Annotated in this window: 99 protein-coding genes, 1 tRNA gene and 2 pseudogenes; 48 read left to right on the forward strand and 54 right to left on the reverse strand. The window is 40.2% G+C overall.

What is annotated here, in order from left to right; translation table 11 throughout:
• Positions 1 to 157: 157 nt before the first annotated feature.
• Together KME09_07270 and KME09_07275 are read right to left on the reverse strand one after the other, a co-directional pair.
• Positions 158 to 643 carry a hypothetical protein gene (locus KME09_07270; protein ID MBW4533724.1) on the reverse strand — a complete coding sequence of 162 codons (486 nt, stop codon included), beginning with the start codon at positions 641 to 643 and terminating at the stop codon, positions 158 to 160.
• A gap of 434 nt (positions 644 to 1,077) precedes the next feature.
• Positions 1,078 to 2,442, reverse strand: a complete 1,365-nt coding sequence (locus KME09_07275) for a hypothetical protein (GenBank protein ID MBW4533725.1) — start codon at positions 2,440 to 2,442, stop codon at positions 1,078 to 1,080.
• A gap of 506 nt (positions 2,443 to 2,948) precedes the next feature.
• Between KME09_07275 and glyS the strand changes: the two genes are divergently transcribed.
• Positions 2,949 to 5,084 carry a glycine--tRNA ligase subunit beta gene (gene glyS / locus KME09_07280; GenBank protein ID MBW4533726.1) on the forward strand — a complete coding sequence of 712 codons (2,136 nt, stop codon included), beginning with the start codon at positions 2,949 to 2,951 and terminating at the stop codon, positions 5,082 to 5,084.
• 21 nt (positions 5,085 to 5,105) lie between these two features.
• Here the strand turns inward: glyS and KME09_07285 are convergent, their stop codons facing one another.
• Positions 5,106 to 5,990: a glucosamine-6-phosphate deaminase gene (locus KME09_07285; GenBank protein MBW4533727.1), complete on the reverse strand. Its 885-nt coding sequence runs from the start codon at positions 5,988 to 5,990 to the stop codon at positions 5,106 to 5,108.
• 30 nt (positions 5,991 to 6,020) lie between these two features.
• On the opposite strand from KME09_07285, the gene KME09_07290 reads away from it, so the two are divergent.
• Complete coding sequence (locus KME09_07290; GenBank protein MBW4533728.1) at positions 6,021 to 6,503, forward strand: glutathione peroxidase; 483 nt, start codon at positions 6,021 to 6,023, stop codon at positions 6,501 to 6,503.
• Positions 6,504 to 6,566: 63 nt separating this feature from the next.
• Here KME09_07290 and KME09_07295 read toward each other — a convergent pair whose 3' ends face one another.
• The 6 genes from KME09_07295 to KME09_07320 form a co-directional block, all read right to left on the reverse strand.
• Entirely contained in the window at positions 6,567 to 6,776 is a 210-nt protein-coding gene (locus tag KME09_07295) for a hypothetical protein (GenBank protein MBW4533729.1), read from the reverse strand.
• Between the two features lie 40 nt (positions 6,777 to 6,816).
• Complete coding sequence (gene proC / locus KME09_07300; GenBank protein MBW4533730.1) at positions 6,817 to 7,626, reverse strand: pyrroline-5-carboxylate reductase; 810 nt, start codon at positions 7,624 to 7,626, stop codon at positions 6,817 to 6,819.
• A 27-nt stretch (positions 7,627 to 7,653) separates the two neighbouring features.
• Entirely contained in the window at positions 7,654 to 8,223 is a 570-nt protein-coding gene (locus KME09_07305) for a cell division protein SepF (protein MBW4533731.1), read from the reverse strand.
• Positions 8,224 to 8,593: 370 nt separating this feature from the next.
• Positions 8,594 to 8,752: a hypothetical protein gene (locus tag KME09_07310; protein ID MBW4533732.1), complete on the reverse strand. Its 159-nt coding sequence runs from the start codon at positions 8,750 to 8,752 to the stop codon at positions 8,594 to 8,596.
• Between the two features lie 856 nt (positions 8,753 to 9,608).
• Entirely contained in the window at positions 9,609 to 10,277 is a 669-nt protein-coding gene (locus KME09_07315; protein MBW4533733.1) for a YggS family pyridoxal phosphate-dependent enzyme, read from the reverse strand.
• Between the two features lie 30 nt (positions 10,278 to 10,307).
• The gene (locus tag KME09_07320; protein ID MBW4533734.1) at positions 10,308 to 10,598 is read right to left on the reverse strand and encodes a PipX family protein; all 291 of its coding nucleotides are present in this window, start codon (positions 10,596 to 10,598) and stop codon (positions 10,308 to 10,310) included.
• 342 nt (positions 10,599 to 10,940) lie between these two features.
• On the opposite strand from KME09_07320, the gene KME09_07325 reads away from it, so the two are divergent.
• The 6 genes from KME09_07325 to KME09_07350 all read left to right on the forward strand — a co-directional run bounded on the left by KME09_07325 (position 10,941) and on the right by KME09_07350 (position 15,167).
• Positions 10,941 to 13,346, forward strand: a complete 2,406-nt coding sequence (locus KME09_07325; GenBank protein MBW4533735.1) for a ribonucleoside-diphosphate reductase subunit alpha — start codon at positions 10,941 to 10,943, stop codon at positions 13,344 to 13,346.
• A gap of 313 nt (positions 13,347 to 13,659) precedes the next feature.
• A complete protein-coding gene (locus tag KME09_07330) occupies positions 13,660 to 13,860 on the forward strand; it encodes a hypothetical protein (protein MBW4533736.1) in 201 nt (66 codons plus the stop codon).
• A complete protein-coding gene (locus KME09_07335; GenBank protein ID MBW4533737.1) occupies positions 13,857 to 14,117 on the forward strand; it encodes a hypothetical protein in 261 nt (86 codons plus the stop codon). Before KME09_07330 ends, KME09_07335 begins: the two co-directional genes overlap by 4 nt.
• Before the next feature lie 140 nt (positions 14,118 to 14,257).
• The gene (locus tag KME09_07340) at positions 14,258 to 14,497 is read left to right on the forward strand and encodes a hypothetical protein (GenBank protein MBW4533738.1); all 240 of its coding nucleotides are present in this window, start codon (positions 14,258 to 14,260) and stop codon (positions 14,495 to 14,497) included.
• On the forward strand, positions 14,494 to 14,652 hold the full coding sequence (locus KME09_07345; GenBank protein MBW4533739.1) for a type II toxin-antitoxin system PemK/MazF family toxin: 159 nt from the start codon (positions 14,494 to 14,496) through the stop codon (positions 14,650 to 14,652). Before KME09_07340 ends, KME09_07345 begins: the two co-directional genes overlap by 4 nt.
• Positions 14,649 to 15,167 carry a hypothetical protein gene (locus tag KME09_07350; protein ID MBW4533740.1) on the forward strand — a complete coding sequence of 173 codons (519 nt, stop codon included), beginning with the start codon at positions 14,649 to 14,651 and terminating at the stop codon, positions 15,165 to 15,167. Before KME09_07345 ends, KME09_07350 begins: the two co-directional genes overlap by 4 nt.
• Positions 15,168 to 15,272: 105 nt before the next feature.
• Here the strand turns inward: KME09_07350 and dnaE (KME09_07355) are convergent, their stop codons facing one another.
• Positions 15,273 to 17,189, reverse strand: coding sequence for a DNA polymerase III subunit alpha (gene dnaE, locus KME09_07355; GenBank protein MBW4533741.1), 1,917 nt, complete (start codon positions 17,187 to 17,189; stop codon positions 15,273 to 15,275).
• Positions 17,190 to 18,155: 966 nt separating this feature from the next.
• Positions 18,156 to 19,277, reverse strand: a pseudogene (dnaE, locus tag KME09_07360) (DNA polymerase III subunit alpha).
• Positions 19,278 to 19,428: 151 nt separating this feature from the next.
• Here dnaE (KME09_07360) and KME09_07365 point away from each other — a divergent pair.
• Both KME09_07365 and KME09_07370 read left to right on the forward strand, forming a co-directional pair.
• A complete protein-coding gene (locus KME09_07365) occupies positions 19,429 to 19,773 on the forward strand; it encodes a hypothetical protein (GenBank protein ID MBW4533742.1) in 345 nt (114 codons plus the stop codon).
• Between the two features lie 3 nt (positions 19,774 to 19,776).
• Positions 19,777 to 20,133: a hypothetical protein gene (locus tag KME09_07370; protein ID MBW4533743.1), complete on the forward strand. Its 357-nt coding sequence runs from the start codon at positions 19,777 to 19,779 to the stop codon at positions 20,131 to 20,133.
• 29 nt (positions 20,134 to 20,162) lie between these two features.
• On the opposite strand, the pseudogene KME09_07375 reads toward KME09_07370, so the two are convergent.
• The 5 genes and pseudogenes from KME09_07375 to KME09_07395 form a co-directional block, all read right to left on the reverse strand.
• A pseudogene (locus tag KME09_07375) lies at positions 20,163 to 20,381 on the reverse strand (type II toxin-antitoxin system HicB family antitoxin).
• Positions 20,382 to 20,387: 6 nt separating this feature from the next.
• On the reverse strand, positions 20,388 to 20,651 hold the full coding sequence (locus KME09_07380; protein MBW4533744.1) for a type II toxin-antitoxin system HicA family toxin: 264 nt from the start codon (positions 20,649 to 20,651) through the stop codon (positions 20,388 to 20,390).
• A 167-nt stretch (positions 20,652 to 20,818) separates the two neighbouring features.
• Positions 20,819 to 21,409 carry a rhomboid family intramembrane serine protease gene (locus KME09_07385; GenBank protein ID MBW4533745.1) on the reverse strand — a complete coding sequence of 197 codons (591 nt, stop codon included), beginning with the start codon at positions 21,407 to 21,409 and terminating at the stop codon, positions 20,819 to 20,821.
• A 387-nt stretch (positions 21,410 to 21,796) separates the two neighbouring features.
• A tRNA-Arg gene (locus KME09_07390) sits at positions 21,797 to 21,870 on the reverse strand.
• Positions 21,871 to 22,190: 320 nt separating this feature from the next.
• Positions 22,191 to 22,673: a TM2 domain-containing protein gene (locus tag KME09_07395; protein ID MBW4533746.1), complete on the reverse strand. Its 483-nt coding sequence runs from the start codon at positions 22,671 to 22,673 to the stop codon at positions 22,191 to 22,193.
• Between the two features lie 371 nt (positions 22,674 to 23,044).
• Here KME09_07395 and KME09_07400 point away from each other — a divergent pair, with 371 nt between their 5' ends.
• Complete coding sequence (locus tag KME09_07400) at positions 23,045 to 31,333, forward strand: alpha/beta fold hydrolase (GenBank protein MBW4533747.1); 8,289 nt, start codon at positions 23,045 to 23,047, stop codon at positions 31,331 to 31,333.
• Positions 31,334 to 31,506: 173 nt separating this feature from the next.
• On the opposite strand, the gene KME09_07405 is transcribed toward KME09_07400, so the two are convergent.
• From KME09_07405 to KME09_07415, 3 genes are read right to left on the reverse strand one after another with little or no spacing between them, the layout of a single operon-like run.
• The gene (locus KME09_07405; protein ID MBW4533748.1) at positions 31,507 to 32,403 is read right to left on the reverse strand and encodes a DMT family transporter; all 897 of its coding nucleotides are present in this window, start codon (positions 32,401 to 32,403) and stop codon (positions 31,507 to 31,509) included.
• A 33-nt stretch (positions 32,404 to 32,436) separates the two neighbouring features.
• On the reverse strand, positions 32,437 to 32,823 hold the full coding sequence (locus KME09_07410) for a type II toxin-antitoxin system VapC family toxin (GenBank protein MBW4533749.1): 387 nt from the start codon (positions 32,821 to 32,823) through the stop codon (positions 32,437 to 32,439).
• 6 nt (positions 32,824 to 32,829) lie between these two features.
• Complete coding sequence (locus tag KME09_07415; GenBank protein ID MBW4533750.1) at positions 32,830 to 33,069, reverse strand: type II toxin-antitoxin system prevent-host-death family antitoxin; 240 nt, start codon at positions 33,067 to 33,069, stop codon at positions 32,830 to 32,832.
• Between the two features lie 123 nt (positions 33,070 to 33,192).
• Between KME09_07415 and KME09_07420 the strand changes: the two genes are divergently transcribed.
• Together KME09_07420 and KME09_07425 are read left to right on the forward strand one after the other, a co-directional pair.
• Positions 33,193 to 33,606: a hemolytic enterotoxin gene (locus KME09_07420; GenBank protein MBW4533751.1), complete on the forward strand. Its 414-nt coding sequence runs from the start codon at positions 33,193 to 33,195 to the stop codon at positions 33,604 to 33,606.
• A gap of 96 nt (positions 33,607 to 33,702) precedes the next feature.
• The gene (locus tag KME09_07425) at positions 33,703 to 36,288 is read left to right on the forward strand and encodes a TIGR03960 family B12-binding radical SAM protein (protein ID MBW4533752.1); all 2,586 of its coding nucleotides are present in this window, start codon (positions 33,703 to 33,705) and stop codon (positions 36,286 to 36,288) included.
• Between the two features lie 148 nt (positions 36,289 to 36,436).
• Here the strand turns inward: KME09_07425 and KME09_07430 are convergent, their stop codons facing one another.
• Positions 36,437 to 36,577, reverse strand: a complete 141-nt coding sequence (locus tag KME09_07430; protein MBW4533753.1) for a hypothetical protein — start codon at positions 36,575 to 36,577, stop codon at positions 36,437 to 36,439.
• 1,324 nt (positions 36,578 to 37,901) lie between these two features.
• Between KME09_07430 and KME09_07435 the strand changes: the two genes are divergently transcribed.
• The 4 genes from KME09_07435 to KME09_07450 all read left to right on the forward strand — a co-directional run bounded on the left by KME09_07435 (position 37,902) and on the right by KME09_07450 (position 43,274).
• Complete coding sequence (locus KME09_07435; protein MBW4533754.1) at positions 37,902 to 39,230, forward strand: ABC transporter substrate-binding protein; 1,329 nt, start codon at positions 37,902 to 37,904, stop codon at positions 39,228 to 39,230.
• Between the two features lie 163 nt (positions 39,231 to 39,393).
• Positions 39,394 to 40,227 (forward strand): nitrate ABC transporter permease, encoded by an 834-nt coding sequence (gene ntrB, locus KME09_07440; protein MBW4533755.1) that lies wholly within the window; start codon positions 39,394 to 39,396, stop codon positions 40,225 to 40,227.
• A gap of 131 nt (positions 40,228 to 40,358) precedes the next feature.
• The gene (locus KME09_07445; GenBank protein MBW4533756.1) at positions 40,359 to 42,359 is read left to right on the forward strand and encodes a nitrate ABC transporter ATP-binding protein; all 2,001 of its coding nucleotides are present in this window, start codon (positions 40,359 to 40,361) and stop codon (positions 42,357 to 42,359) included.
• 66 nt (positions 42,360 to 42,425) lie between these two features.
• Positions 42,426 to 43,274, forward strand: coding sequence for a nitrate ABC transporter ATP-binding protein (locus KME09_07450; GenBank protein ID MBW4533757.1), 849 nt, complete (start codon positions 42,426 to 42,428; stop codon positions 43,272 to 43,274).
• Positions 43,275 to 43,327: 53 nt separating this feature from the next.
• Here KME09_07450 and KME09_07455 read toward each other — a convergent pair whose 3' ends face one another.
• Positions 43,328 to 43,702 carry a hypothetical protein gene (locus tag KME09_07455; GenBank protein ID MBW4533758.1) on the reverse strand — a complete coding sequence of 125 codons (375 nt, stop codon included), beginning with the start codon at positions 43,700 to 43,702 and terminating at the stop codon, positions 43,328 to 43,330.
• 218 nt (positions 43,703 to 43,920) lie between these two features.
• Here KME09_07455 and KME09_07460 point away from each other — a divergent pair, with 218 nt between their 5' ends.
• The 11 genes from KME09_07460 (at position 43,921) to KME09_07510 (ending at position 55,914) form a co-directional block, all read left to right on the forward strand.
• Entirely contained in the window at positions 43,921 to 46,098 is a 2,178-nt protein-coding gene (locus KME09_07460; protein ID MBW4533759.1) for an RNA-binding transcriptional accessory protein, read from the forward strand.
• 231 nt (positions 46,099 to 46,329) lie between these two features.
• Positions 46,330 to 47,148, forward strand: coding sequence for a transglutaminase-like domain-containing protein (locus tag KME09_07465; GenBank protein ID MBW4533760.1), 819 nt, complete (start codon positions 46,330 to 46,332; stop codon positions 47,146 to 47,148).
• Positions 47,149 to 47,222: 74 nt separating this feature from the next.
• Complete coding sequence (locus KME09_07470; GenBank protein MBW4533761.1) at positions 47,223 to 48,152, forward strand: glycosyltransferase; 930 nt, start codon at positions 47,223 to 47,225, stop codon at positions 48,150 to 48,152.
• A gap of 101 nt (positions 48,153 to 48,253) precedes the next feature.
• Entirely contained in the window at positions 48,254 to 48,544 is a 291-nt protein-coding gene (locus KME09_07475) for a HigA family addiction module antidote protein (GenBank protein MBW4533762.1), read from the forward strand.
• Between the two features lie 172 nt (positions 48,545 to 48,716).
• A complete protein-coding gene (gene map / locus KME09_07480) occupies positions 48,717 to 49,574 on the forward strand; it encodes a type I methionyl aminopeptidase (GenBank protein MBW4533763.1) in 858 nt (285 codons plus the stop codon).
• 31 nt (positions 49,575 to 49,605) lie between these two features.
• Positions 49,606 to 49,992, forward strand: coding sequence for a DUF1622 domain-containing protein (locus tag KME09_07485; protein ID MBW4533764.1), 387 nt, complete (start codon positions 49,606 to 49,608; stop codon positions 49,990 to 49,992).
• A 270-nt stretch (positions 49,993 to 50,262) separates the two neighbouring features.
• A complete protein-coding gene (locus tag KME09_07490) occupies positions 50,263 to 50,442 on the forward strand; it encodes a hypothetical protein (GenBank protein ID MBW4533765.1) in 180 nt (59 codons plus the stop codon).
• A gap of 56 nt (positions 50,443 to 50,498) precedes the next feature.
• Positions 50,499 to 52,007, forward strand: coding sequence for a UbiD family decarboxylase (locus KME09_07495; GenBank protein MBW4533766.1), 1,509 nt, complete (start codon positions 50,499 to 50,501; stop codon positions 52,005 to 52,007).
• A 205-nt stretch (positions 52,008 to 52,212) separates the two neighbouring features.
• Positions 52,213 to 52,728, forward strand: a complete 516-nt coding sequence (locus KME09_07500) for a COP23 domain-containing protein (GenBank protein ID MBW4533767.1) — start codon at positions 52,213 to 52,215, stop codon at positions 52,726 to 52,728.
• Between the two features lie 345 nt (positions 52,729 to 53,073).
• On the forward strand, positions 53,074 to 54,063 hold the full coding sequence (locus tag KME09_07505; GenBank protein MBW4533768.1) for a hypothetical protein: 990 nt from the start codon (positions 53,074 to 53,076) through the stop codon (positions 54,061 to 54,063).
• Between the two features lie 33 nt (positions 54,064 to 54,096).
• Complete coding sequence (locus KME09_07510; GenBank protein ID MBW4533769.1) at positions 54,097 to 55,914, forward strand: CHAT domain-containing protein; 1,818 nt, start codon at positions 54,097 to 54,099, stop codon at positions 55,912 to 55,914.
• A 53-nt stretch (positions 55,915 to 55,967) separates the two neighbouring features.
• Here KME09_07510 and KME09_07515 read toward each other — a convergent pair whose 3' ends face one another.
• A complete protein-coding gene (locus tag KME09_07515) occupies positions 55,968 to 56,225 on the reverse strand; it encodes a chlororespiratory reduction protein 7 (protein MBW4533770.1) in 258 nt (85 codons plus the stop codon).
• 92 nt (positions 56,226 to 56,317) lie between these two features.
• On the opposite strand from KME09_07515, the gene KME09_07520 reads away from it, so the two are divergent.
• Positions 56,318 to 57,730: a YdiU family protein gene (locus KME09_07520; protein MBW4533771.1), complete on the forward strand. Its 1,413-nt coding sequence runs from the start codon at positions 56,318 to 56,320 to the stop codon at positions 57,728 to 57,730.
• Between the two features lie 46 nt (positions 57,731 to 57,776).
• On the opposite strand, the gene KME09_07525 is transcribed toward KME09_07520, so the two are convergent.
• From KME09_07525 to KME09_07535, 3 genes are all read right to left on the reverse strand, one after another.
• Positions 57,777 to 58,652, reverse strand: a complete 876-nt coding sequence (locus tag KME09_07525) for a hypothetical protein (GenBank protein MBW4533772.1) — start codon at positions 58,650 to 58,652, stop codon at positions 57,777 to 57,779.
• Positions 58,653 to 59,211: 559 nt separating this feature from the next.
• Entirely contained in the window at positions 59,212 to 59,922 is a 711-nt protein-coding gene (locus tag KME09_07530) for a glycoside hydrolase family protein (GenBank protein MBW4533773.1), read from the reverse strand.
• A 74-nt stretch (positions 59,923 to 59,996) separates the two neighbouring features.
• Positions 59,997 to 61,592 carry a dynamin family protein gene (locus KME09_07535; protein MBW4533774.1) on the reverse strand — a complete coding sequence of 532 codons (1,596 nt, stop codon included), beginning with the start codon at positions 61,590 to 61,592 and terminating at the stop codon, positions 59,997 to 59,999.
• Positions 61,593 to 61,825: 233 nt separating this feature from the next.
• Between KME09_07535 and KME09_07540 the strand changes: the two genes are divergently transcribed.
• Positions 61,826 to 62,695, forward strand: coding sequence for an ABC transporter permease (locus KME09_07540; GenBank protein MBW4533775.1), 870 nt, complete (start codon positions 61,826 to 61,828; stop codon positions 62,693 to 62,695).
• 286 nt (positions 62,696 to 62,981) lie between these two features.
• Complete coding sequence (locus KME09_07545) at positions 62,982 to 64,175, forward strand: transposase (GenBank protein ID MBW4533776.1); 1,194 nt, start codon at positions 62,982 to 62,984, stop codon at positions 64,173 to 64,175.
• A 12-nt stretch (positions 64,176 to 64,187) separates the two neighbouring features.
• Here the strand turns inward: KME09_07545 and mrdA are convergent, their stop codons facing one another.
• The 10 genes from mrdA to KME09_07595 form a co-directional block, all read right to left on the reverse strand.
• Positions 64,188 to 65,981: a penicillin-binding protein 2 gene (gene mrdA, locus KME09_07550; GenBank protein ID MBW4533777.1), complete on the reverse strand. Its 1,794-nt coding sequence runs from the start codon at positions 65,979 to 65,981 to the stop codon at positions 64,188 to 64,190.
• 82 nt (positions 65,982 to 66,063) lie between these two features.
• Positions 66,064 to 67,221 carry a magnesium/cobalt transporter CorA gene (gene corA, locus KME09_07555; protein ID MBW4533778.1) on the reverse strand — a complete coding sequence of 386 codons (1,158 nt, stop codon included), beginning with the start codon at positions 67,219 to 67,221 and terminating at the stop codon, positions 66,064 to 66,066.
• A gap of 286 nt (positions 67,222 to 67,507) precedes the next feature.
• Positions 67,508 to 69,487 (reverse strand): glycine oxidase ThiO, encoded by a 1,980-nt coding sequence (thiO, locus tag KME09_07560; protein ID MBW4533779.1) that lies wholly within the window; start codon positions 69,485 to 69,487, stop codon positions 67,508 to 67,510.
• A gap of 602 nt (positions 69,488 to 70,089) precedes the next feature.
• Positions 70,090 to 71,514, reverse strand: a complete 1,425-nt coding sequence (locus tag KME09_07565; protein ID MBW4533780.1) for a carotenoid oxygenase family protein — start codon at positions 71,512 to 71,514, stop codon at positions 70,090 to 70,092.
• A 378-nt stretch (positions 71,515 to 71,892) separates the two neighbouring features.
• A complete protein-coding gene (locus KME09_07570; protein ID MBW4533781.1) occupies positions 71,893 to 72,381 on the reverse strand; it encodes an alpha/beta hydrolase in 489 nt (162 codons plus the stop codon).
• Positions 72,329 to 72,475, reverse strand: coding sequence for a hypothetical protein (locus KME09_07575; GenBank protein MBW4533782.1), 147 nt, complete (start codon positions 72,473 to 72,475; stop codon positions 72,329 to 72,331). Before KME09_07575 ends, KME09_07570 begins: the two co-directional genes overlap by 53 nt.
• A gap of 151 nt (positions 72,476 to 72,626) precedes the next feature.
• Positions 72,627 to 73,253 carry an MOSC domain-containing protein gene (locus tag KME09_07580; GenBank protein MBW4533783.1) on the reverse strand — a complete coding sequence of 209 codons (627 nt, stop codon included), beginning with the start codon at positions 73,251 to 73,253 and terminating at the stop codon, positions 72,627 to 72,629.
• Positions 73,254 to 73,659: 406 nt separating this feature from the next.
• On the reverse strand, positions 73,660 to 74,676 hold the full coding sequence (locus KME09_07585) for a catalase family protein (protein ID MBW4533784.1): 1,017 nt from the start codon (positions 74,674 to 74,676) through the stop codon (positions 73,660 to 73,662).
• Between the two features lie 388 nt (positions 74,677 to 75,064).
• Complete coding sequence (locus KME09_07590) at positions 75,065 to 75,220, reverse strand: hypothetical protein (protein ID MBW4533785.1); 156 nt, start codon at positions 75,218 to 75,220, stop codon at positions 75,065 to 75,067.
• Positions 75,221 to 75,261: 41 nt separating this feature from the next.
• Positions 75,262 to 75,720 (reverse strand): transposase, encoded by a 459-nt coding sequence (locus tag KME09_07595; protein MBW4533786.1) that lies wholly within the window; start codon positions 75,718 to 75,720, stop codon positions 75,262 to 75,264.
• A 798-nt stretch (positions 75,721 to 76,518) separates the two neighbouring features.
• On the opposite strand from KME09_07595, the gene nuoH reads away from it, so the two are divergent.
• From nuoH to KME09_07625, 6 genes are all read left to right on the forward strand, one after another.
• Positions 76,519 to 77,637 carry an NADH-quinone oxidoreductase subunit NuoH gene (nuoH, locus tag KME09_07600; GenBank protein ID MBW4533787.1) on the forward strand — a complete coding sequence of 373 codons (1,119 nt, stop codon included), beginning with the start codon at positions 76,519 to 76,521 and terminating at the stop codon, positions 77,635 to 77,637.
• 45 nt (positions 77,638 to 77,682) lie between these two features.
• On the forward strand, positions 77,683 to 78,300 hold the full coding sequence (ndhI, locus tag KME09_07605) for an NAD(P)H-quinone oxidoreductase subunit I (protein ID MBW4533788.1): 618 nt from the start codon (positions 77,683 to 77,685) through the stop codon (positions 78,298 to 78,300).
• Between the two features lie 110 nt (positions 78,301 to 78,410).
• Entirely contained in the window at positions 78,411 to 79,025 is a 615-nt protein-coding gene (locus tag KME09_07610; protein ID MBW4533789.1) for an NADH-quinone oxidoreductase subunit J, read from the forward strand.
• 45 nt (positions 79,026 to 79,070) lie between these two features.
• Positions 79,071 to 79,376 (forward strand): NADH-quinone oxidoreductase subunit NuoK, encoded by a 306-nt coding sequence (gene nuoK, locus KME09_07615; protein MBW4533790.1) that lies wholly within the window; start codon positions 79,071 to 79,073, stop codon positions 79,374 to 79,376.
• Positions 79,377 to 79,972: 596 nt separating this feature from the next.
• Positions 79,973 to 80,833 carry a cyanophycinase gene (locus KME09_07620; GenBank protein ID MBW4533791.1) on the forward strand — a complete coding sequence of 287 codons (861 nt, stop codon included), beginning with the start codon at positions 79,973 to 79,975 and terminating at the stop codon, positions 80,831 to 80,833.
• A 100-nt stretch (positions 80,834 to 80,933) separates the two neighbouring features.
• Positions 80,934 to 83,525: a M1 family metallopeptidase gene (locus KME09_07625; protein MBW4533792.1), complete on the forward strand. Its 2,592-nt coding sequence runs from the start codon at positions 80,934 to 80,936 to the stop codon at positions 83,523 to 83,525.
• Positions 83,526 to 83,576: 51 nt separating this feature from the next.
• Here KME09_07625 and KME09_07630 read toward each other — a convergent pair whose 3' ends face one another.
• The 4 genes from KME09_07630 to KME09_07645 all read right to left on the reverse strand — a co-directional run bounded on the left by KME09_07630 (position 83,577) and on the right by KME09_07645 (position 88,751).
• A complete protein-coding gene (locus KME09_07630) occupies positions 83,577 to 84,680 on the reverse strand; it encodes a PIN/TRAM domain-containing protein (GenBank protein ID MBW4533793.1) in 1,104 nt (367 codons plus the stop codon).
• A 423-nt stretch (positions 84,681 to 85,103) separates the two neighbouring features.
• Positions 85,104 to 85,520 carry a DUF2809 domain-containing protein gene (locus KME09_07635; protein ID MBW4533794.1) on the reverse strand — a complete coding sequence of 139 codons (417 nt, stop codon included), beginning with the start codon at positions 85,518 to 85,520 and terminating at the stop codon, positions 85,104 to 85,106.
• 123 nt (positions 85,521 to 85,643) lie between these two features.
• Positions 85,644 to 86,132: a single-stranded DNA-binding protein gene (locus KME09_07640; GenBank protein ID MBW4533795.1), complete on the reverse strand. Its 489-nt coding sequence runs from the start codon at positions 86,130 to 86,132 to the stop codon at positions 85,644 to 85,646.
• 102 nt (positions 86,133 to 86,234) lie between these two features.
• The gene (locus KME09_07645; protein ID MBW4533796.1) at positions 86,235 to 88,751 is read right to left on the reverse strand and encodes a mannose-1-phosphate guanyltransferase; all 2,517 of its coding nucleotides are present in this window, start codon (positions 88,749 to 88,751) and stop codon (positions 86,235 to 86,237) included.
• A gap of 403 nt (positions 88,752 to 89,154) precedes the next feature.
• Between KME09_07645 and KME09_07650 the strand changes: the two genes are divergently transcribed.
• On the forward strand, positions 89,155 to 89,346 hold the full coding sequence (locus KME09_07650) for a hypothetical protein (GenBank protein MBW4533797.1): 192 nt from the start codon (positions 89,155 to 89,157) through the stop codon (positions 89,344 to 89,346).
• Positions 89,347 to 89,375: 29 nt separating this feature from the next.
• Positions 89,376 to 90,143 carry a cobalt-precorrin-6A reductase gene (locus KME09_07655; GenBank protein ID MBW4533798.1) on the forward strand — a complete coding sequence of 256 codons (768 nt, stop codon included), beginning with the start codon at positions 89,376 to 89,378 and terminating at the stop codon, positions 90,141 to 90,143.
• 69 nt (positions 90,144 to 90,212) lie between these two features.
• On the opposite strand, the gene KME09_07660 is transcribed toward KME09_07655, so the two are convergent.
• The 5 genes from KME09_07660 to KME09_07680 all read right to left on the reverse strand — a co-directional run bounded on the left by KME09_07660 (position 90,213) and on the right by KME09_07680 (position 93,783).
• Positions 90,213 to 91,523: an AAA family ATPase gene (locus tag KME09_07660; protein MBW4533799.1), complete on the reverse strand. Its 1,311-nt coding sequence runs from the start codon at positions 91,521 to 91,523 to the stop codon at positions 90,213 to 90,215.
• 49 nt (positions 91,524 to 91,572) lie between these two features.
• Positions 91,573 to 92,175: a GNAT family N-acetyltransferase gene (locus KME09_07665; protein MBW4533800.1), complete on the reverse strand. Its 603-nt coding sequence runs from the start codon at positions 92,173 to 92,175 to the stop codon at positions 91,573 to 91,575.
• A gap of 118 nt (positions 92,176 to 92,293) precedes the next feature.
• Positions 92,294 to 92,746 carry a cupin domain-containing protein gene (locus KME09_07670; protein MBW4533801.1) on the reverse strand — a complete coding sequence of 151 codons (453 nt, stop codon included), beginning with the start codon at positions 92,744 to 92,746 and terminating at the stop codon, positions 92,294 to 92,296.
• 9 nt (positions 92,747 to 92,755) lie between these two features.
• Positions 92,756 to 93,175, reverse strand: a complete 420-nt coding sequence (locus tag KME09_07675; GenBank protein ID MBW4533802.1) for a RidA family protein — start codon at positions 93,173 to 93,175, stop codon at positions 92,756 to 92,758.
• Between the two features lie 137 nt (positions 93,176 to 93,312).
• Positions 93,313 to 93,783: a hypothetical protein gene (locus tag KME09_07680; GenBank protein ID MBW4533803.1), complete on the reverse strand. Its 471-nt coding sequence runs from the start codon at positions 93,781 to 93,783 to the stop codon at positions 93,313 to 93,315.
• Between the two features lie 379 nt (positions 93,784 to 94,162).
• Here KME09_07680 and KME09_07685 point away from each other — a divergent pair, with 379 nt between their 5' ends.
• The 7 genes from KME09_07685 (at position 94,163) to KME09_07715 (ending at position 102,072) form a co-directional block, all read left to right on the forward strand.
• On the forward strand, positions 94,163 to 94,810 hold the full coding sequence (locus KME09_07685) for a tetratricopeptide repeat protein (GenBank protein MBW4533804.1): 648 nt from the start codon (positions 94,163 to 94,165) through the stop codon (positions 94,808 to 94,810).
• Between the two features lie 180 nt (positions 94,811 to 94,990).
• Entirely contained in the window at positions 94,991 to 95,188 is a 198-nt protein-coding gene (locus KME09_07690) for an NblA/ycf18 family protein (protein ID MBW4533805.1), read from the forward strand.
• 100 nt (positions 95,189 to 95,288) lie between these two features.
• Positions 95,289 to 96,476 (forward strand): histidinol-phosphate transaminase, encoded by a 1,188-nt coding sequence (locus KME09_07695; GenBank protein ID MBW4533806.1) that lies wholly within the window; start codon positions 95,289 to 95,291, stop codon positions 96,474 to 96,476.
• A 122-nt stretch (positions 96,477 to 96,598) separates the two neighbouring features.
• On the forward strand, positions 96,599 to 97,783 hold the full coding sequence (locus tag KME09_07700) for an aspartate aminotransferase (GenBank protein ID MBW4533807.1): 1,185 nt from the start codon (positions 96,599 to 96,601) through the stop codon (positions 97,781 to 97,783).
• Between the two features lie 27 nt (positions 97,784 to 97,810).
• Complete coding sequence (gene trpC / locus KME09_07705) at positions 97,811 to 98,695, forward strand: indole-3-glycerol phosphate synthase TrpC (protein ID MBW4533808.1); 885 nt, start codon at positions 97,811 to 97,813, stop codon at positions 98,693 to 98,695.
• Positions 98,696 to 98,862: 167 nt separating this feature from the next.
• On the forward strand, positions 98,863 to 101,232 hold the full coding sequence (locus tag KME09_07710) for an ATP-binding protein (protein ID MBW4533809.1): 2,370 nt from the start codon (positions 98,863 to 98,865) through the stop codon (positions 101,230 to 101,232).
• 66 nt (positions 101,233 to 101,298) lie between these two features.
• Entirely contained in the window at positions 101,299 to 102,072 is a 774-nt protein-coding gene (locus KME09_07715) for a proteasome-type protease (GenBank protein ID MBW4533810.1), read from the forward strand.
• Positions 102,073 to 102,180: 108 nt separating this feature from the next.
• Here the strand turns inward: KME09_07715 and KME09_07720 are convergent, their stop codons facing one another.
• Positions 102,181 to 103,800, reverse strand: coding sequence for a hypothetical protein (locus tag KME09_07720; protein ID MBW4533811.1), 1,620 nt, complete (start codon positions 103,798 to 103,800; stop codon positions 102,181 to 102,183).
• A gap of 231 nt (positions 103,801 to 104,031) precedes the next feature.
• On the opposite strand from KME09_07720, the gene KME09_07725 reads away from it, so the two are divergent.
• Positions 104,032 to 105,303, forward strand: coding sequence for a glycosyltransferase (locus KME09_07725; GenBank protein ID MBW4533812.1), 1,272 nt, complete (start codon positions 104,032 to 104,034; stop codon positions 105,301 to 105,303).
• A 72-nt stretch (positions 105,304 to 105,375) separates the two neighbouring features.
• Here the strand turns inward: KME09_07725 and KME09_07730 are convergent, their stop codons facing one another.
• From KME09_07730 to KME09_07770, 9 genes are all read right to left on the reverse strand, one after another.
• A complete protein-coding gene (locus tag KME09_07730; protein MBW4533813.1) occupies positions 105,376 to 105,585 on the reverse strand; it encodes a hypothetical protein in 210 nt (69 codons plus the stop codon).
• A 103-nt stretch (positions 105,586 to 105,688) separates the two neighbouring features.
• Entirely contained in the window at positions 105,689 to 106,909 is a 1,221-nt protein-coding gene (locus tag KME09_07735; GenBank protein ID MBW4533814.1) for a glycosyltransferase, read from the reverse strand.
• 38 nt (positions 106,910 to 106,947) lie between these two features.
• On the reverse strand, positions 106,948 to 108,258 hold the full coding sequence (locus KME09_07740) for a hypothetical protein (GenBank protein MBW4533815.1): 1,311 nt from the start codon (positions 108,256 to 108,258) through the stop codon (positions 106,948 to 106,950).
• Between the two features lie 180 nt (positions 108,259 to 108,438).
• Positions 108,439 to 109,467 (reverse strand): oxygen-dependent coproporphyrinogen oxidase, encoded by a 1,029-nt coding sequence (hemF, locus tag KME09_07745; protein ID MBW4533816.1) that lies wholly within the window; start codon positions 109,465 to 109,467, stop codon positions 108,439 to 108,441.
• A 417-nt stretch (positions 109,468 to 109,884) separates the two neighbouring features.
• A complete protein-coding gene (locus tag KME09_07750; protein MBW4533817.1) occupies positions 109,885 to 110,103 on the reverse strand; it encodes a hypothetical protein in 219 nt (72 codons plus the stop codon).
• 240 nt (positions 110,104 to 110,343) lie between these two features.
• Positions 110,344 to 110,586: an AbrB/MazE/SpoVT family DNA-binding domain-containing protein gene (locus tag KME09_07755; GenBank protein ID MBW4533818.1), complete on the reverse strand. Its 243-nt coding sequence runs from the start codon at positions 110,584 to 110,586 to the stop codon at positions 110,344 to 110,346.
• Between the two features lie 72 nt (positions 110,587 to 110,658).
• Positions 110,659 to 112,338: an iron uptake porin gene (locus KME09_07760; GenBank protein MBW4533819.1), complete on the reverse strand. Its 1,680-nt coding sequence runs from the start codon at positions 112,336 to 112,338 to the stop codon at positions 110,659 to 110,661.
• An 84-nt stretch (positions 112,339 to 112,422) separates the two neighbouring features.
• Positions 112,423 to 113,163: a histidine phosphatase family protein gene (locus KME09_07765; protein ID MBW4533820.1), complete on the reverse strand. Its 741-nt coding sequence runs from the start codon at positions 113,161 to 113,163 to the stop codon at positions 112,423 to 112,425.
• Between the two features lie 73 nt (positions 113,164 to 113,236).
• Positions 113,237 to 114,568: a recombinase family protein gene (locus KME09_07770; protein ID MBW4533821.1), complete on the reverse strand. Its 1,332-nt coding sequence runs from the start codon at positions 114,566 to 114,568 to the stop codon at positions 113,237 to 113,239.
• Between the two features lie 363 nt (positions 114,569 to 114,931).
• Here KME09_07770 and KME09_07775 point away from each other — a divergent pair, with 363 nt between their 5' ends.
• Entirely contained in the window at positions 114,932 to 115,126 is a 195-nt protein-coding gene (locus KME09_07775; GenBank protein ID MBW4533822.1) for a hypothetical protein, read from the forward strand.
• The last annotated feature ends 217 nt before the right edge of the window (positions 115,127 to 115,343 follow it).

Below are 115,343 nucleotides of genomic sequence, written 5' to 3' on the forward strand. Positions count from 1 at the left end.
CAACAGAGGTTCAAAGATTTCCCATTCTTGGTCGCTAAGACTGCTGGAATATGCCATGATGATTCGATTGAACTGTCTTTCTTACTTTAATCCATCTTGATAAAAGATCTCAAATGGGTTCTATAGAAACAACAGGAGAATTAAATTACTAGTTGAATTAGAACTGAGATTTACCATCTTCAACGCCTTTCTTGACAGTTTCAACCCTATTGTCAAGAGTTTCTTCTGTGCTGCTAGATTCTTCTACCGATTCAGACTCCTCTACTGCTTCCAATTCAGGAGTTTCAATTTCCGCAGTTTCAGCATCTTGAATTTCTTTGGCAGCTTCTAATTCAGCATCTCCAGCATTGTTATTATCCTCAGAAACTTCAACTTCAGCACCTTGAACTTCTTCGACAGCTTCTAATTGAGTAGTATCTTCGGTGTTTTGATGATCCTCAGAGACTTCTGCTTCAGCATCTTGAACTTCTTGAGTTTCTTGAGGATCTCCTAATTTTATTTCCTGGGGAACTACTTCAGCTGAGTTTTCTACATTACTATCTGCACTATTAATGTCAGGAGTTCCGCTTTGAGCAGAAGCACAAGTGCCTAAAAACGCCGCTAAACCCAAAATAATTGATAAAGCTTTAAATTGAAGTTTCATACTAGTTCTCGGTAAAATTTACTTTACTTGTCTAAGTTGGTCTACACAAGATAAAAATAAAAAGTAAAAAAAAAGATAGATTTAAGAATTCACTCTTGAATCTATCTTTTCAAAAATTATATTTATTTAAAATTTTAAGAGATGTCGGAAACTTTAATATAGATTAAATCGTCATAAAGGTTGCATATAAATATAAGAAGCAACATAAAAGACTAAACAGCATATTTCTAATTGTTTATCTAAGTCTAATCAAAACTTTTAAAAACTCTGCTTAGTCTTTTATGGAAAAAACTAGGATTTATATTCAATTTAAAAATCAAATATTCCTATTTAGTTGGTTTTATGTGAGTGTAAATGAAGCTACTAATAGTAAACTTTTAAAGCCTTATAATTAAATAACTTCGACTATTGGGTACTGAAGACTAAATAATAGCCTAGCTATTATATTCTGCGGCAAACAACTCAAAACCAGCCTGTGATGGATCTTCAGTTGTGGCCACCAGTATTTCGGCTTGCTCATTGGCATAATAGTCTGTAGAACCAAACTCTTGACTTGAAAATTCGTTGGTGCCAAGACTTTGTGTTTCAGTAGTAAATTGTGTTGAATTATAAGCTGTAAATCCATCAATAGCAGTAATATTGTTGTTATTAACAATAGAGTCTTCACTTTTTTCGTTATAAAGACCGTATATAGGTAATCCTTGACTCGAATTTGAGCCGTGACCAATATAGTCACTGCCAACACCTTGGGCAGTATTATTTTCAATCGTAGTCCCATGGGTGGTATCGTTCCACATGAAATGGGCATTAATATTAGAGAAACTGCTATCTCTAAGAGCAACGTCAGTAGTATTAAAAAATTTAACTCCACCAGCATCATGGTTTTGGGGATGTTGGGCAGCTAAATTGACACCTTGTACTGTAACACCACTAACTGTACCTCCTCTGGTATCGCCAACGCCAAGACCTTTTCTGCCCACATCACTGATGTTGCAATTGAGAACCTGAAATCCATCGGCACTGTCGAGGTTAATTCCAGTGTTGTTTTGACCGTCAGTGTTTGGTTGGCTCAGACCAATGTTATTGACATCTAAATTTTGTAGAATTAGATCCGTTGCACCATAGCTGTTAATACCAATATTGGCATTAGTTAATTCTAGGTTTTGGATAGTTGCACCATCAGCATCTTGAGTTATGTTTAAAATAGGATCCCATGAGCCACCACCATCAATTACCGTACCCTCTTGACCAGTAAGTGTGATGTCCTTGTCGATAGTAACTCCAGAAGTAGTATAGGTGTTGTTGCCCAACTCAACTGTGTCGCCATCTTGGGCAGCGACGATCGCCGCTTTTAAATCACCCCCAAAATCAGCATCTACATTAATAACGTTTCCACCACTTTCTACTGGAACATTGCTATCTTGACTAATCGTCTCGGGAAAGACAGAATCACTAACCTCACTTTCTGGAGTAGTGTTTGTGTCTCCTGTATATAGACTATCGGTACCTTCAGTACCTGTTTCAGTGCCTGTTTCAGTGCCTGTTTCTGTGACTGCTTCAGTGCCTGTTTCTGTGACTGCTTCAGTACCTGTTTCTGTGACTGCTTCAGTACCTGTTTCAGTGCCTGTTTCAGTGCCTGTTTCAGTGCCTGTTTCTGTGACTGCTTCAGTACCTGTTTCTGTGACTGCTTCAGTACCTGTTTCAGTGCCTGTTTCAGTACCTGTTAGATTTTCGGTGCTGCCAAAATTATCTGTAGAAGTTGAATCAACATTATTTTCAACAGTTAGGGAATCTTCCATGTTTTTTGCTCTAAATTTCAAGATTTACGTTTTACACTACCAGCAAATGCGAAATTAAGACTACTCTTGATAGTGACAATTTGCCTATAAATCCAGGTAAGGATGCTGTTGTATGCCGAGTTGACGATGTGTATATGAAAAAACGTAACAGGCAAAAGATAAAAATTCGGATAACGTTCAGCAAAATAATCCGCTAAAAACGCTAACAAACATTAAAATTTTATTAAAATATCGAATATTTTTGAGATTTTTGCCTAACGCAAATCGCCTGATTTAAGAGCTTTTAGCCTGAATCATTCAGCTCGCTGTCTGATACCACTAATAGCAGTGATATAAATCTTTGATGATAACTTTAAAAAATATAAATTATTCTTATAAATAAAGAGTTGATTCACATCGCACAGATGTAATAATCAATATCTAGTGTTCAGCAGAAATAACAAAGAATGGACTACGGATAACTGCTATCCTGTTTAAACGGTAGGGCAGTAAGTAAATCTCTATTTATGGCTAATTTTTTGTTAGAAGTCGGTACAGAAGAATTACCCGCAGATTTTGTTAGCAGTGCGATCGCACAGTGGCAGAATAAAATCCCAGCTAGCTTGTCGGAACAGTTTGTCAACGCTAGAACCGTTGAGTATTATGGAACTCCTCGCCGTTTAGCCATATTGCTCAAAGATATCCCCGATCGCCAAGCAGATCGAGAAGAAGAAATTAAAGGCCCTCCTGTAACAGCAGCATTTAAAGATGGACAGCCTACAAAAGCAGCAGAAGGTTTTGCGCGTAAGCAGGGTGTGAGCCTGGAAAATTTAGAAATTCGAGATACTAGCAAAGGTGAATTTGTCTTTATTCAAAAGCAAATTAAAGGTCGTCAGACTAGAGAGATTTTGCCAGAGCTTTGCCTACATTGGATTACAAGTTTAGAAGGTAAGCGCTTTATGCGTTGGGGAGATGGGGAGTTGCGTTTTCCTCGTCCGATTAGGTGGCTGGTGGCGTTGTGGAATAGTGAGGTTTTGCCCTTAGAATTGGTTAATGGTTCAGAAAGTATTCAAAGCGATCGCTTTTCTCGGGGACATAGAGTATTACATCCTGAGACCATAACAATTGCTCAAGCCACAGATTACGTTGAGACAATGCGCTCCGCTGCTGTAGAAGTAGATTGTCTTGCCAGAAAAGAGAAGATTGAGTCAGATATCTTGGCGCAGGCTCAGGAAATTGGTGGGAAAGCAGAAATATACCCAGATTTGCTGGCTGAAGTCATTAATTTGGTTGAATACCCTAGTGCAGTTACAGGTAAATTTGAGGCAGAATTTCTGACGCTACCAACGGAAGTAATCACAACGGTAATGGTTAACCATCAACGTTATTTTCCCGTTCATCAAGAGGGAAGTGGAGCGTTGCTGCCTAACTTTATTACTATTTCTAATGGCGATCCACAAAAGAAAGATGTTATTGCCGAAGGAAACGGTAGAGTTATTCGCGCTAGGCTGGCGGACGCACAATTTTTCTATCAAGCAGATTGCGATGAGCATCTAGATACCTATTTGCCTCAGCTAGAAAACGTCACCTTTCAAGAAGATTTAGGTTCGATGCGGGACAAGGTCGATCGCATAATTGATACGGCGAAAATTATTGCCGAACAGTTGAGCGTTGATGAGTCACAGCAAAATGAGATTGAAAGTACTGCTCTTCTGTGCAAAGCAGACTTGGTAACGCAGATGGTATATGAATTTCCTGAACTACAGGGAATTATGGGGGAAAAATATGCAGTAGTTAGTGGTGAATCAGCAACTGTAGCCAAGGGCATTTTTGAACATTATTTGCCTAGAGGTGCGGATGACATCATGCCTAGTACTCTAAATGGTCAGGTAGTTGGTTTGGCAGATCGCCTAGACACTTTAGTCGGCATTTTTGGTTTAGGAATGATTCCTACTGGCTCATCAGATCCTTTTGCCCTCCGTCGAGCAGCTAACGGCATAGTGAACATTATTTGGTCAGCAGACTTACCCCTTAATCTCAATCAATTACTAGAACAGGGAGCAGCCGATTTTGTTTCTGCCCATAGCGATCGCAGTTCACCTTTAATAGCTTTACAAGAGTTCTTTCTGCAACGAATACGAACACTACTACAAGAAGAAAAGGTTGATTATGATCTGATCAATGCAGTGGTAGGAGACAACGATCCTGAATATAGCCAAAGAGCTTTAGAGGATTTATTAGATATTCGCGATCGCGCTCTATTTTTACAATCAACCCGCGACAATGGCAAACTAAATGAGATCTATGAAACGATTAATCGTTCGGCACGTCTAGCAAGTCAAGGCGATTTGGATACACAGACTTTAAATCCTCAAGGTTTAGTTAATCCTGAACTGTTTGAGGAATCGTCTGAACCAGAATTTTATCAGGCATTAGTAGATTTATTACCCCAGACACAAGCAGCGCAACAAGAGCGCAATTATCAATTATTAATTGATGGCTTAACCAGAATTGTTCCTGTGGTAAGTAACTTTTTTGATGGCGACAATAGCGTCTTAGTCATGTCAGAAAATCCTGACGTTAAACGCAATCGCTTAAATCTTTTAGGACTGTTGCGGAATCACGCTAGGATTTTAGCTGATTTTGGAGCGATCGTTAAATGATTACTAATTACTGATTACTGATTACTGATTACTGATTTTACTATCTTGTCTTATGAAAGAATTGCGATCGCAAAATAAAGTCGCGTGAGGTAAAGTGCGTAAAATAGTTGCGGGAAAATTAGGCGCGATCGCATTTTCTAAAGTCTGCCTAACAACTCCTACCTTATGACTTCCTCCTGCTAGGCAAAAGATTTGCTTCGCAGCACAAATTGCGGGAATAGTTAGAGTATAGGCATAGCTGGGTACGGCTGCTAAATCAGCGAAGTAGCCTCCATTTACCTGTTGTTGGCGCGTCTTAGTTTCTGGCTTGACCAACTTTACTACTTGAGGATCTTGAAAATCGGCAACAGTAGGTTCATTAAAAGCCAGATGTCCATTGTCACCAATTCCTAACATACACAGCTCGATAGTCTGCTGCTGTAATAAATTACTATAGCGATCGCATTCCGCCAAGGGTTGTTGGGCATCTCCTTCGATGTAATGGAATTGACGGGGTTGTACTTGTTTTTCTACTTTATGGCGTAAATAATCACGAAAACTACCAGGATGATCGGCAGCTATACCTAAATACTCATCGAGATGGAAGAAGATAATTCGCGACCAATCTAATTGATTTTCTTGAGCGATCGCTTCTTGATTGGGTCCTAAAGGATACCGCTCCGCATATCGTTTATGGGGATAAACCCCAAGACCACGCCCAATCGCCAGCAAAAAGTCTAGCTGTGAATTGCCTGTCGCTAAAATAATCCTGACAGTTGCTTGCTGCTGTAATAATGATTGCAAATACTCTTGTGCCAGCATCACTATGTCTTGAGTCAACTCAGCAGCAGAAGCGGAGATTCTCACGGATAGATCATCAATTTTGATTACCTGAGTATTAAGGGATGGTAAAGTACGATCTGGCATCTATAAATTAATCGAATTTTTTAGTAGAACATGAGCAATATATCTGACATAGCCGTCAAAAACATCGCAGGCAAATCTGAAACATTTGCTGACTATCAGGGTAAGGTATTGCTGATTGTTAATGTGGCTTCCTACTGTGGCTATACTCCTCAATATAAAGGATTGGAACAGCTAAACCAAGATTACCGCGAACAGGGCTTACGAGTGTTGGGCTTTCCCTGTAATGATTTTGGTGCGCAAGAGCCAGGAACTAATGAAGAAATTGCTAAGTTTTGTGAAACTAGCTATGGCGTTAGCTTTGACATGATGGACAAGGTTCACGCTAAGGGTTCTGAACAACATCCTTTATATCAAACCTTAACTAAAGCTGTTGAGCCAAAGGGTGATGTCGCCTGGAACTTTGAGAAGTTTTTGATCGGCAAACAAGGGGAAGTTGTGGCGCGCTTTGGTAGTGGTGTCGCTCCTACTTCTCCTGAATTAATTCAGGCAATTGAAGCTGAACTTGCTAAGTAAATTGCTAAGTAAATTGGTAAGGGCGAACTACTTTTCGCCCTTGTAATACAATTCCCACTCCAGCTACTTTTTATAAGCTTTAGCGGAAGCGGAAGTCCAAATATAGGCTGCTATGCCAAACGGTAACAAAATAAAGATTGCGCCAGAGGTTATGGGATGCAATCTAACAATACTAATAGAACTCATGGCTGCTATACCTAAACCACAGTAAGCTAAACCGACTAAAGGGATACCCAAAACAAGGAAAGCAAACTTTTTATCATCAGGATTCATATCGCTATTATTAAGTTCAATTATTTTTACCCGTCACTAACTATTGTTGTCCTAATTCTTGAGATCTAGCAGTGGCGGTTTTCACCGCTTCAATTAATGCCGAGCGAAATCCCTCACTTTCTAATTTAGCAACTCCAGCGATCGTTGTTCCTCCAGGACTTGTTACACGATCTTTTAATACTGCTGGATGTATTCCTGTCTCTTTAACCAGAGTAGCTGTACCCAATACTGTCTGAGTCGCCAACTGTAAAGCGATCGCTCTGGGTAATCCTGAAGCTACACCACCATCTGCTAAGGCTTCAATTACTAGCGCCACAAAAGCTGGGCCCGATCCCGATAATCCTGTTACCGCATCCATTGAGGATTCACTTACTTCTACTACTTCACCAACGGCAGAAAAGATTGATTTAGCTTGCTGAATATGTTCTGCTTTGGCATATGTCCCTGGAGCGATCGCCGTCATTCCTACACCTACTGTAGCGGGGGTATTAGGCATGACACGAATTACAGGCTGTTGCGAGAAGGCTTGCTCTAATTTATTGATAGTTACTCCCGCCAGAATGGAAATCACCGTGCTGTTAGGATTGGGTGTAATATTGGCAACTACCAAATCGAATACTTGAGGTTTAATTGCCAGTAATAAAATTTGAGCGTCCGATATCGCAACTTGATTATCAGCCGTTACCCGAACTTGATATTTCTGAGCCAAAAAATCTCTTCTTTCTGTGCTGGGTTCACTGACTAATACGGTGTTAGCCACAAAAACCTGTGTCACTAAAAGGCGGGATAATATAGCTTCTGCCATTATCCCGCCACCAATTATACTGAGGCAAATACTATTAGATTCCATGATCTAATAATACTATCTCAATTGAACTTACTGAGCTGCAACATGGGATTGTTGTCCCCAAGCATCAGGTGCAGGAGTTGTGCGACGTACATGAGCTTCCGGAGTGTGTACGTCTTTAAGAATTCCGTTCAGGCTACTAACTTTAACTGAACTAGGAGTAAACAAGAAGATGCTTTCTCCAACTCGTTCTTGGTGTCCATCCATGGCATAAGTACCGCCAGCAATGAAATCCACGGCTCGTTGTGCTTCTTCAGGATTCATAATGTTGAGGTTTAACACCACTGACTTGCGATCGCGCAATGCCAAAATCACTTGAGGCATTTCTTCAAAAGAATGGGGTTCGATCACGACTACTTCTGAATTACCATTGGTTAATCCTGGCATACCGATTACATTATTAATTTTCATTTCTTGTTTGCGGTTGTTTTTATGGTTGCTGGGAGGTACTTTAGTTAGTTCTGGCTGGTTACCATTGGTGGTAGTTGAAAAATTTTGAGCGTCTATCTCCTCTTGAGCTGGATCGTACTCGGTGTAATCTTCTTCGTCACCTTCGTACTCATTTTCAATGCCAAAAAATTCTTTTAAGGTGTTCAACATATTGCTTATTCTTTCCATTAATTTACGACTTTAATTGGTTGCTCTAATATTTCTTTAAAATTGCTGCTTAGTTACTTAGTTACAAATTAGATTTTTAAATTGAAGTTTTGACTGTACAACTCATATTAGTAGGTTATACTTTGCTAACTTCAGTTTCTATTTAATTTAGTAAACTATCAGCTTCATTCTCAAAAGCTAATGAGAAAGTGGCTGTATTCAAAGAAATATTTTATTTGGCGCCTCAATTCTACTCCACCTAATTATAAATGGCAGCCTTAAGGCAATCTATTTTTGATTTAATTCTATTTGCCTTAAGTTTTTGTTACATTTATTGATATTTAAAGGGAATTTGTAGTTAGTCGCGATTAAATTATTTAGCTTGGGGAATAGGTTGTGGTTGTGGTTCTGGATTTGGTACTGGCTGAGGTTCGGGAGTCGGTAATGGTTGCGGGATAGGTGTCGGTACAGGTTGAGGTTCGGGTACTGGTTGGGGAGTAGGGTTGGGACGAGTTGGAGGTGTTTCAATCATGGTAGATATTCTTTAGATATGGTTTTTGTGGTGTTTAATAATAGAGGATTAAAGGGAATACTTTTATCAATGAGCAGTGAACATTGAACAATTGATTAATTAGGCTTAAGACCTCTTTTTAGTGAACAGTGAACATTGCTCACTGTTGAAAAGCGCACCAGATTTGCTCACTAAGTTTTTTGCTAATTTTTGATCAATGATCTAAATTGACATTCGTTATAGGTTTTATTTTTTCTCATTAATAATTGTTGATAATTTTTTCTAAATAACAAACATTTGATAATTTGTGTTTGCTATTTAATATTAGAGAGTATAGACTTCTTTTGGAATTTTACATCTAACCGTTTAAGATGATAATCAAGCATTGACGCATCTATACTTGGCATTTCTTGATAGCAAGTAGGGCAAAACCAATAGACTCGATGGTGATTTATATGTCTCAGTAAATGATCATGGCAGCAAATACAATTGTTCATTTTATGACTCCTTATTTTTCTTAATAAATCTCTCACACCAATCAAATGTTTCCACTACAAGAAACTTGCGATTTTCAAAAGAGTTTATTTAAACAAGAAAAAAAGAAATTGTGTCAATATTTGAGATTTTTTTGTGGTTATAAATTAATTGTATAAATCATTGCGTTTATTCTGTCTCTGACCATCGATAGAGTTCTTATTTTATTTAACAAAACTTTATTTATCACTGTTTTTTAAAATACTTTTTAATCTTTAAAATATCAAATTTAAGTTTTATAAATGTATTTTATTTGAAACCGCACAATGTTTCTGCCAAAATGAGTAAACCGTTGCCAAGTACTCAAACTATTAATTTAATTTGGGTGCAAAAAATTGGTTAACTATGTCCGTTCTCCAAAAATCGTTCTACCTAAACGAATTTTGCTGGCTCCTGCTTGGATAGCCAGTTGATAATCTCCAGACATTCCCATCGATAGTTCTGTCATGGTCAGATTTGCGTAGTTCTTTTGTTTTATGGTCGTTGATAATTCTGCCACCTTTTCAAATGCTTTAAGAATCTCCACCGAAGATAAACCCCAAGGTAAGATTGTCATCAATCCCTGAATATTGAGTCGCTCAAATTGATTAAGTAGTTCTAGATCTTGTAATAAATTGTCAATTTCCCAACCATATTTATTCGGATCTGACAAAACTTTTACCTGGAGAAAAACTTTAGGCATCAAATTGAGTTCGGCTGCCAAGCTATTCATTCTCTGTGCCAAAGATAAACTATCTACTGAATGAATCCAGGCAAAATTTTGCAAAACTTTTTTGGCTTTATTTTTTTGAATATGTCCAATAAAATGCCAATCAACATCAGTTAAATCCTTTAGCTGTTCTTGTTTTAATAACGCTTCTTGAAGTCGGTTTTCGCCAAAATTTCTGATGCCTGCTCTATAAGCCTCCCGCATCGCTTCAACGCTAACTTGCTTGGTAATTGCAATCAGCTCGACATTTGGAGGGATTTCCTGTCTAATTAAGGCGATTTTCTGCGAAATATAGCCTGTCATACGGTTAATCTTTAAATTTGAATCACAAAACTACAGAAAAGTACGTTGATAAATAGCCTGTAGCTGCTGATGCTTTTCTGTTTCTCGATCTAACAACAATCTGCGCAACAAACTTTCAATCAACAGGCGAGCCTCTGTTCGGCTAATGGGTTCAAAAGAAAAAGCGTCGTTACTAACACTTACAGTAAAAAACAAGCGTTGAGCGTATAGGGTAGTAAATAATTCTTGATTATCTTTCAACAGACATATTCTGTAGAGGAGTCCAAAAGTAGGGTGATTTAGATAAACTTCATTGGGTTGATTATTCACTCTGTAATTCAATTAATTTTTTACTATAGACTCAAGAATATTCTAAAAATTATACTATCCGCCCTTCACTCCAGGAAATACAAAAAATACTTAAACTGTAGCTCTTGATTATAATCAATAATTATTTTGTTACTTGATAAATTTTTAAAACTATATATAGGGTAATATGAGCTAAAAGTTTTAAAAGAAACGCTATATATAGCAAAACTTAAGCTATAGTATACTGAGCAAACTCTAATCTAGTTGTTTCATCAGCCTCCTTTACCTGGAAAATTTCGCGTAAAGATATGAAATCTAATCAAAATACTGTTTGCCCAATAGTTGAAAATTTAGCCTTTTTTAGCCTCAGACTATATGCAGCCAACCTCGCCGTTAACCAGCAACTCAATGTCAACCGCTAATTCAGTAGCAGATGCGAGCAAGCCTTTTGTACCTTCTAGTCAAGTTGCCACAGAAATAAGATCTCAACAACCAAATACAGATTCTAGCAGTTCTGGGGTATTACCTTCGATACCAGAAACGACATCAGACAATACTGCTACGCCTATTTTAGTCATGAGACGAGATGGCTCACCGACTAACTTAGATATAACCAAAATTCGGGCTGTAGTCGAATGGGCTTGTACGGGGCAAAACGTTAACTCCATCACTTTAGAGGCTGGCTTAACTACTAGATTACGCAATGGTGTTACCACTAGAGATATTCAGGATAATCTAATTGACTGTGCTTTAGGCATGTGCAGCCCTGATGAACCAGCCTGGCGTTATGTGGCAGGTAGACTGCATATCTGGAGTCTCTGGAAAGATACTCAAGTCAGCCGAGGATTTGGCTACGGTGATTATTCGGCGGCAGTAGAATTTCAGGTAGCTGCCAAACGTTACGATCGCCAAATTTTGCAATATTCCACCCAAGAGTTAGTTGAGGCGGGAACTTGGATTAACCCCGATTGGGATCGAGATTATGATTACGCTGGGGCGGTATTGTTAACCAAACGGTATTTGTTAACTAATGAACTACCTCAAGAAGCTTATCTTACCTGTGCTTTGCTGTTGGCTTCCAAGGAACAGCCAGAAGTTAGATTGACTGTCGCTAGAGCATTTTATGAAGCGATCGCCCAACGTAAAATTTCCTTAGCCACGCCGATTTTAGCTAATTTGAGAATTCCTCAAGGTTCTTTGAGTAGCTGCTTTATTATTGGCATGGACGATAATTTAGAGAGCATTTTTGCCGAGATTACCAATGCAGCCAGAATTTCCAAAAATGGTGGTGGTGTGGGGGTAAACGTGAGCCGTATCCGCGCTACTGGTAGCTGGGTAATGGGCAAAGAGAATGCTTCTGGGGGGGTAATTCCCTGGATTAAGTTACTTAATGATACAGCGATCGCGGTTAATCAGGGTGGGCGTAGAGCTGGGGCGGTTACTATTGGTTTAGATATTTGGCATTTAGATGTGCCTGAGTTTTTAGAGATGCAGGCGGAAAATGGCGATCGCCGTCGGAAAGCTTACGATGTCTTTCCCCAATTGGTAATTGTCGATGAGTTTATGCGTCGAGTGGAAGCCAAGGAACAATGGACATTGGTAGATCCTTACGAAGTTAAAGAACAGCTGGGGATTGAGCTAGCTCAAGAGTGGGGCGATGGTTTTGAGGCTGCCTATCAGACTATTGAAGCGGAATTAGGCAAGAAAATTAAGCTTTACAAGCAGGTTGATGCTCGTGAGTTGTTTAAACACATCATGCGGAGCCAGGTTGAGACAGGAATGCCCTACCTCGCCTTTAAAGACACCATCAATCGGGCTAACCCAAATAAGCATGAAGGATATATTCCTGGAGTAAATCTTTGTTGCGAAAGCTTTAGTAATGTTAAGCCAGGATTAGAGGCGCACTGCTGTAATTTGGTATCTCTTAACCTAGCCAATTTGGAGCAAGCAGAAATAGCCGACGCTGCTAAGTTAGCCGTGCGCATTTTGGATAATACAATCGAGATTACTCAGCCTCCCTTTAAAGACAGCAAAACCCATAACGATAAGTACCGCACCATTGGAGTAGGCTGCATGGGATTAGCCGACTGGTTAGCAAAACGCCATTTGAGCTATCAAAGCCTAGCAGAAATTAGTCATCTGTTTGAAGAGGTGGCATATTGGTGTACCTCCGCCTCCATGGAACTAGCAAAAGAGCGTGGCGCTTATACTGCTTTTCCTGGTAGTGAATGGAGTAAAGGTAAATTACTCGGTTCTAAGTCTTTATCAGAGATCTTACCCCTAACGAACGATCGAGAACGTTGGCAACAGCTATCTCAGGATGTTCAAACCTATGGTATTCGTAATTCCCATATTACAGCGATCGCACCAAATACTTCTTCGTCTTTAGTACAGGGATGTACCGCGAGTATTCTCCCTACCTACAGTAAGTTTTTCTATGACAAGTGGGCAAAAGGTACTGTACCCATCGCTCCACCCTTTATTGAAGACTGTTTTTGGTTCTATCGGGAAAATAAAAGTCTTGACCAGAAAATTGTAGTTAAAGCCGTGGCGGTAATGCAGCAGTGGATTGATACAGGTATCTCCATGGAATTACTGTTCAATCTTAATCAAGGAATATATTTCTCTGACGAACCTCAAAGAGCAGTCAAAGCCAAGGATATCTTTGAAACTCTAGTTCTGGCATGGAAAGAAGGTTGTAAAGCAGTTTATTACGTTCGTACTGTCCAGAAGGACGACTTCAAGGAATCCAGCGAAGGTTGTGTAGCCTGTGCAAATTAGTGGTGCGTAGCGTTAATTAATGCCTCTCATCCTGTTGATTAACTAGGACAATGTGCTTACTCCCGTAACAGTTTGCCCAAATTGATCGATAGCGCGATCGCTACTAAACATGAAGCATATAATGTGCGAATTTTTGGCAGTGTTGCTAATAGAAAAAGTCCTTATAAATAAATAGCTAGCTGGCTACGTGTGTAGCCTTTTACATTTGCCAGTCAAAGCAAAATTTTGTTAAGTTAAAAAGTCTCAGATGAAAAATGTAGCAAGGTAGTGGTAAAACTGAATTTTATTTTATCCACATTGTTTTTGTAAACTTATGAGTAACTTACAAGAGATTGAAGCTGCTATTAGTAAGCTATCCGCAGATGAACTAGCAGCTTTCCGAGCCTGGTTTGCAGAATTCGATGCTGAAATATGGGATCGGAAATTTGAGGAAGATGTTGCAGCAGGTCGGCTTGATGGGTTAGCAAATCGGGCATTACAACATTTACAAGAAGGACGTTGTAACGACCTGTGAGACATCGTGCAACTCCTGACTTCTGGTATCACTATCGACAATTACCAAGTGAAATTCAAAACCTAGCGGATCGATGCTACAACCTACTCAAACAAGATTCTCGGTATCCATCATTACATTTCAAAAAGGTAGGTCAGTTTTGGTCAGTGCGAATTGGCATTCACTACCGTGCTTTGGCTGTAGGGGAAAATGATGAAATTGCGTGGTTTTGGATTGGAACACATGCAGAATATGACCAATTGTTAAGAGGTGGATAACGCCAGCTAACAACGGTGTTGCAGCCGACTGTTTAGAGAGATTGGTGGTTAAGAAGATCGCTCAATGACGCGAGCGCTTGCCAATACAGCAATAGACTACTAGTTACAATGATATTTATATTTTGTCTTAACTATCTGCCATGCCAATTAGTAGTGAAGTACTCAAACAAGACTTAGATCGACTAACTAATGAACAGCTTCAGCAAGTAGCCGATTTTATTGATTTTCTAAAATTTCGCGATCAACGTCGTCACAAAATTGTTATCGATCCTAGTCAACTTGAATCTCTCGCCACGGAATTTGGTGAAGAAGATCTTGCTTTGGCTGAAGCTGGCATGAGTGATTATACAGCAATGCTTGAACGCGAAGATAAGTTATGAATCTTAAACGAGGTGATGTTTGGTTAGCAGATCTCAACCCAACACAAGGTTATGAACAAGCGGGTACTCGTCCTATCATCATCTTTCAGAACGATCTTGTTTCTCGGTTTTCAACCACAATTCTTACTATTCCTCTGACTACCAATCAGCAATGATGCGAGATGAACTCATCCAAAAGATCAAACAAGCCTTTGCGGATGTAACGTATCCGGGCGACAATGATCTTACAGCAAGCAGCTACGGCGATGAACCAGCGGCACTAATCGAGGAGTTCTCTGGAAAAAAGGATTGGCAACAACTTGATTCCCAGTTTTTGGATCAAGCCCCTGACGGCTGGGGATCTGCTTTGTCATTTTTCTCCAATAACGCGCTTCAATTCTATCTTCCTGCCTACCTAATTGCTGATATTCGTGGCGAACTAAGGCGTGTTGACCCAGCATATCGTTTGTGTTCGTACTTAGCCTTCCCAGGAGAGACAAAAATTGCGAAGATCTGGGGTGGCGGAACTATGGAAGAGCTTGCCCGTGAAGAATTTAATCGTTACGATGTGGCAAAGGTATCCGCCATCGTTGCTTACCTTCAGTGGAAGCTGGAATCTGTTGAGGAGGATATTTTAATCGAGGAGGCTCTTGTAAATTATTGGTTAGACCGTAATGTTGGTAATGACTGAAGTCGTAAGTCATGTAGACAGATAACAAGCGCATGCACTCGGAACGGATTTATACGCCATTGCTTACTATATATACATTATTGCCGTCTGGTGATGTGTATGATGTTAAATCATAGTATTTATCTGCTTCAAATCTAACCCTTGCTCAAAAATTTTATTGATCGCCAGCATCTCACCATCACTAGTCATAAACTTATGGTCTTTCGTTGCCCGAATCTTTGCACCATTATCTAAAGTATATTCAAAGATTTCTTGTGTACCGCGATCGTGCCATTGGGCGATCGCCTGTGTATAAACAAAACCATTCTCATCTACACTATAAACACTACAGTCAATCTTTTCCGTGACTATTTTACCAATCGGCAATGCGCCATATTCTACAGTTAAAACTTCAGTATCGTAACTTAAACAGTATTCCGCAAAATTAATCATCGTCTGGAATAAATCTTCAGCAACTGCCTGGGGAACGCCATTTTTAGCCGAACCATCGATAAACTTTTCGCTATGCTTTTTCATTTCATCGACTTTCTTTTTACCCATTGCCCGTCTGAGTAAATCTGCTTCCCCCAAAGAATAGCCTGCTAACTCTTGAGCAATTTTCATAATTTGCTCTTGATAGACCATTACGCCATAGGTTTCTTTGAGAATTGATTCTAGTAAGGGGTGTTGGTAACTAACTTTTTCTTTGCCATTTTTGCGATCGATAAAAATGTCAATCAAACCCGCATCTAGGGGCCCAGGGCGATAGAGGGCGGAGATAGAAGAAATATCCTCAATGCCAGAGGGTTTTAAGTTTCTGGTAATTTGCTTCATGCCGTCGGATTCTAGTTGAAAAATTCCTTCTAGATTCCCTGCGCGAAATAGTTTATGAGTTTCTTGAATATCTGCGGGTAATTTCTTTTGCTTACCTTTAGCGATGATCTCTAAGGCTTTCCTTTCATCCAAAGGTATTTGATCTAAATCTAGAGTAATTCCTCTGGTTTTCTGTACTAAACCTGCTGCACGCTGAATGGTGGTCAAGTTTTTTAAACCGAGAAAGTCCATCTTTAACAGACCCATCGCCTCAACATCTTCCATATAGTATTGAGTAATGACCGATCCGTCATTGTTTTTCTGTAGCGGGACAATTTCATCTAGAGGTTGCGAAGAAATGACCACTCCCGCAGCATGAACCCCAAAGGTTTTATTCGTGCCTTCAATCCGAATTGCCATATCAACCCAGTTGCGAATTGCCACCGAACCCACTTCTTCTTTATCGTCGTTATAAATGGGGATAGTTTCGTGTTCGTAAGCCTGTTTAAAGGCAGGTTCAGGCGTTTTATCAGAGATCATGACGTTGAGCTTAGTCGGTTTGCCCCGCACCACAGGAATCATCTTAGCAAGGCGATTTTGGTCGCCAAAGTCTACCCCCAACACCCGCCCCACATCTTTGAGTACTGCCTTAGAAGTCATGCGGTTAAAGGTGATAATTTGGGCTACGTTTGCCTCACCATACTTTTCCGTAACATATTTGATCATATCGGCACGGTGATCGGGACAGAAATCTGTATCCACGTCAGGCATAGACTTCCGCTCAGGATTCAGGAAGCGCTCAAACAGTAACCCATGATGTATGGGGTCAATATTGGTAATTTTGAGGCAATATGCCACTAAAGAACCCGCTGCGGAATTATGGATTGCGATCGCATTTCCCACATAGGATGTATCTTCAGGAACAGTAATGTCATAGACTTTTCCTGTATGTTGGAATTTAGTTACAGATCTAACTTTTAGATAAATATAGTGATCGTCTACAAAAAAGCGATGAGACCCCGCGTTATGCGAAGCGGTATCCTTTAGGACGCCGACAGGCGCAAGGGAACGCTCATCAAGACAGTGATCATTTCTAAAAAACTTTTGTGCTTTAATACCGATCGGGAAATCAAGAAAGTCGGCGTTCCAATCTAATAACTGTCTTCCTGATAGCTTAACGGAATATTCTGGATGCCAACTACTATTTTGCTGGTGTTTTCTAACAATAATTGATGCCCAATAACCGAAACGAGCTAATAATAATCTTAATTGAGAAGCTAGTGTTTTAGATGTAGTTGAATATTTAATACTAGTAGTTTTTTCTTGATTACCTGCATGACCATCGCCGCGGAATAAATAGGCAATTAAAATCTTGACATATTCAGATTTGCCATGAGTAATAATCTTGCTGTAAATCTTTTTATTATTCGCTCCTTTAGCAGCTAGAGCAGTTAAAAATTCTCCGACAATTCTGGAGTAACAATAGACCTGTAAAGAATGACGAGTTTTGTGAGGAATAATTGTAGACTCTAAACCAAAAATGCGAGTCAGCAAAGAGGCGATTTCCTCAGCATAGCTAGTTTCATCTTTAGATAGTCCAAAACCAACACCGCATTCTCTTTCTCCCAGTCTCGACCATCCTTCAGCGATATAATACCCTAGTAAGCGAGCAAAATCCTCATCAAATTGAATATAGCGAGGAATCTTTTTGGTTGCTAAATGATTCGTGCCAATTTCATACCAGATAAACTCATGGTCAAAATATAAATGCTCTTTTTGTTCGACAAAATCTAAGAGGTCAAAAGTAATTTCTGATTCAACAGAAGGAACTCTAGGAAAAACCACAAAATCATTCTCTTTTAGTTGACCAGCTTCAATCCATTGTAAAGAATAATTTTCAAAAGGTTTTGGTTGGCAGTATCTATTACAAGTAGGTTTGCAAACAGTTGCTTTTTTAGCACCATTAACTACACAATCTTCTGTCTTCACTGCCCAAATTTTATGATCTTGAGTTAAAGATAATTCTAGATTACTAACTTTAAACTTGATAATTTCTTCATCGCAATCATATTCATGTTTGTGAGTAATTGTTTGTAGATTTCCTTGATGGGTAATTACTTCCTGTCCGACTTGAATATCTTTAATTGCTATTTGTTGACCACTAGATAACATCACCTGGGTATCACCCAAAACGCATCCCCGACCAGGCCCTACAGGAATATTATTATCCCTAGCGTATTTGATGTAGTCCCAAACGACTAAAAAGTAAGTGGAAAAACCTTTCTCCTGCATGACTTTAAGTTCAACTTCGAGCCGCTGCATATAATCAGCAGGAACTTCATTGTGATTACGACACTTGAGTCTTTCCAATAAACCCAGGCGAGTAACTTCTTCTAAATAACTATCGGCGGTATGTCCCGCAGGCACTGGATAATCGGGGATACGAGGCTCACCCAAAATATTATAAGGCTCAATTTTATCAGCTACCTCTAAAGTAGTAGCGATCGCCTCTTCAATTATCTCATCTTCTAAATGGTCGCGGAATAATAACCTCATTTCAGCCGCCGACTTGAGATACTCTGTCCCGCTATAGCGCAGCCGTTTTTCATCGGTAATCCGCTTTTGGGTCAGAATACACAACAGGGCATCATGAGCTTCTACGTCATAACAAGAAATAAAGTGAGAATCATTGGTGGCAACGATTTTAATCCCCAACTTACGGGCAATCTTGACAATTGCCACATTCACCATCCGATCCTCTGGTGAACCATGATCCTGGATTTCTAGATAATAATCCTCACCAAATAAATCTTGATACCATTTAGCCACCTCTTCGGCATGAGCTAGATTTCCTTGTAAAATTGCCTGGGGTACTTCTCCCCCCAAGCAGGCGCTAGTAATAATTAATCCTTCATGATATTGCTTGAGTAATTCTTTATTAATACAGGGACGGGCAAAGATTCCGCTACCCTGATAGCCTTTAAGATGGGAAATCGTCGTTAGCTTAACCAGATTTTTATATCCTTGCGTATTCTTGGCCAACACTACCTGATGATATTTGCGGTGGCGTTTTTTCTTCTCGGTAATGTTAACTTCGATGTCGCCATTGATCACGTACATCTCGTTGCCAATAATCGGCTTAATTCCTTTACGACGACACACTTTAATCAATTCGATCGCCCCATACATGACCCCGTGATCCGTCAGAGCGATCGCTGGCATATCTAATTCTAAACAGCGATCGATTAACTGGGGGATCTGAGATGCACCGTCGAGCAAGCTATAGTCGCTATGAATATGTAAGCCAACAAAAGACATAAATCAGTGAGCAATGATCAGTGAACAGTTATCAATTATCAATGATTTTTTCCGCTCATGGGGAGAAGAAGTGAAAATATTTAAGATTGACAATTTAGGGCGATCGCTACCACCTACAATATTGACGATAGCTGAAATGTCCCAATAATTTATGGCAAAAACATCAGTCGCTCTATATCGAAGAGGTAATGCTAATTCTCCTCGAATGGACAATGTTCGTCTTGACAAAGATATTGCTACATATCAAAAACATGGAGCGATTTGGGTGAAGGAAACTACAGGAAGTTTAGAATCTGGTGGCATTTCTACTTTTTCAGTTCAGGGGAGAGGTAAAAACTGGTGGAAAATAGATGCTGGCATAGAAATTCATCCAGATCTAGAATTGATTAATGATAGAGGAAACCATTGGTTGTGGAAACCAAGTAAAACCATGCCTCTAATAAGATATATAGAAGCCCTCCAAATAGTCAACCAGTCTTTTTATAAAGTGAGTTAAATTATGAAATTGTCGTTTAAAGATATTAAGTTTATTTTAGAAGCACTTGAGCATTTACTAAGTCGATATGATACCAGACTAAAAGAAATAGAAGATCTAGAAGAATATGAAGAAGAAGCTTCAGATCTCGGCAATGACTATTTATTTTTAGAATCTTTGAAATTAGAAATAGAAAAAAATATTCACAATAATGAATCGTCAAACCATGATTTTATAATTTCCATGTCTCAAGCAACAGAGCCACAAAACTTAGAATTTATAATTCAATCTACTTTAAGCTTGTCCATTAATGAAAGATTATTATTGGTAGAAGCAATTACTCAATCGATTAGAAAAGAAGCCAAGTTAATTGCTAGTTAAAATTTAATTAAAATTGCGATCGCTCTAATTTAGTAAGATGTCGCAAACTTTTTTACTTCTGGCAACGCTTCCCCATCTTTTAAAGCGGATTCGATTAATAACTCTAATACCTCTTCCGCATTCTTAAGTGCCTCAGTATAAGTATCGCCATGAGTGTGACAAAATTCGCCCCATTCTGGAAGACTAGCGATAAAACAATTATCTTCGTCCGACCATTAAATAATAACAGTGTAGTTTATATTTTTCATAGGCTATTATTTTATATCTTTTAATCTTTTTAAAGCCTTCTCTACATCTTTTTCTTGGTAAGGTTTCGCATCACTTCCATCATTACCAGATAGTATTATTTTCCCCGATAACAATGGATGCGACCATTTTGTATGACTTCCTTTCTCACTATTTTTCTTGAATCCTGCTTTACGCAATATATTTTTGAGTTCTCTAAATAATTGGTTGTCGAGAGGCGAATAATCAAAACAAGAAAAAGAAGCACCATCATTGCTGTGGGCTTCTCTCAACTATATTACCGAGTTGATAGTAATAACGGAGTCATCGGTCATTACTATTTTGATTATTTCATAAGTCTTTTATAATACAAAAAACTTTATCTATTCTTTGTTACCGCTACATGAGAAAGATACATCTAGTTGTTACCCACCCAATTTGCGCTCTAAACTAAAATCTTCTAATCAAAATTTCGTTCATGAGCGACCATTTTAGCGGCGATCGCACCACCAATAAACCCAAATAGATGTCCTTGCCAAGAAACCCCCATCTGAGAAGGAAATACGCCCCAAATAAAGCCACCATAAACTATTGCCACAAAAATAGATAAGGCGATCGAGGGAAAGTTTTTCTGAAAATAGCCTCGTAATAGCAGAAAACCTAAATAACCATAGATCAAGATGCTCGCACCAATATGAACCGACTGAGGAGAGCCAAACAGCCAAACTCCCGCGCCACCAATTAGCGCACTCATAATAGAGGCGATATAAAAATCTTTGGTTTCTTGGATCATGGTTAACCAGCCCAAAGTAACAAAGGGAATAGTATTTGCTATCAAATGGGGAAATCCGCCGTGTAGCAATGGTGCAAAGACGATTCCTCGCAAACCAATAATGCTGTGAGGTTGTATGCCATAACTGTCTAAACCGCCATTGAATAATAATAGGTCGGTAATTTCAACCGCCCAGAAAATAGCAATGGCAACAATTAAAATTTTAAATTCTTTCAAAACCGTTTTTTGCTTTAAGGGTTTTCGATAGTAGCTACTCATAGACAATTGTAAATTATTTACCAGGGGAACTGCTGAATTTGGGAAAGAGTAATTCTGGAACTAGATTGAAATTGAAACTTTTGAAAGCGCTTGAATTAGACAAGACGACACTCTAAACTGCTAACTCTGCAAACCAGATTTAGACGAAAACAATCAATAAACTGCTCAATTATGGATATGTTTAGGCTAGTTTGTCGAGTCTGAATGTAAGATCCAAAAACTAGCTATGGAAGATTGGTAGCAAGGCAGATTATGCTCTTTGCTGTATAGCCATACGTAAAAACGCTAGAACATTTTTGAAATACTACTTGCTACTTATTTCTAGCCAAAAACATTTCCGCTCGTTAAAAATCAGCTACTTAAAAGCTATTGCGCGATCGCGTGATACAGGCCATTCAGGGCTCGAACCTGAAACCTACGCCTTAGAAGGGCGTTGCTCTATCCAGTTGAGCTAATGACCCAGATTTGCCAAATAATATTAACACATTATTATCAGCTGTTGTGAAAAAAATTTATTATTTAATATGTTTTATTCCACTTAAAGAAGTAGAGGAATTAAACCAGGCTTAGCCCTAAAGGATTCACTAAAGTATTTGCCCTAAAGGATTTACTAAAGTACTAGCTACGCGTCGCCCTACGGTCACGAAGCTTATGCTAAAGCCCTAAAGGACTAACTTCGTGTCGCATTTGCGGAGCTAGTCCTAAAGGACTAGCTGACGCGATAGCTAACCCTTTAGGGTCGCGTCGCCCTTCGGTCAGCTTAAAACACTTGTCACGTCAACTAAACATCAAAATGATATCGCACAGCACCTGTTTGTTCATCATTGTCAATATGAGCCAATCCCTGCTTAAGAGCTTTACTCAATAAAACTTCCACCTGATCCAAAGGCAATTCTGTCGCTAACATCGCCTGACCAACAGATAGAACATTATTATGAGTAGCTGCTGCTCTGAGTAAAATTAACATTGGGTCAGATTTTTTGACTACAACTTCTGGCTGGACTAAGGTTACTTGTGGACTATTATTGCGCGCCTCTACTGTCGCCTCATACAGCAAACGCATATTTCTCTCTCTGGTCATTCCAGGAATTAAAAATAAATCAACAAATTGACCAACGCCAAAAAAACCAAAGGTTAAAAAGTAGACTAAACCGCTAGTAATCTTGCCTGAATAAAAACGATGGATACCACAAAACCCCATCAGGCCAAACGTCCACAGAATATAGGCAACTCCAGGATCAACCTCTTGTTTCTTCTGGTTCATGTTACAAAGTCAGATTAATAATATATCTACGGTATTTTTATTATAGACATTTTGTTTTGGTGATTACTGAAAAAACCGAAGGTATTAATCCTTTGTAAGCTTTGAGCTATTAGTTTGGCTGGGCTTAAGTAGGTGATAAATTCTGTTTGATTAGCAACAAATTTAAATTAATTTACAAATACTATCGAGAATTAAACTGCGACTAGTGAAGCTTAACTGCTTTGCAGGATATTTTTTGCTCCCTGATAACCTTCTTTACTATATTTTTCCTCCTTAATCGGTTATTCTTTGTCTGAGATATTATTTCATGAGCGAATATTAACAAATGTATCTCGCTTTTGGATAAGCTATTGATATATATATCTAGCTTCGTGGGTGGCAAAGAGAGGAACCGATTGAGCAAGCAAACAACCCTAATAGACCGATTACGCGAACAAGCGAGTACTCAGCCTCACAAAAGGGCATTTACTTTCTTGGCTGATGGTGAAACTGAAATCGATAGTCTCACGTATCAACAGCTAAACGAGAAAGCGAAGGCGATCGCTTTTGTTTTACAAAATCATCATGCTCAAGGGCAAAGAGCTTTACTACTTTTTCAGCCAGGACTAGATTTTATTACGGCTTTTTTGGGCTGCTTATATGCTGGAGTTGTAGCTGTTCCCGTCTATCCGCCCAGGGCGAATCGTTCCCTTGAGCGCTTACTGGCGATCGTTACTGATGCTGAAGCTACCTTTGCTTTGACCACCAAGTTAATTCAAGAACAAGTAGCAAGTAAATTTGTTAATCATAATGCGACCGAAAATATTAAGTTTGTCGCTACCGATACCTTAAAATTAGATTTAGCTACAGGCTGGCAAGAGCCAGAAATTACCGCAGACAGTCTGGCTTTTCTACAATATACTAGTGGTTCGACAGGTAAGCCCAAAGGAGTAATGGTTAGTCATGGCAATTTGATGGCTAATTCTGCCACAATCAATCGTGGTTTTCAAAATGAGCGGGAACACAAGATCGTTTCTTGGCTACCTCCATATCATGACATGGGTTTAATTGGCTGTATTGTGCAACCAATATATGTTGGTTTATCAATGTATTTAATGGCTCCTGTAACCTTTTTGCAGCGCCCTTACCGTTGGTTACAGGCAATTTCTCGCTATGGTGGAGTAACTAATGGAGCGCCTAATTTTGCTTATGATCTTTGTGTTGATTGCGTTACCCCCGAACAAAAAGCCAACCTGGATTTAAGTTGCTGGCAGCTAGCTTTTTCAGGTGCAGAGCCAGTCAGAGCCGAGACGATCGCGCGTTTTAGCGAATACTTTAGTGACTGTGGTTTTCGGCGCGAGGCTTTTTATCCTTGCTATGGGATGGCAGAATCTACTTTGATGATTACAGGGGGAGATAAGGATCGAGAGCCAATTATCAAAAGCTTTGACAATCGAACACTCGAACAAAACCTGGCTGTTGTCAGTAATAATCCAGCAAATAGCACTATTTTAGTGAGCAGTGGCCGTAATCTGCCAGGACAAAAACTAGCGATCGCTAATCCTGATACTCTCAATCAATGTCGTGATGGCGAAATTGGCGAAATTTGGGCAAAAAGCGCCAGCGTAGCTCAAGGATATTGGAATCGTCCTGAATTGACTCTTCATAGCTTTAATGGGGTATTAGCGGATACCCAGGAGGGCGGGTGGCTGCGGACAGGAGATTTAGGCTTTTTAGAGCATGGGGAGTTATTTGTTACAGGGCGTTTAAAAGATTTGATTATCATTCGGGGACGTAATTACTATCCCCAGGATCTCGAATTAACTGTAGACCATGCCCATGAAGCAATTCGAGCAGGCAATGTGGCAGCCTTTGCGGTAGATGTGGCTGGAGTAGAAAAGCTAGTAATTACGTCAGAAATCAAGCGCACCTTTCTGCGCAAGTTAAATATTGATGAGGTAACCAAAGCAATCCGTAGTGCGATCGCCCAAAAGCATGAGCTACAGGTTCACGCCATAGTTTTGTTGAAAACAGGCAGTATTCCTAAAACCTCAAGTGGTAAGATTCAGCGTCATGCTTGCCAAGCGGGGTATTTAGACGGGAGTTTAAATAGCGTTGGTGAATTTGCATCAAATCAAAAGCAATTAGGGGCAAGCAATACCTTATCCGTCCAAGATCTTAAACAGCCGTCTGAAGGGCTTTTGGTTCAACTTGGATCTAAGCGAAAAATTCAAATCCAAAATTGGTTGCGGGAAAATATAGCGCAGCGCTTGGGAATACCTAGTTCAGAGATTAATATCCACGAACCCTTTGCTAGTAGTGGTTTAAATTCTGTAGAAGCGATTGGTTTATCAGCAGATTTGGAAGATTGGCTAGAGGTTAAGTTATCGCCAACTATTATTTATGATTATCCGAATATTGTTGAACTGGCAGCTTATTTAGCTGATGATCCATCGGGGGGAACAGCCGTTGCTCCCCAGAAAATGTCTCAGAACGAATCCGATCTTGCCATCATTGGGATTGGGTGTCGTTTTCCTGGGGCAAACAATCCCGAAGAATTTTGGCAGCTATTGCGAGATGGAAAGGATGCCATTAGTAATTCAGGCGATCGCTGGGCAGGTTCAGGCTGGGGTGGTTTTATTGACAATGTAGATCGGTTCGATCCGCAGTTTTTTGGCATTACTCCCCGTGAAGCGCAAAGTATCGATCCCCAGCAAAGACTACTGCTAGAGGTTAGTTGGTCAGCTTTAGAGGATGCAGCCATAGCTAACAGTGAGTTGGCGGGTAGCAATACAGGAGTGTTTATTGGGATCAGCAGCAGTGATTATTCCCAACTGAGGTTTCACTATGGGACAGATGTAGATGCTTATCTAGGTACGGGAAATGCCCATAGTATCGCCGCCAATCGCCTTTCTTATCTATTTGACCTCAAAGGCCCTTCTCTAGCTGTAGATACCGCCTGTTCTTCTTCTCTGGTGGCACTACATTTAGCTAGCCAGAGTTTAAAAAGAGGAGAATGCGATCGAGCGATCGCTGGTGGAGTTAATTTGATGCTCTCGCCCGAACTTAGCCAAACCTTTGCCATGGCAGGGATGATGGCCGAGGATGGACGCTGTAAAACCTTTGATGCAGAAGCGGATGGTTATGTCCGTGGGGAAGGCTGCGGGGTAGTTATCCTCAAGCGGTTGGCTGATGCTCGACGAGATGGCGATCGCATTTTAGCGGTAGTTAAAGGCTCGGCAATTAATCAAGATGGGCGGAGTAACGGTTTGACGGCTCCCAATGGTTTATCGCAACAGGCGGTAATGCGTCAGGCTTTGGCTAATGCCAATCTATCTCCTGCTGAGGTAAGCTACATTGAATCTCACGGTACAGGAACATCTTTGGGCGATCCGATTGAGGTTAATTCTCTCAAGGCTGTTTTAGGCGTAAGAGAAGAATCTTGTTATCTGGGTTCGCTTAAAACTAACATCGGACATTTAGAAGCAGCAGCAGGAATTGCAGGATTGATTAAAGCAGTGCTTTGTTTACAGCAGGGTGCGATTCCCCCCAATCTACACTTTCACAAGCTTAATCCGTTAATTGACTTAGCAGACAGCAAGATTGAAATTCCTCAACAGTTACAGCCTTGGAAGTCTGAGGTTAAATATGCAGGAGTTAGCTCTTTTGGCTTTGGGGGGACGAATGCTCACGTTGTCTTGGGAGTTGGGGAGCATGGGGAGCATGGGGAGAATGACTCATTACAGCAACGCTCATTGCACCTATTAACTCTTTCGGCAAAAACTGAACCTGCCCTCCAGGATTTAGTTGTGAGTTATCAGAATTATCTAGAACGTAATTCCGAGTTGAATTTAGCCGATCTTTGCTATACGGCAAGTGCTGGCAGAACTCACTTTAATCATCGTTTAGCGATCGCAGTTAAGAATAAAGCTCAACTAACAGAACAGCTAGCCAATTTTACTACAGGACGAGCAAGCAAAGGAATTGCTGTTGGCAACATCAACCATAATAATCAAGTTGCATTTCTGTTTACAGGACAAGGTTCACAGTATCTAAATATGGGCTATGAGCTATATCAAACTCAGCCAGTATTTAAAGCAGCCATCAATCGTTGTGCCGAGATTCTTAGTTCCTATTTAGATCATTCTTTGCTAGAAGTTTTATTTAGCGAACAGCCTTCATCTTTTAGCCCTCATCCCTCATCTTGGTTAAATGAGACAATTTATACTCAACCAGCAATTTTTGCCCTGGAATATGCCCTGGCGCAGATGTGGCTCGATTGGGGGATCAAACCCACAGCCTTAATTGGTCATAGTGTGGGTGAATATGTGGCTGCCACAATTGCTGGGGTATTTAGTTTAGCTGATGCTCTCAAGCTGGTGGCGATGCGTGGTAAGCTCATGCAGAATCTGTCCCAACAGGGAGATATGTTTGCCGTGTTGACAGACGAGGCTACAGTTGCCTCAATTATTGCACCGTTTACAGCCAAAATTGCGATCGCCGCGATTAATACTGACCAAAGTATCGTCATTTCTGGAGAGCAAGCCGTAGTTGCTGAAGTAGTTGGTAAGTTTGATGCTTTGGGGATTAAAAGTAAGCAGCTAAAAGTATCTCATGCTTTCCATTCTCCGTTGATGAAGCCGATTTTGCAGGCATTTAGAGAGATTGCGGAGTCAGTGACATATTATCCACCCCAGGCAGAACTCATTTCTAACGTTACGGGTGAGTTAGCGACGGTTGACATTGCCACTCCTGACTATTGGGTAAATCATGTGGTTGCCCCTGTGCGTTTCGCTGAGGGGATGAAAACTTTACAGCAAAAATGCAATATCTTTTTAGAAATTGGCTCTAAGCCTACCTTAATTGGTCTGGGACGTTCTAGTATCGCTGTTGATGCTACAAGCGTCTGGTTGCCTAGTTTACGCCCCAAAAAGCAAGATTGGCAGCAAGTATTACAAAGTCTAAGTTCTCTTTATGTCAGGGGAATAGATATCAATTGGCAGAATGTGGCGCGGGGGTTAAATAGGCAAAAAGTTGCCCTGCCGACTTATCCTTTTCAAAGACAAAGCTATTGGTTAACCAAAGCAGTAAATAGCAACAGTAAGCTAGAGGTTTATTTACCAACTCAACGGCTTAAAACCCCTGAATTTTATCAAATTCAATGGCAAGAATATGCAGGTGAATTAAGCGCTGAATTGATTACAGATAATAAGATCTGGCTAGTTTTCACTGGTGGTCATAACTTGGGGGAGAAGCTTAAAGTTAAATTAGAGCGGCAACAGCAAGATTGTTTAATAATTAGCGATCGCGATCTAAATCCAGATCATCTCACACAGATATTTAACCAGCACCAGATCGGTAAGATTATTTATCTTGCTGGTTTAAATCAACCGACAGAGACTATTGCTGAAATTACTAACTATCAACAGCAACACTGCACCAACGTCTTAAATCTGCTGCAAACTTTAACGGCAAATTCTGTGGCAGCACCAATTTGGTTAATGACTAAAGGATGTCAAGCAGTAGACAGTTTAGATCGTGCAATAGATAGTACAGGCATCGCTGCCAGCTGTCTCTGGGGTTTGGCAAGTGCGATCGCGATTGAACATCCTGAATTTTGGGGTGGTATTGTCGATTTAGATCTCAAGCCGAGTAACGATCGAGTAGATAATTTACTAGATAATTTACTGCAAATTATTAGCCAAACCAATCAAGAGGATCGGATCGCGGTACGGCAAGATCGGCTTTATGTTCCACGCCTGCAAGCGACAGCAGATCTAGATTCTAGTGAATCTTTAGTATTAAGTACAGGTTCTTATCTGATTACTGGCGGCTTAGGTTCATTAGGTTTAAAAGCTGCTCAACTACTAGCAGATCGAGGTGCCAAGAATTTAATTCTCTTAGGTAGAAGTCAGCCTTCAGAACAGGCTCAACAGGCGATCGCTAATTTAGCAGAACAAGGAGTTACGGTTAAGGTGATCAATGTAGACATCACCGACTATGATGCCCTGGAACAAATTTTCCGCGCTAACAATTTAATCTCTCGTAAGGGCGAACCAACCTTCGCCCCTACATCATCCATTAAGGGAGTAATCCACGCTGCGGGAGTAATCGATGACGGCTTATTACAGAATCAAACTTGGGCAAGTTTCCAGCAAGTAATTGCCCCTAAAATAACGGGGGCTTGGAATTTACATCAAGCAACTCAGGATCTGGAACTAGATTTCTTTGTGCTTTTTTCTTCCGTCGCTGCCTTAATTGGTTCACCAGGACAAAGTAACTATACTGTCGCTAATGCAGGTTTAGATGCGATCGCGCGTTATCGTCATAGTCAAGGTTTACCCGCCCTAAGTATCAATTGGGGTGCGTGGGCAGATAGTGGCATGGCGGTTGAGCAAGGCTTTAAGGTTAAAGGCTTAAATCTGATTGAGCCTGAGGCTGGATTAGTGGCATTAAAACAGTTGCTTACAAGTAACGCAACTCAGGTAGGAGTGATCGATGCTGACTGGCAGGAATTAAGCCAGAAGTTTACTTATCTCCAGCAGTCTAATTATTTTTCCCAGCTAGTGACTCCAACAAATAGCTTAAATAAGCAGATTTTTCAAGAGTTACTGGCAACTCCCATTACCCAACGCCCCGCATATCTAACTCAATATCTGCAAACGGCGATCGCCGAAATTCTCCAGCTTGAACCCGCTAAATTATCTGTTAAGGATAGTTTATTGGATCTGGGTATGGATTCTCTAATGGTGATGGAAGCAATCAACCAGCTCAAAACTGATTTACAGTTGATTCTCTATCCACGAGAATTCTATGAACGTCCCCAAATTGAGCATCTAGCAGAATATCTCGCCAAAGAATTTGCCCAAGCCCATGAAGTAGTTACAAACAGTAATCCAGTATCTCAGCCCAAACGCAATCTCGCCACGGAAAAACTCGCTCCCGTAGCTTTTATTCTTTCTAGTCCTCGCTCAGGGTCAACTTTACTCAGAGTTATGCTGGCAGGTCATCCCAGCCTCTGTTCTCCGCCAGAACTGCACCTGCTACCTTTTGACACTATGGTCGAGCGATCGCAAGAATTAGGCGTATCCCAGCTAGGAGAAGGATTAAAACGGGCTTTAATGGCGTTGAAGGGAATTGATGCCATCCAAAGTCAGCAGTTAGTAGACGAGTTGTTGGCAGAAAATGCCACCGTTAAAGAAGTCTATGCTCAACTACAGCAACTAGCGGGCGATCGCCTGTTAGTCGATAAATCTCCAACCTACGCCAGCAACCGTGAAACGTTAGACAAGGCAGAAGCGATCTTTGATGGTGCTAAATACATTCATTTGGTACGTCATCCCTATTCCGTAATTGAATCTTTTACCAGAATGCGGATGGATAAACTAGTGGGTTCTGGTGATGGAGATCCCGCTCAATTAGCCGAATTAATCTGGCGTGACAGTAATCAGAATATTCTCCACTTAGCTGAAGAGATTGACCCCAAACGCTATCATTTGGTTTATTACGAAGAATTGGTCAGTAACCCCCAATCAGTACTACAAGGCATTTGTGAATTCCTCGAAGTTCCTTTTGATGCTGCTGTTTTAACCCCTTATCAGGGCGATCGCCAGACCGATGGCGTGAGCGATACTGCTATGTCTTTAGGGGATCCTAACTTCCTCAAGCATCAAACCATTGATGCCCAGCTAGCAGAAGCTTGGAAAGAAATTAAGCTACCGAAAACTTTAGGTAAGTATACTCAGCAACTAGCCCAGCAGTTTAAATACGAACTGCCTCAAGAAGCCAACACCGATGTCGTCGATCTCCTGATGGAAGAAACCTTAATTACCATTAGAGGTTTAAAAATCTGTTTATGCACCTGGGGGCCAGAAGAAGGGCCATTAGTCCTCTGCTTACACGGTATTTTAGAACAGGGTGCAGCCTGGTCAGAAGTGGCGATTCGCCTAGCTCAAAAAGGTTATCGGGTAATTGCCCCAGACTTACGAGGACACGGTAGAAGCGATCGCGTCGGTAAAGGTGGTTCTTATAACCTAATCGATTTTTTGGGAGATATTGATGCTATTGTCGAGATTTTAGCAGGAAAAGCCTTTATTTTAGTTGGTCATTCTCTCGGTTCAGTCTTAGGCGCTATATTTGCCACAATTCGTCCCCAAACAATTAAAAATATTGTCTTAGTGGAAACTATTTTACCCACCTCCGAAGACAACGACGATCCGACAACTACTCTCACTAATCAACTAGATTCGATGGCATCACCTCCAGAACATCCCGTCTTCCCCGATATTCAAACTGCTGCCAAACGTCTACGTAAAGCAACCCCCGCGATTTCTCCTGCTCTGGCAATGCTCCTGGCCGAAAGAATTACCGAACCCTGTGAAGGTGGGGTAAGATGGCGCTGGGAACCTCTATTGCGTACTAGAACAGGGATTAGCTTAAACGGCATCGGGCGATCGCGCTATTTAAAACTGTTGCAAAAAATTAAAGTGCCAATTACTTTGGTTTACGGCGACAAAAGCAACTTCAATCGACTTGAAGATTTAACTAAACAACAGGAAGCAATGCCCAATGCTGTCAAGGTTGTCGTTTCTGGGGGACATAATCTACCTTTAGAAGCACCTTCCGCGTTGGCTAAAATTATTAGTAGTGCAGTAGCCTTGACTAATAAACTAATTCCCTAACTGACGTTACCCACAGAAGAGTTAGTAATTACTATTATGTGGGGAGATGGAGAAATAGGGAGATGGGGAGATAGGGAGATAGGGAGATAATTATTGCCCCAAGTCCCCGACGCGAAGCTAGTCCTTTAGGGCAAGTCCCCAAGTCCCCAAGTCCTCAAGTCCCTACGTAAAAACTAACGAATAAACATCAGAGCAATTCCAGCTAGAGAAACTACGACACCTAGTATTGCTCTCAAACTTATTTTTTCTCCCTGCAATGCTACTATCGGTAAGATAAATAGAGGACTGGTAGCCAAGAAGGTTTGCGCAATTCCCGTGGGGGCAAACTTGAGAGATATTTGTTGTAACCAAATCCCCAGATAAGTACTGCCGAAAGCAGCGATCGCAATTATTTCTAAACTACGTCTAGATAGTTGCCATTGCATCGTAGTTTGCTTGGTAACAGGGAAAAACAGTAAGCCGATGACAATCACCGTCCCACCAATTAAACGAATTAAAGTACTTTCGAGCGGACTAACAGTCGATTGGATTAAAGCGTACCTAGAGATAACTGCGCCTAAAGCTTGGGCGATCGCTGCTAAAATCCCCCACATAATGCCCTGGGGTGAGACACTACTCTGATCTACAGGGTTACGTTCACTGATTACCCAGGCTATTCCTAGAATAGTCAAAAAAATTCCGCACCAAGAACTATAGGCTAGCTGTTCGCCGATAAAAATTAATGCTAGCAATGCACCCATTGGGGGAGAGGAAGTTTCTAATAATAAGGTGCGTCTTGCGCCCAAACTATTTAAAGCTGAAAAGTAGGCGGTGTCTCCCAAACCAATACCGATCATACCGCTAATAGTTAGTAGAACGACAGTAGAAGTAGATAGGTTAATCAAAGCTGTACCCTGGATTAGTAGGGTGATAGCGACCAAAGCGATCGCAATTATGCCCTTATAGAGATTTAGCTGTAGGGGCGGAATTTTTAACCCCAGGCGACTATAAATAACCGAAGATATCGCCCAAAGTAATGCTGCACTTAAAGCAGCACTCTCACCAATAAGTTTGTTAAGTTCAACAGGCACTTAGATTAATCAATAAAAGGTTCAATACAATTTTCATTTAAGTAGCTTGACTTCATATTGGGGAAATATTGAATCAGTAGTAATGATCGTCAAATCATGATTAATTGCCTGGGAAATGAGCATTCGATCGAATGGATCTCGATGGTGATTGGGTAAATTTTTGGTATTTAACACACTAAAAATATCCAGATCGAGGATCGTATATCCATCTTTGATACAAGACTCAACAATTAAATCATCTAATGATTTGGGTAATTCAAGTTTTCCTTTCGAGATCTTGATTGCCATTTCCCAAGCGGAAACAACAGATAAGTACATTGTGTTGCTTGAATCTAAAATTACCTCTTTTTGTCTTTCGCTTAATTCTTCGTCATTAGTCAGTAAAAAAATCCAAGCACAAGTATCCAGTAAACATTTCATTCTTGACTAAACACCAAAGAGATTATTGATGTCTTCATCTTCTTCATTAAAATCATCGCTAATTTTAATTTGACCAGCATATCTACCCAAAGGACTATTATGAGTCGAATTATCTTCAGCAATATATTTACTGAGTATGGCTTTAGGCACTCCTCGATTAGCAATAATTATTTGCTCTCCAGACTCAATTCTTTCTAGCAACTTAGATAAGTTCGTTTTTGCTTCGTGAATATTAACTTGCTTCATAACTTAGTTTATTAAACTTAGCTAATTATAGCTTTACCTGTCTGGCTTATTTCATATTTAAACTAATACTTAAATAAAATTAAAATAGTAGAGTGTACTTACGTTGCATGGCAAATAACATAAATGAGTATTCAGATAGAGTCAGACTTAAAAGAAATCTTTGCTAAATTCGATCAAAAACTAGATAAGTTAGATAGCAAACTAGATAAACTGACTGAAAACGTTACAGAATTAAAAGTAGGTCAAGCCAAGTTGGAAGGAAAAATTAACGCTATTGATGAAAAGTTATCTGGTCAAATTAAGTCAGTTGATGAAAGACTCTCAGGTCAAATCAACGCTGTTGATGAAAAGTTATCTGGTCAGATCAAGTCAGTTGATGAAAGACTCTCGGGAAAAATAGATGCTTTAGGAGCGACGGTGAGTGGATTAGACAAAAGAGTCAGTAACCAGGAGTTTACTAATCGTGGCGTATTAGTAGGACTAATTTTAGTAATTCTTGGTGGTGCAGCAAAATTTTTTGGTTTTATGAATAATTAAATTAATAGCAAATGTTTACTAAGATAAGAACCTTCAAATATTCGATATAGTAAATGTCTGAGATAATTTTCCGAACTAGACTAGGAGATACATATTGTGACCCTGATAAGTGATAGCCCTATTGATTCAACCATCGCCAAGCCTGCCAGATACTTAGGTAATGAACTTGGTGCAGTACATAAACCTTGGACAGATGCCGAGGTGCGCTGGGTGCTGACTTATCCTGAAGTTTATGAAGTAGGAGCTTCAAACTTGGGTCATATTATTCTTTACAATATTATTAACGCGCAACCGCAACAATTATGCGATCGCACTTATCTCCCCGCACCAGATTTATCAGCCAAGTTAAGAGACACTAATACCCCCTTGTTTGCTTTAGAATCAAAGCGATCGCTTCAAGACTTTGATATTTTAGGTTTTAGTCTTAGTTATGAACTTGGGGCGACAAATATTTTAGAAATGCTCAGTTTGGCGCAGATTCCCCTTACTTGGCAAGAAAGAAATGCAGGGGATTATCCGTTAATTTTTGCGGGGGGACAAACCGCTACTTCTAACCCCGAACCTTATGCTGATTTCTTTGATTTTATTGCTTTGGGTGATGGGGAGGAATTATTGCCTGAGATCGGGTTGGTTATCAAAGAAGGTAAAGCAGCAGGATTGAGCAAGGAGGAGTTATTGCTCGATTTAGCCCAAGTTCCTGGAGTATATGTCCCCAGGTTCTATGAAATGGCAGAAGATGGCTCAGTACATCGGATTACAGATGATGTTCCCCAGCGAATCTTACGTCGGGTAGCAACTCCTATTCCCGCTTATTCCATTGGCTTAGTACCCTATATTGAAACCGTACACGATCGCCTGACGGTAGAAATTAGACGAGGCTGTACTCGTGGTTGTCGTTTCTGTCAGCCAGGTATGTTAACTCGCCCCGCGACGGATGTTGAACCAGAAAAAGTGGTAGATGCGATTGAAAAGGGAATGCGGGCAACAGGCTATAATGAGTTCTCTTTACTTTCTTTGAGTTGTTCCGACTACTTAGCTTTACCAGCAGTAGGGATGGAGATCAAAAACCGCTTGCAAGCGGAAAATATATCTTTGTCTCTACCCAGTCAACGGGTAGATCGTTTTGATGACAATATTGCCGATATTATTGGGGGAATCCGCAAATCTGGACTGACTTTTGCCCCCGAAGCTGGTACTCAGCGGATGCGGGATGTAGTGAACAAAGGATTGACCAACGAAGAGTTATTACGGGGGATTCAAACTGCCGTTACCCGTGGCTGGAATAGGGTCAAGCTATATTTTATGATTGGCTTACCTGGAGAAACTGATGTTGACGTGGTGGGGATTGTCGATACGGTGCGCTGGTTACGTCGTGAATGTAGTCAGATGAGTAATAAACGTCTCAACTTTAATATCACTATTTCTAACTTTACTCCCAAACCTCACACTCCTTTTCAATGGCACTCAGTCTCAACCAGTGAGTTTAGACGGAAGCAAGAATTACTTAAAGAGGAATTTCGTCGAGTGCGAGGAATCAAAGTTAACTATACCGACGTGCGCATCTCAGCCATGGAAGATTTTGTCGGTAGAGGCGATCGCCGTTTAGCCCCTGTCGTCAAACGGGCTTGGGAATTAGGTGCTGGTATGGATTCCTGGTGGGAAAACCTAGAACAAGCCTATGGTGCATGGTCAAAAGCGATCGCCGAAGCAGATTTAACCTGGAAATACCGTCAGGTGGAAGATGGGGAATGGAATATTTTCGATCATTCTGATAGTGCAACATCGATCAAAGATGCCACTGGCGCACCTTTACCCTGGGATCATATCAATACAGGCATCGATAAACAGTGGCTGAAAGAAGATCTACAAAGAGCGTTAGATGCTGCTACTGTTCCTGACTGCGCCTTTGAGGGCTGTTCTCACTGTGGGGTATGTGGTACAGACTTTGGGCATAATATTGTTGTTCAACCCCCTGCTATTCCTGAGTTTGCAGGACACTTTAAACCCAATCAGGATAAGGAACAAAAGATCAGAATGTGGTTTGGCAAAATTGACGAAATGAGTCTGATTAGCCATCTGGATTTAGTCCGCTTATTCGATCGCGCTATCCGTCGTGCAGCTTTACCAATTTCCTTTACAGGAGGATATCATCCAGGGCCAAAAATTGCCATTGCTAATGCCTTATCCTTGGGTATTACTAGTAACGGGGAGATAGTTGATTTTGAATTGACAGAAGACATGGATATTGAAGAATTCCGCACTAGACTGGCTGCTCAATTACCTGAGAATGTGCCGATCTACAAAGTAGAGGAAGTCGATATTAAGTCGCTTAACGCTAGTCGGATCATGGATCGCGCCGAATATTTAATTACGCTCCAGGTAGCAGAAGATCTAGTACCCCCTTGGCAAAACTGGCTCGATGAGATTAACAATGCTCAGTCAATCCTCTGGGAGAAATTTACTAAGTCGGGAAGTAAAAAACAAATAAACTTACGCGATCGCCTGTTCTCTCTTACTTTAGAATCAGCTCAAGATGATCGAGCCGTAATTCGCTTTACTGGTAGCTGTCGCAATGATGGTACAAATTTATCACCAGATAATCTAGTTTATATGTTGGAACAGATCGCCAAGGTTGAGTTTCAGTTACTTCAAGTTCATCGCCAACAACTACTTTTAAATTAAAAGTCGACTATTTTGTAGTCTAAGTAACCATAATTTCAGTTTTTCAGCCTATAATACGTAAATCTAGAAACAGCTAGCTGATGTCAAGTGAGCTAGCTGCTAATCTACAATCGAACTAATTATCATTTAAACTATTAAGCCTGCAAGTTTAATAGTTTTTTTCATTGGCAAAATAAGCTATCGTTCCTAAACTTACTCCAATCACGTAACCACTGATTAAAACTACAATCAAAGCGATCGCTGTAGGTGAAAAAGTCATCATTAAACCTCTTTTTGTGTTTGCATTCATAACTTAACAGCAATGTCAATAATCTTCAACAAATATTAATGATCCCGTCAAATTGTTACAAAAGTTAATTTAATCTTCAGGTTTGTCTGAAGTTAGGTTTGTTTATAAGACGGTGCTGATTTAAAGTATGAAACCGATAATAATACTGTTCGTAGCTATAAGCTATAAGCTTTTTTGATTTTTTACTGGATCAGACAAAATTAAAAATCAGACCCTGATTCAGCAACGCCATTGAGAAGATCATCCTATTCTGAAAGAGCTGCTAAATCTTCGAGGTATAGCAATAATAGACAATGTTAAGACGTTTTTTCCCTATTACCTATTACCTATTACCTATTACCTATTACCTATTACCTATTACCTATTACCTATTACCTATTACCTATTACCTATTACCTATTACCTATTACCTATTACCTATTACCTATTACCTACTACCCATTTGCGAAGCTTATCCTTCAAGACTACCTACTACCTACTACCTACCACCTACGAGCCGATCACCCTAATTGTCTATCGCTAATTTTGTACGGCTATAGTATGTGCAAATCAATTATGAACTAGGTTGATTATGAGAAATTAAGGTTGAGCCGAATAGATTATGAGAAAAAACGGCTAGGTATCAATTTTAATACTGTATTTATAGTTAATTTCTGGATGGAGAATTGCTAGATCGGGCTGCATTTATAATTAGTGCTGTTAAAAAGAAATATAGAAGCGATCGATGAGATTAATCTGATTAATCTACTGATGATCGTGGCAAGCCAGCTCAGGGCAATTTCTAAGTTACTAGCTTTTTTGATGCAATATCTACATTAGTTTCATGCGACAAATAAAAAAAAACCTAGAATATGTAACAAAAATTACAATAGTTCATCTATTTTAATGTGAATCTATTATTCAGTAGATGACATCAGTAACTACTGAAATATTTAGCGCCAACTATTACTTATTAAGCGCGATTCATTTTTGTAATTCCAAATGTTTTTATTGGTTTTTTTAGCAAGAAAGTAATGGTTACTTAAACAGCAGTACGATATTTTGATTTAATTTGCCGATTGAATTGATTTGAACTTTAATCATCAATTTCTCTCAAAGTTTATACAACTACGAAATCTAGTCATGCTTCATCCTTGATTATTTTTAAAGTCTAAATTAATAGAGATTTGTATTACAAAACAACTTTAAGAAGTTTCTCTAATCACAGTTTTGAGCATTATTTCCTGATTTCAAGCCACAAAATCCCCGAATTTGACCAAATTGCGTTCAGATTCACAAATAGACCCAAATCATATTTTTCTTTTCTGTAATTTACATTTTTATTATGTCCAAACTGTCTCGTCGCAAGTTCATTTTCTCAGCAGGTGTTACTGCTGCTGGCACTTTATTGGTACATGGTTGCACTTCTTCTAATGAAACTGCCGAATCAAGTTCTACTCCCCAACCAACAGCCCAACCAGTAGCAAATCTTAGCCCTGAAGAAACTCCAGAAGTCACGACTGCAAAACTAGGATTTATTGCCCTTACTGATGCAGCCCCTTTAGTAATTGCTTCAGAAAAAGGATTATTTGCTAAATACGGGATGACCGAAGTAGAAGTTCTCAAGCAGGCTTCTTGGCCAGTAACTAGAGATAATATTGAACTGGGTTCGGCTGGAGATGGAATTGATGGTGCGCATATTCTCAGCCCCATGCCTTATCTAATGACTTTGGGAACGATTACTAAACAGCCTGTACCCATGTATATCTTGGCGAGATTAAATACTAATGGTCAAGCAATCTCTGTCAGTGAAGACTATCTAGAGACGAAAGTTGGCATAGATAGTAGCAAAATGAAAGATGTGTTTGCCAAAGCTAAAGCTGAAGATAAAGAACTTAATGCAGCTATTACCTTTCCAGGTGGAACTCACGATTTATGGATGCGTTATTGGTTAGCTGCTGGTGGTGTAAATCCTGAAAACGATATTTCTGTAATTCCCGTACCGCCTCCACAAATGGTTGCCAATATGAAAATTGGGGCGATGGAAACTTTTTGTGTGGGAGAGCCTTGGAATGCTCAATTAGTCAACCAAGAACAAGGCTACACTGCTCTAGTCACTGGAGAAATTTGGAAAAACCATCCAGAAAAAGCTTTTGCTCTGCGGGCTGATTGGGTAGATAAAAATCCCAAAGCTGCTAAAGCTTTAACCAAAGCTGTCTTAGAAGCACAACAATGGTGTGATAAACCAGAAAATCTACAGGAAATGTGTGAGATTGTTTCTCAAGATAAATGGTTCAAAGTACCAACCGAAGATATTATCGGCAGACTTCAAGGACAAATCGATTATGGTGACGGGCGTACAGTTAACAATCCCGATATCTCGATGAAATTCTGGAAAGATAATGCTTCTTATCCTTACAAGAGTCACGATTTATGGTTTTTAACCGAAGATATTCGTTGGGGTTATATTCCTGCTGATACAGATACCAAGGCTTTAGTTAATAAAGTCAATCGTTCTGATATTTGGAAAGAAGCTGCTAAAGCAATTAAAGTAGCCGATGCGCAAATTCCCAAGACTGATTCTCGTGGTGTAGAGACTTTCTTTGATGGAGTTAAGTTCGATCCTGAAAATCCCCAGGCTTATTTAAACAGTTTGAAAATCAAAAAAGCCTAATTTGGGGAATTGATAATTATCCATTGTCAATTATCAATTTTGAAATAAATGGTGGGCATTGCCCACCCTACAACTACTAATTACAATTTCTTACCAAAAAGTAGTTTTTTAGAATCGGATTTAGATCACGCCACCTTAAAATATTCATCTTACTTCTCTGACTATGACAGCTAATCTTGATAATTCCCTGAAAAAGCCAAATTTCTTTGTTTCTCTGATTAAACAACCCCCCAGAAAAATATTAGCTCCCATTTGTGCGTTGCTCTTTATTTTGACCCTGTGGCAGGTTTTATGTAGTGGTGAAGATGCCAATTTACCCAGTCCGATCAAAACTTTTCAAGATACTGCCGAGCTAATATTCGATCCTTTTTTTGATAACGGTGGTACAGATAAAGGTCTGTTTTGGCAGATTCTGGCTAGCTTACAGAGGGTGGCAATTGGATATAGTTTGGCAGCAATTGTCGGCATTGGCTTGGGAATTTTAATTGGTTCTAATTCTTTTATGTACGATGCGGTAGATCCTATCTTTCAAATCTTGCGTACTGTACCGCCTTTAGCTTGGTTGCCGATCGCTCTAGCTGCTTTTGAAGAAGCTAACCCCTCAGCGATTTTTGTAATTTTCATTACAGCAATTTGGCCGATTATTATCAATACTACGGTAGGAGTGCAGCAAATCCCCCAAGATTATAAGAATGTTGCCAAAGTGTTGCATTTATCGGGAACTAAATACTTTTGGGAAATCATGTTCCCTGCTGCTGTTCCTTACATTTTTTCAGGTTTGAGAATTGGTATTGGTCTTTCTTGGTTGGCGATCGTCGCTGCCGAAATGCTGGTTGGTGGTGTCGGCATTGGATTCTTTATCTGGGACTCCTATAACAGTTCTCAGCTAAGTGAGATTATCGTGGCTTTGATTTACGTTGGTGTGGTCGGTTTGATCCTGGATCGCCTTGTTGCTTGGATTGCTTCAGTAGTAGTTCCCTCGGAAGAACAACAGTAACCCAAGTCAAAAGTACCACAAGGGTATAACATCAAAAGTTAGAAGTCAGAGGAGAATATTGATTTCTAATTCCTATTACCCATTACCCATTACCCACTACCCACTACCCACTACCCACTACCTAAAAACTAATGACAGCATTTCTTGAAGTAGATCACGTAGATAAGGTATTTCCTCTAGCGAATGGAGGCAGATACATTGCCCTAAAAAATATTAATCTGGAAATTAAACAGGGAGAATTTGTTTGTTTACTTGGCCATTCTGGTTGTGGTAAATCTACCTTGCTGAATATTGTGGCAGGTTTAGATAAGCCAACTCAAGGTGGGATTATCTTGGAAAACAGACAGGTAAAAGATCCTGGCCCCGATCGCATGGTCGTCTTTCAAAATTATTCTTTACTTCCTTGGAAGACAGTAAGACAAAATATTGCTTTGGCGGTTAATCAAGTTTATGGCCATAAATCCGTAGGCGATCGCCGTATGATTGTCGAAGAGCATATTAAGATGGTTAATCTTGGTCGGGCAGCCGATAAAAGACCAGCGGAACTTTCAGGGGGAATGAAACAGCGGGTGGCGATCGCTCGTGCTTTGGCTATTCGTCCTAAGTTACTTTTGCTAGATGAACCTTTTGGGGCTTTAGATGCCTTAACCAGAGGTAGTTTACAAGAACAGTTGATGAAAATCTGCCAAGAACATCAACTTACCTGTCTGATGGTTACTCACGATGCGGATGAAGCATTACTACTGGCTGATCGGATTGTCATGTTAACCAATGGCCCTGAATCCCATATCGGACAGATTATTGATGTGCCGATTCCCCGCCCCAGACAACGTTTGGAAGTAGTTAACCATCCCAGTTATTATGCCTTACGGGGAGAGATTGTTTATTTCCTCAATCAGCAGAAAAAAGCCAAAAAACGCCAAGTACAAGCCCCTGTAGTTGCATCTCGTCACGAAATAGAGAAAAAACAGCTAAATATTGGTTTTTTACCCTTAACGGACTCTGCACCACTCATTATTGCTCAAGAGAAAGGCTTTTTTGCCAAACATGGTTTAACCCAAGTCAATCTAGTTAAACAAACCAGTTGGAGTGCGATCGCTGAAGGTGTGACTAGTGGTAGACTCGATGCAGCCCAAATGGTAGCAGGTATGCCTTTAGCGTTAACTATTGGTCTAAAAGATCATGCTCCTGTGCCGATTGTCACCGCCCTAACTTTATCCCGTAACGGTAATGCGATCACTCTCAGCCAAAAGTTTTATCAACAAGGAGTTCGTACTTTAGCCGATTTTAAACAGGCGATCTTAAATAATCCAGATCGAGTTTATACTTTGGGTGTGGTCAATGAAGCATCAATGCACAATTTAATGCTACGTTATTGGTTAGCTACTGATGGCATCGATCCCGATCGAGATGTCAACTTGGTGGTCATTCCCCCTTCAGAAATGCTAGATCGCCTCAAAGCAGGTGACATTGATGGTTATTGTGCAGGTGAACCTTGGAATACTCAAGCCGTTGCCGAAAAGATTGGATTTGTCATCGCTACCGATCTAGACATTTGGTCTAGCTACCTGGAAAAAGTTTTAGGAGTCAGGGAAGATTGGGCAAATAAATATCCTGAGACTCACTTGGCATTAATTAAAGCTTTGATCGAAGCTTGTGAATACTGCGACGATCTCCGTCATCGAGATAAAATTGCCGAATTAATTGCTCAACCTAATTATCTCAATACTGACCTAGAATATATTCGCCCTGGATTTATCGAACCTTATAACCGAGGTACAGGTGAACCTGCGCAAATGTTGCCTCAATTTAATGAATTTTACGTCAATAAAACTAATTTTCCTAGTCGTGTAGAAGGACTATGGATTTTAGTGCAAATGGCGCGTTGGGGTATTGTTCCCTTCCCTCGTAATTGGATTGAAGTTTTAGACAAAGTAAGAAGAAGTGATATTTATTCTGAAGCAGCCAGACAATTAAAACTACCTGGTTTAGAACCAGAAAGAAACGCCTTTAAACTCTTTGATGGTAGTATCTTTAACCCTGATAATCCCCTAGAATATCTCAAAGGACTAGCTATTAAACAGGAAATCAAAGTCGAAGAAATTAAAACCGATTCATTAGTTACTAGTTAACTACTACCCCTTACCCATTACCCACTACCCATTACCCCTTACCCACTACCTTAACTAATCCAGCTTATGCAAATTTCCAACAGTACCTTACCAAATAATATTTCAGCTACTAACTCAGCAACTTTTTTAGAATTTGACAGCGTTGCCAAAATTTATCCCACCGATAAGGGTAAAGGTAGTTACACAGTTTTAGAAGACGTAAATCTTAGTATTCAAGAAGGCGAATTTGTCTGCTTAATTGGACATTCTGGTTGCGGTAAATCTACTCTTTTGAGTATGGTATCGGGCTTAAATAAACCTAGTATTGGCGAGATTCGTCTCAAAAATCAACGTATTACCCAGCCTGGGCCCGATCGCATGGTAATCTTTCAAAATTACTCTTTGCTACCTTGGAAAACTGCCTACGAAAATGTTTATTTAGCAGTAGAACAAGTTTATAAACATAAATCTCCTCAAGAGAAAAAAGATATTACTTTAGAACATTTAGAATTAGTTGGTTTAAGCGAAGCGATTCATAAAAAACCCGCTCAACTTTCAGGGGGAATGAAACAACGGGTAGCGATCGCTCGTGCTTTGGCGACTCGTCCTGAAGTACTAATTATGGATGAACCTTTTGGGGCATTAGATCCGATTACTAGGGAAGAAATGCAAGAAGAATTAGTCAAAATCTGGCAGGATCATCGCTGTACAGTTTTAATGATTACCCACGATATCGACGAGGCTTTATTTCTTAGCGATCGCTTAGTAATGATGACCAATGGCCCATCGGCTAATATTGGCGAAGTTTTAGATATTCCTTTTCCTCGTCCTCGCGATCGCCAAAAAATGATGGAAGATCCTAAATATTTTAAATTGCGTAATCATGCCCTTGATTTTCTCTTTCGTCGTTTTGCCCATGATGACGCTTTGGAGTAATTTTTTATAATTAGATCGGCAACAAAAGGCGACTAACTAATTAAAAGTTTTAATCACTCATACTTTTTGTGAATCCACACGGTTCCTTTTTGGGTGATAATTTTGCTTTGTTGAAACCACTTGAGTTCGTCAATCACAATACCTAGTTCAAGATTAAGTTTGTAGGCTATTTCTTTGGCTGACAATCCCTCAACATGAGACTTAATTAGACTAATGATTGAGTTAACTTGATTAATGAAATTTCTAATTGCTGCAATTCTAATCGCTGTTTCTTCTGACTCACAGCTTTGAGCAGCTATTTCAACCATGCTCCAGCCACTGCGATAGTATTCGAGGATACTAGTACCATTCTTACTAATATTTTCTCGATCTTTTCTAGCTAAAAGTGCTGCTTTCTTGGCTCGATTACCTTCTTGGTTCACTTCCATAACAACAGGGATAATTATAATAGTTAGGATCGAAAACTATGAACAATCCTGTTATAACCTTTCAGATTCTTTTTGGGGATCATAAAATAAGTAAAACTCATACCATTTAAATTGGTATTACTTGTGCTTGAAACGAAACGTGATTAAATTTCCTCGCACTCTTAGAAGAGAAATATATATAATCAAATTTTGTTCCTTGCGGTGTATTTTAATCTTCTATGACTGACATTCGACAACTGATTGCTCAAGAGTTTGCTTTATCTCCCCGCAATATCAACAACGCTCTAGATCTCTGGCTAGAAGGGGGAACAGTACCATTTATTGCCCGCTATCGGAAGGAACAAACAGGTTCACTGGATGAAGTAGAGCTAAGGAATATTTTTGAACGCTATACCTATCTAGATGAACTGATTAAGCGTAAAGTCAAAGTTATTGAGGAGATTGAGTCTCAGGGCAAATTAACTACCGAGCTAAAGGCAAAAATAGCAGTCTGTCTCAATCGGACTGAATTAGAAGATTTATATCTTCCCTATAAGCCAAAAAGGCGTACTAGAGCTACGATCGCTAAAGAAAAAGGATTAGAACCTCTGGCAGATTGGATCGCACTTCATAATAAGCCCCAAGTATCCCAGATCTCTTTGGCTGCTGAGGCAAGTAAGTATTTGGCTGCGGAAAAAGAACTAGAGACCACAGAACAGGTGTTAGCAGGAGCAGCAGATATCTTAGCCGAGCAGGTAGCAGATAATGCCGATATCAGAGCTTATTTACGCGAATATTTCTTTAAACAAGGCGTATTTACCTCGCAAATTAAGGGTGATTATCCTGAAGGGACGACTAAATATGAAATGTATCGCAACTATAGCTATGGGGTGAGTAAGATTCCGCCTCATAATCTCTTGGCTTTATATCGGGGTGAGACTGAAGGTATTTTAAGTATCGATATTACCTTTGATGAGTCTGAGGTGTTAGGTTATTTAGAAAAGCAAGAAATTAGCACGAGAAACCCAACTCTAAAAGCATTTTACCAAACAATGCTCAAAGATGCATTTAATCGCTTATTAAAACCTTCTTTAATTCGAGAAGTGAGAAGCGATCGCCAGGAATACGCCGACCTAGAATCAATTCAAACCTTTGAAGCTAATTTGCGTAACCTTTTGTTAGCCGCTCCTGCGGGGAGAAAACCCACCCTAGCAATCGACCCAGGCTTTCGCACAGGATGTAAAGTAGTGGTGTTGTCAGATACAGGCAAGTATTTAGAATATCAAGCAATTTTTCCCCATACAGGAGAAAGCAAAAGAAAGCAGGCAGCCCAAACGGTTAAGGATTTAATTAGTCAATATCAGATTGAATTAATTGCGATCGGTAACGGTACTGCCTCGCGGGAAACAGATCAATTTGTCGGTGAAGTTTTACGCGAAATAGAGCAACAACCAACTAAAGTAATTGTTAATGAATCGGGCGCATCGATCTATTCTGCTAGTGATGTGGCAAGAGAAGAATTTCCCAATTTAGATCTTACTATACGGGGTGCAGTTAGTATTGGTCGAAGATTACAAGATCCTTTAGCTGAATTAGTTAAAATAGATCCCAAATCTATTGGTGTGGGTCAGTATCAGCATGATGTAGATCAAAAGTTATTGAAACAAAAGCTAGAAGAAACTGTAGAAAGCTGCGTTAATTATGTGGGGGTCGATCTCAATACAGCATCTAAAGAATTGCTGACTTTTGTATCAGGAATTTCGCGAACAATTGCTCATAATATTGTCGAATATCGGAACGACAATGGAGCTTTTAATAATCGCCAACAACTACTTAAAGTAGCTAAGTTAGGCAAGAAAACTTACGAACAAGCTGCGGGATTTCTGCGCATTCGCAATGGTAACAATCCCTTAGATAATACGGCAGTCCACCCCGAAAGTTATCCTGTAATTGAGCAAATAGCTCATAGCCTGGGGGTATCTTTAGACCGCATTACTCAAGCTAGCGATCGCGGAGCGTGGGCGGAGCCCAATCGCCTTAAAAGCCTCGACCTCAAAGAATTTATCACCGATGGTGTGGGTTTGCCTACTCTCAGGGATGCGATCGCCGAATTAGAAAAGCCAGGACGAGATCCGCGAGAACAATTCCAATACGCCACTTTTCAGGAAGGTGTTGCGGAAATTAGCGATTTGCGAGAGGGCATGTTGCTAGAAGGAGTCGTGACTAATGTGGTTAACTTTGGCGCATTTGTTGATGTCGGCGTACACCAAGATGGTTTAGTGCATATCTCTCAACTATGCGATCGCTTTGTTAGCGATCCCAATGAAGTAGTAAAAGTTGGTCAGGTGATTAAGGTCAAAGTATTAGAAGTCAATGAAAAATTAAAGCGGGTTGGTTTGTCGATTAAACAAGCCTAAATCCATAATTAGGGGCGAAGTTAGAATCGAAAGCTCTTTGCCCCGACAAGAGGTAGGAAGGTAAATATTAAATGATTAACAGCTTAACGAGAAGCCTATATTTTTGTGACACATTTATGAAGTAAACTAGTCAATTTTGTAAAGTAACAATTATTAATTGCTACTCGGTATATTTACTTGAAAAATATTATGATAATCACAATGAAATATAAAAACTATTTATTAACCTGAATGGATAATCAATTACGGTGGCATAATTTCTATCGAGAAGTAAGCCAGCCAAAAATAGATCTAACCAAGGCATGTCTGTATTTTGCTCAAGCAGAATATCCTGATTTAAGACCTCAAGCATATTTAAAAGTTTTAGATACGATCGCAGCCGAAATCGAAGTACAGCTTCCTGCCGAACGTTATCCTTTAAAAGTGATTCAAACTATCAACCGACATTTATTTGATACTTTGGGCTTTAGAGGAAACAAAAATAACTACTACGATCCAGATAATAGCTTCTTACATCGTGTACTCGAACGTAGGTTAGGAATTCCCATCAGCCTATCTGTAGTCTATTTAGCGATCGCTAAACGGCTAAATTTTCCCATGCAAGGTGTTGGTTTACCTGGACATTTTCTGATTCGTCCTGAAATTGAAAATGCAGAAATTTTTGTCGATCCTTTTAACCGTGGTGAGATTCTGTTTGAAGCTGACTGTCAGCAAAGATTAGCTGAAACTTATCAGCACAAATTTCAGCTTGATCGCAACTGGTTAGCACCTGTAGATAATAAGCAGATATTAGCGAGAATGCTGAACAATTTAAAATTCATCTATCTGCATCGCCAAGAAATAGACAAGGCTTTATCAACTATGAGTGCCATTCTCAAACTTGAGCCTGAAAAAACGGCAGAGATTCGCGATCGCGGTTTACTATATTATCAGCTTAATCGTTGGTCTGAAGCAATTCTCGATTTAGAATATTACCTCAAAGTCAATCCCAGTAGTGATGATGCACCAATAATTGAAGTTTTACTGGCGAAAATGAATCGAGTTTCTTAATTGTCGTTGCCGATCAAAAGCAAAGTATCTATGGTTATACTGTTCGTAGCTTTTAGCCGTTAGCCTTTGTTGAGATGTATATTAGCGTCGTCATTCCTACCTATAATCGTTTACCAATCCTACAAAAATGTCTGTTTGCTTTAGAAAAACAGGAACTAACTAACAGTAAGCTTGACGGTTATGAAATTATTCTAGTAGATGATGGTTCGAGCGATCGCACCTTAGTTTGGTTAGCAGAAAATCGGGCTAATTTGCCTCATGTTAAAGTAATTGAGCAGAATCATCAAGGCGCAGCAGCAGCTAGAAATTTAGGGGTAGCAAATGCCGTTGGTGACACCATAATTTTTATCGATAGCGATCTGGTAGTTACAAACACTTTTCTGCAATCTCATGCCGATGCATTAGTTAAAGGAAAACAAGAACTTAAAAGCGATCGCCTATTTACCTATGGTGCAGTAATTAATACAAATAACTTCGACAATCCAACTTCTGAACCATATAAAATAACAGATTTTTCCGCTGCTTACTTTGCCACTGGTAATGTAGCGATCGCTCGTAAATGGCTCGAAGATGCAGGATTATTCGATCCAGGTTTTCAACTCTATGGTTGGGAAGATTTAGAGTTAGGAGTACGATTAAAAAAACTCGATTTAAAACTAATTAAATGTCCCGCAGCTGTTGGATATCATTGGCATCCTCCTTTCAGTTTAGAGCAGATACCAAAGCTGATCGAGCAAGAAATTCAAAGAGGAAAAATGGGAGTAGTTTTTTATGACAAACATCCTACTTTTGATGTCAAAATGATGATTCAAATGACAATTCTACATCGTCTTCTTTGGGGCATATTATCAATTGGTGGCACGCTAAATGAACGTACTTTACAGCCAGTATTAAGCTGGTTAATTAACCAAGGTAAACCTCAATTAGCTGAACAAGTAGCGAGGATCTTTCTTAACTGGTATAACGTCCAGGGTGTTTACGCTGCCTACAATGAGAGCAAGTAACGATCAATGGCGGATTTGCTTTGAATGGCAAGACGGAGAAGCTTCAGACGTAGGCGATCGTTGATTATCATTTAGGTAGAAGAATGAATGAAAACAAGCTGATGCCAGTTCATCCTGGTGAGATTCTTTTAGAAGAATTTCTCAAACCAATGAATCTTAGTCAAAATCAAATCGCTCTAGCTCTACGAGTTCCAGCACGGCGTATTAACGAAATCGTTCACGGTAAGCGACGAGTTACAGCAGATACAGCTCTTCGCCTTGCGCGTTATTTTAATATGTCACCACGATTTTGGCTGGTATTACAAATGAATTACGATTTAGATGTGGCTAATGATCGAGTAGGCGATCGCCTGAATCAGGAAGTAGCTGTCTTGGTAAATGAAGAAAATTGATTAATCAGGTTTAAGACCTTTTCTTTCAATGATCATTGACATTATGGTTGGGGAGAGTGGATGCAAAGGCTATTGAGATGAAAGGGTAGCACAAAGCTATAATTGTAGAGGAATTCAACCTTTGATCGTGCAAGAAATCTAACAGTAATCTCAGTCAGATTAAACATTTTTAATGAATATACTTACCAATCTTCTCTTTCCCAAGTCCAAAAAATCAGACTCCGACACAGCTAATAGACTTCCTTCACTAAATCGTAATCCTCGCGGAATTGAAATAAAGTCAGCGCCTGAAATAGAGAAGATGCGTTGCTCTGGCAAGATTGTCGCTACTGTATTAAAAGAGATCCAAGCACTAACCAAGCCAGGAATGACCACCGCAGATTTAGACGAATATGCCGAACGACGGATACGGGAAATGGGTGCAACCCCCAGCTTTAAGGGATATTATGGTTTCCCTGCTTCTATCTGTGCCAGCGTCAATAATGAGGTGGTACACGGTATCCCTAATGCCAAGAAAGTACTCCGTCGTGGGGACGTTTTAAAAGTAGACACGGGTGCTTATTGCGATGGCTTTCATGGTGATTCTTGTATTACTATTGCCGTTGGCGATAAAGTATCTAAAGACTCTGCTAAGTTAATCAAGGTTGCTGAAGAAGCACTATACAAAGGGATTGAACAGGTAAAAGCAGGTAATCATCTCTTAGACATTGCTGGAGCAGTAGAAGACCATGTAAAAGCGAATGGTTATAGCGTGGTAGAACAGTATACTGGTCATGGTGTGGGTAAAAATCTCCATGAAGCACCATCAGTATTTAATCACCGTACGAAATTGATGCCTAACGTTAAATTAAAGGCGGGTATGACTCTGGCGATTGAACCCATACTCAATGCAGGTTCTAAGCATACTAGAGTTTTGCGCGATCGCTGGACTGTGGTTACTGTAGATAACAACCTTTCGGCGCAGTTTGAACATACGGTTTTAGTTACTAAAGATGGCTATGAAATTTTGACAGATCGCGATTTAATTTAGATTTGGAAGATTTACAGCTAGGTAAAAATGAATGTTTGTACAGATAGTCAGCACTCTTAATGACTGGGTAGTTAGTTTGTGTCAGTTATTAGCACTGTTTGTCATCGTTACAGGAATAGTTAAAGCTTTAATTATTTACAGCCAACATATTTTTATTAGTACTAGTTCGGCGATCGCATTTCAAGGAAGTCGCCTAGAATTAGGCTATGGTTTTTCTCTCGGATTAAGCTTTTTATTAGGAGGAAGCATCTTAAAGACAACGATTACCCCCTCTTGGAATGAGCTTGGTCAACTAGCGGCAATTATTGCCCTGCGGACGATTTTAAATTACCTTTTATTACAGGCAATTGATAAAAGTGCTGAAGATTTTAAGAGTCACTCTTTATGGCTCAATGAACAGAAAAGTGTGAGCGGCTAAAGCCTATTATTTAGTCATTATTTATTAATTGCCCAGCCTAAGCTTTAATTCAATTGACCGACCGTGGCAAAGTACCAGAAGCCCTAAAATTGGCTCATTTAGTCGGTGCAGCAGTGATTAATGGAGAAAGCAGTTCACAAGCATAGTAATTATTGAAGATAGCTATCATAACTTTTAGCAGATGGATGTAATTAAATAAAGTTGGACAATTTAATTTTGTTTATTTCTGATTTTGGCTCACCATAACTAAAACCAAGTAATATAGCTCTCATGAATAAGATAAGTAGTAAAAATCAGGTAGTTCAATTCCTCTGCCAACCACAAGGAGGTAAAGCTTATTTATTAAATGCTTTAAATTCAAACTCGGAACAAGTCTTTATGGAAGCTTTGCACAATATTATTGATGCGATGAACCAAGATCTTTCATCTAGCCTGACAAAGAAATTGTAGATCCTTGCCCAACTCTTCTAGACTATGTATATACTTACAAGTTTATATTTCTTAATATGGCAAGAGATTTACGGGGATTTATTGAAATTCTAGAATCTAAGGGTCAGCTACGGCGCATTTCAGCACTGGTCGATCCTGAACTAGAAATTGCTGAAATTTCTAATCGCCTGTTACAGGCAGGAGGGCCTGGTTTATTGTTTGAAAACGTTAAAGGATCTCCCTTTGCTGTAGCAGTTAATCTTATGGGAACCGTAGAGAGGATCTGCTGGTCGATGAACATGGAAGCGCCAGAAGAGTTAGAAACTTTGGGTTCTAAACTAGCCATGTTGCAGCAGCCTAAACCACCGAAGAAAATTAAGCAGGCGGTAGATTTTGGCAAAGTGCTATTTGATGTTTTAAAAGCCAAGCCAGGTAGGGACTTTTTTCCCTCTTGCCAGCAAATAGTGATCGAAGGAGAAGATGTCGATCTCAACCAAGTGCCGATGATTCGTCCTTATGTGGGAGATGCGGGAAAAATCATCACTTTGGGTTTAGTCATTACTAAAGATGTAGAAACAGGTACGCCGAACGTTGGTGTATATCGTCTTCAGCTACAGTCTAAAAATACCATGACCGTTCATTGGCTTTCGGTACGGGGTGGGGCAAGACATCTCAGGAAAGCAGCAGAAGCAGGCAAAAAACTAGAAATTGCGATCGCCCTGGGAGTCGATCCGATGATTATTATGGCAGCAGCAACACCCATTCCTGTAGATCTCTCTGAGTGGCTCTTTGCTGGTTTATATGGGGGCAGTGGAGTTAAACTGGCTAAATGTAAAACTGTGGATCTCGAAGTTCCAGCAGACTCTGAGTTTGTTTTGGAAGGAACAATTACCCCAGGAGAAATGTTACCCGATGGGCCTTTTGGGGATCACATGGGCTATTACGGCGGGGTTGAAGATTCGCCTCTAGTTCGTTTCCACTGTATGACCCATCGTAAAGATCCAATTTACCTGACTACTTTTAGCGGTCGCCCACCCAAAGAAGAAGCAATGATGGCGATCGCTCTTAACCGTATTTATACCCCAATTCTGCGTCAGCAAGTCTCGGAAATTGTTGATTTCTTCCTGCCAATGGAGGCGCTGAGTTACAAGGCAGCAATTATTTCGATTGATAAAGCCTATCCTGGACAGGCAAGAAGGGCAGCCCTAGCTTTTTGGAGTGCTTTACCCCAGTTTACCTATACCAAGTTTGTCATTGTCGTTGATAAGGATATCAATATCCGCGATCCCCGCCAGGTAGTTTGGGCAATTAGCTCCAAAGTCGATCCCTCCCGCGATGTCTTTATCTTGCCCGATACTCCTTTTGATACTCTTGACTTTGCTAGCGAAAAAATTGGTTTAGGTGGGCGCATGGGGATCGATGCTACGACCAAGATTCCTCCTGAAACCGATCATGAATGGGGCAAACCTTTAGAATCCGATGGTGATGTCGCCGATATGGTTGACCGACGCTGGCAGGAATATGGATTAGGGGATATTGATTTAGCTGAAGTAGACGCCAATTTGTTCGGCTACGATTTGAAATAAATTTGAAATAATTTATCTAATTTATCTCTTTTGGATGCATAAAATACCACTTTACCCGTAACTAAAATTAACCTACTTCATCAAAATTTTATGGTTGTGACAATAAATTTAGTGAAATAATAGGAAACCCTTGTTGATATATAGTCAAATATACTTATGAGGGTATATACATAGCTTTAAAATCTCAATATTTTAAGTAGAATCAATGAAAAATAAATATCTATCTCTTGCCTTAGTTGGTTGTGCGATCGCATTTTCCGCAGTTCCGCTCAAAGCCGAAGAAAAAGCGACTCCTGAGTCTACTAAATCTGTGTTTGTTTGCGCTGTCCAGGGCGATACCCCTACTATGTTTGCTTACAATCCAGGCCAAGTAAATTTGACACCTTTGATGAGTTGGCACGCTGAATATTTAGTACCAGGACAGTCTGGAGCTGAAGTTTGTCAGCAAACCGCAGCAAAACTACAAAGTTCATATCAGCAGGAAGATGCTAAGTATTTGAAGGCTGAAACCAACAAAAACGCAAACCTAGTGTGTTTGGTCAATGAAGAGGATCAAAATTGCCTAAATGAAGCCAGTGAAAAGCTGTTTAGCGTTAATCCTAAATTTAATGCAAGTTGTGTTTTAGAAAACAAATCGCCGATTGATTGCCAAGTGTATAAAGTCCGAGGTGTATATAGTTTTAATGATGAACCATATCAACCACTCTGGTGGCCTTGGTAGTAGGCTGTTGCCAATTAGTTTGAGCTAGTTGGCAATTTAGATTATTTAATCGTCTTTTTAATTACCTAATGGTATACCGAGGGAAATCTATCAACACTAATGTTTTCTTGCTTTGATGTCATCGATCTAAAAAAAGCTATCAAATAGAGCTATTTGCTCATGACCAACCAATTAATTAGACATGAGTTATAAAAATGTCTATATTTCTTATCAAGTTACCTGATAGCTTACTTAGTGATAACTTAAAAGACGATGACAACCAAAGATTAACCAAGCAAGATTTGGTAAAAGTCACTTTTACATATAAATTACAGATAGAAATATAGCAAAAGCATAGTGTTTTAGATGCCCCTCATTAGAAAGTCCCTCATTTGCTCTTTTAAGATTGCTCTAATAAACATCGTTTTATTGACAGCCAGCAATATCGGTGTTGGAGCAGAACAAACTAAACATTCATCAGCATTAAATCTTAGACAGTCAGAAAAAAGCGAGTTTAGTAATAAAACTCAGTGGCAGTTTATTGCCTCCGAGAAGTACAAAATTAACAATGCTGTTGCTGTTGAATCATCCGACGAAGAGGGGATTCCCTCATTACGTCGTCAACCATCGGGAGGTCAAAGATTTGAACCAAAACGAATACCGTTACAAGTTTCTGATCCGAAAAATACATATCAAGCGTCCCCTAGCATTACTATTATCAATCCATCAGCATATGGAGCATCTTGGGGTAATGCTGGAATCGGCTTGGGATATCAAGAGCGGGCGAGGTTTAGAGACGAATCTGATGGGGTATTTGGTCTAGGCTTTGGTTTAGGAAATGCTCAAAAAAATGTTGGTGTCCAAGTGGGAATTAGTCTGGTTGATATTAGTTCACCTTTTAGTGATGGGTCAATTAACCTCAAGCTGCATCGTCGTTTGCCCAAAGATTTTGCGATCGCCGCTGGAGTTCAAGGCTTAACTACTTGGGGAAATACGGATGGAGGATCTTCTGTATTTGGCGTTGCGACTAAAAGATTTAAATTGCGTACAGATAGAACTAAACCTTTTAGTGAAGTGTATACAACATTAGGCGTGGGAGGCGGCCAGTTTCGCTCAGAGTCTAATATTAATGAAGGTAACGAAAATGTTGGAGTTTTTGGCAGTTTAGCAATTAAGGTGATTCAACCAGTCGGTTTGGTCGCTGAATGGAGCGGTCAAGACTTAACGATTGGAGTTCCCTTAGTCCCATTTAAAAAAATTCCCTTAGTTATTGTTCCTTCTATCACCGATGTGACAGGTTCGGCGGGGGACGGAACAAGATTTGTTTTGGGTCTTGGATACAGTTTGTCTTTTTAAATAAAAATTGTTAGTAAATAAAGTGAGACCTTGATGATGAAATTATCTCAACTACCAGTAAAAATATTATTGTCATGTATCTGTATTATCCTGGCGACAGAATCAGCGCGTTCTCAATCAGGTAATATGTCCGATATTACGCAGCCTAGTCCTGATGCCATGATTAATCAGCCCGATCAGGATGAAGGCAATACAGTTGATAATTTAGGAGAAAACACTGCGGGGGATATCGTCGAAGAAGTTCCCGTTAACAGTAGTCAACCCAATAGTCAAATAGAAACTGTTAGTCCAGAAGCTGATAGTACTATTAATATTCAATCTGAAATTGTTGAGAGCGAACCAGTAACTGTAGAAGAAACTGCTGAAGTTGCTAACTCGCCTGAGTCTGATGAAATAGTTGAAAAATTAGTTGACGAAGCTGATGCTAGAGAAGTTAAAAAATCTGAGGAAGTGGAGGAAGAAAAAGTAGCAGAGAAAGATTCTCAGCCAGCAGTGGAGCAGTTAGATCGCGTAGCATATGAAACTCAGTTTCAAGAAGCACCTGGCGATTTAGCCATTTTTATGCAGGAAGAATTTCAATTAAATCAGTTAATTGGTTCTACGGGAATTGAACTTTATGGCACTGTACCTTCGGTCAAAGAGATTTCTCAGAGATTAGCTCAGTTAGCTGAACAAACAGGCAAAAAACCTGCTTTTATCAATATCTCTCTTCAAGAGAATCAGCTAGAATCATTGGTGGTTCTACCTGAGCAAGTACAGGCTAATGCCAAAACTTCATTGGTGGCATCGTCGAAGTTAAAGGGTGTTGATGCGCCAGCAGCCTCCCAAGCCTCATTGATCCGTAAAACAGTCAAGAATACCTCTCGTAAAGATATTCTTGCCAAGGCAACAGAATTTCGCGCTGAAATTGGTGATGTGCGGAAACTCAATCTAAATGACTACAAAAAGTCCTCACAAGAGCTATACAATGTCCTAATTAAACCCATAGAAGCAGAACTTCAAGCTAATAAAATTGATGTTTTGGTGTTTTCGATGGATTCAGGCTTGCGTTTATTACCCGTCGCAGCACTTTATGATGGTCAACAATTCTTGGTTGAAAAGTATGCGATGGGAATTGTCCCTAGTTTTGGCTTGACCGATACTCGTTACGTGAGTCCAGATGAAGCTTCCATTTTGGCAATGGGCGCATCTGAATTTAAAGAGCAAGCATCCTTACCAACTATGCCTATTGAACTGAAGACGATTGTGAGTAATCCCCGTCGTGGAGAGTCATTTCTGAATCAGCAATTTACAATTCCCAATTTTGTGGCTCAAAACAGTCGCGAAACACCATTCTCAATTATTCATTTAGGTACTCATGCTGAATTCAAAGCAGGTGATTTAAGCGATTCTTACATCCAGTTTTATGATGAACAGCTCAAAATACCTCAGCTACAACAATTATCAGACCAACTTGGTTGGAACACTGATGATACGCCGATTGAATTAATGGTTTTAAGTGCTTGTGAAACTGCTTTGGGAGACAAAGATGCCGAGCTTGGTTTTGCGGGATTAGCGGTACAGGCGGGGGTAAAATCTGCATTGGCTAGTCTCTGGTATGTTAGTGATTTGGGGACTTTAGCCATGATGGGTGAGTTTTACGATCAGCTAGATAGTACTTTGAATAAAGCAGAGGCCTTGCGTCAAACTCAGATAGCAATGCTGCGAGGCAATGTCAAGATTGATAGCAAGCAGGTTAAGTTATCCAATGGCAAAGATTTACCTCTACCAGCAGATTTTCCCGACGGTACTTTAAGTCTCAATCATCCTTATTTCTGGTCAGCATTTACCATGATTGGTAATTGGAATTAGTCTAGAGTAGAAAAGTATTTTAGACTATTCATGGGACAGATTTGCATCCCCAGTTATTTTTCTAGGCGTACTACATACCACTGTAGGTAATGATCTGCACTAATATCTAACTCAAAATAGTTATCAAGTAAGTGTTGAGCCTGTAATTCTGGTGATTCAAACTGTTCCAGCTCTCTGGGAATAATTACTTCTGGTTGCTGTAACAGATGAGCTAGCTTGGTTTTCAGTTCGGCTGAATTCATAAATTGTTCAGGCTGATCTGATTCGAGGACAACATAACCATCCTCCTGATACATAATCGGATCGGGCATAGTCAAAAAGGGACTAAAAGTTAGTTAATTAATAATTACTGTAAAACTAATTGAATTTAGAAGCTAGTTGAGAACTAGATATTTTTATCCTTATGGCAACAAGTCTCAACCCGCTGCTCAACCTTCAATATGAACCCATGATGGAAAACTTGGGTGATGACTACTACGATATTGTTGCTGCTGCGGATTTTCCTAGCCATTTTCTCCGTTATCGTAACGATCGCCTGTTACCATTATTGGGATTAAAACCAGAGTTAGTGACCGACGGCGACTTTATTGCTGCTTTTGGTCAATTCAGCGGGGTCAGACCTTTTTTGGCTCTACGTTATCATGGTTATCAATTTGGCGCTTATAATCCCTTTCTGGGGGATGGTAGGGGCTTTTTATACGGTCAGGTTCGCGGTGTAGATGGTAATTTATACGATTTAGGAACTAAAGGATCGGGGAGAACGCCTTATTCCCGCAGTGCTGATGGTCGGTTAACTCTCAAGGGTGGTGTTAGGGAAGTGTTAGCAGGGGAGGCACTACATCAGCTAGGAGTAAATACTTCTCGTTGTTTAAGCTTGATTGAGACGGGGGAAGCTTTATGGCGAGGAGATGAACCTTCCCCCACTCGTTCTGCGGTAATGGTGCGGTTGAGTAAGTCCCATATTCGTTTTGGCACTTTAGAAAGACTACATTATCTACAACGTCCAGATTTGATTAGTAAATTATTAGATAGTGCGATCGCTGTTTACTATCCAGATATTCCTGACGATGAGGATAAATATAACCAGTTTTACGCTCAGTTAGTCATGAGGGTGGCGCAGTTGGCAGCACAATGGATGGCGGCAGGCTTTTGTCATGGTGTTCTCAATACTGATAATATGTCGATCGCTGGGGAAAGTTTTGATTATGGCCCCTATGCCTTTATTCCTACCTATGACGCTCGATTTACCGCTGCCAGCTTTGACTATGGTGGGCGCTATAGCTATGGTAATCAACCCTATATTTGTCGGTTTAATTTAGAGTTACTGCAAAAACCCCTGGCAATGATTACAGAACAATCGAGTTTGGAAATCGGCTTGGCGCAGTTTGACGACTACTATCAACAACATTATCAACAGTTGATGCTACAAAAACTAGGGTTTGAGGCTGATTTGGGAAAGATCGCTCATGAATTATCAACTCAGACAATTAACTTATTAAGAGATACCGAGATTAGCTATCATGGTTTCTTTGCTGAATTAGCTCAAGGATTCGATTCTCGTTGGTGCGAAGAGCAGGAGTTAATTTTAGCCAACGCTACTTTTTCTTGGCAAATTACCGACAATTGGCGCAGTATTTATCATCAATGCCTTAATCAAGTCTCCCCAGACAATATGAAAGAAATTGGCGATCGCCTTAAGATTCATAACCCTCAGACTGCTTTATTACGTCCTGTAATTGAATCCGTTTGGCGATCGATTAGTGAGGAGAATGATTGGCAACCTTTGACAAACTTGCTTCATGATCTTCAGCAGTAATTAGTAATACCACAAGGGTACAATATCAGTAATTAGTAATCAGTAACTAAACAATTCGGTTTGAGCTATCTTTACTAACATGTACAAACTGTGAAAACACTTTCTGAAAGTGCTTACTTCCCCTAAGCAAACAAAAAGTAATGATAGCAAGTACTTGATAGTTAAATAATAAAGAGATATCACGCTCATTAACTGCCGTAGCACTCAAGATCAAAAGATAAATCAGTAAGTAAAAAAAGTAGCGCGGGAAATCCATCGGCCAGTCACTATTTTTACCCCCCAGGTAACGATATAAAACATACTGTATTGAACGAATTAAAATCTTACTAATGAGTAAAATTAAGCCAACTGTATTAGTAGTTAGAAGAACTAAATAACCACAGTAACGGCAAGCTTGCAACAAGAAATAGAACCATACTCGACTCTGCTTATTGAGCTGATTATAAATATGAAATAAAAATCTTAAGAGCAATAAAAAAGCAGCCCAATACAAAAAACTTTCAGATATTTGAAATAGTTCTCGATGATAATTACCAAATATCGCCGTGCCGAGATGAACACCTTTAATTGCTATTTCTTGATAAAGAACAGCTATGCCTAAGATAGAAAAGACAACAGCCCAGATCCAAGGTTGCCACAGTTGAAACGAATATTTATAAGAATTATAGTTATACGAAAGTACTGCTTTATCTTCAAATTTTTCCCCTAAGATGTCATTTTCAATGTAGCCAATTTCATAGATACACCAAAAAGATACCTGTAGCAGAAATAACCCCAAGGCATTTGTCCAAGGATGAGAACTAACGAAACTGAAAGCTAGGAGCAAGATCAGAAAATCTTCTCCCAAGACACTCAATAAAAAAAAGTTTTGATCGGGCCTTTTAATTTTTTCTGAATAAAAAAACGGTATATAAATATTCACGCGGATATCCTGAAATTTTAGTTTCTAAATTTAATTTTTAATGATTACTATTTGTTTGTGTTTAATCTCTACACTCTCTAGTTGTGAATTAATTACAACTTTAATTAAGTGTATTTAAGCAAAAAACTAACTTTAATAACTTAAAATCTGCTATTTTACATTTTTAAAACCGCTGATTTAAATAGCCAACATTTAATTAGCGCAAAAAGTATAGTAGTATCACAATAATATGTTGCTCAACGCCTAGATTAAAGCTTTAATTGAAATTAAATTATCAGTTGCACAGCAATAGCTTGACGTTATCTTATCTAAAGAATGAATAATTTTTAGATTACTAGCAAAATTTTTATTCGTAATCTTGCAGATGAGTTAACTTAATTGAATGCTTATTTGTTTAATCATTTAATTAAGTCGGGATAATTTAGCCGTAACTTTAAATATTATTAAAATGTTATTATAGTTTTGTTATTAATTCTAGTAATTCATAAGAAGTTTATCTTACGACAATAGATTAATGGTCATAATTTCATCTAAATAGATCAAAAAGATTGTTTCCTATTTACCCTAACTCTTCCTGCAACATGTTCTGATAAATTTGGGGTAAATAATTGCTCATAGAATTAGTCTCAATTCCGTATCCTAAACTAGTCCAAGTTCCTGAGAGTAATTCAAGCACCTGAGTTACTTCTCCCTGTCGTAGTAACTGGGGAATATCCATTCCCCAAGCCTGAGAATCACTAAGCCAAGCATAAACCACCGCATCTTGGTATTCAGCTTCAAAACTATAGCTTTTCCAACGCCAAAAACCCCCAGGATGAGGATGATACTGCTGTGCTGTCCGATTCCAAGTAAAGTCGAGCATTTGATAACGTCCCGCAGCAGTCGTACAATTACCAGTATTTGGCCCCGCGACAATGGTGACGCAAAGCTGAGGATGCTCACTTAAGTCTTCAACCTGCTTGCCACCATAAATGACGTTGTAGGGACGACTAACATTAGCTTCGCTAGCGGTAATCGTGCGCATCAAAGCTCTAACATAAGGATCTCCCCCACCCATAACTAAGGGTTGAGTGCCAGATACATTAGGAGTATAGTGGCCTTGAGGATTAGGTTGCTCTGAATGCCAGTGTCCGTAAAGCTTGGATAACATTTGCTCAGATTGTTGCCACCAAAAATTTCTGGGTTCTTGGCTGATACTTCCTAAAGTCCCCAGGAATAATACCAAACAACTGAAATAGAAAAACTTTTTGGCTTGATTAGCTAACTGCATCTATGTTGATTGTCTGAGGACAAGGGATAGTTTAATACTTTAAAAGATCTGAATTACAGATGATCATCATGGCTTCAAGTATTATTGGCTAACTGTTCTACTTCAGTAGTAATCTGCTGAATTTGCGCTTTAATATTTGCCGTTTCTTTAGCGATCGACTCAGCAGTAGCTATTTTACTAGCAAGTTCCTCCTGTTGAGGTCGAATTACATTAGCAAACTGTTGCAGGCATTTATTTAATTCTGCTGCTAAAGCATCCTTAAGACTCTTGGTATAGTTTTCTTGGAGACTACGATAATTTTGTTCTAACTCTGCTTTAAGTTTTCTCCGTCTTCTGGGTAAGGCATCAAAGCTCATTAAACTAAATAACCCTGCAACCACAAAAGCCGTCGTGTCTGCTGAAATTGAACTAAATATGAGTTGTCCACCCACTCCCGTTGCTGCTGCGGTGATTCCCAGTTTCCAGAAACTCTCTAAACCTTCTTCTGTTGCTGTCTTAATCTTAGTGGCAAATTCGTTGCTATTTAAGCGATCGGTATTAATCGGCGGGAGCGCTAAAGTATCCTCAGAGACAGTGATGGCAGTAGATAGATCTTCCTTGGCTTCTCTAATAATTCGTTCGCGGTACTTTTGAAAAGTGGCGATCGCCTCTTGAAAGATGTCTTGCAGATTTTTATCTAACTGAATATCCTTAATTGTCTTAGCCAATCGTTCTTCGAGAAAGTCTTCTTCTTTAGTAATTTTGCGTTTAACAACGGTTAAAAACCCCGTATTATTATCAATTAATTCGTTGGTTTCTGTAATTAAATTGGTAAACAAATCTTCAATATTATCGCGAAAAATACCAAATAAAAGATTGTACTCTTCTAGTCTTTCCTCAATTCTACGGGAGGTACGGTCAAAAATAACTTTGTCCGACTGTAATTTGGCTTTAATCGATTCGTTTTTCTGTTCTAATTGTTCTAGATAAACTAATAACGAATTCTGTGGGCCACGCAGCTTAAGCTTAACTTTTTCTCCTTCTGCCAAAAATGCCAACAAAAAGCTTTTAAGCTCATCCATCCCGCTACCTGTTTTTGCTGAAATCGTAAAGACAGGGGGCATTTCTGTGAGGATTTCTTTTAAACCTTCGCTAACATATTCACGGATTTGCTTTGCTTCGTCGTCGGTAACTAAATCGGCTTTATTAATCACCACAATAATTTTCCGCGCCCAAGTTTGATCGACTAAGGTTAAAAAATCTTGCTCAGATTTACTCAAAGGACGCTCAACAGAAGTAACGAACAAAATAATATCCGCCTGCTGGAGATAATTTTCTGTTAACTCTTGGTGTTGCTCAATAATCGAGTTAGTACCTGGACTATCAATAAAGACTAAGCCACCAAAGCCTTCGGGATTATAAGCGTGAATTTCTTGGGTGGTAGGCAAAAAACCCACTGTGGCAATTTCTTGATTGTTGAGTTGATTGAGTAAACTAGACTTGCCTGCGTTAAATTCACCACAGATAAAGATCGAAAAGGGATTAGCTAGCTGCTGCTTGAGTACTTCAGTATCGGGGTCGAAATTGGGAAAAAGTACCTTTGCCTCCACAAACAAACCTTCAACTTGCTGGATGGTTTGCAAGCTACGGTCAAAAAGTTGCTGTTGTTCTCCTGAAAGAGTTAGAGGCATATATTCTCTTCCTTAATCATAAATTTTAATCACAGCTTTTAGCTCTTAATCCATCAGATGACTAATAACCAAAGGCTACTCTAAATTAAAGCAGTTTTTCTGCTCATCGTGTTAGGACTTTAAGTTTAACTAAAAATGTCTATCTTGAGAATGACTATCTTAAGAGACTTGTTGCTAAATTCAGCAGCATCTTTAGCTATAATGCCGAGCAGATTGAGCCGATTACGCCCTAAATTATGACCACTAGTATTAGATTACCCCGTCAATTTCGCCTGACCCTATCTCAAAGCCTAACTTTAATTGGGCTGATGATTACTCTGAGCTTTATGGCGATCGCTTTTCTCGCTCCCACATTGCAAAATATTGGCTGGTTACAAGATCCCACCGAAGCCCTAGCTAATCCGATCCACGAAGCCCCAGGGGCTGATTATTGGTTTGGCACAACTCGCCAGGGTTATGATGTTTTTTCCCGTACCTTGTTTGGAACTCAGGCTGCTTTGAAAGTAGTGGCGTTGGCAACTACTATGAGCCTGATTATTGGTGTTCCCTTGGGGTTGGTTAGTGGCTATTTAGGGGGCAAGATAGATCGGGTTTTGATCTTCTTTATGGATACCATCTATACCCTGCCAGGATTACTGTTGTCCGTCACTCTAGCGTTTGTGGTGGGTCAAGGGGTCATCAATGCAGCGATCGCCCTCAGTATTGCCTATATTCCTCAGTACTACCGTATTGTACGCAACCATACCACTAGCGTTAAGACCGAACTATTTATTGAAGCAGCGCAGGCCATGGGCGCACCTACAACTAGGATTTTAACCCGCTATCTGTTTTTTAACGTCATTCAAAGCGTTCCTGTGTTGTTCACCCTCAATGCTGCCGATGCCATTCTCATCTTGGGTGGTTTGGGCTTTTTGGGTTTAGGACTCCCGCCTGAAGTACCAGAATGGGGTCACGATCTACGTTTAGCTTTAGATGCCTTACCGATCGGGATTTGGTGGTCTGCTACTTTTCCTGGTTTGGCTATGACCATCTTAGTGACAGGCTTATCCTTAGTCGGGGAAGGATTAGGAGATATGTTGAATCCTGGCTTGAAAAATAAGTAAGGATCTATTTATTTATTGATTTTTTGTTTGGTTTAACTATCTTCCGTAAGAAGTCCCTCGCTTCAGCGACGGGATAAATTACGGGCTGGGTCTTGCTTGCCCGTCTACATATTTGCGTAACTGCTCTATAAGCTTTGTTATATTTAGTTTTCATCAAGTATTATTTGATTGTCGGTGACAATGATATAATTATCTCATCCTAAAGGACTTGTCTACCGAACTAAGCGGCATATGCGGAGCAGTATCCTTTAGGACAAGTCGCATAGTTGGAGATACCGCTTCGCATATGAGAGGAGCAGCGAAAGTAAGACTATATCCAACCAAGGAACAAAAACAACTACTAGCTCAACAATTTGGCTGTAGCAGATTTTGGTGGAATAAAGCATTAGGATTACAGTACAAGCATCGTTCTGAACAGGGAAGATGGTTAAAGCGTACTGAACTCAATGCTTTGCTTCCTAGTCTAAAAAAGGAATTGCCTTGGCTGTCTGATTGCTATTCTCAAGTTCTTCAGGCTACGACCAAGCATTTAGAGCAAGCAATGAAAAATTGGTTTGAGGGTAGAGCCAAGAAACCAAGATTCAAAGCTAAAAAGAACAATCAATCAATTAGCTTTCCTCAAAATGTCAAAATACTAGGTAATCAACTTAAAGTTCCTAAAGTTGGTCTAATTGAAGCTAAATTCACTCAAGTAATCGAAGGAATAATCAAAACTGTAACGATTAGTGTTACTCCTTCAGGCAAATACTATGCTGCGATTGGGTTAGATTTAGGAAACTCTGAAGTAGAGCAATCGACTGATGGCGTTATTACAGGGATTGACTTGGGACTAAAAGATTACGTAACCTGTCATAACGGAACGGATACCTACTCGCTCAAACACCCTAAGTGGCTCAAAAAACACGAACGCAATCTAAGATATCAACAAAAAAAATTATCCCGCAGGGAAAAAGGGAGTAACAGACATAACAGAGCGAGGCTTTTAGTGGCTAGGGTTCATGAGCGTCTAAGTAATGCTCGCCAAGATTTCTTGCACAAATTATCTAGAACTATAACCGACGAAAGCCAAGTCGTTGTAGTTGAGAATTTGAATATCAAAGGAATGGTCAAAAACCGTAAATTAAGCAAGGCTATTGCTCAGTCTGGGTGGGGGATGTTCCTAAATTTTCTCAGCTATAAACTAGAACAAAAAGGTGGTGTTTTAGTAGAGATAGATAGATTTTTCCCTTCTAGCAAAACGTGTAGTAATTGCGGTCATATTCATAAAGAATTAGAACTAAAAGATAGGGAGTGGACTTGTAGTCAATGTTCCACTCATCACAAAAGAGACGACAACGCTAGCCGTAATATTCGCACAGAAGGAATGAAAATACTTGGGCTGGGACACAGTCTTCGTGGAGATGATGTTAGACTCTTAGCTTGCTTTGAGCAATCGTCTGTGAAACGAGTACCATCTTTTGAGCAACTTAGTTTGTTCTAGGAATCTCTCAATTTATTGAGGGAGGATGTCAAAATAAGCTTCCATAACCTGCCTAACCAAAGGTGCAGCCAAAGAACCACCCCCACCACCAGAATGTTCGAGGAAAGCGACGACGACAACTTCTGGCTTTTCATAAGGGGCATAAGCGCCAAACCAAGTATGAGAGTCTCCTGGAGGAGCTTCCGCTGTTCCACTCTTGCCTGCTCCTGGAGGAATAGTCGGGGAGTTGAGTTTAGTTCCAGTACCACTGTCCACTACGGCCCTAAGTCCTTTGCTGATGGTGTCAATAGTGGTGGGTTTGAAATTGAGATTAACCTTTTCAGGCGGTTTTGCCGTTTGGACTAAATGAGGCTGTACTCGATAACCATCATTGGCGATCGCACTAAACATGACCGCGATCTGTAACGGTGTGGCGGTGGTAAAACCTTGACCAATAGACATATTTACCGTATCCCCTACAGTCCAACCCCAGTCATCAAAATTAAGCCGTTTCCAGGCATCATCGGCAATTAAGCCTTTTGTTTCTCCGTCTAGCTCAATTCCCGTTGGTTGACCAAAGCCATACAGCTTGGCATATTTAATTAGGGTTTCGCCACCAGCACCCTGGCCAATTTGACCAAAGAAAGTATTACTACTCCAAGCAAGAGCTTGTACAAAGCCCAAGGGGCCAAAACCACTTTTATTCCATTCTCCAAATCTCGTACCACCCACAGATAAATAGGGATAAGTCCCCAATATAGTATTAGGAGCGAATTTCCCGCTTTCCATCCCCGCAGTAGCGGTCACAATTTTGAAGGTAGAGGCGGGAGGAAAAGCCCGTAAAGCCATATTCAGAAAAGGATTTCCTTGAGACTGTAATTCTTGCCAGACTTCTGGAGTAACGTTACTGGAAAAGATATTGGGGTCAAAACTAGGATAGCTCGCCATCGCGATGACAGCACCACTATGGGGATCTAGAGCAACTATTGCACCCTTTTTTGTGCCTAATGCTGTTTCCGCAGCTTTTTGAACTTTGGCATCAATGGTTAAAGTCAGATTTTCTCCTGATTCGGCTGGCTTTTCCCCTAACCAGCTAATTACCTGTCCAGAGCCATTTACTCCTAGTTTCAATCCACCCCATTGTCCTCTTAGTTGAGCTTCATAACTAGATTCTACGCCCATCTTACCCATGACATCTCCCAAACGATAGCCCCGCGACTTTCTCTCGTTTAGCTCTTCTTGGTTTAGCTCTCCTGTATAGCCTAAAATATGCGCTGCCAGTTTACCTTGAGGATAAAAGCGGACTTTATCAATATCTGTTTCTACCCACTTGAGCATCGGCTTATATTCTTCAAAGGCGGTTACTTGCTCTGGAGTTAAGTTACGACCAATAGGGATGAGGCTGGGATAGTTGTATCCTGCTGCTTCTACTGTTTGTTGAAGTTCTTTTGGGTTTATTTTGAGGATTCGGGCGATAATTTGCCGATTTGTGACCCAATTTTGCTCTTTTTGCGCTTTGGGCCAGAGATATGCGGAATAGGACTGTTTACTAGTCGCTAACATTTTGCCGTGGCGATCTGTAATATTACCCCTGACAGGTTGTTTGGGAACAATACGAGTCCGATTGTCCTCAGCTTTTTGCTGGTTGATTGCTCCTTGCTGTAACTGTAGATAACTTAAGCGCCAGCCAATACCCCCAAAAAAAATGATACTCAGAACTGTCATTATGGGAATGATCTGAAGTTGAGTACCAAATAGGCGATCGCGATATTTTCCTGAAGGGGAATCTTGATAATTTTGAAATTTATTTTTTACAATAGAACCCATAATTATTGAGCAGTCGTTAATAGATCTATTTTTATTGTTCCCTTTCTGACAATGATTCAGATCACCAAGATAACTGAGTCATCTACTTAAGAGTGCTGGAAAAGTTTTCAAACCAGCCTCTGCGCCAAAAGAAATAAATTAAACCTCCCGCTGTAGCCAGCATGATTGCCCAACAAAAAACATAACCCCAATACCACTCAAGTTCGGGCATATTAAACGGAGAAATGTCGGGATTAAAGTTCATTCCATAGATTCCTGCGATAAAAGTTAAGGGAATAAAAATACTAGAAATCACCGTTAACAGCTTCATTACCTCGTTCATTTTGTTGCTAATTGCCGAAAGATAAATGTCTGTCAAACTAGAAGCAAGTTCGCGATAGGTTTCGATAATGTCAATAATTTGGACTGCATGGTCATAGCAGTCGCGCAAAAAGACTAAGATTTCTGGGTTGATTACAGTACTACCATCTCTAATTAAGGTGTTCAAAGCATTGCGTTGGGGCCAAATCGCTCGTCGCAGCGCTAGTAATTCCCTTTTGATTTGATATACTTTTGCCAAACTTTGATTACTAGGATTAAAAATCACTTCATCTTCCAGATTTTCAATCTTTTCGCCATAGATTTCTAGGATCGGAAAAAAACCATCAATAATCGCATCCCATAGGGCATAGGCTAAATAATCTGCGCCCATGTTTCTAATTGAACCCTTGTTAAACTTAATCCGTCGGCGTACTGGTCGAAAACAGTCTTTGTCGGAATCTTCTTGTACCGTCAAAAGATAATTTTGACCAACGACTAAACTTACCTGTTCTAAAGAAAAGCCTGTTCCCGATGGCTTAGGCACTACCATTTGCGTAATAATCACCAGCTGCTGTGGGTAATCTTCTACTTTTGGTCTTTGAGGAACATTGACGATATCTTCTAATACCAAAGGGTGTAAGCCAAACACTGTTCCCAACCTCTGCAAGATCTTTTCGCTACCCAAACCCTTAACATCCACCCAAGAAACTGATTCCGTAGTCATGTGTTCTGCACAGGCTTCAGGAGTTAGGTTAATTGTCTGCTGAGCGCGATCGCGATTATAGTCAATCAACACTATATTTGTAATTTCGGCATCATCTTCAATATTGAGCGTCCCTGGAATACTTCCTGGCTGTTCATAGGAATAGTCAAATAAATCTTCCTCTTCTTCGGCGGACAATACGGCTTTGTTTGAATCTAATTGCTGTTCATAACTCATAAGATGATGCAAGTCCTAATATTACTAGACTAATTATGACCCAAAAAAAATACCAGCGATCGCGATCGCTGGCTAATTAAAATTGTTGTTGTTTAAGTCTGGAAAAATCTTTAGTTGTGCGTTCCCCAACGAGACAACTCTCAAAATCTCTTGACCCGATAAGAATTGTAACAGAATATACGCTATTTTTGTAAAAAAATAATAATTGTATTAACTGTTACACCAATTATACGCTAGTAAATTGTATGTGACTGTGACTTAGATCGAGTCACGGTGAGGCAGACAATCAATTAATCGTCCCAGTTAAAGGAGAACTAGCCGTAGCATATTGCTTAACAGGGATTCTCCCCGATAGATAAGCGAGTCTTCCCGCAACCGCAGCTAAACCCATTGCCTGTCCCATAGCTACAGGATTTTGTGCCAAGGCGATCGCGCTATTAACCAGCAGTGCGTCTGCACCCATCTCCATCGCTAAAGCTGCCTCACTAGGAGTACCGATACCTGCATCTACTACTACGGGGACATTTGCTTCTTCAATAATAATGGCAATATTAGCAGCATTATTAATTCCCTGTCCCGAACCAATGGGCGAACCCAAGGGCATAACGGTGGCGCATCCTGCCTCCTCTAAGCGCTTTGCTAGTAACGGATCGGCATTGATATAAGGTAACACGGCAAAACCTTCTTTAACAAGCTGTTCTGCTGCCTGTAGCGTCCCAATCGGGTCTGGTAAAAGATATTTGGCATCAGGAATCACCTCTAACTTAATAAAGTTGTTCTCTTCCTGTCCTAGCAGCTTTGCCATTTCTCTACCCAAACGAGCTACTCTAACGGCTTCCTCGGCAGTTTTACAACCTGCGGTATTGGGTAACATCCAGATTTTGCTCCAGTCGATCGCCTCGGCTAATCCTTCGTGTCCTGGTGCTTTGGTTTGCACTCTGCGTACGGCAACAGTAATAATTTCACATCCACTGGCTGCTACGCTTGCTTGCATTACCTCCATACTGGGATACTTCCCTGTACCTGTCATCAGACGGGAGTTAAAGGTGCGTCCAGCGATGATTAGGGGTCGATCGTCTTCGATAGTGCGATCGTCTAATAAAGCAGTTGTAGCAGCAGATAAGGGAGCTTGAGGAGTAGATTCAATCTGTAGGGGTAGTCTGGGGTTGCTTAGGGTCATATTTGCAGGTTGATGAAAACGTTGATAGCTAAATTCAGCTAATAAAGGATCGGACTTCTGTTCTAAAATTAAATCTGCCATCAGCGAAGCAGTAATCGGTGCTAGCAGAATTCCATTGCGATAATGCCCTGTAGCCAGGAATAAGTTATCACAGGCACTACGACCTAGTATAGGCAGTTCATCAGGTGTTCCAGGACGAAAACCCCACCAAAATTCTTCAATTTGCCAGTCTGCTGCTGCGGGGTATAGTTCTGTCGTTTTCGCCAATAAGCTTTGAATACCTTGAGGTGTATTAAACGGTGTCCAGTCTACTTCTTCTACTGTTGCGCCAACTATTAGCCTACCGTCTTGGCGCGGAACTAGATAGACCCCCTCGCCATATAAAATCCGCTGTAGAGGAAAAGGCTGGTGTAGCTTTTGGGGCATCTTCAGCGCTAGCATTTGCCCTTTTACTGGACGCACAGGCAAAGGCATTAACTGACTCGACCATGAGCCAGCCGCCAAAACATACTGCTGGGCTGTTAGCTGTCCAACATCGGTTAATACGCCGTCAACTCGACCCTGCTTTTGTTGAATAGCCTTGACGCTAACTCCTTCTTTTAACTCTATGCCTAATGTTTGAGCAGCCTGCAATAGCGATCGCATTAAAGAGCGATTATCCACCTGTCCATCTTCGGGATACCACCAACCACCAGCGACGCGATCGCTTAATCCTGGTTCATAGAGTTTAATTGCTGCTCGATCTAACCATGCTGCACGATCGTCTGCGGCGATCGCTTGAGGCGCACTGTAGGTAGGGGCAAGAATTCCGCATGGTAAATAGCCAGTCTCGATCCCCGTCAATTCTTCCAGCTTTTGCGTCCATTCAGGATAAAGCCAACGCGATCGCAGACACAAATCTAACATTGGTGCAGAAGCAAGTTTTTCTGCTAATGGTGCTAACATTCCTGCTGCGGCGTGGGATGCTGCTTGAGTAAAATCTTTGCTAACTACGGTGACTTTTGCACCCTGACGTTTTAACTCGATGGCGATCGCTAAACCAACTACACCACCACCTATAATTAGAATATCTCTTGCTGCTTTCATATTCCTTAAGCCATTATCTTCATTACTCTAGCGTGAAAATAATCCTGGATAAAAAAACTTAATTTATAGCAAAGCAAGTATAACTTTAGACATCAATTGTTAAATGAGAATAGCCAAGTAACTTTTAGGTTGAAATTGGTTTTAGATCATTTGCCTTGATACTTTAATTGAATTTGCTCAACCCTTCTGCCTTCTGGCATTTCTTGGCAGGCAAACAATAGCGCTACCAGTAAAACAACCGTAAACAAACGATTGAACAGCAAAAATAAATCATTAGACACAACTTTAGTAATCTCCGTACACCCTATGCCTATTATGGTGGTATAATTTCAGGAAATTTTTCTCCGTATTATTACAGGTATTCAATTGGCACAATAGAGTTTAAATCTTCCAGAAGTCATAACCAGCATAAAAAAATCAATTTGACAGAAGCGTTTCACGAGCAATCGTGGCTCGTGATGAATAAAAGAAACAACATCAGTCACAGAGGAGAAAACCCCTTAATATTAATGGTGGTCGCCTGACAGTCAAGACCGAACTCTCATTGGTGCGATTGCGCCCGTACAGAAGCGTGGTTCTAGATGTTGTTTCTTAGGAGAAAGTTAACTACTCTTCCAAGTGCCATGAAAACTAGGAGGAATGACACTAGGTAATGCCAAACGACAAATAGGCGGTTCTGACAATCGATCGCTTTGATAAATTCTGACTTCACTACTATCGGTATTGCCATCGTAAACCACAGTTAATAACCAACCCTGTTCGGGATTATTCTGGCTGGGGACTAAAATCGGTTCGCTAGGATAGCAGTTTTCACCTAGGTCGGCGATCGCCATTTTACCAGTTTCTCGATCGAAGCAGGCGATCGCATTAAATAATTCTGACCCATGAGTTACCCCATCCCGATGTATATTTAAGTAGGTATAACGCCAATTCTGACCAACTTTGGCAGGAGAGACTAAAGGAAATTCATCACAGGTAGCTAATATTTGCTGGTTACTGATTACTTGTGCTGTTTGTGGCTCGATAACTAGTGACCACAAAGTCCCTGGTGCGCTAGTTTCGCTATAGCCAGAAGCGATTTCTTTCAGGTACTGATTGGTAGCAAAATCTTCATAGCGGGTAAATTCAGTCACAATCTTACCGTCTCGATCTACGTAACCATTGACAAAATGCCATTGAAACCAAGGATCGGTTTGACCACGACTGACTAAAGATAGATCATCGCGATCGAAGATTAAAATTTCTGTACCTAATTCTGGTTTCCATTCCAGGGAATCACTATAACTTTTTTGTCCCAACATCACAGCAGGAAGACTCACTCGTACTGGAGAAACCAAAAAGATTAAATATTGCCCTGCAAAGCAAAAGTCATGAATCAGAGGCAACCCCGTAAGAGTGTAGGAATTTTGTTGCTCAAGCCTACCTGTAGGATCGCAGCGATAAAGATTAAGGGTGCCGTTTACACCACCAACTACACCGAAATTAAAAATATTGCCTGTCACGGGGTCAACTTTAGGATGGGCGGAAAAAGGTTGCTTGTCTGTTAACGCAGATAGCTGATCGAGACCAATAGTTGCTAAAGTGTTTAAATCTAAAGCATGAGGCTGACCTCCTTCCCAAAGAGCTAGTAGACGGTCGGGTAAAGCTAAAACCGAAGTATTAGCTGCGTTTTTAATCGGTTTGAGCCAATTATTCCAAAACGCCCCCGCAGCCGTCATCCCGTAGTTGGGATAGATAAAGGCATCTGCTGATTGTTCGTCTGTATAGCCCTGAGTTTGTACGTAACGGTAAACCCCAGTTGCCCCTGTATCCGTAAAATGAATGCCCAAAATAGCACCATCACCGTCAAACCAATGTCCTGCCCGTTTTGCTCCTCTAGACAGCCTACCAGGGCCATTACGGTAGAGTGAGCCACGCAAATCCGAGGGTATTGCACCAGAGATAATTGATAGCGGTGTTAAATCAAATTCTGTAGCGGGTTGGGCGATCGCTTTTGACCAGGCTTTCTGTTTAGATTTAGTTATCATCAGACTCTTAATTGGTTTTTATAACTAATTCAAAATTTATCCTAAAGGACGACGCGAAGCTAGTGCTTTAGCATACACTTCGTTATGGAACAGCGGACAACGAGATATTAGCAATGATAAGAAGTAAAAAATTGTCTAAACTCTAGCTATAGTTTTAGATTAGCTTAATCCAACTTCAATATTTAATACAACATGCAAAATATAAATTCAGCAGAAAGCGATCGCGCTTTTGGATGAGCAAAATAACTTCAGACAAACAAATAATCGTTTCAAGAATAGCTTGTTGCCTACCAAATTAACCCACCGATTGCCTCCAGAATCTCCATCAAGTCTTACATGGATTAGCTTCGGAACGAGCGATCGTCAGGTTAGCGCAATTCATTCAGACGGCTGCGATCTCGTCCGTTCCCCAACGTGAGTGGTCATAAAGTTACGGATATGAGTGGTGATCGCCTCCCCATCTTCTTCCAAAGCAAAATGTCCCGTATCGAGTAAATGAAACTCAATGTTTTTTAGGTCGCGCTTGTAGGGATAAGCACCTTCGGCAGGGAAAATGTAGTCGTTCTGACCCCAAACAATTAGGGTGGGGGGTTGATGTTTACGGAAATACTCCTGCCATTGCGGATATAACGTTGGATTCGTGCCATAGCTATAAAACAGCGCCAGTTGAATCTCATTATTTCCAGGGCGATCGAGTAAGGGTTGGTCTATATTCCAGTTATCAGGGCTAATTGCTTCGAGATTGCGAACGCCTTTGGTATATTGCCACTTGGTTGCGTCCAGTCCAAAAATGTATCTAAGCTTGTCGGCATTCTCAGGAGAACGCTCCTGCCTCAGCCAGGTGATCGAACGTGTAGTCAAACTCATTCACAGTTGGCATTGAACTATTGCCATAGCCAGGATAATCGGGAGCAACGAGATGGAAGTAGTCGGCAAGCGCAGGCATTAGATTACGGAACATGTGAGATGAAGTTGGGAAGCCGTGTAATAACAGAATCGTCGGATTATCACGGGAGCCAGCTTCTCGGTAGAAGATATCTAAACCATCAATTGAGACTGTATGAAATGTGGTTATTAGCTTACTCCTTGTAAATTAAAAAAGGGAAGACAAGTTATCGCTGGAAATAGTCGCGCCAACTTTGGGGCAAGGCTTCAAGTTGAGCAGCACGGTGAAGTAAATCTGGATTGTCTTCCTTACGCACATAAAGTTGAGTGATATCTGCAACCGTGATGTGCTGATTATCTCGGCTCACCAACTCCAGAGTGTCTCCAACGACCACTTCGCCCTCTTGCAAAACACGGAAGTAAAACCCAGTTCTACGACTCGCCAAAAATCGATTCACCATATCGGGTCGTCCAAACCGAATTCCCAGTTTGTAGCAGGGCAGTCGCGGTTGCGTCACCATCAAGGTTAAATTGCCAATCCGAAAGCGATCGCCAATGTTCACGTCCTCCTCTTTCAGCCCAGTGGTTGTAAAATTTTCACCAAAGATACCGAGCGACAGATCCATCTCAGGCAATTCACTTCGCCAGTAATCGTAATGCTCGAACGGATAGACATAGACTGCTTTATCTATCCCTCCATGAACAGTGAGATCGGCTTGTTCTTCGCCATCTAAATTGAGCGATCGCACCATCACCCTTTCACTGACTGACTCTTTAAATATTCCAGTACTAACTGTTCTCCCTTTCCAGATCACTTTGCGTGGAAGTCCTACATTGACAGAGATGAGTTGCATATTTGGCTCCAAGTCTTGGATGACATTATTACTATTTAGATGGTGGAGGGACGATCTCGATACCGTTTTGTTACCATCGCTTGGGGTTTAAAGCCTTGTCCTTCTAGGACAACTTCTCGATAGCTTTTAGCCATTAGCTGCGGACGCTACCGCGTCCCAGTCGTCGTAAGACGACGATCTGCGCGAAGCGCTGCGCTTTTAGCTTCAATCAATTTGCAAGGCTCAAGATTAGTCTAATTGCGTATTCTAAGCCGATTAAAAAAGCTAAGAGCTAAGAGCTAGAATCACCGATCGTTCACGACGGTGAGCAGTCAAAAGTTGCTGCTAAGTTCACTAACGTTAAAATGTGAGTCTATTGCTCCTGTTTTGGTCGATTTTCATCGTGTATTGCTCCAAAACTTGATCGCTATTGAGGATCGTCCGCAACTGAACTGTGGGCTTGTGGCTCTTGGCTGCGTTGCTGCATATACCCCCGTCGTGCTTTTGCCATCTCCTGATAAACATGCTTGCGAGCTAAATTGACACTACCCAAAGGTGCGTGTGCGTGAAGGGTATGCCAGGGATTGAACGACAAACCCTCATCCAAACGCTTCCGCTCGTCGAAGTCGAATTTCTGAGCGGGAATTTTGATGGTGGCGAGTTTGATAAATGGTGAATCTTCCTCTTGCCATTCCTGCATCGGATTTTCGCTCGGAGTTTTCTCCTCATCGACATAAAGCTGCACCAAGAAGTCGAAGGTGGCATCCTGATTCTTAACCGACAGATAATCGATTGCAGCTACCCGCAGATAATTTTCAACGTCGGGAATTACTGTCGGAGCTTCTTGCTGATGCGGTTTAATGGCATACTTGATAGCTCGATCTCCCAACTGATAGGGAGTTGTACTCCAGTATTGAATTAGTAGCGGATTCGCCACCTTTTTACGGCTAATGGCTTGCAGGATTTCAAAAGTAGGTGCTAGCGATCGCAATTCTTCTTCATCTGCTTTGCCAACGGTGGCTTTCGTCAGAGTGGCAAAACCTTGGGCATCGCGCACCAAAAATACGGGATGATTGAGGAGCAGAAAATCTTGAGTTTCTAACTCGTCATCGATGACTTTTTCACCCTCTACTTCCAGAAGTTTGATCGCTACAGCCCGAATATCGGGTTCGAGATCCGACTTGAGTTTTCCCCGCTTTTCGGCATCGGAAGCGTTAGAAAAACGCACCCAAATTGGATAAGTTTTAGGCTGGGTAAAGATGCCGACCTTGAACGAGTCAGGCAAATTATCTTCAATAATGAATTCCCCCCAAACTAAGCCGTGACTTTTAGGATGATCTTTTCGCAGGTCTGGGCCTTTTTCGCCTTGAACGTTGAGATCGATTTCTAAAATGGTATTGGTCGCCGCTTCCTGGTCAGCAGGGGAGAGATTAGATTGGCTCATTGTTTTTTTTCTCCTGAATTAGTGTTTTAATCTCTGAGGCATTCTCCTTGTTAATTGGCGATCGCTTTCTGTTCTTGCTGTGAAACACCACCTGCGGCTTTAATTAAATCTGCACCAGCCCAGACCGTGAACTCCCCTTCCAGCGTGTAGAGTTGTTCGGAATAGCGCGTGTGGCGATGGAGTGGTGTTTGTGTACCTGGAGGGATATAACCCTCAATTAGATCGTATTGACCTCCAGTGGTGGTGGCATCGGCAATGATGGTGAGACGAGTGCTAAAAAGCCAGAGAGGTTGTGTTATGAGTTTGCTCCTGTTAATATAGAGATCCTGAATGATTGAAACTAGCTGTGTACCAGATGTAGTTGATAAAAGTTTTGACCTTTGACATTTCAGTGAGCATATTTGATTTGGGTTTTCAAATCGATCGCCGTTGCTAAACTTTGATTTAATAGGGTATTCACTTGCGATCGGATTTCTGTGGGAATATCAATTCGGGTTGAGTAGACAAATAATTTAGTATTATTCCGAGTAGTAGTAGCAGCCATAGGTTTTACTCTCAATATGTTGTTTTGTAACAAGTAAACGTTTAGGGAAACACTAGTTTGGGTTTGGGTGCATGACTCAAGTAAATGTGAGCCGATGCTTTCAGCACAATTTCGGAGTAGAGAATTTTTTGAATTTCTAAACTGGGTACTCGATTGGCAAGTGTTTGGTAAGCTATAATTTCTCCTTCAAGGCTAAAATCAGCACCCGCTATACAATGGAAATAGTCGTGAATTGCTAGAAAGGCAAAACCATAAAACGGATTCGGATAAATCTTACTATCGTAACTATCAGCCGACACCCAGAGATGCTCTTGGGCAATATCCGCGCACATTTCCGCAGCATTACGGTAGCGCATATAGTCCGAGAAGATAGGATTAATTGGAAGCTGTTGAAACTCACCCATGAGCCAGTCACAGAGTTCTTGTTGAGCTATGTCTGAGATTTCGACTGACTCTCCTTCTAGGTAGAGTTTGGCAAGGGTTTCTAATTTATGTGCCATGAAATTACCTCTGAGGGTATGCGATCTGGGTCACCTAATTAAAGTTAGTCTTCTCGAACTAGAATCCCTTTACCTTGACGGTAGTAGGGAACTGTGAGGACTCTGTGAGGAAACTATGGCGGTTTTGCTTGCTGACAAAAGTTTAAAGTGTATTCCAACTCTTTCGTAGGTAGCAATTCAGATAAAATTTGCTAGCTGAGCGCTCAAGCGATCGCTATCAATAAAGTCATGGTTTGCTAACTACTCCTCCAAAGATATTCAATGAAACAAGAAAGATCGAGAACTGCAATGCTTACAGGGTAAAAGATGATGAAACAGTTTCAACAACAAATGAGTGATCATTGAAAGTTGCGATCGCCATGACGACAGTAGTTAGGTGATTGGTGGGTTTTCACCTTGGACTTAAATTGTCTCGCTAATCGCTCGATTTATTTCGGCTTGCCTCCACAAGCTGAAAATTTCAGCACAACCTTTCCCGACAGATTCACTCACGAGCAAAATTTTTTAACAGCGATCGCATTTTTGGGTGAGCAAAATAATCTCAGATAAGCAAATCATCGTTTTAGGAATGACTTATTGCCTATCAAATATACCTAGTTCGATGTCCTCATGGCGATCGCTTTTGACCAGGCTTTCTGTTTAGATGTAGTTATCATCAGACTCTTAATTGGTTTTTATAACTAATTCAAAATTTATCGAACAACGGACAACGATATACTAGCAATGATAAGGAGAAAAAAATTGTCTAAACTCTATATATAGTTTGAGATTAGCTTAATCCAATACGACATACAAAATATGAATGCAGGAATCGACTTACAAGGAAGTTTTGTCCAAACTCTCCAAGATTTTGGGCTTCCCCACGGTTTAGCTAAAGCAATTTGGCTACCGTTACCAATGTTATTGATGATTATTGGTGCAACCGTGGGAGTTTTGGTAGTAGTTTGGCTAGAGCGAAAAATCTCTGCTGCTGCTCAACAGCGTATCGGCCCAGAATATGCGGGCCCTTTAGGCGTATTACAGCCTGTTGCTGATGGTATTAAACTGGTTTTTAAAGAAGACGTTATCCCCGCTAAAGCTGATTCATGGTTGTTTACCATTGGCCCAGTCTTAGTGGTAGTTCCCGTATTTATGTCCTTTCTCATCGTACCTTTTGGACAAAACTTAGTAGTCACAGATTTAAACGTGGGGATTTTTATCTGGATTTCTCTATCTAGTATTGCTCCTATTGGTCTATTGATGTCGGGTTATGCTTCTAATAACAAATACTCGTTATTAGGTGGATTGAGAGCCGCTGCCCAGTCTATTAGCTATGAAATTCCCTTAGCATTATCAGTACTGGCGATCGTCATGATGTCTAATAGTCTTAGTACAATAGATATTGTCGAGCAACAGTCAGGCTATGGCATTTTAGGTTGGAATATTTGGCGACAACCCGTAGGTTTTATTATCTTTTGGATTGCAGCCCTAGCTGAATGTGAGCGCCTTCCCTTCGATTTACCTGAAGCAGAAGAAGAATTAGTTGCTGGTTATCAAACAGAGTATTCAGGAATGAAGTTTGCTTTGTTCTATCTTGGTTCTTATGTGAACTTAGTTTTATCAGCTTTAGTGTTTGCTGTTCTCTATTTAGGTGGTTGGGAATTCTTTATTCCTCTAGATCGTTTAGCCGATTGGATTGGCGTTGCTGATACGACTCCCTGGCTGCAAGTATTGACTGCTGCATTAGGCATCATTATGACTCTGGTAAAAGCTTATTTCCTCGTATTTATCGCCATCTTATTACGTTGGACTGTTCCCCGTGTGCGGATCGACCAATTACTAGACTTAGGCTGGAAATTTCTCTTACCAGTTTCTCTAGCTAACTTATTGATTACTGCTGCCTTAAAACTATCTTTTCCCGTAGCTTTCGGTGGCTAATTAGCGCAAAAAGTATTTAACTTAAAACAAAGCACAGCAAATATCATGTTTAATATCCTCAAACAAGTGCAGGACTATGCCCAAGAGAGTTGGCAAGCTGCTAAATACATTGGTCAAGGTCTTTCCGTCACCTTCGATCACATGTCTCGTCGTCCTGTCACAGTCCAGTATCCCTACGAAAAACTAGTTCCTTCTGAACGCTATCGCGGTAGAATTCACTACGAATTTGATAAGTGTATCTCCTGTGAAGTTTGCGTTCGCGTCTGTCCGATTAACTTACCCGTAGTTGATTGGGAATTTGACAAGGTAGCTAAAAAGAAAAAGCTGAAGCATTACAGTATTGACTTTGGGGTTTGTATCTTCTGTGGCAACTGCGTCGAATATTGTCCCACTAACTGTCTTTCCATGACTGAAGAATACGAACTAGCTTCCTACGATCGTCATGAGCTTAACTACGATAGCGTGGCGTTAGGACGCTTACCCTACAAAGTGACTCAAGATCCGATGGTGACACCGCTTAAAGAGTTTGCTTACCTACCTAAAGGCGAGGTTGAACCTCATGGTTTAGCCAAAGGAGTGCAACGTGCAGGAAAACGTCCAGAGGAAATCTTACAAGAGATTGAAGCTGCTAAACCCAAAGAAGAAGCTGTAAAGGAAGGATAAAGAATGAAGCATGAGGGATCGGTAACTTGTTAACTTGTTTGCTTTGCCCTTGTGTTTCTTAATTTGTCCTCAATTTTATCGATTAAGTAATTTAGCAAGAGGAGAAAAGAGTGAATTTAGCGGAAGGAGTACAGATAGTTTCTTTGGGTATTTTGGGGTTAATGATGATTGGAACAGCCTTGGGGGTTGTTCTACTCCCTAAAATTGTCCATTCTGCTTTTTTGTTGGCGGGAGTGTTTATCAGTATTGCTGGTTTATACATTCTACTCAACGCCGATTTTGTGGCAGCAGCTCAGATTTTGGTTTATGTCGGTGCGGTTAACGTACTAATTTTGTTTGCGATTATGTTGGTAAATAAGCAAGAAGATTATGTTGAACTTCCTGGACGTACGCTCCGTAGAGCGGCAACTGCGGTAGTCTGCTTCGGATTATTTGCCCTACTTGGAACAATGGTTTTAGCAACACCTTGGTCACTAGATACTACTTCTACCCCCGTAGAAAATACAATTGTGGCTTTGGGTGAGCATTTCTTTAGCGATTACCTCTTGCCGTTTGAACTGGCTTCCGTATTGCTTTTAATGGCGATGGTAGGCGCAATTATCTTGGCACGTCGTGATTTAATTCCTGAATTTTTAGTTACTGACGATAGTATCAGCACCAAACTAACTTTACCTGAGCGTCCTCGGGAGTTAGCTACCTTAAGTAGCGATCGCGATCAACAATAGATTTAGTCTGATTAATTATTCAGTAAATAAGGAGAGATAAACACAGTGCAGTTAGAATACTTTTTGTTGCTAGCAGCAGCACTATTCTGTATCGGCATCTATGGTCTAATTACTAGCCGTAATGCAGTACGAGTTTTAATGTCGATTGAGTTGATGCTTAATGCGGTTAATCTCAATTTAGCAGGATTTTCTAATTATTTAGATCCAGAAAATATTAAAGGTCAGGTATTTACCGTATTTGTAATTACCGTAGCAGCAGCCGAAGCAGCAGTTGGTTTGGCAATTGTGCTGGCTATTTACCGTAACCGTAACACTATTGATATGGAGCAGTTTAATTTACTGAAATGGTAGTCAAGGGCTTTGCCCTAGCTATAAGCTATTTACTTAAGTAATCGCGCATAAGCTAAAGGCTTTTTTTAGTCAATTAAGAGCAATAGCAATGATCAAAGCCGAGTTTATCCTCGGCTAATTTTTTGCTTTAATTAGAAAGCGAGAAGCGATCTCTGTTGTTGCCTATCAAAACTCTCATTTGCGACTATTGGAAGATAATTTAGTCGAGAGCAAATTTTCTGTAACAGAAAACAATCATGACTAAAAATTTATTTTAAATTAACGTTGTGCAGATGTTGCTGATTTTTATGACGGCGTTACAGCAGTTTTCGATTGAGTAGACACATTAATTTATCGAAGTAATAGGTAATGGGTAATGGGTAATGGGTAATGGGTAATGGGTTCTATCCAACTGAAATTCGCTGTAAGTTATTTAGTAGGTATCAATTAATAGTATAGGGATCATGGTCAAAAGTATTCTAATTAGGTTTAAAGCAATAGTAATTGATAAACCTTTGTTTTTAGATACTAAAAATATATCTAAAGTAATATTAATGTAAGGTAATAAATATGATTTATTAAATATAGTTCAAGATTTAGACAATTGTTCAAAAGTCATGGTTGCAATTCAAGCAAAAAAAGATGATTCAGAGGTAAATTCAGTTTCCATACCTCAGAAACATGGAGAGTTAATCATCATTGGCGGTGCAGAAGATAAGGAAAATGAATGTACGATCTTACGCGAGTTCATTCGTCGCTCTGGCGGTAGACGTGCCAAAATTGCGATTATGACTGCTGCTACTAGCTTGCCAGGAGAGGTGGGAGCAATGTATAGAAATATCTTTGAAAGATTTGAAGTAGAACAGGTAGATATTATCGATACAGAAAGAAGAGAAGATGCTAGTGATTCGAGAAACCTGGAAATAATTGAACAAGCGACTGGAGTATTTTTTTCGGGAGGAGATCAATCTCGGATCACTGATTTACTCAAAGATACTGAAATCGATCGCATATTACATGAAAGACTCAAGAGTGGATTAATAATTGCTGGTACGAGTGCTGGTGCAGCCATGATGTCAGAAATTATGATTGTTGAAGGAGAAGCCGAAACACATCCGCGATTAGAAACTGTAACTTTAGAACCTGGAATGGGTTTTATACACCAAGTAGCAATCGATCAGCACTTTGCGCAACGAGGAAGATTAGGGAGGTTGGTATCAGCTTTAGTGCAACAACCTGCGGTTTTAGGAATTGGGATTGATGAGAATACAGCGATTATAGTCAATGGCGATCGCCTAGAAGTAATTGGTGAAGGTGGAGTAACTATTATCGATCTGGCAAATATCTCTCACACTAACGTTGATGAGACTTTACATGATGAAGCTTTAGCTATTTGTGGGGCAAAACTGCATATCTTACCTGATGGTTATTATTTTGATCTTCAGCAACGGGTTTCCATGCCTGCAAGACACGATTAATGAGCAATACAGACATAGAGACATTAGTTTTTGGCGGTTAAATTTTGCTGGATTAGATACCCTAATCAATAACGGTACATTGCAATTATTGAATTAATCTATGTCTCATCTCTATTTTGATGACGAATCAACTGAACGCAAATCTTTTGAGCTTCCAGGGGCAAAACCTCACTACAATCCAGATCGCCCTGGACAGGTAGAGCATATTTTTCTCGATTTGATTTTAGACATCCCTAATCAGAGTTTTCGAGGCACCTGTACGACGACAATTATTCCCGTGCGATCGCCGATTAATCTTTTGACGATGGATGCAGTGGATCTAGAAATTGAATCTGTTTTGGTTGATAGTGTTAGTCAACAGTTTGATTATGATGGCGAAAAAATTGAGATTTATTTACAGCAGGCTACCACCACTGAAGCAATTAAGGTAGAAATTGCCTACTCGGTAGATCATCCTCAACGTGGACTTTATTTTATTCAACCCACAGCAGATTATCCTGATAAACCAACTCAAGTATGGACGCAGGGAGAAGATGAAGACTCACGCTTTTGGTTTCCTTGCTTTGATTATCCTGGTCAACTGGCTACTTCTGAAATTAGAGTCCAAGTACCCACAGGTTTTAGGGCAATTTCTAATGGAGAGTTGCTAAAGACTGAATTAGTAAGTGAAGGCGTGGTTTATCATTGGTTGCAGCAGCAGGTACACCCCACCTATCTCATGACTTTAGCAGTAGGAGACTTTGCCGAAATCAAAGATGAGTGGCGCGGAAAACCCGTTAACTATTACGTTGAACAGGGAAGAGAAGCGGACGCTAAACGCAGTATGGGGAAGACTCCTCGCATGGTGGAGTTTTTATCCCAGAAATATGGTTACGATTATCCCTATCCTAAGTACGCTCAAGTCTGCGTTGATGACTTTATTTTTGGCGGGATGGAGAATACCTCCACTACCCTGTTAACAGATCGCTGTTTGCTGGATGAACGAGCAGCCAAAGACAATATGCGTACTGAAAGTTTAGTCCTGCACGAACTAGCTCATCAATGGTTTGGGGATTTAGTTGTAATTAAACACTGGTCTCACGCCTGGATTAAAGAGGGAATGGCTTCTTATGCAGAGGTGTTTTGGACAGAAGCAGAATATGGCAAGGATGATGCAGCTTATTACCTGTTAAATGAGGCTCGCACCTATATTAATGAAGATAGTACTCGTTATCGTCGTCCGATTGTGACTAATGTATATCGAGAAGCGATCGAACTGTACGATCGCCATCTTTATGAAAAGGGTGCTTGTGTCTATCATATGATTCGAGCCATTTTAGGAGATCGACTATTCGATCGGGCAATTCAAACTTTTGTTCAGGATAATGCGCATAAGACAGTAGAAACGGTGGATTTATTACGAGCGATCGAGCGAGCGACGGGTTACAACCTCATGTTCTTATTCGATCAATATGTCTTCCGTGGTGGTCACCCTGATTATAAGGTGGAATATTCTTGGGAGGTCGAGAGTAAACTGGCTAAACTTACTATTACCCAAAAGCAAGCCAAAAAAGATAGTGAAAGCAAAGAGCTATTCGATTTGAAGATTCCTGTAGCATTTGGCTATATTTCCTCAGAGTCTTCATCGCCAGAATTGAAAACTGTTTCTGTGCGTATCCATCAGCCAGAACAAAGTTTTTACTTTCCCCTAGAGAAGAAGCCCGATTTTGTTAGTTTTGATGTTAATAATAATTTTCTCAAAACGGTGGTGCTGCAATATCCAGTAGCGGAACTCAAACAGCAGTTAAAACACGATCGCGATCCTGTCTCGCGCATTTATGCTGCTGCTGCACTGGCAAAAAAAGGTGGTTTGGAAGCAATTAAAGCTTTGGCTCAATCCTTAACTGATGACTCTTTTTGGGGAGTAAGGGTTGAAGTGGCGAAAAAACTAGGCAAAATTAAGCTCAATCAGGCGTTTGATGCTTTAAAAACTGGCTTGAAAGATGAAGATGCGAGAGTACGACTAGCGGTAATTACGGCGTTGAGTAACTTCAAAACCGATCTTAGCTATGAAACTATCGCCAACTGTCTTGAGCAAGGAGATTCCAGCTACTATACCGAAGCTGCTGCTGCTCGAAGTTTGGGATCTATGGTCTCAGGTAATCTTAAAGCTAAACAACCAGAGGCGATCGCTTTACTCAAAAAAATTCTCCTAGAGCGTGCAGGGTGGAATGAAGTTGTCCGTAGTGGCGCGATTTCTGGCTTAAGTAAAATGAAAACTGCTGCTGAGGCGGTAGATATTATGATTGAATATACCAAGCCAGTCACACCACAGGCTTTAAGACTGACCTCAATCCGCTGTTTAGGCACTATTTCTACTGGTCAAACTTCTGAAAAACTAGGGGAGATCCTCGAACAGTTAGAAGCGATCGCTGGGGAGTCTTTCTTCTTAACTCAGGTGGCGGTTGTAGGAGCATTAGGACAGATGCAAACTGCCCAGGCAATTCCTCTACTTAACGATTTGGCTGCTCAAACTGCCGATGGTAGAGTGCGTCGCAGTGCAGAAGAAGCCGTAGCTAAAGTGCAAAAAAACCTGGGTGCAGAGCAAGCAGTTAAGGAATTGCGCACCGAACTAGATCAGCTCAAACAGGCAAATCAAGACTTAACCAGTAGACTGGCTAAGTTAGAAGTGTCAGCTAAAACGGGGGAATAGTTACAGAGTTACAGATTACTTTTCAGTTGATACTTTGAGGTAATCTGTAGCTTAACTGACTACGTTAGAATAGCTTTCCGATTCAGACTCAGACTGGGGTTTGGCAAAAATCATCCGTCCTGCGGAGGTTTGCAGAGAAGATGTGACTACTACCTGTAATTCTCCACCAACGCTGTCGCTACCTTCTTCCACCACCACCATCGTACCGTCTTCTAAATAGCCAATACCCTGCTCTGGTTCTTTACCCTGCTTAAGTATTTTCAACTCTAAATAATCGCCTGGAAGATAAACAGGACGAAGCGCACGAGCTAAATCATTAATATTTAAAATCTGAACTTTTTGCAGGTTTGCTACTTTACTTAAGTTGTAGTCATTGGTTAATAGAGTCCCGCTTATTTCCTGTGCCAAATTCACCAACTTCGCATCAACAGTATCAATATCTTCATAATCTGCCTTGTTAATCACAATGCGATCGGGATAGTTTTCCTGCATCTGATTGAGAATATCTAGACCTCTCCTACCACGAATCCGCTTCTGAGAATTGCTGGCATCGGCTAGATTCTGTAATTCTTGCAGGACAAACTGAGGGATCAATACTTGCCCTTCAAGAAAGCCTGTTTTCAGCAGTTCTTCCACTCTACCGTCAATAATACAGCTAGTATCCAAAATTTTAGTAGGCATTGCTTCTAGCGTGCCTTCTGCCACCAACATCGACTCAATACTATTAGGATTAATTAGGCGTAAGAAAGTTCGCCCATGAGTATCCGCCAGACTAATCCCCAAATAGGAAAACATGACGCTACCAAGTACGGCAAAAGCTGGTTTAAAAAAGCTCAACTCTTGGGGAATCGGCAGCAAAAAGACTGGTGCTAAAGTCAAATTAGCTACTAACAAACCCATCACCAGACCGATCGCTCTGGTAATAATAATTTCAATCTTAGTGTTACGGATCTGATTTTCTAAGCGACGATAGGTAGTTTGTACTACAACCCCCACCCCCAAACCGATAATGGCAGCGAATCCCGCAATTACAAAGCGCAAAGCTTCGATATTAGATACCCCTTCCAAGATATCTTTCGGTAGCAACTGTAACCCATCGAATCCGATGTTTACCGCTGCAATAATGCAAATGATAATTATGATGGCATCAACCATTGTTTTAGTTGAATAAAATGATATGAATATATTCTTCCTTTACTTTAGTAAATTCTCAAGGATTGTGTGAAAAATAACGGGAGTTCTTAATATTACTCTGGCAATTAGTCTAATTATGATGAGCCAAAATTTCAGCCTGAGAAGATTAAGAATACATTTTTGCCATAAAATTAAACAGTTTTACGCAAAAAATTACCTAAGTTAATCTTTGCCAATTAATCTTTGTTTGAGCTAAAAAAATTGCTGAATGACTATGGATATGTGCTATCAAGATTTAAGTTATACCATTTCTTCTTGAGGTTGCATTTAATATTTTCAGTTTAAATCTCGCGCAAAGTCGCAAAGACGCAAAGGGGTTAAATTTAATTTAGTGCATTGTTATAGAGAATTGGTATTCGTGCTTGAGTAGCAAATTGCTAATATCTATTTAAATCTAGTAGTCTGAGCAATTTGTGCAATTATCTTCCAGCCAATTAATGCACCCAAAGCATAATGGGGAAAATCCCACCAATCAAAGCCAGCACCCAGCAACATGCGCCAAATAAATGAAGAACGTATACTGACTGGAACTAAATAAAACCAGATCTGGCTAACCTCAATGATGCAGGTTACAGCAAATACCCACAGAGCAATTTGACCTAACTTGGTTGACTTTTTGCTGACAGGAGCAAACCAAAAGATTAATAAACACCAAAAAATCTCATACAAGACATCACCTGAATAATCTTGAATCCATTCTTGTCCGATGCCTGCATAAACTTTAGAAAAAATGCCCAACGGGATAATCAGTAGCAGTGCAAGTAGAATTAGAACTCGTTTGCCTAATAATTTTTGAACCATTAACTCTTAAAGATTGAAAAATTTAACAGTTCATCTAGCCTAATCTGTAACTACTTACACCGCCTTAAAGTTAGCAAATAACTGGTGATTATCAATTAATTTAACTACATTGAACTATTGTCTTTAAAAAGGAATTTCATCCCAATCTTCATTACCACCACTTACAGGAGCAGGTTCAGGAGTCGGTGCAGGTTCGGGGGCGACATAGGCTGGTGCAGCCTGTGGTTTAGGAGTCGGGGCAAAATCAACTACGTTGTCTGGTTGTTGAACTTGATGCGGTTCAACCGTATAACTAGAGACCCCAGCACTAACTGAACCTAGAGGATAGATGCGCGAGGCAACTAATTTAGCCCGCTTTTCTTTATATCCTTCTGGCATCTCAAACAGATTCATTGATAAGCGACCTTCAATAATAACCCGATCTCCTGCGTTGTAGGTGCTTTTAATCTCTTCAGCTAGCTTGCCCCACCCTTCTACCTGCACTTTACCAGGGTCTTCTCCCTCTTTGGTAGATTCAAACTCAACCATCATAGTAGATACGCTCACTTGATCTTGAGTAGAGCGTAGTTCGGGATCGCTGATGATCTGTGCCATCAAAATACAGCTATTCATGGGTTTGCTACTCCTTAAATATCTAAATTACTCGAAACTATGTGAACAATTGTACTATTTATTACTCTGACTTTGATCTCTCCGTAATGGTAACGGCAGTTTTTAATAATTTTGTTCGCGATCGATAAAATTTTGGACTCGCTGGCGATATTCTAACAGTTGTACATCGACCCAACAGCGATCGCCACTATTAGCATAGATATGTACCAGGGGTTCTCCTGCATCAGGTAAGATTAAAACCCAGTTGTCATTGTGCGGATTAATTATTTTTACCCCATCAATCAACTCAAGATTTTCTTTCGGGTGAGTTTCTAGCAAGTAGCGCATCAAAGAGCCTTTGACTTTCCAAGGACAGCGAACCGAGCAGGATTTATGGTAGACATTAGGTAGATCCTGACGAATATCAGCTAGCGATCGCTCTTGAATAGTCAGCATTTCAATCAGTTTCGCAATACCAAACATGGCATCAAAACCAGGATGAAGTTCGGGAAAGATAAAGCCCATCTCGCTACTACCACCTAACACCACATGGGGATTATCTCTAGATGCCTCCATTAAGGCAGTGGGATTAACTTTAGTCCGAATCACCATCCCATCATGACGACGGGCAATTTCTTCTACAGCACTTGAAGCATTGACGGGAACGACTACTGTACTGCGGGGATTAGCGGTAAAAATAGTGTTGACCATCAAGGCGGTTAAAGTTTCTCCGCGAATTGGCAATCCAGCCTCGTCTACTAAAATCAGCTGCTCTCCATTAGCAGATACTTGAGCGCCAAAATTTGCTCTTAAAGCTTCTACTACTTGCCCCAACTGATCGAGTAACACTTCTCTTTGAGTGGTTGAAATAGATGTCTCTTGCAAACTAGCATTTAGCACCACTGCATCACAGCCAAATTTGGCTAATAACTGAGGTAAAATAGCTCCTGCCACTGCGTATACATAGTCGATCACAATTTTAGAACTACTACTACGAACGGCGGCAATATTAATATACCTGGCAAAAGCACGACTATAGGTATCAAGAATTCCGCTAGGATAACTAACGCTGCCGATTTCTTGCACTGAGACTCGACGGATATCCTCTTTAAAATAGGCTCCTTCAATCTTCTTCTCTTGGGACTTAGAAATACTGATGCCCTGTCGATCAAAAAATTCAATCAGTAAATAATCAGCTCGATTGGGTTCCAAACGAATATGAATTCCGCCTATTACATCAATCATCGTGGTCATCATCGTACGGGCAATCGGAATAGCGGTAGCTTCTAGATTCTGCACATTAATTCCTGTCGACATCAATCCAGAAATGATCGCTCGACCAACCATCCGTGAGACACTACGCTGATCGCGGGAAACAATTACCGTTGAACCTAATTTTAAAGTAGAACCATAAGCAGCACCTAGCTTAACGACAAATTCAGGCGTGATGTCAATGTTGGCTAGTCCCGTTACTCCTCTTTGTCCAAAAAGGTTACGTTGGGCAGTATTACCCCAAATTAAATTAATATTGAGAATCGCCCCAGACTCGATTCTTTTACTGGGCCACACCCTAACCCCTGGAGCAATTTGAGCTTCTTCACCGACAATAGATAGGCTGCCGATTACCGAACCTTCCAAAGCTTGCGATCGCCGATCCATTCTAGTACCGCGAGAGATGGTGCAGGCACGCAAATGAGCTTCATCGCCAACGGTAGCACCATTCCAAATAATTGGTCGTTTGAGATTAGCATCAGAACCAATGGTTACATTATCACCAATGACAGTTCCTGCCTCTATTTTAACCCGCGCTCCAATCCGACAATTATCGCCAATCATTACGGGAGATTCAATCATAGCGCTAGGATCGATATAAGTATTGCTGCCAAGCCAAACGCCAGGAGACTTTTCAAGGTAGGGAAAATCTAGTTTAACTTTTTGCTCCAGTGCGTCATATTGAGCTTCACGATAAGCCTCTAGATGACCTATATCACACCAGTAACCTTCGGCAACATAGCCATACATTGCTTCTCCCTGTTCCAAGAGAATAGGGAATAAATCATTAGAAAAGTCAGACTCTTCGTTTTCTGGCAGATAATCTAACACTTCTGGCTCTAGGATATAGGTGCCAGTATTCACCGTATCTGAGAAAATTTCACTCAAAGAAGGTTTTTCCAGGAAGCGATTAATTCTACCGTCTGAATCTGTAATTACCACCCCAAAATCGACGGGGTTAGGTACACGGGTCAAAATTAAAGTAGCTTTTGATTTCTTTTCTCGGTGGAAAGCGATCGCCTCTTGTAAATTGAAGTCGGAGATCGCATCCCCACTAATGGTAATAAAAGTATCATCTAGCCAGGGCTGAATATTTTTAACACATCCTGCCGTTCCCAAAGGCTGTTCTTCCTCGACGGCATAGGTCATTTGTACCCCAAATTCACTACCATCTTGAAAATAATCCCGCATCACGTCGGGTAAGTAATAGAGTGTGGCAATAATCTCGATAATATTGTGACGTTTTAATAAATTAATAATATGTTCGGCGATGGGGCGATTGAGTATGGGAACCATCGGTTTAGGAAGATCGCAGGTCAAAGGACGTAATCTAGTGCCTGAACCACCCGCCATAAGAACTGCTCGCATTAAAACCTCCTTGAATTATTGTTAAAGCTCAAATCTTAACTGGCTTTTTAGATACCTGTATCTTAGTACTAATAACTAGGTAACCTAAGTTGCGGGTTATAAAAAAAAAGCAAAGAGAGGACAGAGACAGCAGATTGATGATGGCGATCGCCTCAGTCTAATAGTATGGAATGAGTTGTTGGGTTTCGTTCCTTTCCTCAACCCAACAACGAAAACTGGAATATTGCCAATCTTAAGGTGACAAAACCGACCCATGCTTTACGGGGTTGTAATGGATATAATCCACATTTGGTTAGTATAAAAGATTAGTCTTTATTGCCAATAAATTCTTCTATCTTTTGCCTTCGTTCAACAGTTGTTAGAATATAGCAACTACTAGTTTGTTTGGTTAGCGAGGGTAGATATGGGTTTTCTAGGATTTGTCTTGTTCGTCGTCTATGTCGGTGGGATTTGGAAGTTTTTATCGGGCTATGGTAATACTAACTTTAATGCTAGTTTGCCAGGGCGGATCGGTCTTGCTGTATTATGGCCAGTTTTAATTGCTGGGAATAAGTCCTATCGTCGCAATTTTAATAAGGCATTAAAGGGAAGATAAGTAATTAAATTATTGCCCTTAGATGGTACATGAATTCTAAAGTTTGGCTGATTGGGGGAACGAGCGACAGCGCAATTATAGCCAATATTCTGGTTGAGTCCAATATTCCCTCGATCATAACTGTGACGACAGCTACGGCTCAAGCTTTATATGGTGATAGGGCGAAGATAGTTGTCGGCTGTATGAATTTAACTGAAATGCGTTGTTTCTGCCAGCAGCATCAGATTGCGGTGGTGGTCGATGCCTCTCATCCCTACGCAACACAGGTTTCTCATCAGGCGATCGCCGTTACCCAACAATTAAATATTGCTTATCTGCGTTATGAAAGAACTCACTATCAACCCGCAATTAAAAAGGGTGTCATAGAACTAGATAGCTGGGAACGTCTTTTAACAGGTGATTATTTAACCGCTCAACGAGTACTTTTAACAGTAGGGTGCCAAGTTTTACCCAAGTTTCAATCATGGCAGAGTCGAGCTACTTTATTTGCCAGAGTTTTACCTCAAATAAAATCCTTAGAAACGGCGATCGCTTCTGGTTTTACTAGCGATCGCTTAATTGCTATCCGTCCTCCCATTAGCCTGGCGACAGAAACAGCTTTATGGCAACAGTGGCATATTTCTCTAGTAGTGACCAAAGCATCAGGTAAGGCTGGGGGAGAAGAGATAAAACGTCAAGTAGCAGCTAGCTTAGGAATTCCGCTAATTGTCATCACCCGTCCGCAAATTAGCTATCCTCGACAAACTTCGGAAATTGCCAATGTCTTGGCTTTCTGTCAAAGAGCGATCGCCAATTAGGAAATGGGAAATGGGGTCTATCCAACTGAAATTCGCTGTAAATATGCGATCGCACTCGGTGATATTTTACTATAAAGGAATATAAACCCTATTTTTGGCGCGGGTTAAAGCGGTGTAGAGCATTTTTTGCAGATCGGGACAGCCTTGGAGATCTTCCGTGTCTAAAAACACATAATCGATACTCGAACCTTGAGCTTTATGTACCGTCAAACTGTAGGCGTAGGTAACATCATCAAAAGTTCTGGATAGGTCAAAATACTTGTTCCACTGTTTTTTGGCAACGTAATCTTTGATCATTTCGTCTCTCAGTCTTTCCCCTTGTTCAGTCAACACAGATAAATTTACTTCAAACCCAGCATCAGTCTTGACGGGGAGCGAGTAATATTGATAGGCAATTTTATCAAAAGATAGCTGTTTAATCGTTGGCTGTTCGATCACCGAACATTCTTCGGAGTTATTAATCAAAACTCCCCATCTATTTTTACCTTTTTGCCCTGGACGAACACGAAACAATGGTTTTCTGGCAATTAGTCGATCTCCTGGCACGAATATTGGCGCATCTTTACCCCATAAACGCGATCGCACAAATCGATTAGCATCACCAGCAGTTTTATTGCGCCACACTAGTAATCTGGCATAGTCGGGATTGGATTTACAATCATTAGCCTGAAAATACTCAGTTACGGTTTCTAACCATTCTTTTCGCGGTTGACAAACAATTGTTCGATCTTCGCTGGTTTGGAAGGAATACATCCTGCGGGCATATAACTCATCGCTACGAATCTTCTCGGCTACGACGGCAATCTCCCCTTCATAGCGGATTATTTCATCTAACGTTGCCGTATCGTCGATCGCCTCAGAAATTGCTACCATTGGCTGCTGTTCTTTGACTGGCGGAAGTTGCGCTTCATCCCCAACAAAAATAACTTTAGTATTAATGGTAGTGGCGATCGCACTAACTATCTCTTCAAAATTGCTGCGATTAATCATGGAAAACTCATCAATGATCATCACATCGTAATCATCAAATTCAGCATCCCCAGCGGAAGTAAATTCCTCCTCTCCTGTCTCCTCATTCATTTCTGGCTGTTGACCTAAAAGTTGCGCCACAGTTTTAACGTCAATGTTAATCCCCAGAGAACTTCCCACTTGCATTAAGCTTTTAGCTGCTTTATTGGTGGGTGCAGCAATCACAAATTCAAAATCATGAGCATCTAGCCATTCGATCAAGTGACAGATTAAAAAGCTTTTTCCTGTTCCTGCATAGCCACTGAGGCGAAAGAAACTATGATTACTGCGTAAAAATGATTTTAATTTCTCTAAAGCTTGTTGTTGTGCCTTGGTTAACTTTTTGGCTGATTTTTTCGCAGTCTTACCCATCACTTACTTAATCGTTATTCCAATATGTTAAATCATAGGCAGTCCTATTTTATTCTCGAAACATAAACCAAATCTTGACGCGATCCAAATTACTTGCTGACGAGACTTTATAACCAAGACGTTGGTAGTAAGCTACGTTTTCTTCTGTCTCTGTATCGAGAGCAACACAATTAGATTCAGGATGTCGATCTGACAGGAGGTGTATATGTTCTAACAGTGCGCTACCAATACCCATCCTTTGACTACGTGGATGTACCCCAAGAGCATTAACATAAAAATGAGGCTGTGAAGGTTGGCGATCGCTCTTGAGCTTAAAATAAAGATCGAAAAATTCTGCTGCTTCTTTGCCGATCTCTTCAACCAGTCTTGCTTTAAGATGAGCTATAGCGCTTTTATCTTGGTTTTTTTCGGTTTCTGGTGGGCTGGCAAAAATAACTCCTTGTAATTCGTCTCGAACCATAGCGCCTAAAAGCAACGAATTCTGAATTGGGGAGATATCGAAAATATACTGCCAAAGAGCTTTGATCGAGCGTTTGTAGCTATTACCAAAATATAAATTCATTAACGGATCGCCATCGAAAGCAGCGATAATGACCTCAATGGCATTTTCTTTATGCTTTGCTTCTAGAGGAATAATTTTGCTCGAATTCATGGTTTTGAATTTAACTCATCATTAGTTTTTTCTTGGATAAATTGAGTAATTAATTCTGACATTCGATCGATATCAGTCAGAGAATTAGTTACATGCGGATCGAGAGCAAATATTTTAATTATAAAATTGGGTATTGGTCGAATTGTTGCATCAATTCCAGTAATTCTTCTTGACTGGGTTGTCGTCCATTTTTAGTCAGTTCCGCTAACCCTTCAAAATATTTTTCTCGTTCGTCAGCAGGACAAAACATGATTAAAAGTTTTGATCGCGTTTGTCCTGGATTAGAAAAACCATGAGGGGTATTTTCTGGAACAAGCATAAAACTTCCTGGCGTACCAAGGACTTTGCGATTATCCAACTCTAGTTCGACTTCACCTTCTACCACATAAAACATTTCTGTCAGTTGCTTGTGAATGTGTGGACTTGCACCTTTGCTTCCTGCTTCCAACACAAATTCAAATAAGCCAAAATTGCCCTGGGTATCTTTGCCAGTCGCTTTAAACGTGCAGGTACTTGTCCCAATTTGAACCGATCGCCCTTCTCCTGGTTGCAAAATAAGTGGTAACGACATATGAATCTCCTAGTTTAAAGAATTGGGAATGGCTACAACTGCATCAACTTCAAACAACATACCATCTAGTGCTAATCTCGGTACTGGAATTAGCGTCTGTGTTGGCGTTTGTTCTCCCCAGATCTCCTTGACTTCAGCGCCTAACTGTTGCAGTTTAGACTCGTTATGTTCGACAATCAACGTAGTCAGCTTAACAACTTGTTGTGGATGTGCGCCAACAGCATCTAAAGCAATACGCAGATTGGCAAAAGCTTGCTTAAGTTGAACGGCAAAATCAGCCGATAGATTGCCATTTTCATCCTCGCCACCTTGTCCTGCAATATAAATTATCTTTGCTTCAGGTGGTGCGATCGCTATATGACTGTATCCATTTGGAGTTGGATCGTATAACCCATCAGGATTAATTAATTGAGGTAAATACTCTGACATAATTTTAATTTCTTACTTCATTATCTAAATAATTATTCCTCAGATATCTCAAAAAAAATTAGCTCAAATGCAAGCCATTTTGAACGGCAATTTAAGCTAATCAAGCTAATCAATAAAATTAAAGTAATTTAGCTATTTTATAACACTTTATGAGTATGAGAATGCTGTTTAACGTTATCTTCTGTACTTACTATGCGAGGAGTATTTAATACTCTTTTTCTTTCCAAAGAATAATTAAAATCTTGTTTAACTACACCAAAAGGAATATGCGCTTGAGCTTCGGGACGACTCTTGTAAGTGCGGGTTGCTGCTGCTACTCTTTCCGCAAAGCGATCGCAGATATTAATTTCACCATCTGCCTGTAGTTCGCTAGGTATGTTAACAGTTTCGTCTTGAAAAATTTCACCTAAAGTTTTAGCACAGGCTGATTGATAGGAAGTAGGAACGCCTTTGATTAGAGCTTCTAAAGCAGCGGAAGGAATAGGTTCTAATACTGTTAGCTGTTCGATTTCTCCCTCATCTCGCACAAAACAAGTTGCTACTCCCAAAACGCAATAATCATCGGCTGCTAAATCAGTTGCTTGAGAAAACAAAGCTGTATTATTCATATATTTTTTTTAAAAATTAATCTAAATTTTGGTAACTTTTCCTAAAATACTTCTAGACCATGTTAAAAATAGTCACTACCTAAAGAAATTTAGTATAAAACCGTACTCAATTGAGCAAAATAAAGATTAATTGTGATGAAACCAAACATTTACTCTGGATCTTGATACAAAAATTAAAATTAATTTACGTAATTATGTCGAAGACGTTTGTGATTTTTTTCGTCATGATACTTTTGATCGAGTAGTTTTTATACAGTAATTGCCAGCTCAACCTAGGAATTAACAAAATCATGAGACAGTTCAAATAATGACACATGATAATTCTCTAAGCTTTTGGACAAGATAGTAAAGTAATCTGGGACAATTTTTATTTAATGTTATGCAGAGCGATCGCAATCAACAACCTCAATTAACAACAGTCAGTTTAACCACCGAACAGCGGCTCAAAAACTGTGTTAAGGCTAAAGCAAATCAAGGGGATTATGTTGTGGCGATCGCCCTGCTCGATCGGCTAATTGCTTTGCGCCCCAATCATGCCGTTAACTACAATAATCGAGGGCTGATGTATTTTCGCAATAATCAAATTATTGAAGCGCTTTGCGATCTGTCTTTGGCGTTAGAAATCAATCCTCATTTAGATAGTGCCTACAACAACCGAGCCAATTGCCATGCTGCCCAAGGAGATCTCCCAGAGGCGATCGCCGATTATGATTTAGCTTTAGATCTTAATCCTGGTAATATTCGCGCTTGGATTAATCAGGGTATTGCTTTTCGTGAATTAGAACTGTACGAACTAGGGCTAGAAAACTTCGATATTGCCCTCTTGATCGGTGATGCTCTAGAAGATAGAATTTATGCCGAAAGAGGCAGAACCTATCACTTGAGAGGCGATTGGAATTGCGCCATCTCAGATTACCAAACAGCACTTAATATTTTGACCAATAAACCCGATGAGGTTAATTATTTTTACAGGGTACAAAGTTGGTTCAATGAATTACTTAGTCCTTTAATGATTAGTCATTACTAAAGAATGTTACATATATGAATATTATTTGAAAATATATTGTTGTCTGGCAGCATAAATCTGCTATGATCCCCAGGAAAGTTGGATTTTACACGCCCAACTAACTATTCACTCCTGAGCCAAAAACTTTTCTTTGGCTACGTTTTTATCACGCGCTTACTTCACACACTAGGAGCCTAAGCTATGAATCTTGAGTCTAACCAATTATCTCTGGAGCAAGAATTTATGCACCAGGTATTTACGACAAAAATAAAAAATTTATCTTCTGAGGAAACTAAAGAATTATTAATTAAATTTCATAAGCAAATGTTATTTAAAGATAACTTTTATCGTCAGCGATCGCATAAAAGCAAAAAAATTATCCAGCGAAATATTGGCTAATTAGGCTTGAGATTGAATTAATGAAGATTAAATTGATTGGTGAGAATTAGAAACTGAGGCGATATATTTGATAATATGTCTCTCTTTCTAGATCAATAACATGAGCCCTAAAGGATTCCTAAAGGATACCGCTCCGCATATAGCTCCGCGTCACGATCGCCATTCTTTTATCCGTTCCGATCTAGCCCAGCTGGCAGCCTATACACCTCATCCAGGGGGTGAAAGTACTGCTATTGTCGATCATTTAGACACCAACGAAAGCCCCTTAGATCTACCCGCAGAAATCAAGTCTAAACTAGCATGGACATATCAGCAGGAAATTGAGGCTAATCGCTATCCTGATGGTAGTCATCATGAATTAAAGAGTTTAATTGCCGATTACGTTGTCGAGTCGGCTAAGTTAAGTGATTTAGATTTAACTAGCGCCAATATTTCGGTGGGGAATGGCTCAGATGAGCTGATTCGCTCCTTGCTGATTGCTACTTGTCTTGGGGGGGAAGGTTCGATCTTAGTATCTACCCCAACTTTTTCGATGTATGGCATCCTCGCCAGGACTTTGGGCATTCCTGTAATCACGGTTTCAAGACAAGAAGATTTTAGCTTAGATTGCAATCTGGCTCAATTAGCGATCGCCGAAACTCAAGAACCCCCTATACGGGTAGTATTTATGGTACATCCCAATTCTCCTACGGGAAATGCCCTGACAAATCAGGAGCTAGAATGGTTAAAAAGCCTGCCTGAGAATATTTTAGTTGTAATTGATGAGGCGTACTTTGAGTTTAGCCAAACCTCGGCGGTTAGTGAGTTAGCCCAACGTAGTAACTGGATTGTCCTGCGTACCTTTTCCAAAGCCTTTCGTTTAGCAGCTCATCGTGTAGGATATGCGATCGCTAATCCCGATTTAATCAGTGTCTTAGAAAAAGTTCGTTTACCTTATAATCTTCCTAGCTTTTCTCAAGTAGCAGCCAAGGTAGCTCTCCAGCAACGCGAGCTATTACTACCCTTAGTTGAGCAAACTATTGTCGAAAGAGAAAGAGTCTATGGAATTTTGCAAGCAAACGATAGCTTTCAAGTATGGCAGAGTCAGGCTAATTTTCTGTATTTGCGCTTACAAGATACTAGTCAACAGGAGCAGATTTTAGCCAATATTACCCAAAAGCTCAAAGCAGCAGGAACTCTAATTCGTCATACGGGGGGTGGTTTACGCATCACCATTGGTACTGCCACAGAAAACGATCGCACTCTCCAAAGGCTAACTGAAATAGTGAACCTAGAGCTTAGAACTTAGAGCCTAGAGCCTAGAGCCTAGAGCTTTTAAACAATTTAAATTACTTAAAAACACAATAATCCTCAAAACTATGAGCATGAGATGAGAGAATAAAAAGCTATGATAACTGATTGCAGTAGGATATGAGTTTAGATTGGATTAATCGTGCCGAACGTTTAGATGCCCTGCCCCCTTACGTATTTGCTCGTTTAGACGAATTAAAAGCCCGCGCCAGGGAACAAGGATTAGATTTAATTGATTTAGGGATGGGAAACCCCGACGGATCTGCCCCTCAGCCTGTAATTGAGGCGGCGATCGCTGCTTTGCAAAATCCTGATAATCATGGCTATCCACCCTTTGAGGGAACAGCGAGTTTTCGTCAGGCAATTACGACTTGGTATCAAAGATGTTATGGCGTGGAGCTAAATCCTGATAGTGAAGCTCTACCCTTAATCGGCTCTAAAGAGGGTTTGGGGCATTTGGCTTTAGCCTATGTAAATCCAGGAGATGTTGTTTTAGTTCCCACTCCTTCTTATCCTGCTCATTTTCGGGGCCCATTGATCGCAGGAGCAAAAATTCAGCCAATCCATCTTACGGCAGAACAAAACTGGTTAATTGACCTGAGTACGATTCCCGAAGATGTGGCGAGGCAAGCCAAAATTCTTTATTTTAATTATCCCAATAATCCAACTACCGCTACTGCACCACGGGAGTTTTACGAAGAGGTAGTTAAATTTGCCCGTCACTATGAAATATTGCTAGTTCACGATCTTTGCTATGCGGAGTTAGCTTTTGATGGTTATCAACCCACATCGCTACTAGAAATACCAGGAGCAAAAGAAATTGGCGTTGAGTTTCATACTCTGTCCAAGACTTATAATATGGCTGGTTGGCGTGTTGGGTTTGTGGTTGGCAACTCAAATGTGATTCAGGGATTACGCACCCTCAAAACTAATCTAGATTACGGTATTTTCTCGGCGATCCAAAAGGCAGCGGAAACTGCTTTACAGTTACCAGATGAGTATATTAAAGAAGTACAGCACCGCTATCGTACTAGGAGAGATTTTCTGATTAAAGGCTTGGGTGAATTAGGGTGGGATATCCCAGTTTCTCAAGCAACTATGTATCTCTGGGTTAAAACGCCCGTGGGGCAAGGTTCAACGGAATTTGCCCTCGATGTGCTACAGCAGACAGGGGTGGTAATTACCCCAGGCAACGCCTTTGGTGAAGCGGGAGAAGGTTATGTGCGGATTAGTTTGATTGCCGATTGCGATCGCCTAGGAGAAGTACTACGAAGATTTAAACAAGCAGGTATCTGTTATCAGTAATTAGTAATTAGTAATTAGTAATCAATTATGCAAATTAGACGTAGAAATCCTAATCCCAAAGTCAATTCGGGCGAAGTAGAATATCGCTCAAAAATTCCCAACACCGAACCGAATAATATCCTCGAAGAAATCATCTGGTACAAGGAAGTTGAGGTAGAAGGAATGCGCGATCGCTTGCCCTTATTACAGCTACGGGAGCAGGTACAGAAAGTTGCACCACCTTTGGACTTTTTAGCTGCTTTGCGCGATGCTAAGACTCATCCTGCTTTGATTGCTGAAGTTAAAAAAGCTTCTCCTTCTAAGGGAGTCATTAAAGCCGACTTTAATCCTGTAGCGATCGCTAAAGCTTACGCTGACGGTGGTGCTAGCTGTTTATCGGTTTTGACTGATAGCAAATTTTTTCAAGGCAGTTTTGATAATCTTGGTTTAATTAGAGCCGAGGTTGATTTACCCCTGCTGTGTAAGGAGTTTATTATTTACCCTTACCAAATTTATTATGCCCGCGCCAAGGGTGCAGATGCGGTGTTGTTGATTGCTGCGGTACTGGAAAATAAAGATCTCAATTACTTCATCAAAATTACCAAGGCATTAGGCATGACTCCTCTAATTGAGGTGCATACCCTAGAAGAATTAGATCGGGTGCTAGAAATCGCTGGAGTAGAGTTGATTGGCATTAACAATCGCAATTTAGAAGACTTTAGCGTTAATCTCCAAACTACCACCGATATTTTGGCTGCGAGAAAAGAAATGCTAGAACAGCGAGACATTCTGATCGTCAGCGAATCTGGTTTACATACCGCCACTGATCTAAACACCGTAAAAGAAGCAGGAGCAAAAGCTGTTTTAATCGGCGAATCATTAATAAAACAAGATAATTTGGTACAGGCGATCCGAAGGCTACGCGAAGCGTAATCGCTAATTTATTTACCGTTTAAATTTTGCTATTTAAATTCAAGATTTACAGCGCATTTCAGTTGGACAGAACCCATTACCCATTACCCATTACCCATTACTTCGATAAACTGATGTGTCTACTCAATTGAAAACTGCTGTAAGCAGTTAAACGTCTGATGTAAATTATGAATGTTGAAGCAGCATTAATTTTGGTGGATCGTGAAGTTTATCGCTATACCAATAAGCATCTTACTGATATACAACATGCTGTAATTACCAATGTTTTATTCGGTCGTAAATATCTCGCTATTGCGGATCAATATGGCTGTACTGAAGGACATGTTAAGGATACAGCCTACTTATTATGGAAACTGCTAGCTCAAGCTTGGGGAGAAAAAGTTACTAAAAGCAACTTGCGAAGTTTGGTTACAAAGCAGTTACAGTTACTTGAGAACGATCAAACTACTGTTGATTCGGCGGAGGCTGTAGTTAATTTAGTTATCCCAGCCAAACCAGGTTTTGTCGGTAGACAACGGGCGATCGCTAATCTGCAAAATTTAGTTGCTCAAGGTAATAAAATCATTGTCTTACAAGGAGAAGGCGGGATCGGCAAAACTACCCTGGCACAAAAGTTTCTTGCTAGTCAAAATTTGGCTTTGAACTTAGAAGTTTTGATGGCGAAGGAAACGACGAATATAGTAGCAGTGGCTTCTGTGGTGGAAGAATGGCTACAGCGCGATTTACACGAAGATTCAGGCAAAGAATTTGGCGTTACCCTGGCTCGCTTTAAAAGGTGTCTAGAACAACGTCCTGTTGGCATTTTGATTGATAATCTAGAGCCAGCTTTAGATAAAAACGGCAGATTTATTCCTCACCATCGAGACTATTTGGAACTGCTGCGGATCTTAGGTGATGCCAAAGTCCAATCCACTACCATTATTACTAGTCGCGATCGCCTTTGTGAAGCCGACTTGGATCTAGAACATTACCGTCTGGTTGGTTTGGATCTGGCAGCTTGGCAGGAATATTTTCAGGGGTATGCGATCGATTGTGGCAAGGTGCTAACTCAAATCCATCAAACCTATGGTGGTAATGCTAAAGCGATGGGAATACTCTGTGGTATTGTCCAAGAAGACTATGATGGTGATTTGACCCAATATTGGCAAGAAAACGGTCACGATCCTTTAATGGAAACTGATTTAACTAATCTGGTAGCCAGTCAATTCGATCGTCTTCAGCAACTAGATCCTCAAGCTTATAAACTACTGTGTCGTTTGGGTTGCTATCGCTATCAAGATTTAGCCACAGTATCCCTAGAGGGGTTGTTATGTCTGCTGTGGGACGTTCCGACAAAACCCCGACAGGTAATTAAATCCTTGCGTAATCGTTCCCTGTTAGAATTTGCCCAAGGTCAATACTGGCTACATCCAATGGTACAGGCAGAGGCTAAATTAAGATTACAGTCCATCCCAAACGATTGGTTGCAGGCACATCAACAAATTGCCGATTTTCTCACCCAGAGCGTTACCAGAATCAATCAGATTCAAGATGGCTTAACTGCTTTGGAAGCCTACTATCACTATCTCGCCATTGCCGATTATGCTGCTGCTGCGAAGGTAATTCTGCGCAGTCGGGAAAACCAGTGGGGACAATACTTAACCCTAGGAACAACCCTCTATCGCCTGGGAATCATTGAGCCACTATCGATCGCTATTCATCAGATTATCGATCGCATTGAACACACTCGCCATCGGAGTGAATTAAATAATATCCTGGGGGATTTATACTGGACAACGGGTAAAGTTCATCGAGCGATCGCTTTTCAACAACAAACGATCACCACCAGTCGCCACAATCAGCAACAGATCGAACCCAACCAAGAAAATCGCCACGATTTATACTATTGGCGCATGTTAGAAGTAGATTCCCTGCTTAGTTTGGGACTATACAACATCGACCTCTGGGAACTGTCTACCGCAGCCGAATTATTTCAGCAAGCGATTAATTTAGCTCATAATACAAAGCATCATCCGTGGTCAGAAAAAGCTAGTTTAGGCTTATCTTTGGTTAATTCTTACCAACCCAAAAGTGCCTGCGATCCCAACACTTCCCGCCTCTACCGCCTGATTATTGAACTCGAAGATCCGACCTATAATACAGGACGTTTTGCCTACTTTATGCAGATGTTAGGACGAATATTCTGCAATCAACAACAGCTCGAACCTGCGAGAAAAATATGGCAAAGAGCGATCGCTTTTTCCCAGTCTAGTCACTACACCCAAATTAAAGCCAAATCTTTTACTGGTTTGGGCAATATCGAGAGTCTCAGAGATAACTTTATTCAGGCTAATATCTATCATCAACAAGCAGTTGTGTTACTAGAAAAAATTGCTGCCAAATGTGACCTGGCAGAAGCTTATTTTCAGTGGGGAATTACACTACAAGCTAATAGTCAAGATCAGAGTAAAAAATGTTTTCACAAGGCGATCGCTATTTATCAAACTATTCCTGCACCCAAACAAGTTGCCAGAGTAGAAAAATACTTAACGACATAAAATATAGCAATACCAAACAATGTTATGACATTTTTTACCTCCTACCTCCTACCTCCTACCTACGAAATGACATATTGCCTGGGAATTATTAATAAATTTGGCATTGTAATGGCTGGCGATTCTCGCACTAATGCAGGAGTGGATAACATCTCTGCTTATAAAAAGCTATTTGATTTATCTTTGCCTGGAGAAAGAGTCATTGTCATTTGTGCTTCAGGAAGTCTTTCCGTAACTCAAGGAGTATTAACTCGACTCAATCGTGATATTCAAAACCAAGCAGATAAAAATTTGCATACTCTACCTACCATGTATGACATTGCTGCCTATATAGGTAGTAAAAGTAGGGAAATCCAAGAACTAGACCGTCCTTGGTTAGAAAAAGACAATATTAGCTTTAGGTGTAATTTTTTATTGGGAGGGCAAATTATCGGCGAAGAACCACAGCTGTATCTAATTTATCCCCAAGGAAACTTCATTCAAGCAACTAAAGAAACTCCTTTTTTGCAAATTGGCGAGACTAAATACGGTAAACCCATTATCGATCGCACCATCACCTATGAAACTCCCCTAGAAGCTGCTGCCAAATGCGCCTTGCTGTCAATTGATTCCACTATGAAATCAAATATTTCAGTCGGGCCACCAATCAATCTGGTGATGTATAAAACCGACAGCTTTGAACTACGCAATAGCCTAGAACTCCGTCTTGGTGCGCCTTATATCGCCAAAATTCGTAATCTTTGGGAAAATTCTGTTCGCCAAGCTTTTGAAGCGATGCCCGACATTGAATGGGAAAATGAAAATGCATTAGGTGAACCAAGGGAAAATATTTACTTGGATTAATAAACATCTAAATCTATAATTTGTCACCAATGCCCATTACCCATTACTTTGATAAATTCATGTGTCTACTCAACTGAAAACTACTGTAATTCAGTCTTTTTTGCCACTCTAGTTTTTTTCTTTATAAGCTCGTCCGTAAAGAATATATGCTGCTTGAGTATGAACGATTGGTAAATCTAGATGGTGTGAGTCATCAGTCAAGAAATAATTAGACTGATACTTAGTCATTAACTCTTGTACTTGTGCAGTATTAAGGTTGGAAAAACCTGCACTAATTGCTTTGACAGTCTTTCTTTGATCTAGCTCTTCATTGCCGAAATAAATTTGGGCTACAGCACCACCACTAAGATCATTTAAACGCTCATAATATTCGACGATCGCCTCTTTAGTTTGAGGAAAAAGCTTGAGCTTGGCAATAGTAGCTCTCTCAGTCATCCAAGTAAAATTAGCCAATTTCCAAGGGTGGGAAATAATTATGGCATCTTGAGCAGTATGATCGCGAATCCAATCGCTCATTAACTTCCATTGAGGATCGACATCTTGCTGTTTTGAAGGAAATGTGGGAACGGCGATCGCCTGTTGGGTAAAAAAAGCCACCTGAACAAATAAAATATAACTTAAACAAGCTACCAGCCAAAAACGCAACTTAAGTTTCTGAGGCGAAAATTTTTCTAAATTACAGGCAAGTAGCAAACTGGTAGTTAAGGGTAACATCATGTCCCCGAAGCGAAAGGGATAGTATTGCAACCATGTTCCCTGATGGTCAAAAAAAGCGATCGCCACTCCAGCTACAAAAGGAATTAAACTGATCGAAGTAAATTCTGCTAGTTCAAAACGGGCATAATCTTCAGCTTTCCAACCTTTAACATCAGCATTTTTTTTCAAAGATACCAAGCATAACGTCAAGATAACCAGATAAATAATCAATCTTAGCCATAAAATTGGATGCCAAGCGAAGGGATTTAAATGATGAGGAAGACGGAGAAAAACATAAATAAAAGCAGGAGAAATGTTGCCTAATGGCGGAGAAGTAAGTAACTGTTGTAAACTCCCTGGAATAGCCCCAGCACTAGCAATTAAATAAATTATTGGTAATAACCACCCCTTCTGTCCTAGTTGCAATAAGCGTTTTCGAGGACGCACACAAAACCAGCCCAATGTCGTCAAAAAAGCCCAACCGCCAACTAAAACATGAAAAGAGGTTGCCAAACCTAACAATAAGGTCATGAACCCATATTTTCTGTGTAACATCAGAGGAATAGCCAGCAAAATTAATCCATAAGCAACAGCTTTCGCTTCTAGTCCACCCACAAACCATTCCCCAGCGATCGCTCCTTGCAGAGATCCTTGATAAGTAACTGCGATCGTTGCTAGTAAAAGATAGGACAAGCTTAAACCTAGTTTTTGTCCTAACAGCACTATACCCCAGGCTACCAGAGCGTAACAAATTAAACGACCAATAATCGACGTGGGTAAAAAACCTAAGTAAACTATCAACCAGCCAAAAATTATCTGAAACAGATATCTGTAGTTAGTTTCTGAACTTAAATACCAGTCATTATGTATCCAATTAGGATCGGCAAATTGTTTAGCTAATGGCAGCACGTCTACTTCATTCCAGACTAGACCACTCATATTACTATCTAGTAATAATCTTAAGCAGAGAAAAATTAATACTATTGTCGTCTGTAATACAGTTTTGGAAAAATCAGACGAAATACGCACCATTATCTTCAATTAACTCCTCATCCACTATGGTTGAGTTTAATCTTAGAAGTGAAAAAACTCAATTATTTACGATAAATTAATTGCTAATAATTTAAATACTTTATCCATAGTTAGTCCTTAGTAACGTCAACTTAACTATAAGTAAATTAATTCATAGTTAGAGCTTAAACTAATTTTTATCTATATTTTTTATGTTTGTATTGTTTGTGTTTAACAAAATATAGTTCTCCAATGAAAATTGCCATTATCACATCTTGCTTTTTGCCGATTATTGATGGTGTAACGGTAAGTGGGCTGCAAAGATTGAAATTATTAAGTAAATGGGGACATGAAGTTATTTTGTTTTGTCCTGACTATAGCAATTTAGCAACGGATTATCCTAATTGGCGAGATTATACAGGCCATATTTTACCTGGAGTTAAAGTTATTAATTTAGCTAGTAATTCTTTTGTCGGTTTGGATTATGAACCTAATGTTAATCGAAGTTCTTATCAAACAGTTTTAAAAAAATTAGCAGAATTTCAACCAGATATTATTCATGTTGATGAACCTGAAAGGCTTTATGTCGGTTTTTGGCGACTTGCAGGAGTTAATTATGCGAAGAAAGTCGGTATTCCCTGTGTAAGTTTTTTCCGTACCAATTTTTTAGATTATTTAGAAGATTATTTCCCTTTACCCAAACCAATCTTTTTACTGATTAAATTTTTAGTGAAAAAACTAATTATCTGGGTCTATAATTCTTATGATTTAACTTTAGTTGCCAGTAAAATTACATTTCCTAAAATTATAGACTTAGGAATTAAAAATGCTCAATATGGTAATTTAGTTGGTTTTGATGCTGAAAGTTTTCAAAGTAGTTTTTCTCAGATAGATTTCTTCCAGTCTCAATATGGATTACCTCAAGTAGATCGACTTGTTAAAGTTGTTTTTCTCGGACGTTTATATCCTGATAAAGGTTGGGATTTTACTTTAGATGCTTTTCAAACTGTATCTCAGCAAATAGATTTAACGAAAGTAGCAATTATCGTGGCGGGAGATGGGCCGATGCGAGAGGAAATAGCTGATAAATTAAAAACACTAGCACCCCATGTTTATTTGCTTGGTAGAATATCGCCAGAAAATATTCCAGCCTTACTCATGAATTGTGACCTGCACGTAACTACATCGGAAAAAGAAACTAGAGGTTTAACAATTTTAGAAGCCTTTGCAGCAGGTATTCCTGTGATTGCGCCTTGTTCTGGGGGAGTGGTAGAAAATATCGACGATGGTAATAATGGTTTTCTTTATACTCCAGGCGATCGCTATAATTTTACTAGTAAACTTAAGCTCTTGATCGAAAATTCTGCTTTAAGAAAGCAAATGGGAGAACGTGCCAAAATTTCTGTCCAAGGATATAGCTGGGAGCGAAGTATTCAGAATTTAGTTAATATTTGGCAAGAAGAAATTGATAAACAATCGATGATTAGTGAACAACAACTTTTAGTTAATCCCGAATATAATTAAAACCCAAAAATATTAAAGAAAATTTTATTTTGATCCGTGAACGGAAAAGGAACAAGCAGAACATCTCCAAAACTATAGTTGGTCATAATCTACATCTTCAGGATTATTCCAAACCTTGTTAAATACAGATTCAGACATTTTTGTAGATACAAGTGTCAATTGACTATCTAGTTTTTGTTCGTTTAACAAATCAATAAATTGCTCGACTTGCTCGACTTGCTCAATTGACAAGCTTCTAACCTTCTCTACAACTCTATCTTCTAAATTACGATTTACCTTCATACACAATTTAAATGTTTATCTCAATTCATTTTAACAAGTATACATAATTTTTTACATGACTGAAGATTTATTAGGTAGCAATCTCCTAATTCATACAAGAAGTTTATTTATTACTATCTTGATTGTTAGTGTCAGTTATGCGCCAACTGAGTTTAAGATTAAACCAAAAATTCCAAAAAGTAACAGTAGCGATCGCGATAAGATTGGCAAGATATTCATTTATATTCAGCAGATTATAGAGCAGATTTAATACTAAAATATTTAACACCAGACCTGAAAGACAAATCACATTGAACTTTAGAAATCTTCTAAATGTTTTAATCCTACCTTTTTGCTGTTCAGAAATATCTCTAAAAGTCCAGCGATCGTTCCAAAAAAAGTTATTAATTATTGCTACTTCTGCTGCCAAAATTGCACTTCGAGTTAATCCTAAACCGATATATTCTCGCAATAAATACAGAATAAACATATTAACAAATACACCACTAAAACCTGAAATACCAAATCGAACAAAACGTCTAATTTGCCATAAATCTAGGCGTAAACGGATTAAATGCTGAATATATTCTACGTATTGCTGAAACGTAACTTTACTATTTCCTATTTTTCTCTCTTGAAAAATATAACCAACTTCCCCAATCCAGCGAATTTTGCCTCTAGCTAAAACTTCAATTAAAATTTTGTAGCCTGACGGTTGAAGAGATCGATCGATTAAAGCCTCACGACGCACCATAAAATAACCACTCATTGGATCACTAAGGCGGCCGATCACTTCTGGAAGAATCAGCAAACCTAGTATCTGCGCCCCACGAGAGAGAAAACGACGAAGAATGTTCCACTCACTAACTCCACCATACTCGACGTTTCGACTAGCAACAGCCAAGTCAGCACCTTTTTCGATCTCTTGCCAAAGTTTTATTAAAGTTTGGGGAGGATGTTGTAAATCAGCATCAATTACCCCCAAGATTTCGCCTCTTGCTACTTGCCACCCTCGAATTACTGCCGTAGCCAGCCCTTTTTCTGCATCTCGGCGCATTACTTTTAATTGAGTATATGTTGAAGTTAGTTCTAGGGCTAATTTCCAGGTTTTATCGGGGCTATTGTCGTCAACAACAATTAATTCATATTCTTCTAGAAGAATTTCATCTAAAAGTTGAACCAAAATAGTAATTAGCTGTTGTATATTTTCTTCCTCATTATAGGTAGGAATAATTAAGGAAAGTTTTAATGGTTTAATCTTTGATTTAAAATTTGCTGTAAAATTGGCAATTTTTAGTAATCCAATCGGTACAGGAATAAGATTTTCAGGTATTATGTCCTGCATTAGTCCAATATTTTTAATTATTTTTAATTGCTAACATGCTAACAATTTACACGAGCTAAATTAGGCATTACTTTCATCTCGATCGCTGAATATTCTACAGGTTCGCCATCAACTACTAAAATACCTTTGTCGGTTAGAGGCTCTAGCTTAAAAGCGCTAACTTTGTAATATTCCAGATGAGGTAGATCCAGGTGTTGTCCTTTGCCACAGCGTAACAGAGCTTGTAGTAATTCCCAGCGGGATGTTCCCTGGCGCATTACCAGAACATCGATCGCACCATCATTTATGCTGGCATAGGGCGTAACGTTCATATCATGGGCAGCCCAAGGGGTATTCATTGCCCAGAGAAAGATAAAATCGTCTTCTATTACCTGCCAACTTGGAGATGAGTTTTCCTTGATTTGGTTAAAATCGGCATGGGGAAGATAAGAAAATCTGCCTCTGTAGGTACGTAGTAAACTCATCAGGATTAAGGCATAAACATCGAATCTTAATGCCCCTAAAAACTTGAGCTTTTCTGACTCAACATCCACCTCACTAATTAAACCCCAGGCGAGGGATAGGCAACTGTAGTACTCCTGACCATTTTGGGTAACGGTAGCGAGATCCAAACTCTGTTGTCTACCTTTGGCAATCATAAAAGCAGCATTTAGCGGATCGTAACTTTCTCCAGCAGATTCTAATAAACTCTTAGCTAAACCATCTCCAGTCCCCCCAGGAATAGTACCCAACGGTAGTTTAATGGCAGTTTCACGATCGCGACGACTCATCAAACCAGCGATCGCATCATGAATCGTACCATCTCCCCCGACAATTACTAACCCGTCTGTTTCTTGAAGATCGAGATTAAGAACTAGGTTTTTAGTATCCGCAGCGCTGATAGTTTTGGTGACGGTGTAGGTTAAATTACTGCGATCTAACAATGGACGTACCTGCTCAAATATCTTAACGCCTTGCTGCTTACCGCTATGGGGATTAATCACAACCTGTAGATGACGACACTTAATGTCTGCCTCGATCGCTTTACCGACTAAAGTATTATTAATTGCTGTTTGCCATTGCGATCGCTTTGCTAAATCTCCACAGGTAAAATAATATTCCTGTAATACTCGGCGTTGCTTTTTAACGATCGGGCCAACTGTTTGCTGGGGATAAGCCGACACCAAAAGGCATGGCTGGCGATCATCTCCACGATTAACTAGGGCAGTACCTACCACATCATCTAAACAAAGCTGCTGTTTAATTCCCCTCTGCTGCCAATACAAAAAATCTTTAGTTAAGATACCTACTTCAGTTGCCGTTTCGGGATAGCTAGCTAGCTTGCTCTTAAAAATGACGCAGTTTTCCATTCAAATCAACATTAATACCAAATTAAATTGTATTTCCTAAATCACGTCTAATGTAAATTAGCTTCGTTCTAATTTACTAGCTGTTAGCTCTTAGCTGTTAGCTCTTAGCTAAAAATGAATCATTGTGATTTTTAATGCACATTAGGCGTAAATCAGTAATCAGTAATCAGTAATTAGTAATCACTCACCTTTCCAATTAATCCAATCTTGAGGCTTAAGAAATGTCTCGTATAATTCGGCTTCAGGACTATTGGGTTCTGGTCGATAATTATATTGCCAACGAACTAAAGGTGGTAAAGACATTAAGATCGATTCAGTCCGTCCATTAGTTTGTAAGCCAAAAATAGTACCACGGTCATAAACTAAATTAAATTCTACATAGCGTCCACGACGGTATAACTGAAAATTCCGCTCTCTTTCCCCATATTCCATATCTTTGCGTCTGGCGATAATTGGCAGATAAGCAGGCAAAAAGCTTTTGCCACAATCTTGCACAAAGTTAAAAATATCTGACCAACTGCGGTGATCGACTTCTCCTAACTTGTTACTATACTCTGCTGCTGCTTTATCTGGATGAGGCCCTTTATATAGTTGACCTGTACCATCTTGATAGTCAAAGAATAGTCCCCCCACACCTCTAGTTTCCTGACGGTGTTTGAGATAAAAATACTCGTCGCACCAGTACTTAAAGACAGAATGATATTCAGGATGATGGCGATCGCAAGTTTCTTTATATGTCCGATGAAAATGGGCAGCGTCTTCGGCAAAAGGATAGTAAGGAGTTAGATCCGCACCACCACCAAACCACCAAACTGGCCCCGCCTCAAAATAACGATAGTTGAGGTGAACTGTTGGCAAATAAGGGCTGCGGGGATGCAACACCATTGATGTACCTGTAGCATAAAACCCGTGTCCTGCTGCTTCGGGACGCTGTTTAAGGATTGAGGGAGGTAACTGACTACCCCATACTTCAGAGAAATTAACGCCACCCTGTTCTAAAATACCGCCATCTGCCAATACGCGCGATCGCCCGCCTCCTCCTTCTTCTCTCTCCCAGCTATCCTCTTGAAACTTACCACCATCGACTGATTCTAAGCCAGCACAAATTTCATCCTGTAACTGTTTCATAAACTGACTTACTCTTTCTTTTGAGTCAGTTGGGGGTTGGTCAGGTTGCTTTTTAGTGGGATTAGTATTAATGGCGGTCATGAGGAGATTAAAATTAAGTTTAAAACTGCTTCACTCAGACTATCTCGATCTGGTGTAATCGCACCACCACTAAGCAAAAGTAACCAGAATATCTTTACGAATTTGCAAAGTTTCTTAATAAATATCTAAAATATTGTCTTTTGCCGTTTGTTCTGAGATTAATGTTTAAGCGATCGCTAATTATCAATGAGCAATGAGTCCTAAAGGATTAGCCCTAAAGGATTAGCTCGCAAGCTCGCGTCCTTCGCGTCACAATGAACATTGAACAATAATCCAGGGCTATTTCATTCTCATATATCCAGAGAATAAATTCTCTGTTTAAGTACCGTTAAGTCCGTTTAAACGGACTTTAATTTTAAGCCAAGAAATTTATTTCTTGGTTCACTACAGTTAGAACAAAATAACCCTGACGAATAATCACTGCAATACTTCCCAATCCTCAGAAGAAACAGCAGGTTCAAAAGGGTCATCATAGTGAATAACTGTTCCCCTTAATGGATGAGAATTAGAGATAGTTTTTGATGAAATACATTCCAAAATGATTATTTCTACTTCATCACCTTTTTTGAAAGGCAAGTTTGGCAGTGATAGCTTCCCGTTTTCAGTAAAAGTAGCTTTGATACGGTGCGAATTCATTTTTCTGACCATAGATAATTAAATTAATTATCGCTTCCTAAATTAAACAATTGCTGAAGGGATTTTTGGACGCGATCGCGATCGCTTGTGGCTAACTTACCAATCTTTAAAAATAACTAAAGCGGGGCGTTTGCTTGGTGCGCGTGCGATATGCCGTGAGACGACATATCGGTCGCATCCGCTTTTCGTAGCGGAACTGTCAGTAAAAGGAAAAGGTACAACTACCACCTCAAATGGGTTCTATAAGTCACGATAAGCTTTCTCATCAGCTTCCGATGACCATTCCCCCAGAGTAGCGGAAATTGACTCTAGGTATTCCCAGTCTACGGTTGATACTTTTTTGAGAACTACTTTTTCATCTTCTATTTCAAAGATAATGCGATCGCCTTTTTCAATCTCTAGTTTCTCTCGTACTCCTCTGGGGATAGTTGCTTGATACTTTTGAGTTACCTTGGAGATTAATTTGCTTTTCGCGATCGCCATTACCAATCTTTACTTACTAAATATCTACTTTAGTTATACCGTATTACCGTATTACTTAAAGCCGATGGCTAATTAAAAACTAAAAGTGGTTCGCAACGCACCAATAAATAAATCATCATTGTCATCATTATTATCTGGTTTGTTAACGTAGATCACGCCTGGGGTAATGGCAATATTATCGTTGAGCTGATATTGATAAAAAGCTTCAGCATGTAAAGATTTTTCTTCATCTTCGTTAAACCCTTCGGCATCAATACTTGAGTCGCTAACCCAGGGTTCCATCCCGACAATAATTCCTCCCATACTGCCTTCTTTACCCAAATCAGGAAAGGCGAGAGTAGCTGCCCAGTTCCAGATATCTTGTGAGCCACGTTCCACAATTTGTCCATCGACGTTGACAGCATCTAGGGTTCTAACCTTACTTAAGCCACCCCAACCGCCAATGACAAGGCGATCGCTCAAAGCATAAGAAAACTGTGCGCCATAGGAATTACTTGATGTTGGGACACCACCCTCGAACACTCCTGGAAGTAAAGGATCGGCGTCTTCCCCTGGTTCGGTAAGAGATTTGATATTGGCTAAATCACTCCCAACACCAGTATCGCTCTGGTTGTAACCATTAACGTAAGTTAGAGCAATACCTAGCTTTTCAAAAGGAGTAATAGTTAACTGTCCCAGCGCACTATAAGAACCATTAAATAAACCCGCTCCCTGATTGGGATCGCTGGCTTCCCCTGCTAAATATCCCGCACTTAACTCCAGCTTGTCACCAAAACTGTGAATTATGCCTAAACCCGTCTCTCCTGGAGGAGAATAAATTGGACTACGAGTACCAAAAGCCGAAATTGCTCCCGATCCGCCATCCCCGTCTAACACGCTCAGCGTATTGGCAATATCATCCGCAGCCAGTCCAAATGCACCAATCAGTACATTAGTATTTTCGCCAATCGGGCGATCGTAAAATAAAACTTCTAAATTTAAATTATTATCATCAGGTTGCGCAAAAGCAAGTTCTCCCTGAAATGTACCCGTGGTTTCGGAAAACTCAGGAAAGTTACCCGTAGATAAGCGAGTAAACAGTAAATCATCTCCTGTAAAGCTAGTTTCTAATTCGAGGCGAGTGCGATAGCCAAAAACAGGCACGCGATCGATGTCGTCATCATCTGTGTCTTGGTTTAATTCTGTGTTTGAACCACTAATCACACTAGCGACTCCAAAAACTGCTTCTCCAACTAACTTAGTGGTAGTGGAAAATTGACTATCTTCTAATACGGCAGTTCTGCCTTCAAGTTCGTCAACTCTACCACCTAGAGTAGCTAATTCTGCTTGAAATTCTTGGTTTAATTGATTAATCGCTTCTAGATCTTCTTGGCTAACAGAATCGGAAGAAGCAATTAGGCGTTCAATTTGATTTAAGCAAGAGTTTAAACCCGCAGCAAATTCATAACGAGTTAGGGATCGATCGCCTCGATAGGTTTGATTGGGAAATCCTGCAATACAGCCATAGCGATCGACTAAGCTTCTTAACGCTTCATAAGCCCAGTCTGTAGGCGAGACATCTCGTAACTGATTGACATTGGTTACTTGCCCAAGATTATTATTTGGATTATTTTGACCTTCTTGTCCGTATTCTTCTACTTGATTAAGTAGTTCGCTGGATTCTGTTTGAGCCTGGGCTGGACAAGTATATAAACCTGCAACTAAAGCAATAACAATAATTGCAGCATTTTTACCCAAAGAAACCTTAGTCATAATAATCCTCACACACAAATTCTAACGGTAATGATAATAATGATTATACTTTTCAAGCAATACCCAACTTATTTAGATCTTGTTTTATAGTTCTGCCCATTCTTCAGGGAGCATATTAGCCATAACTTCAAATCCACCATCACCATCAGGTTTGAGGATATAAGCCATACCTTGAGGATCGGGATAGATTCCCGTTGCTGATTCAAAAATATCATCATGACCCACAATGATGTCGTTAGTGCCGCTTTCAGGTACAGCCGTGAGTAAGGGTGTGACGTTAGCTTTCATTTGCTCGACTTGCTCATCGGTATAATCTTCAAAAGGCAGAAAGTTTAAAGCAGGATCTTTTTCATAATCGCCAAATGCTAAGGCTGCGGTAGTCCAGGCACGGCAGTATTCACTGGTAGTAACTTTGCCCACGGGAATTTCAGCGGTAGCAAAAGCATCTCCAATTGCTAGTGCTTGTTGCAAACCATCTTCACTTAGGACTCTTTGAGTTGAGCAATCATCTACATTTGCCGTTACCTGATCGGCATAATCTTTTTCGGTTTGAGCGTGTCTAAAGTAGATCACGTAACCGCCTTTTTGCAGTTCACTTAATAATTCTGCCTCAGTCATTTTATCTTGAAAGTCAGCGTTTGCTTGCTCGCCTGGGCTTAACTGCTCACCTTCTCCCCCTTCTTCTCCACCTTGAGCCATGATTGAGGTGTTAGCACGATCTCTTTCGGCGATCGCCAATGAGTATTCACCCGCATCAACTGTATTGCCAGTTAGACTAACTGCTGTCGCTAATCCGAGTACTACAAATAATTCTACTGATTTCATCTTGATAAGTATTCTGATTAATCCTAGAACTTTTGAGAATACATTTAATGAGAACTTATGTCAAATAGTGGACTTAAAAAATGAATTTTAGCTCGATACTCCAAGACTTAGATTCATGTTCAGGAGGAATAATTACTATTTGCTGAATAAATTCGCGAAAATAAAACCGCCTTTCTGCTTCGGATAAGTCTAGCCAGAATTGTGGTAAAGAAACGGCTTGGGCGATCGCTTTTAAATTACCTGGAGGCAGTTGCGCCATGTTGATTTCTAGCTGGGCAATTTCGGTACGGAGTTTATAGGTGCGTAAAGCGACAGTTTCTTGGTCTAAGATCCCCTGTTCTTCTAAATCGAGTAATTGTTGGAGTATAGCTTGCTGCTTAAGAATTTTTTGCTCACCAGATTTCTTAATCGCCGAGTCAGGAGGAAGTTCTAATTGGGCAACTGCTAAAGGTAGCTCAAGGCAAATTTTAGTAATGGTTTGAGTTAAAACTTGAGCATAGGCGATCGCTTTGCACTTAGGTTTTTTTGGGCATTTAGGGCAACGCAGATACAAGTATTCAGTTTGTTTGTGATGTTGCGTCACGCGAGTAATATTCATCCCTAACTGACACTGCTGACAGACAACTAAACCCGCCAAAGATCGAGGTGCGCTAGCGGTACGACTGGGTAGAGAGCGATTGCGACGCAGTAGACGATCTATTTGCGCTGCTTCTTCGGAGTTAATAATTGCCGTGTGGGTATGAGAAATTATTGACTGATTTTTAGATTGTTTTTGATATTGTAAACTGCCTCGATAGACAGGATTAGTCAGCCAATTGCGTCCTGTAGTGGGGGAAATCTTTTTCCCATAACGCTTTTCGAGATAACGAACTGCACCCCGCAAAGAACCAAATAAAATAAACCTTTCAAAAAAATCTTTAACTACTGGAGCTGTACTTTTATCCACCAAATAACGATCTTGTCCCCGACGATATCCGTAGGGCGCTTTACCAGGTGGAGGCAGCATTTTTAAACGATTACGGGCATGACCCTGTTCGAGGCGCTGACGTTGCTTATTAGTTTGTATTTCTTGCAGTAAATTACTTAATTTAAGCTTTAATTGTTCGCGTTTTAACTGACCCCATTGGGGCGAACTATAATCTTGTTCTGTAGCAATAATCTCCACTCCTAAAGACTCTAATTGATTAAGGCGATCGCAAATTATCTCCAGATTGTCTCCCAATTCTTCAAGCCGACGAACTAATAAATACTTAGGCGTTTCTAAGGCGCAATCTGCAATTAGTTTTTGTAGCTGTTGATGTCCTCCTATATCTTGATAGACGCGATCGACTTCTAAACCCCAAATGTCTCGATCGGGAGCAATTTCTAATAAAGGATCGCTATATAAATAAGCAATAATTTTCATGGAGTAATCTTTAGTTGATAAATTTTAGCCAGAGATTATTCCGCTCATATTGATAGGTAATACCTTCATAGTCTATCAATTTTTATGTAACAGAGATCACATGCAAGTTAATTTTTTGGTAAGATATACAACATCTTTATATTTTTTAATAACTATTTTATAATTGCTGTAAATGCCTCTATTTTAAAGGATATAGCTAGATAATTATGGTTGGAAGAATAATATTTTAAGTAATTTTTAACTTAATAATATTGCTATGCTTGAAAAAAATATGTATGTTTACCTTAGTAGAAATAGTTGAAATTAAACTTTTTTTACGATCGCATTTCAACCAAGTAAATTTATCATAGAGAGACAAAGATTATGTCAAACGAAAGACTTTTACAACAATCAGTAGAATTTACAGAAATAGCAGATTCAGAAATGGAGCAAATTTCTGGGGGAGACAAAATTATTCAGATTTTTAACCCCTATTCCTTTGGTTACGATAATCGCGGTGGTGACGATTATTACGGTGGTCACGGTAAGGGTAAGGGTAAAGGTAAAGGTCACCACTAAGTAAGTTTCTGCTTGAAGAGCAACTAAATTATGGTTTACAAAAACTGTAAAAACTATAATTAGCTGCCCTAGATTAATAAGGTCGCATCACTGTCAAATTGAATGCGACCTTATCTATATAAATAATATCAAAATCTTAAAACCCAGAAACTGTATCCTTAAGCAACTTTTAGAATACTTTTTAAAAATCAATAACAATTATTAATCGTTGACGTGA

Source organism: Pleurocapsa minor HA4230-MV1 (genome assembly GCA_019359095.1).
Classification (GTDB): domain Bacteria; phylum Cyanobacteriota; class Cyanobacteriia; order Cyanobacteriales; family Xenococcaceae; genus Waterburya; species Waterburya minor.

Excerpts from the sequence above, each read along its gene's own strand:
- KME09_07770 (MBW4533821.1), bottom strand. The coding sequence starts at position 114,568 with ATGAAAATTATTGCTTATTTATATAGCGATCCTTTATTAGAAATTGCT.
- KME09_07515 (MBW4533770.1), bottom strand. The coding sequence starts at position 56,225 with ATGCCCGATCCGATTATGTATCAGGAGGATGGTTATGTTGTCCTCGAA.
- KME09_07365 (MBW4533742.1), top strand. The coding sequence starts at position 19,429 with ATGGCAAAAACATCAGTCGCTCTATATCGAAGAGGTAATGCTAATTCT.
- KME09_07500 (MBW4533767.1), top strand. The coding sequence starts at position 52,213 with ATGAAAAATAAATATCTATCTCTTGCCTTAGTTGGTTGTGCGATCGCA.
- KME09_07765 (MBW4533820.1), bottom strand. The coding sequence starts at position 113,163 with ATGAAATCAGTAGAATTATTTGTAGTACTCGGATTAGCGACAGCAGTT.
- KME09_07650 (MBW4533797.1), top strand. The coding sequence starts at position 89,155 with ATGGGTTTTCTAGGATTTGTCTTGTTCGTCGTCTATGTCGGTGGGATT.
- KME09_07445 (MBW4533756.1), top strand. The coding sequence starts at position 40,359 with ATGACAGCATTTCTTGAAGTAGATCACGTAGATAAGGTATTTCCTCTA.
- KME09_07760 (MBW4533819.1), bottom strand. The coding sequence starts at position 112,338 with ATGACTAAGGTTTCTTTGGGTAAAAATGCTGCAATTATTGTTATTGCT.
- KME09_07775 (MBW4533822.1), top strand. The coding sequence starts at position 114,932 with ATGTCAAACGAAAGACTTTTACAACAATCAGTAGAATTTACAGAAATA.
- KME09_07585 (MBW4533784.1), bottom strand. The coding sequence starts at position 74,676 with ATGAGCCAATCTAATCTCTCCCCTGCTGACCAGGAAGCGGCGACCAAT.
- KME09_07505 (MBW4533768.1), top strand. The coding sequence starts at position 53,074 with ATGCCCCTCATTAGAAAGTCCCTCATTTGCTCTTTTAAGATTGCTCTA.
- mrdA (MBW4533777.1), bottom strand. The coding sequence starts at position 65,981 with ATGGGTTCTATTGTAAAAAATAAATTTCAAAATTATCAAGATTCCCCT.
- KME09_07575 (MBW4533782.1), bottom strand. The coding sequence starts at position 72,475 with ATGTTCCGTAATCTAATGCCTGCGCTTGCCGACTACTTCCATCTCGTT.
- KME09_07755 (MBW4533818.1), bottom strand. The coding sequence starts at position 110,586 with ATGGCGATCGCGAAAAGCAAATTAATCTCCAAGGTAACTCAAAAGTAT.
- KME09_07395 (MBW4533746.1), bottom strand. The coding sequence starts at position 22,673 with ATGAACCAGAAGAAACAAGAGGTTGATCCTGGAGTTGCCTATATTCTG.
- corA (MBW4533778.1), bottom strand. The coding sequence starts at position 67,221 with ATGAGTTATGAACAGCAATTAGATTCAAACAAAGCCGTATTGTCCGCC.
- KME09_07530 (MBW4533773.1), bottom strand. The coding sequence starts at position 59,922 with ATGCAGTTAGCTAATCAAGCCAAAAAGTTTTTCTATTTCAGTTGTTTG.
- KME09_07695 (MBW4533806.1), top strand. The coding sequence starts at position 95,289 with ATGAGCCCTAAAGGATTCCTAAAGGATACCGCTCCGCATATAGCTCCG.
- hemF (MBW4533816.1), bottom strand. The coding sequence starts at position 109,467 with ATGACCGCCATTAATACTAATCCCACTAAAAAGCAACCTGACCAACCC.
- KME09_07740 (MBW4533815.1), bottom strand. The coding sequence starts at position 108,258 with ATGGAAAACTGCGTCATTTTTAAGAGCAAGCTAGCTAGCTATCCCGAA.
- KME09_07565 (MBW4533780.1), bottom strand. The coding sequence starts at position 71,514 with ATGATAACTAAATCTAAACAGAAAGCCTGGTCAAAAGCGATCGCCCAA.
- KME09_07475 (MBW4533762.1), top strand. The coding sequence starts at position 48,254 with ATGCCAGTTCATCCTGGTGAGATTCTTTTAGAAGAATTTCTCAAACCA.
- KME09_07715 (MBW4533810.1), top strand. The coding sequence starts at position 101,299 with ATGACATATTGCCTGGGAATTATTAATAAATTTGGCATTGTAATGGCT.
- KME09_07435 (MBW4533754.1), top strand. The coding sequence starts at position 37,902 with ATGTCCAAACTGTCTCGTCGCAAGTTCATTTTCTCAGCAGGTGTTACT.
- KME09_07735 (MBW4533814.1), bottom strand. The coding sequence starts at position 106,909 with ATGCAGGACATAATACCTGAAAATCTTATTCCTGTACCGATTGGATTA.
- KME09_07430 (MBW4533753.1), bottom strand. The coding sequence starts at position 36,577 with ATGAATGCAAACACAAAAAGAGGTTTAATGATGACTTTTTCACCTACA.
- ndhI (MBW4533788.1), top strand. The coding sequence starts at position 77,683 with ATGTTTAATATCCTCAAACAAGTGCAGGACTATGCCCAAGAGAGTTGG.
- KME09_07725 (MBW4533812.1), top strand. The coding sequence starts at position 104,032 with ATGAAAATTGCCATTATCACATCTTGCTTTTTGCCGATTATTGATGGT.
- KME09_07495 (MBW4533766.1), top strand. The coding sequence starts at position 50,499 with ATGGCAAGAGATTTACGGGGATTTATTGAAATTCTAGAATCTAAGGGT.
- KME09_07545 (MBW4533776.1), top strand. The coding sequence starts at position 62,982 with ATGAGAGGAGCAGCGAAAGTAAGACTATATCCAACCAAGGAACAAAAA.
- KME09_07730 (MBW4533813.1), bottom strand. The coding sequence starts at position 105,585 with ATGAAGGTAAATCGTAATTTAGAAGATAGAGTTGTAGAGAAGGTTAGA.
- KME09_07670 (MBW4533801.1), bottom strand. The coding sequence starts at position 92,746 with ATGTCGTTACCACTTATTTTGCAACCAGGAGAAGGGCGATCGGTTCAA.
- KME09_07490 (MBW4533765.1), top strand. The coding sequence starts at position 50,263 with ATGAATAAGATAAGTAGTAAAAATCAGGTAGTTCAATTCCTCTGCCAA.
- KME09_07460 (MBW4533759.1), top strand. The coding sequence starts at position 43,921 with ATGACTGACATTCGACAACTGATTGCTCAAGAGTTTGCTTTATCTCCC.
- KME09_07485 (MBW4533764.1), top strand. The coding sequence starts at position 49,606 with ATGTTTGTACAGATAGTCAGCACTCTTAATGACTGGGTAGTTAGTTTG.
- KME09_07410 (MBW4533749.1), bottom strand. The coding sequence starts at position 32,823 with ATGAAATGTTTACTGGATACTTGTGCTTGGATTTTTTTACTGACTAAT.
- KME09_07470 (MBW4533761.1), top strand. The coding sequence starts at position 47,223 with ATGTATATTAGCGTCGTCATTCCTACCTATAATCGTTTACCAATCCTA.
- KME09_07420 (MBW4533751.1), top strand. The coding sequence starts at position 33,193 with ATGAGTATTCAGATAGAGTCAGACTTAAAAGAAATCTTTGCTAAATTC.
- KME09_07385 (MBW4533745.1), bottom strand. The coding sequence starts at position 21,409 with ATGAGTAGCTACTATCGAAAACCCTTAAAGCAAAAAACGGTTTTGAAA.
- KME09_07285 (MBW4533727.1), bottom strand. The coding sequence starts at position 5,990 with ATGCCAGATCGTACTTTACCATCCCTTAATACTCAGGTAATCAAAATT.
- KME09_07315 (MBW4533733.1), bottom strand. The coding sequence starts at position 10,277 with ATGACAGGCTATATTTCGCAGAAAATCGCCTTAATTAGACAGGAAATC.
- KME09_07295 (MBW4533729.1), bottom strand. The coding sequence starts at position 6,776 with ATGAATCCTGATGATAAAAAGTTTGCTTTCCTTGTTTTGGGTATCCCT.
- KME09_07310 (MBW4533732.1), bottom strand. The coding sequence starts at position 8,752 with ATGATTGAAACACCTCCAACTCGTCCCAACCCTACTCCCCAACCAGTA.
- KME09_07700 (MBW4533807.1), top strand. The coding sequence starts at position 96,599 with ATGAGTTTAGATTGGATTAATCGTGCCGAACGTTTAGATGCCCTGCCC.
- KME09_07570 (MBW4533781.1), bottom strand. The coding sequence starts at position 72,381 with ATGAGTTTGACTACACGTTCGATCACCTGGCTGAGGCAGGAGCGTTCT.
- KME09_07720 (MBW4533811.1), bottom strand. The coding sequence starts at position 103,800 with ATGGTGCGTATTTCGTCTGATTTTTCCAAAACTGTATTACAGACGACA.
- KME09_07580 (MBW4533783.1), bottom strand. The coding sequence starts at position 73,253 with ATGCAACTCATCTCTGTCAATGTAGGACTTCCACGCAAAGTGATCTGG.
- KME09_07350 (MBW4533740.1), top strand. The coding sequence starts at position 14,649 with ATGATGCGAGATGAACTCATCCAAAAGATCAAACAAGCCTTTGCGGAT.
- KME09_07640 (MBW4533795.1), bottom strand. The coding sequence starts at position 86,132 with ATGAATAGCTGTATTTTGATGGCACAGATCATCAGCGATCCCGAACTA.
- KME09_07665 (MBW4533800.1), bottom strand. The coding sequence starts at position 92,175 with ATGAATTCGAGCAAAATTATTCCTCTAGAAGCAAAGCATAAAGAAAAT.
- KME09_07620 (MBW4533791.1), top strand. The coding sequence starts at position 79,973 with ATGGTTGCAATTCAAGCAAAAAAAGATGATTCAGAGGTAAATTCAGTT.
- KME09_07750 (MBW4533817.1), bottom strand. The coding sequence starts at position 110,103 with ATGAATTCGCACCGTATCAAAGCTACTTTTACTGAAAACGGGAAGCTA.
- proC (MBW4533730.1), bottom strand. The coding sequence starts at position 7,626 with ATGGAATCTAATAGTATTTGCCTCAGTATAATTGGTGGCGGGATAATG.
- KME09_07450 (MBW4533757.1), top strand. The coding sequence starts at position 42,426 with ATGCAAATTTCCAACAGTACCTTACCAAATAATATTTCAGCTACTAAC.
- glyS (MBW4533726.1), top strand. The coding sequence starts at position 2,949 with ATGGCTAATTTTTTGTTAGAAGTCGGTACAGAAGAATTACCCGCAGAT.
- trpC (MBW4533808.1), top strand. The coding sequence starts at position 97,811 with ATGCAAATTAGACGTAGAAATCCTAATCCCAAAGTCAATTCGGGCGAA.
- KME09_07675 (MBW4533802.1), bottom strand. The coding sequence starts at position 93,175 with ATGTCAGAGTATTTACCTCAATTAATTAATCCTGATGGGTTATACGAT.
- KME09_07595 (MBW4533786.1), bottom strand. The coding sequence starts at position 75,720 with ATGGCACATAAATTAGAAACCCTTGCCAAACTCTACCTAGAAGGAGAG.
- KME09_07630 (MBW4533793.1), bottom strand. The coding sequence starts at position 84,680 with ATGGTTGATGCCATCATAATTATCATTTGCATTATTGCAGCGGTAAAC.
- KME09_07710 (MBW4533809.1), top strand. The coding sequence starts at position 98,863 with ATGAATGTTGAAGCAGCATTAATTTTGGTGGATCGTGAAGTTTATCGC.
- nuoH (MBW4533787.1), top strand. The coding sequence starts at position 76,519 with ATGAATGCAGGAATCGACTTACAAGGAAGTTTTGTCCAAACTCTCCAA.
- KME09_07690 (MBW4533805.1), top strand. The coding sequence starts at position 94,991 with ATGAATCTTGAGTCTAACCAATTATCTCTGGAGCAAGAATTTATGCAC.
- KME09_07655 (MBW4533798.1), top strand. The coding sequence starts at position 89,376 with ATGAATTCTAAAGTTTGGCTGATTGGGGGAACGAGCGACAGCGCAATT.
- KME09_07305 (MBW4533731.1), bottom strand. The coding sequence starts at position 8,223 with ATGTTGAACACCTTAAAAGAATTTTTTGGCATTGAAAATGAGTACGAA.
- KME09_07340 (MBW4533738.1), top strand. The coding sequence starts at position 14,258 with ATGCCAATTAGTAGTGAAGTACTCAAACAAGACTTAGATCGACTAACT.
- KME09_07345 (MBW4533739.1), top strand. The coding sequence starts at position 14,494 with ATGAATCTTAAACGAGGTGATGTTTGGTTAGCAGATCTCAACCCAACA.
- KME09_07645 (MBW4533796.1), bottom strand. The coding sequence starts at position 88,751 with ATGCGAGCAGTTCTTATGGCGGGTGGTTCAGGCACTAGATTACGTCCT.
- ntrB (MBW4533755.1), top strand. The coding sequence starts at position 39,394 with ATGACAGCTAATCTTGATAATTCCCTGAAAAAGCCAAATTTCTTTGTT.
- KME09_07680 (MBW4533803.1), bottom strand. The coding sequence starts at position 93,783 with ATGAATAATACAGCTTTGTTTTCTCAAGCAACTGATTTAGCAGCCGAT.
- KME09_07275 (MBW4533725.1), bottom strand. The coding sequence starts at position 2,442 with ATGGAAGATTCCCTAACTGTTGAAAATAATGTTGATTCAACTTCTACA.
- KME09_07635 (MBW4533794.1), bottom strand. The coding sequence starts at position 85,520 with ATGGTTCAAAAATTATTAGGCAAACGAGTTCTAATTCTACTTGCACTG.
- KME09_07290 (MBW4533728.1), top strand. The coding sequence starts at position 6,021 with ATGAGCAATATATCTGACATAGCCGTCAAAAACATCGCAGGCAAATCT.
- KME09_07330 (MBW4533736.1), top strand. The coding sequence starts at position 13,660 with ATGAGTAACTTACAAGAGATTGAAGCTGCTATTAGTAAGCTATCCGCA.
- KME09_07510 (MBW4533769.1), top strand. The coding sequence starts at position 54,097 with ATGATGAAATTATCTCAACTACCAGTAAAAATATTATTGTCATGTATC.
- thiO (MBW4533779.1), bottom strand. The coding sequence starts at position 69,487 with ATGAAAGCAGCAAGAGATATTCTAATTATAGGTGGTGGTGTAGTTGGT.
- KME09_07370 (MBW4533743.1), top strand. The coding sequence starts at position 19,777 with ATGAAATTGTCGTTTAAAGATATTAAGTTTATTTTAGAAGCACTTGAG.
- KME09_07590 (MBW4533785.1), bottom strand. The coding sequence starts at position 75,220 with ATGGCTGCTACTACTACTCGGAATAATACTAAATTATTTGTCTACTCA.
- KME09_07455 (MBW4533758.1), bottom strand. The coding sequence starts at position 43,702 with ATGGAAGTGAACCAAGAAGGTAATCGAGCCAAGAAAGCAGCACTTTTA.
- KME09_07415 (MBW4533750.1), bottom strand. The coding sequence starts at position 33,069 with ATGAAGCAAGTTAATATTCACGAAGCAAAAACGAACTTATCTAAGTTG.
- KME09_07685 (MBW4533804.1), top strand. The coding sequence starts at position 94,163 with ATGCAGAGCGATCGCAATCAACAACCTCAATTAACAACAGTCAGTTTA.
- KME09_07465 (MBW4533760.1), top strand. The coding sequence starts at position 46,330 with ATGGATAATCAATTACGGTGGCATAATTTCTATCGAGAAGTAAGCCAG.
- KME09_07325 (MBW4533735.1), top strand. The coding sequence starts at position 10,941 with ATGCAGCCAACCTCGCCGTTAACCAGCAACTCAATGTCAACCGCTAAT.
- KME09_07535 (MBW4533774.1), bottom strand. The coding sequence starts at position 61,592 with ATGCCTCTAACTCTTTCAGGAGAACAACAGCAACTTTTTGACCGTAGC.
- KME09_07625 (MBW4533792.1), top strand. The coding sequence starts at position 80,934 with ATGTCTCATCTCTATTTTGATGACGAATCAACTGAACGCAAATCTTTT.
- KME09_07660 (MBW4533799.1), bottom strand. The coding sequence starts at position 91,523 with ATGGGTAAGACTGCGAAAAAATCAGCCAAAAAGTTAACCAAGGCACAA.
- KME09_07270 (MBW4533724.1), bottom strand. The coding sequence starts at position 643 with ATGAAACTTCAATTTAAAGCTTTATCAATTATTTTGGGTTTAGCGGCG.
- map (MBW4533763.1), top strand. The coding sequence starts at position 48,717 with ATGAATATACTTACCAATCTTCTCTTTCCCAAGTCCAAAAAATCAGAC.
- KME09_07520 (MBW4533771.1), top strand. The coding sequence starts at position 56,318 with ATGGCAACAAGTCTCAACCCGCTGCTCAACCTTCAATATGAACCCATG.